The sequence below is a fragment of the Pseudomonas bohemica genome (assembly GCF_002934685.1).
GTDB lineage: Bacteria > Pseudomonadota > Gammaproteobacteria > Pseudomonadales > Pseudomonadaceae > Aquipseudomonas > Aquipseudomonas bohemica.
This window is the reverse complement of record NZ_NKHL01000111.1, coordinates 1-114,958: the sequence shown is the minus strand read 5'-3', so window position 1 is coordinate 114,958 and position 114,958 is coordinate 1. Positions and strand designations below refer to the sequence as shown.

General features: G+C 59.5%; 103 protein-coding genes, 1 tRNA gene and 2 pseudogenes (1 of these 106 cut by a window edge). 60 read left to right on the top strand and 46 right to left on the bottom strand.

Annotation, left to right across the window (positions count from 1 at the left end; translation table 11 throughout):
• The 4 genes from ruvX to CE491_RS16820 all read left to right on the top strand — a co-directional run.
• On the top strand, window positions 1-272 hold the 3' portion of the coding sequence (gene ruvX, locus CE491_RS16835; protein ID WP_110949456.1) for a Holliday junction resolvase RuvX. The gene continues 169 nt to the left of window position 1, outside the view; 272 of the gene's 441 nt are visible here — the last part of the coding sequence; its start codon lies beyond the left edge, outside the window; the stop codon is at window positions 270-272.
• 91 nt (window positions 273-363) lie between these two features.
• A complete protein-coding gene (gene pyrR / locus CE491_RS16830) occupies window positions 364-885 on the top strand; it encodes a bifunctional pyr operon transcriptional regulator/uracil phosphoribosyltransferase PyrR (protein ID WP_110949455.1) in 522 nt (173 codons plus the stop codon).
• Window positions 886-895: 10 nt separating this feature from the next.
• The gene (locus CE491_RS16825) at window positions 896-1,900 is read left to right on the top strand and encodes an aspartate carbamoyltransferase catalytic subunit (protein WP_110949454.1); all 1,005 of its coding nucleotides are present in this window, start codon (window positions 896-898) and stop codon (window positions 1,898-1,900) included.
• Complete coding sequence (locus tag CE491_RS16820) at window positions 1,897-3,168, top strand: dihydroorotase (RefSeq protein WP_110949453.1); 1,272 nt, start codon at window positions 1,897-1,899, stop codon at window positions 3,166-3,168. Before CE491_RS16825 ends, CE491_RS16820 begins: the two co-directional genes overlap by 4 nt.
• A 181-nt stretch (window positions 3,169-3,349) precedes the next feature.
• On the opposite strand, the gene CE491_RS16815 is transcribed toward CE491_RS16820, so the two are convergent.
• A complete protein-coding gene (locus CE491_RS16815) occupies window positions 3,350-3,769 on the bottom strand; it encodes an NINE protein (RefSeq protein WP_110949452.1) in 420 nt (139 codons plus the stop codon).
• Window positions 3,770-4,019: 250 nt separating this feature from the next.
• Here CE491_RS16815 and CE491_RS16810 point away from each other — a divergent pair, with 250 nt between their 5' ends.
• Window positions 4,020-4,751: a C40 family peptidase gene (locus CE491_RS16810; RefSeq protein WP_110949451.1), complete on the top strand. Its 732-nt coding sequence runs from the start codon at window positions 4,020-4,022 to the stop codon at window positions 4,749-4,751.
• A 177-nt stretch (window positions 4,752-4,928) separates the two neighbouring features.
• On the opposite strand, the gene CE491_RS16805 is transcribed toward CE491_RS16810, so the two are convergent.
• Complete coding sequence (locus CE491_RS16805; RefSeq protein WP_110949450.1) at window positions 4,929-5,963, bottom strand: type IV pilus twitching motility protein PilT; 1,035 nt, start codon at window positions 5,961-5,963, stop codon at window positions 4,929-4,931.
• A 54-nt stretch (window positions 5,964-6,017) separates the two neighbouring features.
• On the opposite strand from CE491_RS16805, the gene CE491_RS16800 reads away from it, so the two are divergent.
• The 9 genes from CE491_RS16800 to CE491_RS16760 all read left to right on the top strand — a co-directional run bounded on the left by CE491_RS16800 (window position 6,018) and on the right by CE491_RS16760 (window position 12,822).
• A complete protein-coding gene (locus CE491_RS16800) occupies window positions 6,018-6,704 on the top strand; it encodes a YggS family pyridoxal phosphate-dependent enzyme (RefSeq protein WP_110949449.1) in 687 nt (228 codons plus the stop codon).
• A 24-nt stretch (window positions 6,705-6,728) separates the two neighbouring features.
• Window positions 6,729-7,547 (top strand): pyrroline-5-carboxylate reductase, encoded by an 819-nt coding sequence (gene proC / locus CE491_RS16795; RefSeq protein WP_110949448.1) that lies wholly within the window; start codon window positions 6,729-6,731, stop codon window positions 7,545-7,547.
• Window positions 7,548-7,557: 10 nt separating this feature from the next.
• Window positions 7,558-8,148 (top strand): YggT family protein, encoded by a 591-nt coding sequence (locus tag CE491_RS16790; RefSeq protein ID WP_110949447.1) that lies wholly within the window; start codon window positions 7,558-7,560, stop codon window positions 8,146-8,148.
• Window positions 8,149-8,422: 274 nt separating this feature from the next.
• Window positions 8,423-9,562 (top strand): homoserine O-succinyltransferase MetX, encoded by a 1,140-nt coding sequence (metX, locus tag CE491_RS16785; RefSeq protein WP_110949446.1) that lies wholly within the window; start codon window positions 8,423-8,425, stop codon window positions 9,560-9,562.
• 7 nt (window positions 9,563-9,569) lie between these two features.
• Window positions 9,570-10,190 (top strand): methionine biosynthesis protein MetW, encoded by a 621-nt coding sequence (gene metW, locus CE491_RS16780; RefSeq protein WP_110949445.1) that lies wholly within the window; start codon window positions 9,570-9,572, stop codon window positions 10,188-10,190.
• A gap of 23 nt (window positions 10,191-10,213) precedes the next feature.
• Window positions 10,214-10,660 (top strand): DUF4426 domain-containing protein, encoded by a 447-nt coding sequence (locus CE491_RS16775; RefSeq protein WP_110949444.1) that lies wholly within the window; start codon window positions 10,214-10,216, stop codon window positions 10,658-10,660.
• On the top strand, window positions 10,660-11,265 hold the full coding sequence (gene rdgB / locus CE491_RS16770) for an RdgB/HAM1 family non-canonical purine NTP pyrophosphatase (RefSeq protein ID WP_407681347.1): 606 nt from the start codon (window positions 10,660-10,662) through the stop codon (window positions 11,263-11,265). The genes CE491_RS16775 and rdgB overlap by 1 nt, the downstream gene beginning before the upstream one ends.
• Window positions 11,262-12,476 carry a radical SAM family heme chaperone HemW gene (gene hemW, locus CE491_RS16765; RefSeq protein ID WP_110949442.1) on the top strand — a complete coding sequence of 405 codons (1,215 nt, stop codon included), beginning with the start codon at window positions 11,262-11,264 and terminating at the stop codon, window positions 12,474-12,476. The genes rdgB and hemW overlap by 4 nt, the downstream gene beginning before the upstream one ends.
• A gap of 22 nt (window positions 12,477-12,498) precedes the next feature.
• Window positions 12,499-12,822, top strand: coding sequence for a DUF3392 domain-containing protein (locus tag CE491_RS16760; protein ID WP_110949441.1), 324 nt, complete (start codon window positions 12,499-12,501; stop codon window positions 12,820-12,822).
• A gap of 201 nt (window positions 12,823-13,023) precedes the next feature.
• Here the strand turns inward: CE491_RS16760 and trmB are convergent, their stop codons facing one another.
• From trmB to CE491_RS16740, 4 genes are all read right to left on the bottom strand, one after another.
• Window positions 13,024-13,737, bottom strand: coding sequence for a tRNA (guanosine(46)-N7)-methyltransferase TrmB (trmB, locus tag CE491_RS16755; protein ID WP_199885142.1), 714 nt, complete (start codon window positions 13,735-13,737; stop codon window positions 13,024-13,026).
• 55 nt (window positions 13,738-13,792) lie between these two features.
• On the bottom strand, window positions 13,793-14,587 hold the full coding sequence (locus CE491_RS16750; protein WP_110949439.1) for a thiazole synthase: 795 nt from the start codon (window positions 14,585-14,587) through the stop codon (window positions 13,793-13,795).
• A gap of 69 nt (window positions 14,588-14,656) precedes the next feature.
• Window positions 14,657-14,857: a sulfur carrier protein ThiS gene (gene thiS, locus CE491_RS16745; protein ID WP_110949504.1), complete on the bottom strand. Its 201-nt coding sequence runs from the start codon at window positions 14,855-14,857 to the stop codon at window positions 14,657-14,659.
• 111 nt (window positions 14,858-14,968) lie between these two features.
• The gene (locus CE491_RS16740) at window positions 14,969-15,352 is read right to left on the bottom strand and encodes a DUF423 domain-containing protein (protein ID WP_110949438.1); all 384 of its coding nucleotides are present in this window, start codon (window positions 15,350-15,352) and stop codon (window positions 14,969-14,971) included.
• Window positions 15,353-15,430: 78 nt separating this feature from the next.
• Here CE491_RS16740 and mtgA point away from each other — a divergent pair, with 78 nt between their 5' ends.
• On the top strand, window positions 15,431-16,141 hold the full coding sequence (gene mtgA, locus CE491_RS16735) for a monofunctional biosynthetic peptidoglycan transglycosylase (protein WP_110949503.1): 711 nt from the start codon (window positions 15,431-15,433) through the stop codon (window positions 16,139-16,141).
• A gap of 70 nt (window positions 16,142-16,211) precedes the next feature.
• Here mtgA and rpoH read toward each other — a convergent pair whose 3' ends face one another.
• The 4 genes from rpoH to ftsY all read right to left on the bottom strand — a co-directional run bounded on the left by rpoH (window position 16,212) and on the right by ftsY (window position 20,455).
• The gene (gene rpoH / locus CE491_RS16730; RefSeq protein ID WP_110949437.1) at window positions 16,212-17,066 is read right to left on the bottom strand and encodes an RNA polymerase sigma factor RpoH; all 855 of its coding nucleotides are present in this window, start codon (window positions 17,064-17,066) and stop codon (window positions 16,212-16,214) included.
• A gap of 145 nt (window positions 17,067-17,211) precedes the next feature.
• Complete coding sequence (gene ftsX / locus CE491_RS16725) at window positions 17,212-18,237, bottom strand: permease-like cell division protein FtsX (protein ID WP_110949436.1); 1,026 nt, start codon at window positions 18,235-18,237, stop codon at window positions 17,212-17,214.
• Window positions 18,234-18,905: a cell division ATP-binding protein FtsE gene (gene ftsE, locus CE491_RS16720; protein ID WP_081565121.1), complete on the bottom strand. Its 672-nt coding sequence runs from the start codon at window positions 18,903-18,905 to the stop codon at window positions 18,234-18,236. Before ftsE ends, ftsX begins: the two co-directional genes overlap by 4 nt.
• Complete coding sequence (ftsY, locus tag CE491_RS16715) at window positions 18,902-20,455, bottom strand: signal recognition particle-docking protein FtsY (RefSeq protein ID WP_110949435.1); 1,554 nt, start codon at window positions 20,453-20,455, stop codon at window positions 18,902-18,904. Before ftsY ends, ftsE begins: the two co-directional genes overlap by 4 nt.
• A 302-nt stretch (window positions 20,456-20,757) precedes the next feature.
• Here ftsY and CE491_RS16705 point away from each other — a divergent pair, with 302 nt between their 5' ends.
• The 9 genes from CE491_RS16705 (at window position 20,758) to CE491_RS16665 (ending at window position 29,260) form a co-directional block, all read left to right on the top strand.
• Entirely contained in the window at window positions 20,758-22,110 is a 1,353-nt protein-coding gene (locus CE491_RS16705; protein WP_110949433.1) for a M16 family metallopeptidase, read from the top strand.
• On the top strand, window positions 22,107-23,603 hold the full coding sequence (locus tag CE491_RS16700) for a M16 family metallopeptidase (RefSeq protein ID WP_110949432.1): 1,497 nt from the start codon (window positions 22,107-22,109) through the stop codon (window positions 23,601-23,603). Before CE491_RS16705 ends, CE491_RS16700 begins: the two co-directional genes overlap by 4 nt.
• A complete protein-coding gene (rsmD, locus tag CE491_RS16695) occupies window positions 23,603-24,223 on the top strand; it encodes a 16S rRNA (guanine(966)-N(2))-methyltransferase RsmD (protein WP_110949431.1) in 621 nt (206 codons plus the stop codon). The genes CE491_RS16700 and rsmD overlap by 1 nt, the downstream gene beginning before the upstream one ends.
• On the top strand, window positions 24,207-25,223 hold the full coding sequence (locus tag CE491_RS16690) for a hydrolase (RefSeq protein WP_110949430.1): 1,017 nt from the start codon (window positions 24,207-24,209) through the stop codon (window positions 25,221-25,223). The genes rsmD and CE491_RS16690 overlap by 17 nt, the downstream gene beginning before the upstream one ends.
• Before the next feature lie 167 nt (window positions 25,224-25,390).
• Window positions 25,391-26,119, top strand: coding sequence for an AzlC family ABC transporter permease (locus CE491_RS16685; protein ID WP_110949429.1), 729 nt, complete (start codon window positions 25,391-25,393; stop codon window positions 26,117-26,119).
• Window positions 26,116-26,439: an AzlD domain-containing protein gene (locus CE491_RS16680; RefSeq protein ID WP_110949428.1), complete on the top strand. Its 324-nt coding sequence runs from the start codon at window positions 26,116-26,118 to the stop codon at window positions 26,437-26,439. The genes CE491_RS16685 and CE491_RS16680 overlap by 4 nt, the downstream gene beginning before the upstream one ends.
• 153 nt (window positions 26,440-26,592) lie before the next feature.
• A complete protein-coding gene (locus CE491_RS16675; RefSeq protein WP_199885136.1) occupies window positions 26,593-27,597 on the top strand; it encodes a methionine ABC transporter ATP-binding protein in 1,005 nt (334 codons plus the stop codon).
• Between the two features lie 18 nt (window positions 27,598-27,615).
• Window positions 27,616-28,284 (top strand): methionine ABC transporter permease, encoded by a 669-nt coding sequence (locus tag CE491_RS16670; protein ID WP_110949426.1) that lies wholly within the window; start codon window positions 27,616-27,618, stop codon window positions 28,282-28,284.
• Between the two features lie 49 nt (window positions 28,285-28,333).
• A complete protein-coding gene (locus CE491_RS16665; protein WP_110949425.1) occupies window positions 28,334-29,260 on the top strand; it encodes a MetQ/NlpA family ABC transporter substrate-binding protein in 927 nt (308 codons plus the stop codon).
• A 67-nt stretch (window positions 29,261-29,327) separates the two neighbouring features.
• On the opposite strand, the gene CE491_RS16660 is transcribed toward CE491_RS16665, so the two are convergent.
• The 3 genes from CE491_RS16660 to CE491_RS16650 form a co-directional block, all read right to left on the bottom strand.
• Window positions 29,328-30,182: a sulfurtransferase gene (locus tag CE491_RS16660; protein ID WP_110949424.1), complete on the bottom strand. Its 855-nt coding sequence runs from the start codon at window positions 30,180-30,182 to the stop codon at window positions 29,328-29,330.
• A gap of 68 nt (window positions 30,183-30,250) precedes the next feature.
• A complete protein-coding gene (locus CE491_RS16655) occupies window positions 30,251-30,937 on the bottom strand; it encodes a TetR/AcrR family transcriptional regulator (RefSeq protein ID WP_110949423.1) in 687 nt (228 codons plus the stop codon).
• Between the two features lie 73 nt (window positions 30,938-31,010).
• The gene (locus tag CE491_RS16650) at window positions 31,011-32,207 is read right to left on the bottom strand and encodes an MFS transporter (RefSeq protein ID WP_110949422.1); all 1,197 of its coding nucleotides are present in this window, start codon (window positions 32,205-32,207) and stop codon (window positions 31,011-31,013) included.
• A 165-nt stretch (window positions 32,208-32,372) separates the two neighbouring features.
• Between CE491_RS16650 and CE491_RS16645 the strand changes: the two genes are divergently transcribed.
• The 4 genes from CE491_RS16645 to ggt all read left to right on the top strand — a co-directional run bounded on the left by CE491_RS16645 (window position 32,373) and on the right by ggt (window position 36,550).
• Window positions 32,373-33,812: a coniferyl aldehyde dehydrogenase gene (locus CE491_RS16645; RefSeq protein ID WP_110949421.1), complete on the top strand. Its 1,440-nt coding sequence runs from the start codon at window positions 32,373-32,375 to the stop codon at window positions 33,810-33,812.
• Between the two features lie 86 nt (window positions 33,813-33,898).
• On the top strand, window positions 33,899-34,384 hold the full coding sequence (gene coaD, locus CE491_RS16640) for a pantetheine-phosphate adenylyltransferase (RefSeq protein WP_110949420.1): 486 nt from the start codon (window positions 33,899-33,901) through the stop codon (window positions 34,382-34,384).
• Between the two features lie 91 nt (window positions 34,385-34,475).
• Entirely contained in the window at window positions 34,476-34,727 is a 252-nt protein-coding gene (locus tag CE491_RS16635; protein WP_074752410.1) for a YfhL family 4Fe-4S dicluster ferredoxin, read from the top strand.
• An 80-nt stretch (window positions 34,728-34,807) separates the two neighbouring features.
• Window positions 34,808-36,550, top strand: a complete 1,743-nt coding sequence (gene ggt / locus CE491_RS16630) for a gamma-glutamyltransferase (RefSeq protein WP_110949419.1) — start codon at window positions 34,808-34,810, stop codon at window positions 36,548-36,550.
• On the opposite strand, the gene CE491_RS16625 is transcribed toward ggt, so the two are convergent.
• From CE491_RS16625 to CE491_RS16615, 3 genes are all read right to left on the bottom strand, one after another.
• Entirely contained in the window at window positions 36,532-36,870 is a 339-nt protein-coding gene (locus tag CE491_RS16625; protein WP_110949418.1) for a multidrug transporter, read from the bottom strand. The two genes, ggt and CE491_RS16625, sit on opposite strands and share 19 nt — an antisense overlap.
• A 222-nt stretch (window positions 36,871-37,092) precedes the next feature.
• Entirely contained in the window at window positions 37,093-37,905 is an 813-nt protein-coding gene (mutM, locus tag CE491_RS16620; RefSeq protein ID WP_110949417.1) for a bifunctional DNA-formamidopyrimidine glycosylase/DNA-(apurinic or apyrimidinic site) lyase, read from the bottom strand.
• 39 nt (window positions 37,906-37,944) lie between these two features.
• Window positions 37,945-38,757 (bottom strand): HDOD domain-containing protein, encoded by an 813-nt coding sequence (locus CE491_RS16615; RefSeq protein ID WP_199885141.1) that lies wholly within the window; start codon window positions 38,755-38,757, stop codon window positions 37,945-37,947.
• 222 nt (window positions 38,758-38,979) lie between these two features.
• On the opposite strand from CE491_RS16615, the gene CE491_RS16610 reads away from it, so the two are divergent.
• Both CE491_RS16610 and ilvD read left to right on the top strand, forming a co-directional pair.
• Window positions 38,980-40,176, top strand: coding sequence for a class I SAM-dependent rRNA methyltransferase (locus tag CE491_RS16610; protein ID WP_110949415.1), 1,197 nt, complete (start codon window positions 38,980-38,982; stop codon window positions 40,174-40,176).
• Between the two features lie 367 nt (window positions 40,177-40,543).
• Window positions 40,544-42,391, top strand: coding sequence for a dihydroxy-acid dehydratase (gene ilvD, locus CE491_RS16605; RefSeq protein WP_110949414.1), 1,848 nt, complete (start codon window positions 40,544-40,546; stop codon window positions 42,389-42,391).
• 201 nt (window positions 42,392-42,592) lie between these two features.
• On the opposite strand, the gene CE491_RS16600 is transcribed toward ilvD, so the two are convergent.
• Complete coding sequence (locus CE491_RS16600; protein WP_110949413.1) at window positions 42,593-43,648, bottom strand: HAD family hydrolase; 1,056 nt, start codon at window positions 43,646-43,648, stop codon at window positions 42,593-42,595.
• 309 nt (window positions 43,649-43,957) lie between these two features.
• A complete protein-coding gene (locus CE491_RS16595) occupies window positions 43,958-44,470 on the bottom strand; it encodes a dihydrofolate reductase (protein WP_110949502.1) in 513 nt (170 codons plus the stop codon).
• Between the two features lie 133 nt (window positions 44,471-44,603).
• Between CE491_RS16595 and CE491_RS16590 the strand changes: the two genes are divergently transcribed.
• The 3 genes from CE491_RS16590 (at window position 44,604) to CE491_RS16580 (ending at window position 48,077) form a co-directional block, all read left to right on the top strand.
• A complete protein-coding gene (locus tag CE491_RS16590) occupies window positions 44,604-45,983 on the top strand; it encodes a DUF2868 domain-containing protein (RefSeq protein WP_110949412.1) in 1,380 nt (459 codons plus the stop codon).
• Complete coding sequence (locus CE491_RS16585; RefSeq protein ID WP_110949411.1) at window positions 45,976-47,361, top strand: DUF3482 domain-containing protein; 1,386 nt, start codon at window positions 45,976-45,978, stop codon at window positions 47,359-47,361. The genes CE491_RS16590 and CE491_RS16585 overlap by 8 nt, the downstream gene beginning before the upstream one ends.
• 260 nt (window positions 47,362-47,621) lie before the next feature.
• Entirely contained in the window at window positions 47,622-48,077 is a 456-nt protein-coding gene (locus CE491_RS16580) for a YkgJ family cysteine cluster protein (RefSeq protein WP_110949410.1), read from the top strand.
• Window positions 48,078-48,271: 194 nt separating this feature from the next.
• On the opposite strand, the gene typA is transcribed toward CE491_RS16580, so the two are convergent.
• Window positions 48,272-50,092 (bottom strand): translational GTPase TypA, encoded by a 1,821-nt coding sequence (gene typA / locus CE491_RS16575; RefSeq protein WP_110949409.1) that lies wholly within the window; start codon window positions 50,090-50,092, stop codon window positions 48,272-48,274.
• 140 nt (window positions 50,093-50,232) lie between these two features.
• A complete protein-coding gene (thiI, locus tag CE491_RS16570; RefSeq protein WP_110949408.1) occupies window positions 50,233-51,687 on the bottom strand; it encodes a tRNA uracil 4-sulfurtransferase ThiI in 1,455 nt (484 codons plus the stop codon).
• 331 nt (window positions 51,688-52,018) lie between these two features.
• Here thiI and glnA point away from each other — a divergent pair, with 331 nt between their 5' ends.
• The 6 genes from glnA to ntrC all read left to right on the top strand — a co-directional run bounded on the left by glnA (window position 52,019) and on the right by ntrC (window position 58,458).
• Complete coding sequence (gene glnA, locus CE491_RS16560; protein ID WP_110949407.1) at window positions 52,019-53,425, top strand: glutamate--ammonia ligase; 1,407 nt, start codon at window positions 52,019-52,021, stop codon at window positions 53,423-53,425.
• Window positions 53,426-53,764: 339 nt separating this feature from the next.
• The gene (locus tag CE491_RS16555; protein ID WP_110949406.1) at window positions 53,765-54,343 is read left to right on the top strand and encodes a chorismate mutase; all 579 of its coding nucleotides are present in this window, start codon (window positions 53,765-53,767) and stop codon (window positions 54,341-54,343) included.
• 135 nt (window positions 54,344-54,478) lie between these two features.
• Window positions 54,479-55,006, top strand: coding sequence for a DUF4124 domain-containing protein (locus tag CE491_RS16550; protein WP_110949405.1), 528 nt, complete (start codon window positions 54,479-54,481; stop codon window positions 55,004-55,006).
• Window positions 54,990-55,631, top strand: a complete 642-nt coding sequence (locus tag CE491_RS16545) for a DUF4124 domain-containing protein (RefSeq protein ID WP_110949404.1) — start codon at window positions 54,990-54,992, stop codon at window positions 55,629-55,631. Before CE491_RS16550 ends, CE491_RS16545 begins: the two co-directional genes overlap by 17 nt.
• A 308-nt stretch (window positions 55,632-55,939) precedes the next feature.
• Window positions 55,940-57,025: a nitrogen regulation protein NR(II) gene (gene glnL / locus CE491_RS16540; RefSeq protein ID WP_110949403.1), complete on the top strand. Its 1,086-nt coding sequence runs from the start codon at window positions 55,940-55,942 to the stop codon at window positions 57,023-57,025.
• Window positions 57,022-58,458, top strand: a complete 1,437-nt coding sequence (ntrC, locus tag CE491_RS16535) for a nitrogen regulation protein NR(I) (protein ID WP_110949402.1) — start codon at window positions 57,022-57,024, stop codon at window positions 58,456-58,458. The genes glnL and ntrC overlap by 4 nt, the downstream gene beginning before the upstream one ends.
• Before the next feature lie 149 nt (window positions 58,459-58,607).
• Here ntrC and mgrA read toward each other — a convergent pair whose 3' ends face one another.
• Window positions 58,608-59,645, bottom strand: coding sequence for an L-glyceraldehyde 3-phosphate reductase (mgrA, locus tag CE491_RS16530; protein ID WP_110949401.1), 1,038 nt, complete (start codon window positions 59,643-59,645; stop codon window positions 58,608-58,610).
• Window positions 59,646-59,863: 218 nt separating this feature from the next.
• On the opposite strand from mgrA, the gene CE491_RS16525 reads away from it, so the two are divergent.
• Complete coding sequence (locus CE491_RS16525) at window positions 59,864-60,712, top strand: LysR family transcriptional regulator (RefSeq protein ID WP_110949400.1); 849 nt, start codon at window positions 59,864-59,866, stop codon at window positions 60,710-60,712.
• A gap of 129 nt (window positions 60,713-60,841) precedes the next feature.
• Here the strand turns inward: CE491_RS16525 and betT are convergent, their stop codons facing one another.
• Both betT and epsC read right to left on the bottom strand, forming a co-directional pair.
• Entirely contained in the window at window positions 60,842-62,797 is a 1,956-nt protein-coding gene (betT, locus tag CE491_RS16520; RefSeq protein WP_199885139.1) for a choline transporter BetT, read from the bottom strand.
• A 503-nt stretch (window positions 62,798-63,300) separates the two neighbouring features.
• On the bottom strand, window positions 63,301-64,263 hold the full coding sequence (epsC, locus tag CE491_RS16515) for a serine O-acetyltransferase EpsC (RefSeq protein ID WP_110949398.1): 963 nt from the start codon (window positions 64,261-64,263) through the stop codon (window positions 63,301-63,303).
• Window positions 64,264-64,462: 199 nt separating this feature from the next.
• Between epsC and CE491_RS16510 the strand changes: the two genes are divergently transcribed.
• The 12 genes from CE491_RS16510 to CE491_RS16455 all read left to right on the top strand — a co-directional run bounded on the left by CE491_RS16510 (window position 64,463) and on the right by CE491_RS16455 (window position 77,313).
• On the top strand, window positions 64,463-65,464 hold the full coding sequence (locus tag CE491_RS16510; RefSeq protein ID WP_110949397.1) for a D-cysteine desulfhydrase: 1,002 nt from the start codon (window positions 64,463-64,465) through the stop codon (window positions 65,462-65,464).
• Between the two features lie 365 nt (window positions 65,465-65,829).
• Complete coding sequence (tcyJ, locus tag CE491_RS16505) at window positions 65,830-66,627, top strand: cystine ABC transporter substrate-binding protein (protein ID WP_110949396.1); 798 nt, start codon at window positions 65,830-65,832, stop codon at window positions 66,625-66,627.
• Complete coding sequence (gene tcyL / locus CE491_RS16500; RefSeq protein ID WP_110949395.1) at window positions 66,624-67,292, top strand: cystine ABC transporter permease; 669 nt, start codon at window positions 66,624-66,626, stop codon at window positions 67,290-67,292. The genes tcyJ and tcyL overlap by 4 nt, the downstream gene beginning before the upstream one ends.
• A 3-nt stretch (window positions 67,293-67,295) precedes the next feature.
• Window positions 67,296-68,039: an L-cystine ABC transporter ATP-binding protein TcyN gene (gene tcyN / locus CE491_RS16495; RefSeq protein WP_110949394.1), complete on the top strand. Its 744-nt coding sequence runs from the start codon at window positions 67,296-67,298 to the stop codon at window positions 68,037-68,039.
• A 570-nt stretch (window positions 68,040-68,609) separates the two neighbouring features.
• On the top strand, window positions 68,610-69,344 hold the full coding sequence (locus CE491_RS16490; protein WP_110949393.1) for a hypothetical protein: 735 nt from the start codon (window positions 68,610-68,612) through the stop codon (window positions 69,342-69,344).
• Window positions 69,345-69,881: 537 nt separating this feature from the next.
• Window positions 69,882-71,123, top strand: a complete 1,242-nt coding sequence (locus CE491_RS16485; RefSeq protein ID WP_110949392.1) for an SfnB family sulfur acquisition oxidoreductase — start codon at window positions 69,882-69,884, stop codon at window positions 71,121-71,123.
• A 23-nt stretch (window positions 71,124-71,146) separates the two neighbouring features.
• Complete coding sequence (locus CE491_RS16480) at window positions 71,147-72,373, top strand: SfnB family sulfur acquisition oxidoreductase (RefSeq protein ID WP_110949391.1); 1,227 nt, start codon at window positions 71,147-71,149, stop codon at window positions 72,371-72,373.
• Window positions 72,373-73,737, top strand: a complete 1,365-nt coding sequence (locus tag CE491_RS16475; protein WP_110949501.1) for an LLM class flavin-dependent oxidoreductase — start codon at window positions 72,373-72,375, stop codon at window positions 73,735-73,737. Before CE491_RS16480 ends, CE491_RS16475 begins: the two co-directional genes overlap by 1 nt.
• 174 nt (window positions 73,738-73,911) lie before the next feature.
• The gene (locus CE491_RS16470; protein WP_110949390.1) at window positions 73,912-74,706 is read left to right on the top strand and encodes a MetQ/NlpA family ABC transporter substrate-binding protein; all 795 of its coding nucleotides are present in this window, start codon (window positions 73,912-73,914) and stop codon (window positions 74,704-74,706) included.
• Window positions 74,707-74,708: 2 nt separating this feature from the next.
• Window positions 74,709-75,836: a methionine ABC transporter ATP-binding protein gene (locus CE491_RS16465; protein ID WP_110949389.1), complete on the top strand. Its 1,128-nt coding sequence runs from the start codon at window positions 74,709-74,711 to the stop codon at window positions 75,834-75,836.
• The gene (locus CE491_RS16460) at window positions 75,826-76,470 is read left to right on the top strand and encodes a methionine ABC transporter permease (RefSeq protein WP_110949388.1); all 645 of its coding nucleotides are present in this window, start codon (window positions 75,826-75,828) and stop codon (window positions 76,468-76,470) included. Before CE491_RS16465 ends, CE491_RS16460 begins: the two co-directional genes overlap by 11 nt.
• 216 nt (window positions 76,471-76,686) lie before the next feature.
• Complete coding sequence (locus CE491_RS16455) at window positions 76,687-77,313, top strand: class I SAM-dependent methyltransferase (protein WP_110949387.1); 627 nt, start codon at window positions 76,687-76,689, stop codon at window positions 77,311-77,313.
• 214 nt (window positions 77,314-77,527) lie between these two features.
• On the opposite strand, the gene CE491_RS16450 is transcribed toward CE491_RS16455, so the two are convergent.
• From CE491_RS16450 to CE491_RS16440, 3 genes are read right to left on the bottom strand one after another with little or no spacing between them, the layout of a single operon-like run.
• Window positions 77,528-80,671 (bottom strand): efflux RND transporter permease subunit, encoded by a 3,144-nt coding sequence (locus CE491_RS16450; RefSeq protein ID WP_110949386.1) that lies wholly within the window; start codon window positions 80,669-80,671, stop codon window positions 77,528-77,530.
• Complete coding sequence (locus CE491_RS16445; RefSeq protein ID WP_110949385.1) at window positions 80,668-81,738, bottom strand: efflux RND transporter periplasmic adaptor subunit; 1,071 nt, start codon at window positions 81,736-81,738, stop codon at window positions 80,668-80,670. Before CE491_RS16445 ends, CE491_RS16450 begins: the two co-directional genes overlap by 4 nt.
• Complete coding sequence (locus tag CE491_RS16440; RefSeq protein ID WP_110949384.1) at window positions 81,735-82,862, bottom strand: efflux RND transporter periplasmic adaptor subunit; 1,128 nt, start codon at window positions 82,860-82,862, stop codon at window positions 81,735-81,737. Before CE491_RS16440 ends, CE491_RS16445 begins: the two co-directional genes overlap by 4 nt.
• 158 nt (window positions 82,863-83,020) lie before the next feature.
• Here CE491_RS16440 and CE491_RS16435 point away from each other — a divergent pair, with 158 nt between their 5' ends.
• On the top strand, window positions 83,021-84,187 hold the full coding sequence (locus CE491_RS16435) for an AAA family ATPase (RefSeq protein ID WP_110949383.1): 1,167 nt from the start codon (window positions 83,021-83,023) through the stop codon (window positions 84,185-84,187).
• A gap of 103 nt (window positions 84,188-84,290) precedes the next feature.
• Here the strand turns inward: CE491_RS16435 and CE491_RS16430 are convergent, their stop codons facing one another.
• The 8 genes and pseudogenes from CE491_RS16430 to CE491_RS16395 form a co-directional block, all read right to left on the bottom strand.
• Window positions 84,291-85,283 (bottom strand): ABC transporter substrate-binding protein, encoded by a 993-nt coding sequence (locus CE491_RS16430; RefSeq protein WP_110949382.1) that lies wholly within the window; start codon window positions 85,281-85,283, stop codon window positions 84,291-84,293.
• Between the two features lie 134 nt (window positions 85,284-85,417).
• Entirely contained in the window at window positions 85,418-86,284 is an 867-nt protein-coding gene (locus tag CE491_RS16425) for an ABC transporter permease (RefSeq protein WP_110949381.1), read from the bottom strand.
• 157 nt (window positions 86,285-86,441) lie between these two features.
• Window positions 86,442-87,323 (bottom strand): ABC transporter ATP-binding protein, encoded by an 882-nt coding sequence (locus tag CE491_RS16420; protein ID WP_110949380.1) that lies wholly within the window; start codon window positions 87,321-87,323, stop codon window positions 86,442-86,444.
• 29 nt (window positions 87,324-87,352) lie between these two features.
• Window positions 87,353-88,249, bottom strand: coding sequence for a TauD/TfdA dioxygenase family protein (locus CE491_RS16415; protein ID WP_110949379.1), 897 nt, complete (start codon window positions 88,247-88,249; stop codon window positions 87,353-87,355).
• A 577-nt stretch (window positions 88,250-88,826) separates the two neighbouring features.
• Window positions 88,827-89,615 (bottom strand): MetQ/NlpA family ABC transporter substrate-binding protein, encoded by a 789-nt coding sequence (locus CE491_RS16410; protein ID WP_110949378.1) that lies wholly within the window; start codon window positions 89,613-89,615, stop codon window positions 88,827-88,829.
• Window positions 89,616-89,914: 299 nt separating this feature from the next.
• Window positions 89,915-90,742, bottom strand: a pseudogene (locus CE491_RS16405) (sigma 54-interacting transcriptional regulator); the annotation flags it as partial.
• A 129-nt stretch (window positions 90,743-90,871) separates the two neighbouring features.
• On the bottom strand, window positions 90,872-91,453 hold the full coding sequence (locus tag CE491_RS16400) for an alpha/beta hydrolase (RefSeq protein ID WP_110949500.1): 582 nt from the start codon (window positions 91,451-91,453) through the stop codon (window positions 90,872-90,874).
• A gap of 374 nt (window positions 91,454-91,827) precedes the next feature.
• Window positions 91,828-92,898, bottom strand: coding sequence for a fatty acid desaturase (locus tag CE491_RS16395; RefSeq protein ID WP_110949376.1), 1,071 nt, complete (start codon window positions 92,896-92,898; stop codon window positions 91,828-91,830).
• A gap of 110 nt (window positions 92,899-93,008) precedes the next feature.
• On the opposite strand from CE491_RS16395, the gene CE491_RS16390 reads away from it, so the two are divergent.
• The gene (locus tag CE491_RS16390; protein WP_110949375.1) at window positions 93,009-94,016 is read left to right on the top strand and encodes an AraC family transcriptional regulator; all 1,008 of its coding nucleotides are present in this window, start codon (window positions 93,009-93,011) and stop codon (window positions 94,014-94,016) included.
• Between the two features lie 6 nt (window positions 94,017-94,022).
• Here the strand turns inward: CE491_RS16390 and CE491_RS16385 are convergent, their stop codons facing one another.
• The gene (locus CE491_RS16385) at window positions 94,023-94,736 is read right to left on the bottom strand and encodes a Crp/Fnr family transcriptional regulator (RefSeq protein ID WP_110949374.1); all 714 of its coding nucleotides are present in this window, start codon (window positions 94,734-94,736) and stop codon (window positions 94,023-94,025) included.
• A gap of 105 nt (window positions 94,737-94,841) precedes the next feature.
• On the opposite strand from CE491_RS16385, the gene CE491_RS16380 reads away from it, so the two are divergent.
• Complete coding sequence (locus CE491_RS16380; RefSeq protein ID WP_110949373.1) at window positions 94,842-95,393, top strand: Mpo1 family 2-hydroxy fatty acid dioxygenase; 552 nt, start codon at window positions 94,842-94,844, stop codon at window positions 95,391-95,393.
• Between the two features lie 97 nt (window positions 95,394-95,490).
• On the opposite strand, the gene CE491_RS16375 is transcribed toward CE491_RS16380, so the two are convergent.
• The 6 genes from CE491_RS16375 to dibA form a co-directional block, all read right to left on the bottom strand.
• On the bottom strand, window positions 95,491-96,480 hold the full coding sequence (locus CE491_RS16375; RefSeq protein WP_110949372.1) for a sulfate/molybdate ABC transporter ATP-binding protein: 990 nt from the start codon (window positions 96,478-96,480) through the stop codon (window positions 95,491-95,493).
• Window positions 96,481-96,483: 3 nt separating this feature from the next.
• Entirely contained in the window at window positions 96,484-97,356 is an 873-nt protein-coding gene (gene cysW / locus CE491_RS16370; RefSeq protein ID WP_110949371.1) for a sulfate ABC transporter permease subunit CysW, read from the bottom strand.
• 12 nt (window positions 97,357-97,368) lie between these two features.
• Window positions 97,369-98,190 (bottom strand): sulfate ABC transporter permease subunit CysT, encoded by an 822-nt coding sequence (cysT, locus tag CE491_RS16365; RefSeq protein WP_110949370.1) that lies wholly within the window; start codon window positions 98,188-98,190, stop codon window positions 97,369-97,371.
• Between the two features lie 186 nt (window positions 98,191-98,376).
• Window positions 98,377-99,387, bottom strand: coding sequence for a sulfate ABC transporter substrate-binding protein (locus CE491_RS16360; protein WP_110949369.1), 1,011 nt, complete (start codon window positions 99,385-99,387; stop codon window positions 98,377-98,379).
• A 172-nt stretch (window positions 99,388-99,559) separates the two neighbouring features.
• On the bottom strand, window positions 99,560-99,742 hold the full coding sequence (oscA, locus tag CE491_RS16355) for a sulfur starvation response protein OscA (RefSeq protein ID WP_081565193.1): 183 nt from the start codon (window positions 99,740-99,742) through the stop codon (window positions 99,560-99,562).
• 255 nt (window positions 99,743-99,997) lie between these two features.
• Entirely contained in the window at window positions 99,998-101,920 is a 1,923-nt protein-coding gene (dibA, locus tag CE491_RS16350; protein WP_110949368.1) for a phosphodiesterase DibA, read from the bottom strand.
• Between the two features lie 180 nt (window positions 101,921-102,100).
• Here dibA and desA point away from each other — a divergent pair, with 180 nt between their 5' ends.
• Window positions 102,101-103,285, top strand: coding sequence for a delta-9 fatty acid desaturase DesA (gene desA / locus CE491_RS16345; RefSeq protein ID WP_110949367.1), 1,185 nt, complete (start codon window positions 102,101-102,103; stop codon window positions 103,283-103,285).
• Between the two features lie 139 nt (window positions 103,286-103,424).
• The gene (locus CE491_RS16340; RefSeq protein ID WP_110949366.1) at window positions 103,425-104,402 is read left to right on the top strand and encodes a GGDEF domain-containing protein; all 978 of its coding nucleotides are present in this window, start codon (window positions 103,425-103,427) and stop codon (window positions 104,400-104,402) included.
• A 237-nt stretch (window positions 104,403-104,639) separates the two neighbouring features.
• On the opposite strand, the gene gabT is transcribed toward CE491_RS16340, so the two are convergent.
• The 3 genes from gabT to CE491_RS16325 all read right to left on the bottom strand — a co-directional run bounded on the left by gabT (window position 104,640) and on the right by CE491_RS16325 (window position 110,323).
• Window positions 104,640-105,920 carry a 4-aminobutyrate--2-oxoglutarate transaminase gene (gene gabT, locus CE491_RS16335; RefSeq protein WP_110949365.1) on the bottom strand — a complete coding sequence of 427 codons (1,281 nt, stop codon included), beginning with the start codon at window positions 105,918-105,920 and terminating at the stop codon, window positions 104,640-104,642.
• A gap of 194 nt (window positions 105,921-106,114) precedes the next feature.
• A complete protein-coding gene (gabD, locus tag CE491_RS16330) occupies window positions 106,115-107,557 on the bottom strand; it encodes an NADP-dependent succinate-semialdehyde dehydrogenase (RefSeq protein ID WP_110949364.1) in 1,443 nt (480 codons plus the stop codon).
• A gap of 258 nt (window positions 107,558-107,815) precedes the next feature.
• Complete coding sequence (locus tag CE491_RS16325) at window positions 107,816-110,323, bottom strand: dermonecrotic toxin domain-containing protein (RefSeq protein ID WP_110949363.1); 2,508 nt, start codon at window positions 110,321-110,323, stop codon at window positions 107,816-107,818.
• A 221-nt stretch (window positions 110,324-110,544) separates the two neighbouring features.
• On the opposite strand from CE491_RS16325, the gene CE491_RS16320 reads away from it, so the two are divergent.
• Window positions 110,545-110,621 (top strand) — tRNA-Arg (locus tag CE491_RS16320).
• Complete coding sequence (locus CE491_RS16315) at window positions 110,594-111,808, top strand: site-specific integrase (protein ID WP_234407618.1); 1,215 nt, start codon at window positions 110,594-110,596, stop codon at window positions 111,806-111,808. Before CE491_RS16320 ends, CE491_RS16315 begins: the two co-directional genes overlap by 28 nt.
• A 522-nt stretch (window positions 111,809-112,330) precedes the next feature.
• Here the strand turns inward: CE491_RS16315 and CE491_RS16310 are convergent.
• The gene (locus CE491_RS16310) at window positions 112,331-113,365 is read right to left on the bottom strand and encodes a serine/threonine-protein kinase (protein ID WP_110949362.1); all 1,035 of its coding nucleotides are present in this window, start codon (window positions 113,363-113,365) and stop codon (window positions 112,331-112,333) included.
• Window positions 113,362-113,820, bottom strand: coding sequence for a hypothetical protein (locus CE491_RS16305; RefSeq protein ID WP_110949361.1), 459 nt, complete (start codon window positions 113,818-113,820; stop codon window positions 113,362-113,364). The genes CE491_RS16310 and CE491_RS16305 overlap by 4 nt, the downstream gene beginning before the upstream one ends.
• A 620-nt stretch (window positions 113,821-114,440) precedes the next feature.
• Between CE491_RS16305 and CE491_RS30795 the strand changes: the two are divergent.
• A pseudogene (locus CE491_RS30795) lies at window positions 114,441-114,958 on the top strand (hypothetical protein); the annotation flags it as partial.

Sequence of the window (114,958 nt, the reverse complement as noted above, 5' to 3'; positions counted from 1 at the left end):
ATGCAATCGTGGTCGGCCTGCCACTGAACATGGACGGCACGCCCAGCGAAATGAGCGCCCGCGCCGAGAAGTTCTCGCGCAAGCTCAATGGCCGCTTCAATCTGCCGGTCTATACCCAGGACGAACGCCTGACCACATTCGAAGCCAAGGGCGAACGCATGTCCCGCGGCGGTCAGCGTGGCAGCTACCGCGACAATCCGGTGGACGCCATCGCCGCAGCGCTCTTGCTGCAAAGCTGGCTGGAAGAAAACAGCGCACTGTTTGACACCTGAGCGATTTACACTGCAACGCATTGAACAGCACTGAAATCGAGCTTTAGCCTGCGTCGACAAGGAACACGACCGGGCATCTGAAGGAGCAACCATGACCCTGCCCAATCCCGCCGAACTGATCAGCCAGATGGCGATCGATTTGAACGCGCACCTGAATAAACGTGGTATCAGCGAGCCTCGCTTCATTGGCATCCGCACCGGCGGCGTGTGGGTCGCCCAGGCTCTGCTCGAAGCGCTGAACAGCCAGTCGCCGCTGGGCACGCTCGACGTTTCCTTCTATCGCGACGATTTCAGCCAGAACGGCCTGCACCCTCAAGTGCGTCCATCGGAGCTGCCGTTCGAGATCGAAGGCCAGCATCTGGTGTTGATCGATGACGTGCTGATGAGCGGCCGGACCATTCGCGCAGCCCTCAACGAACTGTTCGACTACGGCCGCCCGGCCAGCGTGACCCTGGTGTCGCTGCTGGACCTGGACGCCGCCGAGCTGCCGATTCGTCCAAATGTGACCGGCGCGACGCTGGACCTGTCTCCAAACGAGCGCGTCAAGCTGTCCGGCCCGGCGCCGCTGACGCTAGAACTGCAAGACCTTTCCACCGATTCCGCCGCCCTCTAAGAGTCCTTCGATGACGCCTCCAGACGCCAAGCGCCCGCTGCAGCTGAACCATCAGGGTCAGCTGCAACATTTTCTCTCGCTCGACGGTTTGCCCCGCGAACTGCTCACAGAAATCCTCGACACCGCCGACTCGTTCCTCGAAGTTGGCGCCCGGGCGGTGAAAAAAGTCCCGCTGCTGCGCGGCAAGACCGTGTGCAACGTGTTCTTCGAGAACTCGACCCGCACCCGCACCACGTTCGAACTGGCAGCACAGAGGCTGTCTGCGGACGTCATCACCCTGAACGTCTCGACCTCTTCGACAAGCAAGGGCGAAACCCTGTTCGACACGCTGCGTAACCTGGAAGCGATGGCCGCCGACATGTTCGTCGTACGTCACGGCGACTCGGGCGCGGCGCATTTCATTGCCGAGCACGTGTGCCCTCAGGTGGCGATCATCAACGGCGGCGACGGGCGTCATGCGCACCCGACCCAGGGCATGCTCGACATGCTGACCATCCGCCGCCACAAGGGCGATTTCAAGAACCTCTCGGTGGCCATCGTTGGTGACATCCTGCACTCCCGCGTGGCGCGCTCGAACATGATCGCGCTCAAGGCCCTGGGCTGCCCCGACATCCGCGTGGTCGCACCGAAAACCCTGCTGCCGATTGGCGTCGAACAGTACGGCGTGAAGGTCTACACCGATCTGGCGCAAGGCCTCAAAGACGTTGACGTGGTAATCATGCTGCGCCTGCAACGCGAGCGCATGTCCGGCGGCCTGCTGCCGAGCGAGGGTGAGTTTTACCGCCTGTTCGGCCTGACCACCGCGCGCCTGGCCGGAGCCAGGCCTGACGCGATCGTCATGCACCCCGGCCCGATCAACCGAGGCGTGGAGATCGAATCGGCAGTGGCCGACGGCGCCCATTCGGTCATCCTCAATCAAGTCACCTACGGCATCGCTGTGCGCATGGCCGTACTGTCCATGGCCATGAGTGGCCAAACCGCCCAACGCCAGTTCGAGCAGGAGAACGCGCAGTGAAGTTCAGCATCCTCGGCGCTCGCGTCATCGACCCTGTCAGCGGTCTGGACCAAGTCATCGACGTTCACCTGGAAGCCGGCAAGGTCCTTGCCTTGGGCGCGGCGCCTGCCGGTTTTAGCCCTTCGCAAACCATCGACGCCACGGGCTTGATCGCAGCGCCCGGCCTGGTGGATTTGAATGTGTCCCTGCGCGAGCCGGGCTACAGCCGCAAAGGCAGCATCGCCAGCGAAACCCGCGCTGCGGCGGCCGGGGGCGTGACCAGCCTGTGCTGCCCGCCACGGACCAAGCCAGTGCTCGACACCTCCGCCGTTGCCGAGCTGATTCTTGATCGCGCGCGCGAAGCCGGCCACAGCAAGGTGTTCCCGATTGGCGCGCTGAGCAAAGGCCTGGAAGGCGAACAACTGGCCGAACTGATCGCGTTGCGCGATGCCGGTTGCGTCGCCTTCACCAACGGTCTGACCAACTTCAGCAGCAACCGCACGCTCTGCCGTGCGCTGGAATATGCCGCGACGTTCGACCTGACGGTGATCTTCAACTCGCAGGATCATGATCTGGCCGCGGGCGGTCTGGCGCATGACGGCGCGACGGCGGCGTTTCTTGGTCTGCCGGGTATTCCGGAAACCGCGGAAACCGTGGCCCTGGCTCGCGACCTGCTGCTGGTCGAACAAAGTGGCGTGCGCGCTCACTTCAGCCAGTTGACCAGCGCTCGTGGCGTTGCTTTGATCGCCCAGGCGCAAGCTCGCGGCCTGCCGGTGACAGCGGATGTGGCGCTGTATCAGTTGATCTTGACTGACGAGGCCCTGATCGACTTCTCAAGCCTCTATCACGTGCAGCCGCCGCTGCGCACCCGCGACGACCGTGATGCTTTGCGCGAAGCGGTCAAGTCAGGCGTGGTTCAAGCGATCTCCAGCCATCACCAGCCTCACGAGCGCGATGCCAAGTTGGCGCCGTTTGGCGCGACCGAGCCGGGCATCAGCAGCGTCGAGTTGCTGCTGCCGCTGGCGATGACATTGGTGGAGGATGGCCTGCTGGACCTGCCGACGCTGCTGTCGCGCCTCAGCTCAGGCCCTGCGGCGGCCTTGCGCCTGCCTGTGGGGCAACTGGCCGCTGGGGCGGCTGCGGATCTGATGCTGTTCGACCCTGCCGCTTCGACGGTGGCGGGCGAGAAATGGCTGTCCAAAGGCGAAAACTGCCCATTCCTCGGTCACCGCCTGCCGGGCTCGGTGAAGTACACCTTCGTCGATGGGCGGATTAGCTATATCGGGTGATCTCCGATTGCCTTCCTGACATGCCTCACTCCCCAGGCGACCGAAAACCTGTGGGAGTGAACTCGCTCACGAAGAAGCCGGTGCATTCACCACATCTTCAGCGACAGAACGTCAGCATTCGTGAGCATTCGTGAGCAAGTTCACTCCCACAGGCTGAGATCAAGCGCAACGTCCGCGTGAATCACCCACGCTGCGCATTCTTCACCGAAATCTGGTCATTCAGCGTCCAGAAGTCATACAGCACGCCCAGAAAGAACAGGCCGCCTGTCAGCAGATAAATGATCCCGCTGATCCACTTGCCTTGGTACATCCGGTGTACGCCAAATACGCCGAGAAACGTCAGCAAAATCCAGGCAAGGCTGTAATCGGTCGAACCGGCGTTGAATCGCATGTCCGCTTCGCGATCCATCGACGGGATCAGAAACAAGTCGATCAGCCAGCCGATCCCCAGCAAACCCAAGGTGAAAAACCAGATCGTCCCGGTGACCGGCTTGCCGTAATAGAAGCGATGAGAACCGGTGAAGCCGACAATCCACAGCAAATATCCCATAACTTTGCTGTGAGTGTCCGGACGCTGACTGTCAGGGTAATAGGTGTTCATTGGTTACCTCTTTTGCACCGATAGAAAAAAATAAGCGTAAGTTTTGTGACTTTGGCGACCCCGTCCGACGTATGGTTTGAACCTCTGCGCATTAGCGCAAACCCTTGTTCTGCAAGGTGATGGCCACAGTGTTGTGACAGTTTTGCGGTCAATTCTGACTTTCAGGGCAGTAAATTGTTCGACAAATGGCCTCTGAAATCGTGAAAAAGCTGTTATAAAGTTGCGCGCTGACCACTATGAGCCCTGCCTAATGCGTCCATTTTTCAAGACATGGCTAACTATTTGCCTATTTATGCCACTGGCCGCCCACGCCACCAACCGTGAGCAACCGCTTCCTTCAAGCTTCAGCGGCTTCACTGCCCGAACCGAAGCGCCCGAAGTCGTTTCACGCAACATTGCCGCTCAGCGAGCAGCAATGGCTGCACTTGAAGAGACAGCAACCCCGCTTGAGACATCAGGCAAAAAATCGCGAGCAACCAAAGGCAAGAAAGCCCAGAGTTCTCGCAAGATTTCGCAAAACACCGTCGCCCTCGCTTCTCCAGGGCTGATGGGCAACAAACAGAGCAGCAACGTGGTCAACCGGGCCGTGAAGGCCATCGGTACTCCTTATCGTTGGGGCGGCACAAGCCCAACAAAAGGCTTCGACTGCAGCGGTCTGGTGAAATACGCGTTCAATGACGTGAGCGAAGTGGATCTGCCGCGCACCTCCAACGCCATGGCCGAAGGTCACGGGCAGAAGGTCGATCGCAAGGATCTGAAACCGGGCGACCTGCTGTTCTTCAACATCAAGAGCCGTCAGGTGAATCACGTCGCCATTTACCTGGGTGACGATCGCTTCGTCCACGCACCTCGCCGTGGCAAGGCCGTGACGATCGATACGCTGAAGAAGCCGTACTGGGACAGCCATTACGTGGTTGCCAAACGGGTACTGCCAAAGCAGCCGCCGAGCAAGAAAGGCACCGTGCGAATCGCCCAGCGCTGACAGGAAACTCTCCTGTCATGCGACGGAACGCCTTGTAACGATGCTATTTCGGTGACAACGCAAGACCTGTGGGAGCGACCTTGCTCGCGAAGACTGAGTAACTGCCGATGAATATTCGGTGATGTCTCGGCCTCTTCGAGAGCAAGCTCGCTCCCACAGTTGTTCAGTCCACCTGAATCAAAAATTATCCGGCGTCTTCGCCTTCTCGCGAGCGCTTTCCCGCGTGATCAGCCCTTTGGTCACCAGATCCTTCAGACACATATCCAGTGTCTGCATCCCCAGCGCGCCCCCGGTCTGAATCGACGAGTACATCTGCGCCACCTTGTCCTCGCGGATCAGGTTACGAATCGCCGAGGTGCCGATCATGATCTCGTGAGCCGCCACACGACCACCCCCGACTTTCTTCAGCAGCGCCTGGGACACGATCGCGTGCAGCGACTCGGACAGCATCGAACGAATCATCGATTTTTCCTGCGCCGGGAACACGTCTACGATCCGGTCGATACTCTTGGCCGCCGACGTGGTGTGCAGCGTGCCGAATACCAAGTGCCCGGTTTCCGCCGCAGTGAGCGCCAGCCGGATGGTTTCCAGGTCACGCAGCTCGCCCACCAGGATCACGTCCGGGTCTTCCCGCAGCGCGGAGCGCAACGCTTCGGCGAATCCGTGGGTGTCGCGGTGGACTTCCCGCTGGTTGATCAGACTCTTCTTGGACTCGTGAACGAATTCGATCGGGTCTTCAATGGTCAGGATATGGTGATGTTTGTTGGCGTTGAGGTAATCAACCATCGCCGCCAGCGTCGTCGACTTGCCCGAACCGGTGGGACCGGTGACCAGAATCAGTCCACGAGCGACGTCTGTAATCTTGCGAAACACTTCCCCCATGCCCAGATCATCCATGCTCAGCACCTTCGATGGGATGGTCCGGAACACAGCACCTGCACCACGGTTCTGGTTGAACGCGTTGACCCTGAAGCGCGCAACGCCGGGCACCTCGAAGGAGAAGTCAGTTTCCAGATCTTCCTCGAAGTCCTTGCGTTGCTTGTCGTTCATGATGTCGTAGATCAGCGCCTGGACTTCTTTCTGGTCCAGCGCTGGCAGGTTGATCCGCCGCACATCGCCGTCGACGCGAATCATCGGTGGCAGCCCGGCAGAGAGGTGTAAGTCCGACGCGCCTTGCTTGGCACTGAAGGCAAGCAGCTCGGTAATATCCATACAGCTCCTCATCACATAGAATGCCGCAGACTTTAGCCCTGCTGGCGCAAATCAATGTCCACGATAGCAGAGAACATTTCAACGCTCGCAGAGCGAATTCACAACGCAGCGCGGGTCGCACAGCGCGATCCGGCGTCCGTTGGCCTGCTGGCCGTGAGCAAGACCAAACCGGCCAGCGATCTGCGCCAAGCCCATGCCGCCGGACTGCGCGACTTCGGCGAGAACTACCTGCAAGAAGCCCTGGGCAAACAGGCCGAATTAAGCGACTTGCCCTTGATCTGGCATTTCATCGGCCCCATCCAGTCAAACAAGACTCGCGCCATCGCCGAGCATTTCGCCTGGGTACATTCAGTGGATCGTCTGAAAATCGCACAACGTCTGTCCGAACAACGTCCCGCCGAACTGCCCCCGCTCAACATCTGCATTCAGGTCAACGTCAGTGGCGAAGCCAGCAAGTCCGGCTGCAGCCCCGAAGACCTGCCTGCGCTGGCCCACGCCATCAGTGCCCTGCCCAATCTGAGATTGCGCGGCTTGATGGCCATTCCCGAGCCGACCGAAGACAGCGACGAACAGAACGCTGCCTTTGCTGCCGTACGCAACTTGCAAGACCAACTGAATCTGCCGCTGGACACCCTTTCCATGGGCATGAGCCACGACCTGGAAGCCGCCATCGCACAAGGCGCGACCTGGGTGCGGATCGGCACTGCCCTCTTCGGCGCCCGTAACTATGGGCACCCTTAACCTTTGCCTCACAGGAAATCGTTCATGAGCAAGACCCGTATCGCGTTTATCGGTGCCGGAAACATGGCTGCCAGCCTCATTGGCGGCATGCGTGCCCAAGGCGTCGAAGCTGACTTGATCCGTGCCAGCGATCCTGGCGCAGAAACCCGCGAGCGCATCGCCAGGGAACACGGCATCAACGCTTTCGCGGACAATGCCGAAGCCGTCGAAGGCGCCGATGTGGTGCTGTTGGCGGTCAAGCCGCAGATGATGAAAGCCGTCTGCGAAGCGATCAAGCCAGCCTTGAAGCCCAATCAACTGGTCGTTTCCATCGCGGCCGGCATCACCTGCGCCAGCATGAAGAGCTGGCTGGGCGAACAGCCTCTGGTGCGCTGCATGCCCAATACCCCGGCGCTGCTGCGTCAGGGCGTGAGCGGTCTGTATGCGACCGCCGACGTGTCGCAAACCCAGCGGCAGCAAGCCGAAACCCTGTTGTCCGCAGTCGGAATCGCGCTGTGGGTGGATGAAGAAAAGCAAATCGATGCGGTGACCGCCGTTTCCGGTAGCGGCCCCGCATATTTCTTCCTGTTGATCGAAGCCATGACCGCAGCCGGCGTGAAGCTGGGGCTGTCGCACGACGTAGCCGAAAGGCTGGCCGAGCAGACCGCCCTGGGCGCCGCACGGATGGCCACTAGCAGCGACGTCGATGCGGCCGAATTGCGTCGTCGCGTCACCTCGCCTGCAGGCACTACGGAAGCTGCGATCAAATCGTTCCAGGCCGATGGTTTCGAAGCGATCGTCGAGAAGGCGCTGGGCGCCGCAGCGCATCGCTCAGCCGAGCTTGCCCAACAGCTGGGCAAATAAGGAGCAATTCATGAATGCACTCACTGGCGCTACGATTTTCGTCATCCAGACGCTAATCAGCCTGTATCTGACCATCGTTCTGTTGCGCTTCGTACTGCAACTGGTCAAAGCCAACTTCTATAACCCGCTCAGCCAGTTCGCCGTGCGCGCAACCCAGCCGCTGCTCAAGCCCATTCGGCGCATCATCCCGAGCATCCTCGGTCTGGACACGTCTTCATTGCTGCTGGCGATCGTGATTCAGGCGCTGCTGATGGCGTTCGTGCTGATGATGACCTACGGCACCATCGGCGACGTGCCGCATCTGCTGATGTGGTCGATCATCGGCATCACTTCGCTGCTGCTGAAGATCTTCTGGGTGGCGATGATCATCATGGTGATCGTGTCGTGGATCGCGCCCGGTTCCCACAACCCGGCTGCCGAACTGGCCTACCAGATCAGTGAACCAATTCTGGCGCCGTTCCGTCGCATCATCCCGAACCTTGGCGGCCTGGATATCTCGCCGATCTTCGCGTTCCTGGCGATTCAGGTACTGCAGTCGTATGTCATGCCTGAACTGGCGGCCTATGCAGGCATGCCGCAGGAGTTGTGGCGGCTGATTTAAGAACGACAGCGCGCTCATGGCAGGATGCAATCCCTGTAGGAGTGAGCTTGCTTACGAAGGCTGATTCCCCGACTCAATATCTGGAGCGGATGTACTGGCCCTTCCGTGAACAAGCTCGCTCCCACAGGGGACCACGTTTGTTCAGCGATAGCGCGTCGCATCAGCAAACGGGAAACCCCCACAGATCCTCATCTGGCTAACCGGCCCGTTGTTTGCTTGCCGCTACCCCGCCTGATCTTTAGACTTACGCCTCATTTCAGCGAGAGCAGGGTCGATGTCCACGGTCTTTCCCGAAGATTCTGTCGGTCTAGTCACGCCGCAAACGGCGCATTTCAGCGAGCCGCTGGCTCTGGCCTGCGGTCGCTCGCTGGCTGCCTACGACCTCATCTACGAAACCTACGGTCAACTCAACGCAGCCAAGAGCAACGCGGTGCTGATCTGCCACGCCTTGTCCGGCCATCATCACGCCGCTGGCTACCACAGCACCGAAGACCGCAAGCCGGGCTGGTGGGACAGCTGCATCGGTCCCGGCAAGCCGATCGATACCAACACATTCTTCGTCGTCAGCCTCAATAACCTTGGCGGCTGCAACGGCTCTACCGGCCCGAGCAGCATCAACCCGGAAACCGGCAAGCCGTTCGGCGCCGATTTCCCGGTCCTGACGGTTGAAGACTGGGTCCACAGCCAGGCACGTCTGGCCGACAACCTCGGCATTGTGCAGTGGGCGGCCATCGTCGGCGGCAGTCTGGGCGGCATGCAGGCACTGCAGTGGACCATCACCTACCCGGATCGCGTGCGGCACTGCCTGGCCATCGCCTCGGCGCCCAAGTTGTCGGCGCAGAACATCGCGTTCAACGAAGTCGCGCGCCAGGCGATCCTGACCGACCCGGAATTCCATGGCGGTTCGTTTCAGGAAATGGGCGTGATCCCCAAGCGCGGCCTGATGCTCGCGCGCATGGTCGGCCACATCACTTACCTGTCCGATGACTCCATGGGCGAGAAATTCGGTCGCGGCCTGAAAAATGAAAACCTGAACTACGACTTCCACAGCGTCGAGTTTCAGGTCGAGAGCTACTTGCGTTATCAGGGTGAGGAGTTTTCCGGGCGCTTCGACGCCAACACCTACCTGCTGATGACCAAGGCGCTGGACTACTTCGACCCCGCCGCCAACTTCAACGACAACCTGGCTGCAACGTTCGCAAACGCCACCGCAAAATTCTGCGTGATGTCGTTTACCACCGACTGGCGCTTCTCCCCGGCCCGCTCGCGTGAGCTGGTGGATGCGTTGATGGCGGCGAAAAAGGACGTTTGCTATCTGGAGATCGACGCACCGCAAGGTCACGACGCCTTCCTGATGCCAATCCCGCGTTACCTGCAGGCCTTCACCAGCTACATGAACCGAATTGCACTCTGAGGACACCATGAGAGCCGACCTGGAAATCATCCAAGACTGGATACCGGCAGGCAGCCGCGTGCTCGACCTCGGCTGCGGCGACGGCGAATTGCTGGCCTGGCTGAAGGACAACAAGCAAGTGACCGGCTACGGCCTGGAAAACGATGCCGACAACATCGCGCGCTGTGTGGCGCGGGGCGTCAATGTCATCGAGCAGGATCTGGACAAGGGCTTGGGCAACTTCGCCAGCAACAGCTTCGACGTCGTGGTCATGACTCAGGCGCTGCAAGCCGTGCATTACCCCGACCGGATTCTCGACGAAATGCTGCGGGTCGGTCGTCAATGCATCATCACTTTCCCTAACTTCGGTCACTGGCGCTGCCGCTGGTATCTGGCGAGCAAGGGTCGGATGCCAGTATCCGAGTTCCTGCCCTACACCTGGTACAACACGCCCAACATCCACTTCTGCACCTTCGAGGATTTCGAAGAATTGTGTCGCGGCCGCTCGGCAAAGGTCATTGATCGGCTGGCGGTGGATCAACAGCATCGTCATGGGTGGGCCAGCAAGCTATGGCCTAATCTGTTGGGTGAGATCGGCATCTATCGGGTCAGCAGCCCGGGTCTGCAGGATCATCAGATCGCCGTGTGACCTCGGCAAGAAGGAGAATGATCATGCGCCGCCTGACTGCAATGCTGGCTGTACTGCTCGTATTGGCCGCTCCGGCGATGGCCGCTGACAGTGCCAGCCCGACCCGGCAGCAACAGTTCGGCGACCTGATCATTCACTACAACGCATTCGCTTCAGGCATGTTGCAGCCTTCGATCGCCCAACAAGCCGGGCTTATTCGCAGCAAAGGCCAGGGCGTGATCAACGTCACCGCTATCAGGAACGGCAAGACCGTTCCGGCCAACGTCACAGGCACTATCAAAGACCTCACAGGCCGCGAAAAGCCTCTGAGCTTCAAGGCCTTCAACGAAAACAGCGCGGTGAATTACCTCGCGCAATTTGCAGTTGAGCCGGACAGCTCGGCCACCTACATCTTCTCCATCAACGTGAAGACCGGTGACGACGATGCGCACACGCTCAGCTTCAACCAGGAAATCTTCTCGGACCAATAATGAACTTCACCCAACTCGTTCTGGCCAGCCACAACGCCGGCAAACTCAAGGAACTGCAGGCCATGCTCGGCGGCAGCGTCCAGCTGCGTTCGATCGGCGAGTTCAGCAGCGTCGAGCCTGAGGAAACGGGCCTGTCTTTCGTCGAGAATGCAATCCTCAAGGCACGCAACGCGGCGCGTATTTCCGGGCTGCCGGCGCTGGCCGATGATTCCGGGCTGGCGGTGGACTTCCTCGGGGGCGCGCCGGGCATCTATTCGGCGCGTTATGCCGATGGCAAAGGCGATGCGGCGAATAACGCCAAACTGCTGGAAGCCCTTGAAGATGTGCCCGAGGACCAGCGTGGCGCGCAGTTCGTCTGCGTATTGGCGCTGGTTCGCCACGCTGATGATCCGCTGCCGATTCTCTGCGAAGGCCTGTGGCACGGGCGCATCCTCACCGCTGCCAGCGGCGAGCATGGCTTTGGCTACGATCCGTTGTTCTGGGTGCCGGAGCGCAATCTGTCCAGCGCCGAGCTGACCCCGGCCGACAAGAATCGGATCAGCCATCGCGCCCGCGCCATGGCTATCCTGCGTCAGCGGCTGAATCTGAGCGCCGACTTGAAATGACTCAAGACTCCACCACCCGGCCGCTAATTCTTGGCGCGGCCGGTTTCAGCTCGGAGCAACCGAGAAACCCCTTGCCCGAACTACCTCCGCTGTCGCTGTACATCCATATTCCGTGGTGCGTGCGCAAATGCCCGTACTGCGATTTCAACTCCCACGCCGCCAGCGCCGTACTGCCTGAACAGGAGTACGTCGACGCGCTGCTGGCTGATCTCGATCAGGACATGCCTCACGTCTACGGCCGCGAGCTGAGCACGATTTTCTTCGGTGGCGGCACCCCGAGCCTGTTCAGCGCCGAGGCATTGGGTCGTTTGTTGAAGGGGGTCGAGCAACGCATTCGTTTCGCGCCGGACATCGAAATCACCCTGGAGGCCAACCCCGGCACCTTCGAGCAGGTCAAATTCAGTGCTTACCGCGACCTGGGGATCAATCGCCTGTCCATTGGCATCCAGAGTTTTCAGAAGGCCAAACTGAAGGCGCTCGGGCGTATTCACAATGGCGATGAAGCTGTGCGCGCTGCCGATATGGCGCGGCAGGCCGGTTTCGATAACTTCAATCTGGACCTGATGCACGGGCTGCCGGACCAGTCACAGGATGACGCGCTCGGCGATCTGCGCCAGGCCATCGCGCTGGCGCCGACGCATCTGTCCTGGTATCAGCTGACCCTCGAACCGAACACTGTGTTCTGGAATCAGCCACCGGTTCTGCCGGAAGACGACATCCTTTGGGACATTCAGGAGGCCGGTCAGACGCTGCTGCGGGAAAACGGCTACGGGCAATACGAGGTATCGGCCTACGCTCAGCCCGGCCGTGCTGCACGGCACAACCTGAATTACTGGAGCTTTGGCGACTTCATCGGCATTGGCGCCGGGGCACACGGCAAACTCAGTCATCCCGATGGTCGCATCGTGCGCACCTGGAAGACCCGACTGCCCAAGGATTACCTCAATCGGGCAAAAGCGTTTCAAGCGGGCGAAAAACTGTTGCCCCTCGATGAAATGCCGTTCGAATTCCTGATGAACGCCTTGCGCCTGACAAATGGCGTGGACGCTGCATTATTTCAGCGCCGCACCGGTCTAAGCGTCGATTCGCTCGCCAGCGCGCGTCGGCAGGCCGAACAACGGGGCTTGCTAGAGGCCGATCCAACACGGCTGGTGGCCACTGCTCGGGGTCAACTGTTTCTCAATGACCTGCTGCAGTACTTTCTTCTTTAAGGCTTAACGCAAAGGAACCTGAATGGACCTCGTACTCGACCTGCTGGCCAACGTTTCGCGCTGGAGTCGCAGCAACCTTTCGGAAATCGCTCTGGCGTTGGTGGGGTGTTTGCTGATCCTGTTCGGCGCAGATATAAAAGGCTGGATCGAAGGTCGCCTGAGCAGCTTTGCCGGGGCCTTGCGCGTACCGGTCATGGCGTTGCTGTGCACCATCGGCAGCGGTGCAGCGCTGATCTATGCAACGCCTTGGGTGGTGCGCGGGCTGAGCCAGTTCAACAACTACAGCCTGGCGCCAGTGTTGTTGGTGGTGCTGGTGTTGATCGGGGTGGTAGCAGATCGCAAATAACACGCAGGAGCCCGGCGGACATTGGCGGTCGCACTCACACCCCGCATTCGCCTGGCGACCACACCCTGTAGGAGCGCGCTTGCCCGCGATTACGCTTGATCACACACGCACACATCGTCTTGCGCTGCGCTTTCGCGGGCAAGCGCGCTCCTACAATTGGTCAGTGTTCGACGCTGAACCTGTGTCGGACACCCTGCTCACTCAAGCCAACTTTTCGAACTTCAAATCCCAAACCCCATGCCCCAAACGTTCGCCACGGCGTTCGAACTTGGTGATCGGGCGCTCGGCAGGGCGTGGAACGCATTTGCCGTCTTCGGCCAGGTTGCGATAACCCGGCGCGACGTTCATCACCTCCAGCATGTATTCGGCATACGGCTCCCAGTCGGTGGCCATGTGCAGAATGCCGCCGGGCTTGAGCTTGCTGCGCACCAGCGCCGCGAACTCGGCCTGCACGATACGGCGCTTGTGGTGACGCGCCTTGTGCCAGGGATCCGGGAAGAACAACATCAGACGATCGAGGCTGTTATCGGCCACGCAACGGTTGAGCACTTCGATCGCGTCGCAATCGTAGACACGCACGTTGGTCAGGCCCTGAGTCAGCACGCCATTGAGCAGCGCGCCGACGCCCGGACGATGCACTTCGACCCCGATGAAATCCTGCTCGGGCGCAGCCGCTGCCATTTCCAGCAGCGAGTGGCCCATGCCAAAACCGATCTCCAGGGTGCGCGGCGCGGAACGGCCAAACACTTTATCGAAATCTACCGGCGCATCCGCCAGCGGCAGCACGAACAGCGGCTTGCCTTGATCCAGACCCCGTTGCTGGCCTTCGGTCATGCGGCCTGCGCGCATCACGAAGCTCTTGATGCGCCGATGATGGCTGTCATCGCCCTGGGCTTTACCGTCTTCGTGGTGCATCACTTCGTCGTCTGGAAGTGGGTCGGGCGTTTGCGAATCAATCATCAACAGACTCTTACTTGATCAGACCATCCAGCGGCGAAGACGCACTGGCATAGAGTTTCTTCTGCATACGACCAGCCAGGTAAGCCATGCGGCCTGCCAGGATGGCGTGTTTCATGGCTTCGGCCATCAGCACCGGTTGCTGCGCGTGGGCGATGGCCGAGTTCATCAGTACCGCCTCACAGCCCAGTTCCATGGCGATAGTCGCGTCGGAAGCCGTACCGACACCGGCATCGACCAGTACCGGGACTTTCGATTCTTCAAGAATGATCTGCAGGTTGTACGGGTTGCAAATCCCCAGGCCCGTGCCGATCAGACCCGCCAACGGCATGACCGCGCAGCAGCCGATTTCTGCCAGTTGGCGCGCGATGATCGGATCATCGCTGGTGTAGACCATCACGTCGAAACCGTCCTTGACCAGGGTCTCAGCGGCCTTGAGGGTTTCGATCACGTTGGGAAACAGCGTCTTCTGATCGGCCAGCACTTCGAGCTTGACCAGGTTATGGCCGTCGAGCAATTCGCGGGCCAGGCGGCAGGTGCGCACCGCCTCGATGGCGTCGTAGCAACCGGCTGTGTTCGGCAGGATCGTGTAACGGTCCGGCGGCAGCACGTCGAGCAGGTTCGGTTCGCCCGGGTTCTGGCCCAGATTGGTCCGGCGCACTGCGACGGTAACGATCTCGGCACCCGAGGCTTCGATGGCCAGGCGGGTCTCTTCCATGTCCTTGTACTTGCCAGTGCCGACCAACAGGCGCGACTGGAAAGTACGACCGGCCACGGTGAACGGCTTGTCGCTACGAACGTTGCTCATCGGAAATCCTCTTTACGGTTGAGGTTCTTGCAGTTCTTCTGGATCGGCTGAAGCGTTGGGCTCGAACGCCTAGCCGCCACCGATGGCATGCACCACTTCGACCTGATCGCCTTCGTTCAACGTCGTGGAAGCATGCTGGCTGCGCGGGACGATATCCAGATTGAGCTCGACCGCGATTCGACGCCCGGTCAGGTCCAGACGGGTCAGCAACGCCGCGACGGTCTCGCCGGCGGGCAGTTCATAGGATTCACCGTTCAACTGAATGTGCATGCGAATGGCAGCCATCATTTTAGGGGGCGAGCATTCTAGCCCGATCGGCCGGTATGACCAAGGCAAAGGCGCGCCATTCGTCACACGCCGAGCCGCTGGGTCAGCTTTTAGTTACAGAGTTTCAAGGCCCAGGCGCCAGGCGAGCCAACCCAGAATGAACCAGCCGATCAGGAAACAAAGCCCGCCAATTGGAGTGATGATGCCCAGCTTACTGACGCCGGTCAGGGTCAACAGATAGAGGCTGCCGGAGAAAAGCAGAATGCCCAGCGTGAACGCGATGCCTGCGTAACTGACCAATCGGCCCTGGATCTGCGTTGCCAGAATCGCCACGCCGAAGATCGCCAGCGCATGGATCAATTGGTACAGCACGCCAGTATGGAAGATCGCGAGATACTCCGGAGTGAGGCGGTTTTTTAATCCGTGAGCGGCGAATGCGCCAAGGGCCACACCGGTGAATCCGAAGAAAGCGGCTAACATCAGAAAGGTTCGTAACATGTGAAGCTCCAGGCAAAGTCGTTCAAGGCGCGTGGTCTGTATAATGGCCCGCTCAACAGGTTCGGCCAAGCCATCTCTATGCTGCGTTTCCTCCTCCGTCGTATCGCCAAAAGCCTGCTCTGGTTTGCAGCGGCGAGTGTCGTGCTGGTTTTGATCTTTCGCTTCGTGCCTCCGCCGTTCACCGCTCTGATGGTCGAACGCAAGATCCAATCCTGGTTCGACGGTCAGCCCATCGATCTGCAGCGCGACTGGCAGCCTTGGGAGAAGATCTCCGACGATCTGAAAGTTGCGGTCGTCGCGGGTGAAGACCAGAAGTTTGCCGAGCATTGGGGTTTCGACATCGACGCCATCCAGGCTGCACTGGTTCACAACGAACGTGGCGGCTCGATTCGGGGGGCCAGCACGCTGAGCCAACAGGTCTCGAAGAACCTGTTTCTATGGTCGGGACGCAGCTATCTGCGCAAGGGCCTGGAAGCTTGGTTCACCGCACTGATCGAGGTGTTCTGGTCCAAGCAGCGAATTCTTGAGGTGTACATCAACAGCGTGGAATGGGACGACGGCGTGTTCGGCGCCCAGGCTGCCGCGCAGCACCACTTCCATATCAACGCCAGCCAGCTCTCTACCCAGCAGGCCAGTTATCTGGCGGCAGTATTGCCCAATCCTCGGGAATGGAGCGCCAGCCACCCCAGCAGCTATGTATCGCGCCGCGCCGGGTGGATTCGCCAGCAGATGCGGCAATTGGGCGGGGATGAGTATTTGGTCGGCTTGAATCACACTCGTAGGTGGTGAGCCGCAATACAGGCTTCTGAAAATAAAACGCCCCGATCATCTCGGGGCGTTTTTTGTTGCGGCTTACCGCTTATGCAGCAATCGACAACTTGAGCTTGTTCATCGCGCTCTTTTCCAGCTGACGAATACGCTCGGCGGAAACTTTGTACTTCTCGGCCAGGTCGTGCAGCGTCGCCTTTTCCTCGGCCAGCCAGCGCTGGTAAAGGATGTCGCGGCTGCGCTCGTCGAGCACGTTCAGCGCTTCGTGCAGGTTGGCCGTCGAGCTGTCGGTCCAATCGGAATCTTCCAGCTGACGCGCCGGATCGTAACGATAGTCTTCCAGATAGTTGGCCGGCGACTGGAACGCGCTGTCGTCGTCGGCTTCAGCAGCCGGGTCGAACGCCATGTCGTGGCCGGTCAAGCGGCTTTCCATTTCGCGCACTTCGCGTGCCTCGACACCGAGGCTTTCAGCCACACGATGCACCTCGTCGTTGTTCAACCACGCCAGACGCTTCTTCTGGCTGCGCAGGTTGAAGAACAATTTGCGCTGAGCCTTGGTGGTCGCGACCTTCACAATGCGCCAGTTGCGCAGGATGAACTCGTGAATCTCGGCCTTGATCCAGTGCACTGCGAAGGACACCAGACGCACACCCATCTCTGGGTTGAAACGTTTTACAGCCTTCATCAGGCCGACGTTACCTTCCTGAATCAGGTCAGCCTGAGCCAGTCCGTAACCGGAATAACTGCGTGCGATATGCACGACGAAACGCAGGTGGGCGAGCACCATCTGCCGAGCCGCCCCTAAATCCTGCTCGTAATAGAGACTCTCGGCCAGTTCACGCTCCTGCTCGGGCGTCAGCAGTGGAATGCTGTTTACCGTGTGCACATAGGCTTCCAGGTTTGCACCCGGAACCAAGGCATAAGCAGGTTGCAAAGAATTGGTCATACGAAAAAACCTCCGACACATGACTCGTGCAGTTCAGCACTGCGAAATTGACCGGAAACCGCTAAACAAGTTCCCTTAGCTGAAAAGTCAATAGATTAGACAAAATTTACGCTACAAAAATTACCTGAACGTTAAAAATTAAAACTCAACGAGGTGCCAGCTCTCTCAAATGGCGTGCGACCGCAATCCACGCACCGATATACCCCAACAACACCGCTCCAAGCAAGAGCGAAAGACCATCGGCCACCGGCACGCCGGCCAGCGAGAAGTTACTGCCGTACAGCCCGGCTAGTCGGACCACGGCCTCGTTTAGCCAGTCCAGGCCGAACGCCAACACACCCCACGAGAGAATGCCCGCGCCGAAACCATAGAGCGCGCCCATATAAAGGAAGGGTCTGCGCACGTAGCTATCGGTGCCGCCTACCAACTTGATGACTTCAATCTCGGTGCGCCGGTTCTCAATGTGCAGACGAATGGTATTGCCGATGACCAGCAACAGGGCTACCACCAGCAACACCGTCAACCCAAACACGAACCGGTCACCCAGTTTGAGAATCGCCGCCAGACGTTCGACCCAGACCAGATCCAGTTGGGCCTGCTGGACTTTCGGCAATTCGGCAAGACGCGTACGTAATGCCTCCAGCGCGGCTTTGTCAACTTCCTGCGGCGTGACTAGAACCACGCCCGGCAGCGGATTTTCAGGCAATTCCTTGAGTGCCTCACCAAGACCAGACTGCTGTTGGAACTCGTTCAATGCCTGATCGCGGGAGATGTACTCAGCTTCGGCAACGCCGGGCATCTCCTTGATCTGCGCGACCAGACCCTGACCTTCGGAAGACGAAGCATCCAGTTGCAAATACAGGGAGATTTGCGCGGCGCGTTGCCACGATCCACCCAGGCGCTCGACATTGCTCAACAGCAGCGACAAGCCCATCGGCAAGCTCAACGCGACGGCCATCACCAGACAGGTAAAGAAGCTGCCGATCGGCTGTTTGCCCAACCGACGCAGACTGTCGGCCATGCTGGAGCGATGTGCTTCCAGCCAGGCGTTGAACAGCTGGCTGAAACCGGGGCCGTCGTCATCGTCGTGCTTCTTTTTCTTCGGCGGGCCAGGCTCGGACGCCTTCGGCGCCACACGCTCGGAAACCTTGGGACTGCGCGTGGCACTCATACGCCTGCCTCCCCGTCGCCGATCAGTCGACCGCGTTGCAGGGTCAGCATGCGATGGCGCATGCGCGCGATCAGCGCCAGGTCGTGACTGGCGATCAGCACGCTGGTGCCCAAGCGATTGATGTCTTCGAATACACCCATGATTTCCGCTGCCAGCCGTGGGTCGAGGTTACCGGTCGGTTCGTCCGCCAGCAGCAAGGCCGGGCGGTGAACGATGGCGCGCGCAATACCAACGCGCTGCTGTTGGCCTGTGGACAAGTCGCCGGGATAGAGCTCGGCCTTGTCGGACAGAGCCACACGCTCAAGCGCCGAATCGACGCGCTTGGTCACTTCGGCCTTGGACAGACCGAGAATCTGCAACGGCAATGCTACGTTGTTGAACACCGTGCGATCGAACAGCAATTGGTGATTCTGGAAAACCACGCCGATCTGACGACGCAGGAAAGGGATCTGCGCGGTGCTTATTTGCCCCAGGTCCTGGCCGGCCAGCAACAATTTACCGGTAGTAGGACGCTCCATCGCAAGCAGCAGACGCAGCAAGGTACTTTTGCCGGCGCCCGAGTGGCCGGTCACAAACAGAAACTCGCCACGACGCACTCGAAAGCTCAGCTCATGCAAGCCGACGTGTCCGTTCGGATAGCGTTTACCGACCTGTTCGAAACGAATCATGTGCGCTCCCGCTCGGCGAATAGGGCCTGAACAAAGGGTTCGGCCTCGAAAGTCCGCAAATCGTCGATACCCTCACCCACGCCGATGTAACGAATCGGCAGGCCGAACTGCTTGGCCAAGGCGAAGATGACCCCGCCTTTTGCCGTGCCGTCGAGCTTGGTCAGCGCAAGGCCGGTCAGGCTCACGGTCTGGTTGAACTGTTTGGCTTGGTTGATGGCGTTCTGACCGGTGCCGGCGTCAAGCACCAACAGCACTTCGTGCGGCGCAGCCTCGTCGAGCTTGCCGATCACGCGGCGAACCTTCTTCAGCTCTTCCATCAGGTTGTCTTTGGTGTGCAGACGACCGGCGGTGTCGGCGATCAACACGTCGATGCCTCTGGCCTTGGCAGCCTGCACAGCATCGAAGATCACCGAAGCCGAGTCGGCACCGGTGTGCTGGGCAATCACCGGGATCTTGTTACGCTCGCCCCAGACCTGCAGTTGCTCGACAGCCGCTGCGCGGAAGGTGTCACCCGCCGCCAGCATGACCTTCTTGCCTTCGAGTTGAAGCTTTTTGGCCAGTTTGCCGATGGTCGTGGTCTTGCCGGCGCCGTTAACGCCGACGACCAGGATCACGAATGGTTTGGCCTGCGAACCGATGAAAAGCGGCGCTTCCACCGGCTTGAGCATCTCGGTCAGTTCGTTTTGCAGCGATTTATACAAGGCATCGCTATCAGTCAGCTGTTTACGCGCCACTTTTTGCGTCAAGTTGCGCACGATAAGCGAAGTGGCTTCAACACCGACGTCAGCAGTGAGCAGGCGTGTTTCCAACTCATCGAGCATCTCGTCATCGATGGCTTTTTTGCCCAGAAACAGACTGGCCATGCCTTCGCCGAGACTGGCACTGGTCTTGGACAGGCCTTGCTTGAGGCGGGCGAAGAAACCAGGCTGCTTCGGTTCGGTCGCATGAGCTTGAGTTTCAGGCGCGATCACGGCGGGCGGCGTTTCTGTAATAGATGCAACAGGTGCGACCGGGGCAGCTAAAACCGGCACGACAACCGGCGACGGCTGCGACAAAGCGGGCAGATCATCGCCCGCGACCGGGTCAGGTTCGGCGACCGGAGTGGGCTCGATCGACGGCGCTACTTCCAACGCGGGGCTATTGATCACAGCAGCCTGGATCGGCATCGGCGGCGCGACAATCTCGGACTGCACCTGAGATGCGGTGTAGGCCGGAATCTCTGGCGTTACATGGGGTTCGCTTTCGTCGGTCAGCGCCACCGGTTCTTCAGCAACCGGCAATTTCAGCCAGGGCTCAGCGCCAGGATCGTCAACTGCAGCGGCCCGTTGAACCGGGATGGCTTCCGGCACAGGCTCGACAGGGATTGCCGGGGCGATCTGAGGCTCAGCAACGGCCGACGTCGATTCGACGATAGGTTCGGGCGCTGCTGTGGATGTGTCTTGAGGCTGCTCGGCGACGGTTTCTTGCGGCTTTTTGCGCAGCCATCCGAACAGGCCTTTTTTCTCGCCAGCCGGGGCTGGGGTCTTCTTGTCGTCGTTGGAACCAAACATGGAGGACGGCTATCTCAAGGTAGCGACGCGCCAGAGCGGCGTCTCTGAAAAATTCTGTATGCGAAACAGACTGCTTTTATGTCCGCTTGTTCATCTGCTGGCCGAGCTCGGCTACGTCACCGCCTGCCGAGAATCCCCAAAGGCTCCTACAAAAAACCCGTCAGACGAACGGTTTTTATCGTAGCCCAATTCCCAAGCACGACTCTTAGACATAGTCGGCAGCCAAACTGGCCGCTATCCTAACACCCCCGCGCCCGCCGACGCTAAGTTCAAGCAGGCCGTCTCGAAGGTTCAAATTACGAATGAATGCTATTGCCCGCCGTGCCGCAGGCCTTCTGCTCGGCACATTGTGTTTGCCCCTTGCCGCTATCGCCGCCGACCCTCAACCCACTTCCGAATTCACACTGGATAACGGCCTGAAGGTCGTCGTGCGCGAAGATCACCGCGCGCCGGTGGTGGTCTCCCAGGTTTGGTACAAGGTTGGCTCCAGCTACGAGACGCCCGGCCAGACCGGCCTTTCCCATGCACTGGAACACATGATGTTCAAGGGCAGCTCCAAGGCAGGCCCCGGTGAAGCTTCGTTGATCCTGCGCGATCTGGGCGCGGAAGAAAACGCCTTTACCAGTGACGACTACACCGCTTATTACCAAGTGCTGGCCCGCGATCGTCTGGGCGTGGCCTTCGAGCTTGAAGCCGATCGCATGGCCAGCCTGCGCTTGCCGCCCGAAGAGTTCGCGCGCGAGATCGAAGTCATCAAAGAAGAACGCCGCCTGCGCACCGACGACAAGCCTAACGCCAAGGCCTACGAGCGTTTCAAGGCGCTGGCGTACCCTGCCAGCGGCTATCACACCCCCACCATCGGCTGGATGGCGGACCTGGACCGCATGACAGTTCAAGAACTGCGCCACTGGTACGAGTCCTGGTACGTGCCGAACAACGCCACATTGGTGGTGGTCGGCGACGTGAAACCCGACGAAGTGAAGACCCTGGCCGAGCGATTCTTCGGGCCGATTCCGCGTCGCGAGGTACCGCCGTCGAAAAAACCGCTGGAACTGCCGGAGCCGGGTCTGCGCCAGATCACCGTGCATGTGGCCACTCAGATGCCGAGCCTGATGTACGGCTTCAACGTGCCAAGCCTGTCCACCGCCACCGATCCGCAATCGGTCAACGCCCTGCGCCTGATCTCCGCGCTGCTCGATGGTGGTTACAGCGCGCGCATTCCGACGCGCCTGGAGCGAGGCGAAGAGCTGGTCACTGGCGCATCGTCGGATTACGACGCCTACACCCGTGGCGACAGCCTCTTCACCATCAGCGCCACGCCGAACATGCAAAAGAAGAAAACCCTGGCGGACACCGAAGCCGGTATCTGGCGTCTGCTCGACGAGCTGAAAAACAAGCCGCCGACCAAGGAAGAACTTGAGCGGGTTCGAGCGCAGGTGATTGCCGGTCTGGTCTACGAGCGTGATTCCATCACCAGCCAGGCGAGCACCATTGGCGAGCTGGAAACGGTCGGTCTGTCCTGGCGGCTGATCGATGGTGAGCTGGCAGCGCTGCAAAGCGTCACCCCGGAAGACATCCAGAAAGCCGCACGCACTTATTTCACCCGCGAGCGCCTAGCCGTCGCGCACGTTTTGCCTGAGGAGAAAGCCCAATGACCAAGCGCATCGAACTACGCGCTTCGCGAACGCGGGCCAACGCACTACTGCTGGTCGCGGCCCTTGGCCTGTTCAGTGGCACCTCTGTCATGGCCGATACACCCGCCGACGCTCCCAAGGCCATCGACAAGGCCGCCGATACCCTTGAATCGTTAAAGGAGCTCGACGGCAAGGCCCCAGCCCGCCGTGAGCTGAACATTCAGTCCTGGAATACCGCAGAAGGCGCGCGCGTGCTGTTCGTCGAGGCTCACGAGCTGCCGATGTTCGACATGCGTCTGTTATTCGCGGCAGGAAGCAGCCAGGACGGCGCCACTCCTGGTATCGCTTTGATCACCAACGCCATGCTCAACGAAGGCGTCAAAGGCAAGAACGTCAGCGCCATCGCCGAGGGTTTCGAAGGGCTGGGGGCCGATTTCGGCAACGGCTCCTACCGCGACATGGCCCTGGCTTCACTGCGCAGCCTGAGTGCGCCCGACAAACGTGAACCGGCGCTCAAGCTGTTTTCGGAAGTGGTCGGCAAACCAACCTTCCCCGCCGACTCGCTGGCGCGGATCAAGAACCAGCTGATGGCCAGCTTCGAATATCAGAAGCAGAATCCCGGCAAGTTGGCAGGCGATGAGCTGTTCAAGCGTCTGTACGGCGATCACCCTTATGCGCACCCGAGCATGGGCACGGCAAAAAGCATCACGCCGATTACCCTCGCCCAGCTGAAATCCTTCCACGCCAAGGCTTATGCCGCGGGCAATGCGGTGATTGCGCTGGTGGGCGATCTGTCTCGTACGGAAGCAGAAGCCGTCGCCGCTCAAGTGTCCGCTTCCCTGCCCAAAGGCCCCGCACTGGCCAAGACAGTGGCGCCGACCGAACCCCAGTCGGGCGAAACCCATATTGAGTTCCCGTCCAAGCAGACTCACCTGATGCTGGCAGAGCTGGGTATCGACCGGGCCGATCCAGACTATGCGGCGTTGTCGCTGGGTAACTCGATCCTCGGCGGTGGCGGCTTCGGTAGCCGTTTAATGACCGAAGTGCGCGAGAAACGTGGCCTGACGTACGGCGTGTCGTCAGGCTTTACACCGATGCAGGCGCAAGGCCCGTTCATGATCGGCCTCCAAACCCGCGCTGAATTGAGCGAAAACACGCTCAAGCTGGTCAAGGACATCACCCGTGATTTCCTGGTCAATGGCCCGACCCAGAAAGAACTCGACGACGCCAAGCGCGAGCTGGCGGGCAGTTTCCCGCTGTCCACCGCAAGCAACTCGGCAATCGTTGGCCAACTGGGCGCCATCGGCTTCTATAATCTGCCTTTGACCTACCTCGAAGATTTCATGACGCAGTCTCAGAGCGTCACTGTCGAGCAGATCAAGGCGGTGATGAACAAGCATCTGGACGTGGACAAGCTGGTCATCGTGACCGCCGGCCCCACTGTCCCGCAGAAGCCTCTGCCGCCCCCTACAGATAAACCAGCCGAACAACCTCTCGGCGTTCCGGAGCATTAATGACCTCGACATCCAAGCCGCCGCGTATTCACAAGGGGCACAAAATCCACACAGGCCTGGGCCAATTGCGGATTATCGGCGGCGAATGGCGCAGTCGGCGTCTGAGTTTTCCTGACGCGCCGGGCCTGCGTCCGACACCGGACCGGGTTCGCGAAACCCTGTTCAACTGGCTGGCGCCCTATATCGAAGGCGCCCGTGTGCTGGACCCGTTCGCGGGGAGTGGCGCGTTGTATCTGGAAGCCCTGTCCCGTGGTGCCAGCATGGGGCTGGCGCTGGACACCAACTCGGCGGCCATTTCCAACCTGCGCGAGCACTTGGGCACGCTGCGTTGCACAGTGGGCAAGACGTCGACGGGCGACGCCCTGCGGTACCTGGAGACTCAGCCTGCCGAGCAGTTCGATGTGATCTTCCTCGATCCGCCGTTCCACCAGAACCTGTTGACCCCCGCGTGCACGCTGCTCGAAGAGCGCAACTGGCTGGCGGACAACGCGTGGATCTACACCGAAAGCGAAACCGCGCCATCGACCCTTGGCATGCCAGGCAACTGGCGCCTGCACCGGGAGAAAAAAGCCGGTCAGGTCTACTACGCGCTCTGGGAACGAAGTGTCGTCGCCAGCTGACAGCCGGCCATTCGTTCCGGCAACCGGCCTAGGCAACCCCCATCTGCAAACGCTGTGGGGGCCGCTGTGGCGCAGGACCATTCATCTGGAGCGTCGACGCGAGCGCATCTGGCTGGAAGACGGCGACTTTCTCGACATGGACTGGTACGGACCTCATGACGCCAAAGCTCCGGTGGTTCTTGTGCTGCACGGCCTGACAGGCTCATCCAATTCGCCTTATGTGGTGGGGCTGCAACAAGCGATGGAGAAACGCGGCTGGTCCAGCACCGCGCTGAACTGGCGCGGTTGTTCGGGTGAGCCCAATCTGCTGCCCCGCAGCTATCACTCCGGCGCCACCGAAGACCTGGCAGCGGTGATCGAACATGTGCGCGCGGCTCGACCGCTGGCGCCACTGTATGCCGTTGGGTATTCGCTGGGCGGCAACATCCTGCTCAAGTATCTGGGTGAGTCAGGAGAGGACAGCCATCTGCAGGGCGCGGCGGCGGTGTCGGTGCCGTTTCGTCTGGATGAGTGCGCTGACCGTATCGGCCTGGGGTTTTCCAAGGTTTACCAGCGGCATTTCATGCGCGAGATGGTCGGCTACATCAAGGACAAGCAACGGCGTTTTCAACATGAAGGTCTGAGCGACGGGCTGGCAGCGCTCACGGCGCTCGGCTCGCTGGATAACCTGCGAACGTTCTGGGAGTTCGATGGCCAGGTGACGGCGCCGCTGAACGGGTTTGTCGACGCGCAGGATTACTACCGGCGAGCGTCGAGTCGTTATTACCTCGGCGCGATTCGCACGCCGACACTGCTGGTGCAGGCGCTCGATGATCCGTTCGTTTTCAAGCACAGCCTGCCCGAAGCGAATGAGTTGTCGGCAAGCACGCGGTTCGACCTGCAGAACCGCGGCGGTCATGTGGGCTTCGTCGGCGGCACCATCAGAACACCGACCTATTACCTGGAGCAGCGGATTCCGGAATGGTTGGTGGATGTGCATGGGGCTCAACCAGCCTCCTGACGCTTGCCACGCATTCTTTTGTAGCAGTACGGCTTGGCGGCGGTGGCGATCCCATGGCCACCGCGGCAAGTCGGCTCCTAGAGTTCATAATCGGTGCCTACCTTGCAAGATCGTTCAAGACACCCACTTCACACGGGCCTAACATTCGGGGCATAAGGAGAAACCCCATGTCCCGCTCTCGACTTTATGTTCGCGGCCTTCGCGACAGCGTGCCCATGCTCGTGGGCGTCGCGCCGTTCGGCATCATTTTCGGAACCCTGGCCGGCGTCGGCGGGCTGTCGCTGTGGCAGGCGGTCGGCATGTCGCTGTTCGTCTATGCCGGATCAGCGCAGTTCATCGTCGTCAGCCTGATGGGCGCCGGCGCCAGCGCGATTGTCATCCTACTGACCACCTTCATCGTCAATCTGCGCCACGTGCTTTACAGCGCGACAATGCAGCCCCAGGTCCAGGGACTGCCCCAGCGCTGGCGGTTGCTGCTGGCCTTCTGGCTAACTGACGAGACCTTCGCGGTCGTCCAGCGCTACTACCTCATGCACGGCCGCGGGCCGCTGGCGCATTGGCACTGGTTGGGTGTGACCAGCGCGCTATACGCCTGCTGGGTCAGCAGCTCGCTGGTCGGTGTGTTGTTCGGTCAGGCAGTGCCGGACATGGCTAGCTGGGGCCTGGAGTTCGCGATGCTGGCGACCTTCATCGGCATCGTCGTGCCCCTTCTACGCAATCAGCCGCAAATCGCTGCAGCTCTGGCGGCAGGTGCCGTCGCGCTGATGACCTGGTCATTACCCTACAAACTCGGTCTCATGGTTGCTGCGTTCAGCGGCATTGCCGTGGGGGTTTTACTTGAGCGTCGGCAATCGCCTAACGTCCGCGACACCTCGGGGAAGGAGCTTCACTCATGAGTTACTGGTGGTTGATTCTGGGGATGGCCGCGATCACCTTTCTGATGCGCTACAGCCTGTTCGCCTGGCCGAACCTGCGCTTCCCATCCGTGGTGCGCCAGGGTTTGCATTACGTGCCGACAGCCGTGCTGACCGCCATTGTCGTGCCGGGCATGCTGTTGCCCGATGGTCAGCACTGGCAGGTCTCGTGGGATAACGCTTATTTGATCGCAGGCATCGTGGCGATCGGGATCGCAGCGCTCAGTCGCGACCTGTTGGCGACCATTGGTGGCGGGCTGGCGGTGTTCTTTTTGCTGCGCTGGGCGATGGGGCAAATTTAAGCCCAAGGTTATAAGCAAAGAATTAAAAATTCCTTTCAGCTATAACTAGAAGCCTTGATTATGCGGTTCTTGAATGATTGGCGGCACTTCTGATGTCGGCGGTTTCGACGTTTGATTTGCACGCGCATGCGAATATCACCAAGGACAGTTGCAGTGAGTGATCCGATTTTCCGCCTGGCCCACGTCAGTAAAACCTTCGACCGCGACAACACAGCCATCACTGCGCTTGACGATATCGACCTGGAAATCCAGCGAGGCTCTTTCCTGGGCATCGTCGGCACTTCGGGTGCCGGAAAAAGCACGCTGCTGCGCCTGCTCAATCTGCTGGAAGCACCCTCTGCGGGAACCATCGAATTCAATGGCCAGGACCTGGCCGCGCTGGATGCCAAAGGTCAGCGGGAATACCTGTCGAAGGTGTCGACCATCTTCCAACATTTCAATCTGTTCCACGGCAAGACGGTGCTCGATAACGTCGCCTTTCCTTTGGCGATTCGTGGCGTTCCCACCGCCGAAAGATATGCGCGCGCCCGTGAGCTGATTGAAAAAGTGGGCCTGCAAGATCGCGAAGGGCACTACCCCTCGCAACTGTCCGGCGGGCAAAAGCAGCGGGTCGGCATCGCCCGCGCCTTGATCACCAACCCTCAGGTTCTACTGTGCGACGAAGCCACCAGCGCCCTGGATTCGCAGACCACGCAGACCATTCTCGACCTGCTGGTTGAGCTCAAGCGGCTATACGGCTTCACCGTCATCCTGATTACCCATTCCTGGGACGTTATACGCTACGCCTGCACCGCCGCCGTACTGATCGAGCATGGTCGGATCACCGAGACCGGTACCCTCACGCAGGTGATTCAACGAGAGCACTCGGTGCTCAAGGATCACCTCTTGCCGCTAAACAAGGACGCGGCCTGGCAAAACGGCCCGGACACCCTCGATCTGATTTTCGAACACCCTGAAACCCAGACCGACCTGCTCTCCACGCTGGCCAGCGCCCTGAGCATCGACTTCTCGATCCTGTCCGGACGCGTAGACAACTTGGGCAAGACCCCGGTCGCACGGTTTCAGGTGCGATTTCGCCCACGCCACCCGCAAACGCAGATCGATGTCGTGCAGGTCAGGCAGTGGCTGACTGAGCAGATGATCACCGTCAATCTCTGAAACCCGTTCGAGCGCCCCATGAACCCGATGACCTGGCAAACCTACCTTCCGGATTTCTGGGCCGCGCTAGCCCAGACCCTCTACATGATTGCCATCGCCGGCCCTTGCGTGATCGTGCTTGGTCTCACGGTCGGAACCACGTTGTACCTGATTGCGCCGCAGTCCATTTCACCGAGACCTGTGCTGTATTACCTGCTGACCACGGCCGTCAACATCGGACGCTCTATCCCGTTCCTGATCCTGATCGTGCTGCTGATCCCCGTTACCCGCGCCGCAGTAGGCACCACGCTGGGCCCGATAGCCGCGATCATTCCGCTGGTGCTGGGTTTCACCCCGTTTTTCTCCAGACTGGTGGAATCGGTGCTGCGCGAGATTGACCAGGGACGGATCGAGGCAGCGCTTTCCATGGGTGTGACGCGCTTTCAACTGATCTTCCGTGTGCTCCTGCCCGAGTCGTTCTCGGGCCTGTTGAATGCCATGACCATCATTCTGGTAGGCACCGTGGAAGGCACGGCAGTAGCCGGAGCCGTGGGTGCGGGCGGGGTTGGCGACTTTGCCATCGAGTTCGGCTACCAGCGTTTCTACGGCGAACTGATGTTCATCTCGGTATTCGCCATGGTGATCATCGTGCAACTGATCCAGATCACCGGCGACGTGTGGATTCGCGCGCGCGCCCACAAACGTTAGCCACCCCCCTCTAGCGGCCCGTCCGCTCAACCCTTGTCGAAGAGAAATCATGGAAAACAAACGAGCCAAGTCGAGACGCACGGTGCTGCTGGGTGCCGCCATTGGAGTGATCGCCGTCGGCGCCGCACTGGTAGCTCCAGCTTTTGTGGGCGGGAACGCATGGGCCAGTGACTTGGCTACCACTGCCAACAAGGGCACCACAGTCCCCGATACCCCGCTGAAGATTTACGCCACTGCTTCACCCCAGGGCGACATCGTTCGGTTTGTGCAAAAACTCGCCGACGCCGATGGCTCCGGATTGAAGCTGAAGTTGACCACCAGCGGCGGCAGCGGCGCGCTGGATTCCTACGAACTGCTTGCCAGCGGCGACACCGATGTGAACTTCACCGGCCACCAGCCGTACGTCAACGCCTGGAAAGCGGCGCACCCCAAACTCAATAACTTCGACGGCAAGGCGACCGTGCTGCTGAACGCCTTTGGCCTGTATTCCGAGAAGTACAAAAGCCCGAAGGACCTGCCCGACGGCGCGAAAATCCTGATCCCGAACGAGCAGACCAACTTGCCCAGATCGCTGTTCATCCTTCAGGACCTGGGCCTGATCAAACTCAACGTGGAAAAACTCGACAGCTCGCCTGCCGCCATTTCCGTGAGCGAGAAATCGATTGTCGAAAACCCTCGGCATTTGCAGCTTATTCCGACAGACACGGTGCTACGCGCCAAAGCCTTGCCTGACGCCGATGCCAGTTTCATCAACGGGGATGTCGCGCTGTCGAACGGCATCGATCCCTCGCGGGCGCTGGTGCGGGAGCACACGACCGATAATCCTTACGCCAACCTGATCTACGCTCGCAACGAGATGCTCGATGACCCGCGCGTCACCCTGCTGGCGAAATACCTGACCGGGCCTGAAGTGAAGCAATTCATCGACGCCAATTACCGAGGCTTTGTGGTGCCGGATCAGAAGCTCGTGCGCTAATTGCGTATCGCTGAGTGCGTGGGTCGCCGTGCCAGGCGGCTCACGTGAAACGTCGAAATCGCTCGCCTCATTCGCCCCTCTCAACCTCACGCTGTGGATCAGTAATCCATTCGCTCCAGGACCCGGCGTATAAACGTCCCAACGGATAACCCGCCAGACACAGCGCGAACAGGTTGTGGCAGGCCGTCACGCCTGAGCCGCAGTAGGCGACCAGTTTTTCCGGCGGCCGCCCTTTCAGGGTTTCGACAAAGCGTTGCTTGAGTTGGTCCGCTGGCAGAAAACGGCCGTCCGGACCGAGGTTGTCGGTGAACGCAGCGCATTGCGCGCCCGGGATGTGTCCAGCGACCGGGTCGATCGGCTCGACCTCCCCGCGAAACCGCGCCGGGGCGCGAGCATCGATCAGTGTCACGTCCGCTTGATCGAGCTTCTTCTGCACTTCGGCAGCGCTCAAAACCAGCGAATCGTCAGGCTTGCCCTCGAACAAACCCTCACGGTGCTCCGGCGGGTCGAGACTCAGCGGCTGCCCTGCTGCGTGCCAGGCCTTCAGGCCGCCATCGAGTACATACACGCCATCTCGCTTGCCCAGCCACGCCAGCAACCACCATGCGCGGGCGGCATAGGCGCCGGGGCCGTCGTCGTAGAGCACGATGTCGCTGTCGTTGTTCACGCCCCAGAAGCGCAGACGCTCGATCAGTGTTTGTGGGTCAGGCAGCGGATGGCGGCCGGTCACGCCCTTGGTGATCGGCCCACTCAAGTCGTTGAGCAGATCAGCGTAGGAAGATCCTTCGATATGCCCTTCCGCGTAGCTGCGCTGGCCATAGTCCAGATCCTCGAGGGAAGAACGGCAATCCAGAATCACAAGGTTTGGCTTTTTTTGGCGTTCGGCCAATTGTTGCGGGCTGATCAATTGCGCGATGGACATGATGGGCTCCTGCAGACAGTGAAAGTGGCTAAGCGATAAGACAACCTATTTGAAGGGAAGGACGCAATTCAATGGGCGTCCTCCAGTGCCTTGTTCAGCGGCACGTAAAACTCGGCGCACAGGGCATGCACCGTCTCCTGCGCCTGGGGCGTGACGTAAGCCAGCTCCAGCGTCAATACCTGATACACGCCCCGACGGATAGCGTCTTCATTCAGATGCGTGTCGTTTTCCCGCGTCGTGCAGAGAAACCGGACCCACGAAGTGAGGATGATCCAGGCGTTGAGCGTCAGCGACTCGATCTGCACCTTGTCCATATTGAGGATGCCGGCCTCCACGAAACCGCCGTAAATCGCCATCGCCTTGATCAGACAATGTTGCGAAAACCGGCGATACCGCGCCGCCAGCGCGTGATCGGCGTCGAGCAAATGCTCGAGGTCGCGGTGCAGGAAACGATAGCGCCACATGCCATCGAGTATTGCCATCAAATAATGGCGTTTGTCTTCGACGTTCGGCAGGCGCCCCGTGGGCGGATGCAGGAAGCTGTCGACCAGCGCTTCGTATTCGCTGAACAACTCGGCGATGATCGCCTGCTTGTTGGGGAAGTGGTAATACAGATTGCCCGGCGAGATCTCCATGTGCGCAGCGATATGGTTGGTGCTGACACTACGCTCGCCTTGCAGATTGAACAGTTCCAGACTGCTCTGCACGATGCGTTCACGGGTCTTGATGCGTGGGGTTTTGATGCGCGGCGCCATGCTCGACTCGAACGTGTGGATGTAACACAGATGTGCTGGATCTTAACGCATGCGCCGCAACTCGGTGCAGCCCTCACGACTCGATGGACATCGCGACCTTCATCCTGACCACGGCGGCCACTGCGATCCCGATCAACCCCGTGACGAGCGTCAGCATGAGCATCACGCCACGCAGGCCTATTGGCGCGGTCAGAACGCCGATCAGCAATCCAGCCAGCGGTTGCGACAGGTTATTGAGCAGCGTGATCACCCCGACCGTCTTGCCGAAGTCACGCACCGGAATGACGCGCTGGCGAACGCTGCGGATGTATACGTTGAACATCTTGTCGAAGCCGACGATGAGCAGAAAACCCGGCACATACACCGCCAACGCCATGCCAGAGGCGGTCATCAGCGCGCCCAGCGTGATCAGGGAGTACGAGATCACCCCCAATACTCGTAGCGGCAGGTCGACGCGGGCGAGCACGAACAGAATCGCGATCGTGACCAACGCTCCCGACGCCTGAAGCCCTGCGTAGAAATCCTTGCTCTCTGCGAACGTGCCAGTGACCATCGCCGCTGAGCTGGCCAAGGTCACGCCGACGATCAGATTGACGCCTACGGCCAGGCAAATGACCTTCTTCAGCTCTGCAATTCGGGCGATGTGTCCGAAGGCGATTTTCAGCGGCTCGACCCAGATGTCCGCATCCTGCTCGAACGCTTGGAGCTTGATGTCGCTGGCGCGCTGCCACATGCGCATGGCGAGATCAGCGAGCACGAACAGCAAGGCCACTCCCAGCACCACGCCTGGCCACGGGCAGACTTCCAGCGAAAGCGCTGCCAGCACCGGGCCGAGCACAAGGCCGGACTGATCGGCGATTTGTGAGTAGGACAGCGTCTTGCCGTAGCGGTAATCGGCAAACGCGTGGGGCATCACCACTTCGCGCGCCATGATGCCCTGGGTGGTCAGCACGCCGCAGGTCGCCGACAACAGCACCAGCCAGTAAATGCCGCCGAATACGCCGTAGAGCGCCATCGCCACAACACAGATTCCAGCACGGTAAATCTGGCTGATGTGCAGCAAGCGGATGGGTGAGAATTTGTCGCACAATGCGCCGCAAACCGGGAACGCGAGAAAGCGCGGGAGTGTTTCGACGAAGAACGCCAACCCCGCCCACGAAGCACTCTGGGTGGTCTGGAAGACAATCAGCGGGACGAGGAACAGAAGGATCTGGTCAGCTAGTCGCGAGAGGAACAGCGAAAGGAAAAACGCCAGATAATCCGTGCGCATGGAGACTCCGCGTCAGGCATTACGACGAGCCTCGTAGGAATAGGCGCGAACAGTCTGGCTTGAGGACCTTGAGACATGCAAGAACCACCGGTTGACGCGGGGGCATTTGACTTTATAGAGCAATGACTCTAGAAACGCTCCATAACTCCGAAAAGGACTGCAGCGATGCCTGTCGAATCCGTGCGCTTGCCCTTGCTTGATGACGCCTCTGCGCAGCGAACCGACCTTGAACGCATATTCGACACGCAGCGCCAGGCGTTTGCCGCGAATACCCTGCCGGTCGCCAGTCAGCGCTTGCAGTGGCTCGACAGCCTGCGCAGGCTGCTCAGCGACGAACGCCAATCCCTGATTAACGCAGTCAGCACGGACTTTAGCCATCGCAGCGCCGACGAGACATTGCTCGCCGAGTTGATGCCAAGCCTGCACAACATTCATCACGCCCGCCGTCATCTGAAGAAATGGATGCGCGCGTCGCGGCGCAGCGTCGGTCTGGCGTTTCAGCCGGCGTCGGCGAAGGTCATCTATCAACCGCTGGGCGTTGTCGGGGTGATCGTGCCGTGGAATTACCCGCTGTATTTGGCGATTGGCCCGCTGGTGGGGGCCTTGGCGGCGGGTAACCGGGTGATGCTCAAACTCAGCGAAGCGACGCCGGCTACCGGAGAGTTGCTCAAGACGCTGTTCGCCAAGGTATTCCCGGAAGACCTGGTCGCGGTGGTGTTGGGCGAAGCGCAAGTGGCAGCGGCGTTCTCCAGGCTGCCGTTTGATCATTTATTGTTCACCGGGGCTACCAGCATCGGGCGCTATGTCATGCGCGCGGCGGCGGAAAACCTGACACCACTGACGCTGGAGTTGGGCGGCAAATCCCCGGCGATCGTCTCGCGGGATGTACCGATCAAAGATGCTGCCGAACGTATCGCCTTTGGTAAAACACTGAACGCTGGACAAACCTGCGTGGCGCCGGACTACGTGCTGGTGCCGGAAAATCGCGTCGACGAGTTTGTCGAAGCCTACAAGGAAGCGGTCAAAGGGTTTTATCCGACGCTGGCTGATAACCCGGACTACACAGCGATCATCAACGCCCGACATGTGGCACGCCTGAACAGCTACATCGTCGATGCGAGCAGCAAGGGCGCGCGGGTCATTTCGTTGTATGAACAGGGACAGGGACGACGCATGCCGTTCAGCCTGCTACTCGACGTCAATGACGACATGCTGGTGATGCAGGACGAGATCTTCGGCCCGCTGCTGCCGATCGTGCCGTATCAGCGCATTGAACAAGCGTTTGCCTACGTCAATCAGCGACCGCGCCCACTGGCGCTTTACTACTTCGGCTACAACAAGGTCGAGCAACAGCGGGTTCTGGAGCAGACGCATTCTGGCGGAGTTTGTCTGAACGACACCCTGCTGCATGTCGCGCAGGACGACTTGCCGTTTGGCGGGATCGGCCCTTCAGGCATGGGCCAGTACCATGGCCACGAAGGGTTTCTGACGTTCAGCAAGGCCAAAGGGGTCTTCATCAAACAGCATTTCAACGCCGCGCGGCTGATTTATCCGCCTTATGGCAAAGCGATTCAGAAGCTGATTTACAGGCTTTTCGTTCGTTGAGTTCAACGGGCACTGCGGCGACTTGGCCGCCTCGCCCCGCTGCGATACCATCCCAGTCCCCTACGAACTCCGACCAGGACGACGCGATGAACCGAGTGTTGTATCCAGGCACCTTCGACCCCATCACCAAGGGCCACGGCGATCTGGTCGAGCGAGCCTCGCGCATGTTCGATCAAGTGGTCATCGCCATTGCCGCCAGCCCCAAGAAAAATCCGCTGTTTACGCTGGAGAAACGTGTCGAGCTGGCCCGCGAAGCGACCAAACACCTGCCGAACGTCGAAGTCGTCGGATTCTCGACCCTGCTGGCGCATTTCGCTCAGGAGCAGAACGCCAATATCCTCCTGCGCGGACTGCGTGCGGTCTCGGATTTCGAGTACGAATTCCAGCTCGCGAACATGAATAAACAGCTGGCGCCGGATGTGGAAAGTCTTTTTCTCACGCCGTCCGAACGCTATTCATTCATTTCATCTACGCTGGTCAGAGAAATCGCGGCACTAGGCGGGGATATCACCAAATTCGTACATCCGGCCGTCGCCCAGGCGCTCAAGGAGAGGTTCAAGCCGGAGTCATGACCTATGCACAGGTGCATACCGAGCGCTAATGCTGCACAATTCGCCGCATTAGTTTTGATATGCCCCGGTGTCGACCGCGGCAGGAGTATCCATGTCCCTGATCATTACCGACGATTGCATCAACTGCGACGTCTGCGAACCCGAGTGCCCGAACGAAGCGATTTCCCAGGGTGAAGAGATCTACGTGATCAACCCGAACCTGTGCACCGAATGTGTTGGCCATTACGACGAGCCGCAGTGCCAACAAGTCTGCCCTGTGGACTGCATCCCTCTGGATGAGAACCACGTGGAAAGCAAAGATGAGCTAATGGCCAAATACCAGTTGATAACAAGCAAGGCATAAACGAAGGGCATATCCTGTCGGCATCCGCGCTTTCGCCGAAGACACTGGCTGTATTGCCTGTTGACCTGAGCGAGATACGCATGACATCAAAGCTTACGTGGAGACCTTCCTCGTTCGGTGCCGCACTTTTTCTGTGCGCCCTCTCGGCTCAAGGCAGCCCCGATCACCCCGATCAGGCCGCCATAGCCAGCCCACATCCCATTGCGACAGCAGCCGGTCGGGAAATTCTGGTCGACGGCGGTAACGCCTTCGATGCCGCCATCGCCATCAGCGCAACCCTTGCCGTAGTCGAGCCTTACGGTTCGGGCCTTGGGGGCGGCGGCTTCTTTCTGCTGCGCCAGGCGAGCGAACCCGTGCAGTACCAATTTCTCGATGCGCGGGAAAAAGCACCGCTCAAGTCCAAACTCAAAATGTTTACCCGAAATGGCGTCGTGCAGCCGGATTTATCCCTGAACGGTCCGTTGGCGGCGGCCATTCCGGGTTTACCCGCCGCATTGGTGGAGCTGGCTGAACGTTACGGCCGTTTGCCATTAAGCATTTCCATGGCGCCGGCCATCCGCATTGCCTACAACGGTTTCAAAGTGGATGAGGTGTACCGCGAGCGTGCCAGTTGGCGGTTATTCGCACTGCGCGCCAACAAGGAAAGCGCCCGGCTGTTCCTGCGCAACAACGACGTACCAGCCATGGGCGAGATCATTAGGCAACCCGAACTGGCACAGACGCTGGACCGTCTGGCCGACAAAGGCCGGCCCGGCTTCTATAGCGGCCTGACAGCACAGGCGATAGTCAGCGGGCTTCGGGCTGCGGGCGGCATCTGGAATTACCATGACTTCGAAGAGTACGAGGTCATCACTCGCACGCCGCTACGCTTTCAACTGGCCGATCAGCGCGAATTGATCAGCGCCCCGCCCCCGTCCGCGGGAGGCATCGCGCTGGCGCAAAGCCTGTTCATGCTGCAACAACTGCCTTGGCGCGAGTCCGAGAAAGTCCAGCGGGCCCATTACGTGGTGGAAGTGCTGCGTCGCGCCTACCGTGACCGCGTGCTGTTCGGCGACCCGGACTTCGTGCCCAATCCGGTCGCCCAGGTGCTTTCCCCTGATTACCTGCTGCAGCTGTCGACCAGCACCGATCCGCACAGCGCGACGCCGAACAGCGCTCTGCCGCCTGCCCCTCGTTGGCGGGAAGGCGACAACACGAGCCACTTTTCGGTGCTCGATAACGAGGGCAATGCGGTGGCAGCAACCCTGTCGTTGAATCTGCCATTCGGCTCGACCTTCACGGTGCCGGGCACAGGCGTGGTGCTCAACGACGAAATGGACGATTTCGCCGTCGATCCCAAAGGCAGTAACACGTCGGGCCTGGTGGGCAGTCAGGCGAACATTATCGAGCCCGGAAAGCGCCCGCTATCGAGCATGAGCCCAAGCTTCATCGAAAGCCCCCGAGCCTTCACCTCCTTCGGCACGCCAGGCGGCAGCCGGATTCCCAGTATCGTGTTGCTGTCGATGCTGCAGTATCTGGACGATCAGCCCGTGGCCAATTGGGCGTCGGCGCCGCGCTACCATCATCAATACATACCCGATGTGATGGAGTATGAGTCGGGCGCGTTCACGGAAGAGGAATTGACTGATTTGCGCGAGCGCGGATATCGCCTGAAAGAGACAAAGCGCGACTTCGGTAATCAGCAAGTGCTGCTATGGCGCAAGGACAACGCCAGCGTGGAAGCCGCGAGCGACCCGCGCGGCGTGGGAGTTTCAGCTACTTTCCGGCCGGACGCGCCGTTGCATCTGGTGCGTAACTGCGCCGATCAGTCGTGTTTGCCGTAGCCGCTGGTGGTGCAACCCAGGCAGCGGACAAATGCGGCCTTGCCCGGATCGACCACCAGCGCCTTGCCTGTAGCGCCCAGGTTACCGCCCGCCGCGGCGAACGGTGAAGCCACCACGAACAGCGCCGCCCCAGCCACCGTTGCCACGATCAGCAACGGACGGGCGATCAGCAGATCGCCGATCATCGCGTAGGCAGGAGGATTCTGGATTTCATAGACCGGATCGCCACTGCCCGAAGCCTCGACCTGAGCCATGGCCGGTGTCATGTGCAAACCGAAAAACAGGGTCAGCGTGGCAGCAAGAATACGAAACGGGCTCATGGCGTGATCCTTCAGGCACAGCGGGAAAAGTGATGCTGCTCACTATAAACAGGGATTGGGGTTACGCAAGTGGCGAAGGTATAAAGCGCATTACTGTAGGAGCGCGATTGCTTTGGGTCAGTCAATTTGGTGCATTGCTGACCTGCCGCAATCGCGGGCAAGCGCGCTGCCGCAGTAACAATTGGGAATCAGACAGACGACGCTCGCATTTTATATTGCTGCTTACTTCTGACATTTGGGGCAATAAACACTCGCCCGCTGCCCCAGCTTCACCTCACGCATGATCGTCCCGCAGACCTTGCAGGGCTCCTCGCCCCGACCATAGGCGAACAGCTCCTGCTGGAAATAACCCGGCTGCCCGTCACCGCCGATGAAATCGCGCAACGTAGTACCACCGCGTTCGATGGCGGCGGCGAGGATGCGTTTGATCTCGATCGCCAGCTTTATATAACGCGCCTTGGAAATGCTTTTGGCGTCACGGCGCGGGTCGATACCTGCCGCGAACAGGGCTTCGGTCGCGTAAATGTTTCCGACCCCCACCACCACGGCGTTGTCCATAATGAATGGCTTGACCGCCATCGAACGTCCACGTGACAGCTCGTACAGACGCAGACCGTCGAACAGGTCGGTCAGCGGTTCCGGCCCCAGGCGAATCAGCAGTTCGTGATTATGCGGATCGAGGCTCCACAACATCGCGCCGAAACGTCGCGGGTCGGTGTAACGCAGGGCCATTCCCGACTCCAGCTCGATATCCACATGTTCATGCTTCAGCGCGGGCAGCCCCGCCTCAACCAGCCGCAAATTACCCGACATGCCCAGATGGCTGATCAACGTGCCGACTTCGGCCTGGATCAGCAGGTATTTGGCGCGCCGCTCGACGACCACGATTTTCTGACCGGAGAGCCGTACGTCGAGGTCCTCCGGGATCGGCCAGCGCAACCGGCGGTCTCGCACGATCACGCGGCTGACCCGCTGGCCTTCCAAGTGAGGCGCGATGCCCCGACGGGTAGTTTCGACTTCAGGTAATTCAGGCATGGGGCAGCTCAATGGCGGGTGAAGCGCGAGTGCTCAGAATCAATGGGCGCTCAGCTCTCGAATACTTTCTTTGAGGTTTTCGAAGTCATAGTCGGACAGCCCGACATAGTCGAGGATCAGGTGACCGATGCTGTTCCATTCATGGTCAACGGCCTGACCACCCAGCACGCGGTGGGACGAACAGACGTGCTCGGCCATTTTCAGGATAGCCAACAGGTTTTTCAGCGGCGCGTTGCGACCTGAGTCGTCCTGGAAAATCGCCAGTGTATTGTGGTGATTGGCGATGGCATTGCTGACATGTTCCGGCAACCGCCATGATTTAGCCGTGAAATAGCCGACAACAGCGTGGTTTGTATTAAGCAGGCGATTTTCCGTATCGACCACCCGACATTCCGGGCCGGCCTTGGCGTAGGCCTCCTCCAGCACGTTCATGTATTCAGGAAAGCGCTTAAGCATCAGCGGCACGCCACAATCGTGGAACAGACCCAAGGCGTAGGATTCGTCGACAGTTTGCGAGCCAATGCGCTTGGCCAGCGTCAGACTGGTCATCGCGACGTCCTGCGCGGTGTCCCAAAAGCGGTTGAGCACGACAATCGTTTCATCGCTCATTTCGCCCTTTATCGACTGCGCGTTAATCATATTGATTACCGAACGACTGCCCAACAGATTCACTGCCCGTTGGATCGAGGCAATCTTGTTGGCCAGGCCGTAGTGAGGCGAGTTGACGATTTTCAGCAAGGCTCCGGAAAGCCCCGGATCCTGCGCGATCAACCGGGAGATAACACCCAGATCAGGGTCCGGCATGTACTGCTCCATCTGCAAATCCACCATGATTTGCGGCTGGGGCGGGATGCTAATGCCTTGTAACGCCTGCTGGATCTGCTCGGAAGTAAGCTCTTGGGACATAAGTACACACTCAAGGTCAGGGAGCGATTCTAACCCTTACCGCCTATGCTTCGACAACCGCTGAACCACTCAAAAGACCCGACAGATACCCATTGGGTTAATTCATCCAGGGACGCCCGCGGGAGGGTTGACGCGTTATAATCCCGCTCTTTTTTCCGGAGCGACGTCATGTCCCTGCCTAGCTTGCGCCTCAAGCCCAATGCCGATCGTCGCCTGCGCGCCGGTCACCTGTGGATCTACAGCAACGAGATCGACGTTGCCGCCACCCCACTCAACGGCTTCGCTCCAGGCGCTCAGGCCGTTCTTGAAGCAGCGGGCGGAAAGCCGCTGGGCATCGTGGCCATGAGCCCGAACAACCTGATCTGCGCGCGCTTGTTGTCGCGTGACGTCAAACTGCCACTGGACAAGTCTCTGTTGGTGCATCGTCTCAACGTGTGCCTGTCCTTGCGCGAGCGCCTGTTCGACAAGCCGTTCTATCGCCTGGTCTATGGCGACTCCGATCTGCTGCCGGGCCTGGTGGTTGACCGTTTCGGCGACATTCTGGTCGTACAGTTGGCCTCCGCCACCATGGAACAGCACAAGGACGATGTCCTGGCCGCGCTGATTCAAGTCCTCAAACCAAGCGGCATCCTGCTCAAGAACGACTCGGCTGCCCGCGATGCCGAAGGGCTGAATCGCTATGTCGAAACCGCGTTCGGCCTGGTGCCGGAGTGGGTTGCGCTGGAAGAAAACGGCGTGAAATTCGAAGCACCGGTGATGGAAGGCCAGAAAACCGGCTGGTTCTACGATCACCGCATGAACCGCGCGCGTCTGGCGCCGTACGTCAAAGGCAAACGCGTGCTCGATCTGTTCAGCTACATCGGCGGCTGGGGTGTACAAGCAGGTGCCTTCGGCGCCAGCGAAGTGTTCTGCGTCGACGCATCGAGCTTTGCCCTCGATGGCGTAGAGCGCAATGCCGGGCTGAATGGTTTTGCCGAGAAAGTCACCTGCATCGAAGGCGACGTTTTCGAAGCCCTGAAAGAACTGAAAGCCGCTGAAGAACGCTTCGACGTGATCGTCGCCGACCCGCCTGCGTTCATCAAACGCAAGAAAGACCTGAAAAACGGCGAAGGCGCCTACCGCCGCCTGAACGAGCAAGCCATGCGCCTGCTCAGTAAGGACGGGATCCTGGTCAGCGCGTCCTGCTCGATGCACCTGCCCGAAGACGACCTGCAAAACATCCTTCTCACCAGCGCCCGCCACCTGGACCGCAACATCCAACTGCTGGAACGCGGCGGCCAAGGCCCGGATCACCCGGTCCACCCGGCGATTCCAGAAACGCGGTATATCAAGAGCATTACCTGCCGGTTGTTGCCTAACAGCTGATTCGTGCGGCGTCTGGGCTGACGCGTATCGCGGGCAAGCGCGCTCCTACGGTGTTCACATGGGATAACACCGTCGACGTAGGAGCGTGCTTGCCCGCGAATCACTCTTCGAGTCCCCAAATCCTGACCGCTGGGACGCGAGACGTTGCCCTCGACGCTTCCCACCATTCCCTCACGCCGCCACAGGTGTAGAATCACCGCTATTCATCGCCAATCATCCCCGGCGGGTTTATGAGCTCTGGTCGAGCGTGCAGCGATCCTGTGGCGTTACCGACCTCATCCGCAACGGCAGCGACCTGTCGCCGTTGCAACGGACCAAGAGAAGCTCACTCCCTTACTGAACCTGATTAGCCGCCCGGAGTGCTCCAATGCCTGATTACCGCTCGAAAACGTCTACCCACGGTCGCAATATGGCCGGCGCGCGCGCCCTGTGGCGTGCCACGGGGATGAAAGACGAAGATTTCAAGAAACCGATCATCGCCATCGCCAACTCCTTCACCCAGTTCGTACCGGGCCACGTTCACTTGAAGGACCTGGGCCAACTGGTTGCCCGCGAAATCGAAAGGGCCGGTGGCGTGGCCAAGGAATTCAACACCATCGCGGTCGATGACGGCATTGCCATGGGGCACGACGGGATGCTGTACTCGCTGCCGAGCCGCGAGATCATTGCCGACTCGGTCGAATACATGGTCAACGCCCACTGCGCCGACGCCATCGTCTGCATCTCCAACTGCGACAAGATCACCCCCGGCATGCTGATGGCCGCCCTGCGCCTGAACATCCCGGTGATCTTCGTTTCCGGTGGCCCGATGGAAGCCGGAAAGACCAAACTCGCCAGCCACGGCCTGGATCTGGTTGACGCGATGGTGATTGCCGCTGACTCCACGGCGTCGGACGAGAAAGTCGCCGAATACGAGCGCAGCGCCTGCCCAACCTGCGGTTCGTGCTCCGGCATGTTCACCGCCAACTCGATGAACTGCCTGACCGAAGCCCTGGGCCTCGCATTGCCGGGCAATGGTTCCACGCTGGCAACGCACAGCGACCGCGAGCAGCTGTTCCTGCAGGCTGGCCGCACCATCGTCGAGCTGTGCAAAACCTACTACCGCGACAACGATGATTCGGTGCTGCCGCGCAATATCGCCAACTTCAAGGCCTTTGAAAACGCGATGACCCTGGACATCGCAATGGGTGGTTCCACCAACACCATCCTGCACCTGCTGGCCGCAGCACAGGAAGCCGAAGTGGCATTCGACCTGCGTGACATCGATCGCCTGTCGCGCCGCGTGCCGCAGCTGTGCAAAGTCGCGCCGAACATCCAGAAGTACCACATGGAAGATGTACACCGCGCTGGCGGCATCTTTAGCATTCTCGGTTCGCTCGCCCGAGGCGGCCTGCTGCACACCGACCTGCCGACCGTGCACGCCAGGTCGATGGAAGAAGCCATCGCCAAGTGGGACATCACCCAGACTGACGACGAAGCGGTGCATACCTTCTTCAAGGCAGGCCCGGCCGGTATCCCGACGCAAACCGCGTTCAGCCAGTCGACCCGCTGGGAAACACTGGATGGCGACCGCGAAAACGGCTGTATCCGCAGCGTCGAGCATGCCTATTCGCAAGAAGGCGGCCTGGCTGTGCTATACGGCAACATCGCACTGGACGGCTGCGTGGTGAAGACCGCTGGCGTGGACGAATCGATCCACGTGTTCGAAGGCAACGCGAAGATCTTCGAAAGCCAGGACAGTGCCGTACGCGGCATCCTCGCTGATGAAGTGAAGGCCGGCGACATCGTGATCATCCGTTACGAAGGCCCGAAAGGCGGTCCGGGCATGCAGGAAATGCTCTACCCGACGTCCTACCTGAAGTCCAAGGGCCTGGGCAAAGCCTGCGCACTGCTGACCGACGGCCGTTTCTCCGGTGGTACTTCGGGACTATCCATCGGCCACGCGTCGCCTGAGGCAGCGGCCGGCGGCGCGATCGGTCTGGTGCGCGACGGCGACAAAGTGCTGATCGACATTCCGAACCGTTCGATCAATCTGTTGATTGACGACGCGGAAATGGCCGAGCGCCGGGCCGAGCAGGACAAGAAAGGCTGGAAACCAGTCGAAGCCCGTCCGCGCAAGGTGACCACCGCCCTCAAGGCCTACGCCCTGCTGGCGACCAGCGCCGACAAAGGCGCTGTGCGTGACAAGGCGCTGCTGGAAAAACTGGTGCCGTAATTGGCTTCAGCGTGCAGCGAATGAAAAGCCCGGCAGCGATGCCGGGCTTTTTTATAACACCAGCTCTATTTGCAACCCCGAACCTGTGGGAGCGAGCTTGCTCGCGAATGCGGTATGTCAGCCAATACCGATGTGCCCGGACTGACGCTTCGCGAGCTCGCTCCCACAGGCTACCCATCTGCATCCTGGTAGATGTCCGACTTACTGAATCTCATCCGGCTTGACGATCACCCAGTTCTTGTCCGCCGTCACCGGCAAACCTTCCTTGGCCTGAGCCTCGGCATTGGATTTCATCATGCCCTCGAGCTGGGTCATGTACTTGTCCTTGCGGTTGATCCATAGGTGAATACCGCCCTTACCGACGTCGACGCCGTGAAACTGCATGTAACCATCGCTGGTTGGGGTGTCGCCGCCGACCAGTACCGGTTTTTTCCATTGATCGATGTAGGTCAGGATCGCCGCCTGTTTGCCCGCCATCCACGTCGCCGGGGTCCACAGGTAAGGGGTCAGCTCAAGCCCGAGGTTGGCTTTCTCGTCGTATTTGCCAGCGCTGATCTGCTTGCGCGCCGTGGTCAGCTCGCCAGTTTCGCGGTTCCTCAACAACGTAGTCACGCCGATCACGTTCTGCGGTTTTACGTTGTAGCCGTACTTGGGGTCGGAGGCGACCATGCGCACCAGCTCTTCAGATGCGGCGCTTATGACGTAGACTTCGATGCCGTTTTCCATGAGCTTATTGAACAGCTCGGCCTGGCCGGTAAAGACCTTCGGTGGCGGGACGTCGATGGTCTTGACGACATCCCCTTCGTAATAGGTGCTAGGCACGGGCTTGCCCGATGCCATCAGCTCGTCGACATAGCCTTTGAGTTCTTTGAGGGTGAAGCCGGAGAACACCTGCGCGACCCACGGATAGCAGACCATGTCGTCGATTTCGCAGAGCCGGTAGTAGTAGCTGAACAGGCTTTCCTTATGGCCGGCGGTGTCCTTGAACGGAATCAGCTTGAGGGAGGGGTCAAGCTTCTCGCGGGTGATCAGCCCTTTGTTTTCCATGTATGGCAGCAGCGACTCTTCCAGGTCATAGCGATAGCTGGTGTTGTCCATATCGAAAACGGCGAAATTACCCTTGTTGGCATTTGCCGCGATCATCGCATTCAACTGCTTGGCCGCAGGCTCGGGCCAGTGCTTGAGCTCCGTGGAAAATGCCTGCCCGGCAAGGCCCAGGCACAGTGCAGCAGCCAACAATTTTGGTGCGAGCTTCATAACGGTATCCTCCCCTTTATTAGTTCGAGGCTGGACCGTAACAAAAACCCTTTACCGTTTAAATGCGTCAGCGACCGCCTCCGTTCCGATGGCGTCATGTGGGTGATCATTCACGACAGATGACATAAAAACGACATTTGGGCGACCGTAGCTCTCGGCACCGCGGATCAAATTGTGGGAGTGAGCTGCTCACGAAGACTGACTTTCAAGACACTGAAGATGTGCTGAACGTACGGACGTTTTCGTGAGCAGCTCACTCCCACAGGTTTTGTATCAGGCGCAGTAAGCCGTGCTGCTACAGATGATCCGTCAAGCGCGCTCCCACACTTCAAAGCTGTAAGCAGGCTTGCCGTCCACCGCAGGGTTTTTCGAATTGGAGACCAACACCCACTCGGCCTGATCGAATTCCGGAAACCACGCATCCCCATCAGGACTCAGCGCCACGCGGGTCAGGTACAGGCGATCTGCCTGCGCCAGACCTTGTGCATAAAGCTGCGCGCCCCCGATCAACATGACCTCGCTGACACCCTGCTCAACCGCCCACCCTTCGGCACGCTCGACCGCGGCTTTCAGCGAGGTGAACACTTCGGCACCCTCAAGCTGCAGGTCTGTTTGACGGGTCACGACGAGGTTCAAGCGACCCGGCAGCGGGCGGCCCAGCGAATCCCAGGTCTTGCGACCCATGATGATCGGCTTGCCCAGCGTGGTGGCTTTGAAGTATTTGAAATCCCCCGGCAGATGCCAGGGCATGGAATTGTCGACGCCGATGACCCGGTTTTCACCCAGGGCGGCGATCAGGCTGAGGGGGAGATGTTTTTTCATGGCGGCGAGGATAGCAGAGGCGCCCGTCAACAGAACATTCGCTTGCCCTGTGGTCCAAGCCATGAGCCCCTTGTCTGCGCGATTGCGGCCACAACGGTTATGCTCCCCCCTGACTTCACCAACGAGACGCCGTGTGACTGCACTGACCCCACTCGATGAATTATGGCTGACCGAAGCGGTGCGCCTGCGCGAGCAACACACCGGGCCCCTTGAGGATGACGAGGCCAGCCGTCGCGCCCGCGCCAGTGCGGGGGATCTGCCGACCCGCGTCAAGAATCGAGCGCTGCGGCTGGCCGAGCGTGACGGCATGCTCGCCGCGTTGCGCCACTGGAAACAGGGTGCGCGGCTGTCGCTGATCCTGCTCGCGGTCTTCGCCGTGGTCAGCGGTGCAGGAATGGCCTTCGCAGCCCTTGGCGACGGGCAAACCCCGGTCAACGTGTTCTGGGCCTTGGGCAGTCTGCTTGGGCTGAATCTGATTTTGCTGATCAGTTGGGCGCTGGGGCTGGTCTTCGCCGGAGAAAGCGCCGCCAGCCTCGGGCGCCTCTGGTTGTGGCTCAGCGAAAAACTTGCCCGCGATGCTCAAGCTGCGCAACTGGCACCCGCGCTGATTCTGCTGCTGCAACGAAAGCGCCTGAACCGCTGGCTGCTCGGCACCTGCGTCAACGGTTTATGGCTGCTGGCGCTGCTGAGCGCCCTGACTCTGCTGCTGTTGCTGATGGCGACCCGTCGCTACGGGTTCGTCTGGGAAACCACGATTCTTGGCAGTGACACCTTCGTCAATCTGACCCAAGGCCTTGGCACGCTGCCATCACTATTGGGCATCACCGTTCCCAGCGAGGCCATGATCCGCGCCAGCGGCGACAGCGCATCGATCATCGAGAATGCCCGCCAAGCCTGGGCAGCGTGGCTGGTGGGCGTACTGGTGGTATACGGTATCGCGCCTCGGCTGCTGCTGACCCTGTTCTGCTACAGCCGTTGGCGCGTGGGCCGCAAACATCTCGCGCTGGACCTGAGCGAGCCAGGTTTCGTCGAACTGCGCGAACGCCTGATGCCCAGCAGCGAACGACTTGGCGTTAACGACGCAGCGCCCGCGCAACTTCATGCAGTGCAGCCCGGTCCTTCGGCCATCGATAGCGAGGGCGCGCTACTGGTCGCCATCGAACTGGACGATCAACGCCCTTGGCCGCCGAAATTGCCCGAAACCGTAGCCAACGCGGGCATTCTCGACAGCCGCGAATCGCGCCGGATCCTGCTCGATCAACTGACCCGCTACCCGCCTGCACGCCTGGCCATCGCTTGCGACCCGCGTCGCTCGCCTGATCGCGGCAGCCTGGCGCTGATCGCTGAACTGGCGCGTTGCGCAACCGCCACACGCATCTGGTTGCTGCCCGCCCCGGTCGGTGAAGCGCTGGACGCCAATCGCCTGAGCGACTGGCACAGCGCGTTGCAACAGTTGGAGCTGCCCTGGGCCGACAGCGCCCCGCTGACCTGGCTGGAGACCGGACATGACTGATAAAACCGCAATTCGCCCGCTGAAATTGGCGGTAGTCGGTCACACCAATGTCGGCAAGACATCGCTGCTGCGCACCCTGACCCGTGATGTCGGTTTCGGCGAAGTTTCCCATCGTCCCAGCACCACTCGCCACGTGGAAGGCGCGCGTCTTTCAGTCGACGGCGAAGCGCTGTTGGAGCTGTATGACACGCCTGGCCTGGAGGACGCGATCGCTCTGCTCGATTATCTGGAGCGTCTTGATCGCCCCGGCGAGCGGCTCGATGGTCCGGCGCGGTTGGCGCGTTTTCTGGAGGGCAGCGAAGCCCGACAACGTTTCGAGCAGGAAGCCAAGGTGCTGCGCCAGTTACTGGCCTCGGATGCGGGCCTGTATGTGATCGACGCCCGCGAGCCGGTGCTCGCCAAGTACCGCGACGAGCTGGCGGTACTCGCCAGCTGCGGCAAACCGTTGTTGCCGGTGCTCAACTTTGTCAGCAGCGCCCAGCATCGCGAACCGGATTGGCGCGAAGCCTTGGCGCGGCTGGGACTGCATGCGTTGGTGCGCTTTGACAGCGTAGCGCCTCCGCAGGATGGCGAGCGACGGCTGTATGAGAGTCTGGCGCTGCTGTTGGAAACTTCGCGCACGCAGCTGGAGCGGCTGATCCTCGATCAACAGGCTCAGCGTGACGTGCGCAGGCACAGCGCAGCGCGTTTGATCGCTGAGTTGCTACTCGATTGCGCGGCCTGTCGGCGTAGTGTTGCCACAGCTTCTGATCAAGTGCAGACAGCTATCACCGAGCTGCGCAAGGCAGTGCGTCAGCGCGAACAGCGTTGCGTCGAAGCACTGCTCAAGCTGTATGCGTTTCGGCGTGAAGATGCCTCGGCCAGCGACCTTCCACTGCTGGATGGACGCTGGGGAGATGACCTGTTCAACCCGGAAACGCTGAAACTGTTGGGCGTGCGTGTCGGCAGTGGTATCGCCGCCGGGGCTGCGGCAGGCGCGGGTGTGGATCTGCTCGTGGGCGGCATCACCCTCGGCGCGGCGGCGCTGGTCGGCGCGATTGCCGGTGGGGCGTTGCAAACCGCGCGCAGTTACGGCGGGCGTCTGCTGGGCAAGCTCAAGGGCCAGCGCGAACTGACTGTGGACGATGCCGTGCTACGGCTGCTGGCTTTGCGTCAACGGCAATTGTTGCTGGCGCTGGAGGCACGGGGTCATGCGGCAATGGACAGCATTAAGCTCGATGCCCCACAGGACAAGGCCTGGCGCGAAGGCAGATTGCCGGAGGCACTGCACAAGGCCCGGGCGCATCCGCAGTGGTCGTCGCTGAATCCGCATTCGAAGCTCAATCAGGCCGAGCGCCACGAGCAGGTCGAGGCGCTGGCTGAATCCGTGCTGACCTGACAGAGCACAACTTGCACAGGTTCACATGCCAGGCATAGCCACTGTGGGAGTGAGCTTGCTCACGACTGCCGCGTTCCGGGCGCTAAAGATGCAGCGACCTTCGACTCTTCGTGAGCAAGCTCACTCCTGCAGGGTTCACCGCAGCGCAGCCGTGACTACGGCACATCACCTGCCGACAGTCGCCTTACGCATTTTGCGATAGGGGAAATGCGCGCAGCCCGGTATGATCGCGCGCCCGATACACCCGGAACCCCACCATCATGAAGCCAACCTTGATCGCTGCCGCAGAACTCGACCGTCTCGAGACCTGGCAGAAATACTCCAGCCATATGTGCGGTGGCTGCATTTCCAGCTGTTGCACGTTGCCTGTGGAAGCGAAGATCAAGGACCTGATTCGCATCGGCGTCGTCGACGAGTTCGAAATAGGCGACAACCCAAAGAACATCGCCAAGCGCTTGCAGAAGGAAGGCATTATCGAGCGCTTCAATCAGAAGTCAGGGATCTTCACCCTGCAGCGCATGAGCAACGACGACTGCCTGTATCTGGATCGCAAGAGCCGACTGTGCACCATCTATGACAAGCGCCCCGACACTTGCCGCAATCATCCCAGGATTGGCCCACGGCCGGGGTATTGCGCATACAAACCCAAAGCGGTGCAGCGCGAGAGCAGCGGTACGTTGAGTTCCAACTCTGGACGGGTGCCGTTGAAGTTCTAGGAGCGCCACAAATGTAGGAGCTTGCCCGCGCTCGCAGCGTGTCAGCCGCCAGATGTCTATCAGACAGATCGGCATCGCGAGCAAGCGCGCTCCTACGCCTTCGGCAGGCAGGCACCTCAACGAAATCAAATGCCGTACAAACAAAAACGCCCCCGGCCTTTCGACCGGGGGCGTTTTCATTCAGCCGGGGCTAGTTACACCTTGGCTTTCTTGGCAGCGCGGGTACGCTCGCTTTCGTCGAGGATCTTCTTGCGAAGACGGATCGACTTAGGCGTGACTTCACACAACTCGTCTTCCTGGATGTATTCCAGAGCCTGCTCCAGGGTGAAGCGAACAGGAGGGACCAGAGCGATGGTTTCGTCTTTACCCGAAGCACGCATGTTGTCGAGCTTCTTGCCTTTGGTTGGGTTGACGCCCAGGTCGTTGTCACGGCTGTTCTGACCAACGATCTGACCGTTGTAGATCTCCTGACCGTGCTCGACGAACAGCTTGCCGCGCGCCTGCAGGGTTTCCAGGGAGTAGGTCAGAGCCTTACCGGTCTCAACCGATACCAGCACGCCGTTCTGACGGCCGGACATGTGGCCCGACTTCACGGTGTCGTAGCGATCGAAGATTGAGGTCAGGATGCCAGCACCGTTGGTCAGGGTCAGGAACTGGTTACGGAAACCGATCAGACCACGAGCAGGGATGTTGTATTCCAAACGAACACGGCCCTTGCCATCCGGCACCATGTTGCTCAGATCGCCTTTACGCAGACCCATCTCTTCCATGACCTTGCCCTGCGATTCTTCAGGGATGTCGATGGTGACGTTTTCGTACGGCTCTTGCTTGACGCCGTCGACTTCACGAATGATCACTTCGGGACGGCCGAGGGCCAGTTCGAAGCCTTCGCGACGCATGGTTTCGATCAGTACCGAGAGGTGCAGCTCACCACGGCCGGAAACCTTGAACTTGTCAGCCGAGTCGCCTTCTTCAACGCGCAATGCAACGTTGTACAGCAGCTCTTTGTCCAGACGGTCCTTGATGTTACGGGACGTTACGAATTTGCCTTCCTTACCGCAGAATGGCGAATCGTTAACCTGGAAGGTCATGGAAACGGTCGGCTCGTCAACGGTCAGCGGCTTCATCGCTTCGACGGTCAGTGGGTCGCACAGAGTGTCGGAGATGAACAGTTCTTCGAAGCCGCTGATGCAGACGATGTCGCCGGCAGCCGCTTCGTCGACGTCGATGCGGTGCAGACCGTGGTGGCCCATCAGCTTGAGGATACGACCGTTACGTCGCTTGCCGTCAGCACTGATAGCCACAACCGGGGTGTTGGGCTTGATGCGACCGCGAGCGATACGACCAACACCGATGACACCCAGGAAGCTGTTGTAGTCCAGTGCCGAGATTTGCATCTGGAACGGACCGTCACGGTCAACTTTCGGCGCAGGTACGTGGTCGACGACCGCTTGGTACAGCGGGGTCATGTCTTCGGCCATGTCGGTGTGGTCCAGACCGGCGATGCCGTTGATGGCCGAGGCGTAGACGACTTGGAAGTCCAACTGTTCTTCGGTGGCACCCAGGTTGTCGAACAGATCGAAGATCTGGTCCAGAACCCAGTCAGGACGCGCGCCCGGACGGTCAACCTTGTTGATGACCACGATTGGACGCAGGCCGGCTTCGAAAGCCTTCTTGGTCACGAAACGGGTTTGCGGCATTGGGCCGTCTTGAGCATCGACCAGCAACAGAACGGAGTCGACCATCGACATCACGCGCTCTACTTCACCGCCGAAGTCGGCGTGGCCCGGGGTGTCGACGATGTTGATGTGGTAGCCATTCCAGTTGATCGCGGTGTTCTTCGCGAGAATGGTAATACCGCGCTCTTTTTCCTGGTCGTTGGAGTCCATCACGCGTTCGTCGTTGAGCTCGTTGCGCTCAAGGGTGCCGGACTGGCGCAGAAGCTTGTCGACGAGGGTAGTTTTACCGTGGTCAACGTGAGCAATGATGGCGATGTTGCGTAGATTTTCGATCACTTGTGTATCTCGATCAGAGGATTCGGTCAGCTGAATAATTCTAGACAGCTATGAACATTGGAGCCGGCGAAAGCCGTTACGGCTGACGACTGGTGTCGGGGGGCCGGTGACGCAAGCCACAGGCAAACAGCCCCGGGCACTTAGCTCGGTCGATAAACGCGCACATTGGCATGCCCCTCAGTGAGCAAATGATGAGCATGCAGGCGACTCATGACGCCTTTGTCGCAATAAAGCAGGTACTGGCGCGTGTCATCCAGTTCCTTGAAACGGCTGTTCAATGCAAAGAACGGCAGCGTTTGTACTTCGATGCCCGACAGCTCCAGCGGGCGGTCTTCTGTTTCATCCGGGTGACGGATGTCGATGACCACTTGCCCGGCCAGAGCTTGACCGACCTCTTCGACCTGAACGTCCTGACCCAATTCCTCGATCACGCGATCGATAGGCACCAGACGGGCGTTTTCGAGCGCACGCTCGAGCACGGCCATGTCGAACTCTTTTTCTTCATGCTCGACGCGGTGGCGTTTGGCCGCGGTCTTTGGATTGACCGAGATCACACCGCAATATTCAGGCATGTGCCGGGCAAAATCACCGGTGCCGATCTGGTCGGCCTGGTCGATGATGTCCTGCTTGTGACTGGCGATCAGCGGGCGCAAGACCAGCTTTTCCGTCACGCAATCGATGACCGACAGATTCGGTAGTGTCTGGCTGGACACTTGGGAAATCGCCTCGCCGGTCACCAGCGCGTCGATTTCCAGCCTGTCGGCAATGTGGGTCGCAGCGCGCAACATCATACGCTTCAATACTACGCCCATATGACTGTTATCGACTTTTCCGAGAATTTCTCCCAGAACTTCCTCGAACGGTACGCTGACGAACAGTACCCGTTGCGAGCTGCCGTATTTCTTCCAAAGGAAGTGCGCGACTTCCATCACGCCCAGTTCATGAGCCCTGCCGCCCAGATTGAAGAAGCAGAAATGGCTCATCAGACCGCGACGCATGATCTGGTACGCGGCCACAGTGGAGTCGAACCCCCCGGACATCAACACCAGAGTCTGTTCCAGCGAGCCCAGCGGATAGCCGCCGACGCCATTGTGCTGACTGTGAATCACGAACAGACGCTTGTCGCGGATTTCAATCCGCACCTCGACTTCCGGCGCCTTGAGGGAAATACCGGCAGCATTGCATTCACGGCGCAGCTTGCTGCCAACGTACCGCTCGACGTCCATGGAGCTGAAGTCGTGGTGACCGGCACGCTTGCAGCGCACCGAGAAAATCTTGCCAGGCAAGGCATGACCGAAGTGCAGCTTGCACTTCTCATAGATGTCATCCAGGTCGCCCAACGGGTACTGATCGACCTGCAAGAAATGTGCGATACCCGGCATGCAGCTCAGGCGCTCGGTCATTTCGTGCAGCAGCTTCGGATCCTCGACCTTCGTTTCGACCTCAAGGTTGTCCCACACGCCATCGACCACCAGCGCCGGGTCCAAGTCGCGGAGCACGGTGCGGATGTTTTTGGCCAGCTGCTTGATGAAGCGCTTGCGTACAGGCCGGCTCTTGATGGTGATTTCCGGGAAAACTTTAACGATTAATTTCATGAAAACAGCGCGCAAGGTGCCGGTCGAAAAAGGGGGGCGCGGATTATAGCGGAAATTGCTCAAGGTTTAAGCAGTTATCGTATAGCCGATCATCAGCGCACCAAAATGTGACTGTATACAATCCGAAAGCACCAATAAGGTGCGCCCGATTTCACAAATGCGACGTTTAACGCGCTAAAACCCGGCGTTTTCCGAAGAAAACCCAACACGGGGCACTGGCATGCAAATTGCTCCCTTGTGAGGCAGGTTGCCTTGGTCGACTATCGCGCCCGGCATCACCCATATTAAGGGCCCCACCACTACTCGGCCCTAAGCCACCCCGGAGGACAACATGTCGAAGTCGGTTCAACTCATCAAAGATCATGACGTTAAATGGATTGATCTGCGCTTCACGGACACCAAAGGTACTCAGCACCACGTGACCATGCCTGCTCGCGATGCGCTAGAGGACGATTTCTTTGAAGTCGGCAAAATGTTCGACGGCTCGTCCATCTCCGGCTGGAAAGGCATCGAAGCCTCCGACATGATCCTGCTGCCGGACGACGAAACTGCCGTTCTGGACCCGTTCACCGAAGATCCGACTCTGATCCTGGTTTGCGACATCATTGAACCTTCGACCATGCAAGGTTACGACCGCGACCCACGCGCCATCGCTCACCGCGCCGAGGAATACCTGAAGTCCACCGGTATCGGTGACACCGTGTTCGCCGGTCCAGAGCCAGAATTCTTCATCTTCGACGAAGTGAAATTCAAGTCCGACATCTCGGGCTCAATGTTCAAGATCTTCTCCGAACAAGGTTCGTGGATGTCCGACGCTGACATCGAAGGCGGCAACAAGGGCCACCGTCCTGGTATCAAAGGCGGCTACTTCCCGGTTCCTCCGTTCGACCACGACCACGAAATCCGCACCGCAATGTGCAACGCCCTGGAAGAAATGGGCCAGGTCGTCGAAGTTCACCACCACGAAGTGGCAACCGCTGGCCAGAACGAAATCGGTGTGAAATTCAACACACTGGTTAAAAAGGCTGACGAAGTTCAGACCCTTAAATACGTTGTTCACAACGTTGCCGACGCTTACGGCCGCACCGCTACCTTCATGCCTAAGCCTCTGTACGGCGATAACGGTTCGGGTATGCACGTTCACATGTCCATCGCCAAAGATGGCAAGAACACCTTCGCAGGCGAGGGCTATGCCGGTCTGTCCGACACCGCTCTGTACTTCATCGGCGGCGTCATCAAGCACGGTAAGGCCCTGAACGGCTTCACCAACCCGTCGACGAACTCCTACAAGCGTCTGGTCCCAGGTTTCGAAGCTCCCGTGATGCTGGCCTACTCGGCTCGCAACCGTTCCGCTTCGATCCGTATTCCTTACGTCTCCAGCCCACGCGGCCGTCGTATCGAAGCACGTTTCCCGGATCCATCGGCCAACCCATACCTGGCGTTCGCTGCACTGTTGATGGCTGGCCTGGACGGCATCCAGAACAAGATCCATCCTGGCGACGCAGCTGACAAAAACCTGTACGACCTGCCGCCAGAAGAAGCAGCAGAAATCCCACAAGTTTGCGGCAGCCTGAAAGAAGCCCTGGAAGAGTTGGACAAAGGCCGCGCGTTCCTGACCAAAGGCGGCGTTTTCAGCGACGACTTCATCGATGCCTACATCGCTCTGAAATCGGAAGAAGAAATCAAGGTCCGCACCTTCGTACACCCACTGGAATACGAGCTGTATTACAGCTGCTGATCCAGTCGCGCCAGCGAAAGCTGCGTGAAAGAGAGGCCTCCTTCGGGAGGCCTTTTTTATGCCTGGGAAATGCTCAGGTCTGGATCCGGGGTTATCCCAACGCTGCGGCTTGGTCGGATTGAACTCTGCGCAGTGAGTTTGCTCACGAAGGGGGGAGTTAGATGGAGCATAATTTCGGCGCCTGAAAGCCAGCCTTCGTGAGCAAGCTCACTCCCACAATATCAATAAGGCGGGAAAAGCCTGAATGCCGGATGTGGTGGTACTTGTTTATCGTGTTTACAAAGTTTTTTTCCAGATACTGTCTCATCCGGCCTGCTCCCGGACATCCCAAGAATTCCCATGGACATCGACATGCTCAAACCGCTCTGGCTCATGCTTCTGACTCCACCCTTGATCGCCGGCTGCATCAGCACCTCAACCAACCGGCCCGCGCCCGCCGAACTGCGCCCGCTGATCGACACCATCGGGCAACGGCTCGACATCGCCAATGATGTTGCCCTTAGCAAGTTCTACAGCGGCAAACCGGTGCAGGATTCCGACCGCGAGCGACAGGTGATCGCCAATGCCGAAGCCCAGGCTTCGCTGTACAAACTCGATCAGGACGACGTACGTCAGTTCATGACCGCGCAGATCGAGGCCAACAAGACGGTGCAATACGCACGTATCGAGCAATGGCATGCAAACGGCAAAGCGCCCGGCCAGCCCAACGCCGGTTTGATGACAGCCATCCGTACGCGTCTGGATCACTTGCAGCCACTTATGATGGAGAGATTCGTGGCATTCCAGCCTTGGCGTAACGACAGCGACTGCCAGGGCTGGGTCAGTGGCGAAATCGAACACACTACCACTGACGCGACAATGGCAAAGGCATTGCAACAAGCCACCGAAACCTTATGCATGGCCCAGGCGAAAAACTGATCAGGGGCTCCGCTCGACACACTTGGGCAATGACACCACCGAGGCGGTTTTGCTCTATGCTGGCGTCTGTGCCCGACGCTCTGCTGGATGCGCGGCGCGCGCTGTCGCTCTCCTGATCGTGGTACCGGAGTATTCATGCGTCAAAGCCTTGCCCTTGTGCTGCTGTTGCTTGCGCTTCCCGCAGTCGCCCAGATCTATAAATACACCGATGCCAACGGCAACACGGCCTTCAGCAATCAGCCGCCCGATGGGACGAAAGCGGAGACAGTCGATCTGCCGCCATTGAACAGCGTCGGCGGCGCTGCGCCAGCGCCCCCGCTGCCAAGTCCGTCGCAAAATCAGCCTCAACCACAACCGAGCAGCGCGTCCTATCAAACGCTGCAACTCACCGATCTGCCCAATGACGAAGCCCTGCGCGCCAACAATGGCTCTTTCATGATCGGTGTGATGATTCAACCGCGCCTGCAGCCCGGTCATCAGCTTCAATTAGTGGTGGATGGAAAGCCCTATGGCCAACCCACCAACGTCCCCCGCGTCCAGGTCACAGAGCTGGACCGAGGCGAGCACAGCCTGTCCGTCCAAGTGCTGCAAGGCACACAGGTGGTCCAACAAAGCCAGACCATCAACCTGACAGTGCAGCGAGCCCATGTCGCCAGACCCTAAGCATCCTTGGCTGTGGCGTTCGCTGCTCTGCCTGCTCATGCTCATCGGCCAATCGGCAGTCGCTCAGGTGTACACCTACATCGACGCCGAGGGTAATCGGGTCTTCACCGACCAACCTCACAAAAATGCGAAAAAGGTCGACATCGCTCCCGGCAACCAGATCAGGTCCACGCCTAAAAAACCAAGCCCGGCTGCCAGCGCCAAACCCAAGCCGGGCCCGCTGTTTCACTATCAGTTGCTGCGCATTCTTGCGCCGGAACCGGACACCGCGATTCGTGACATCCAGGGCAACCTGATCGTTACTGTCACCAATGATCCCGAACTACAACCCGGCCACACCTATCGCCTGCTGCTGGACGGCGAACCGTACGGCAATCCAGGCCGTAGCCCGGTTTTCCCGATGACCAATATCGATCGCGGCACGCATCAGCTGTCGATCGAGATCGTCGACGAGTTCGGCCGTGTGGCTGAACGCACCCCCAACCAGCCGTTCCACATGATGCGCATCTCGCTGGCACAGAAGCGCCTCGCTCAACCCTGCAAGACAGACGATTACGGCGTGCGCCCCGAATGTCCGCTCAAGGACAAGCCACCCGAAGAGAGCAGCATCCTGCCTTTTTTCTGATGCGAGCCTTGCGAACTACTAAGCTCCATAACGGTGCACAACCTGAACGGACGCTTCGCCAAAAATCCCATTTTGGTTCATGAATCGCTTTAGGCAGCGCTGTCAACGGGCTGGCTGTCCAAAAAAAGCCCGAAATGCTCGTTTCGACGCTTCTTTTCGGAGCTTGGTTTGGTTTTTGCATTTTCTTACGAATAAGCAAGGGCTAAGCACCGTATCAGCCGTCTTCCTACGCTGGCGAAGACCAACCAGAGCCTGCACTTCCGGGTCCGCCCATTCGTGCGATGTGCCAAAAGAGGTCAACGAAATTCATGACTATCAGCGATACGTTGCACCGATTGTTACTCGACAACCTGACCACTGCCACGATTCTGCTCAACGCTGACCTGCGTCTGGAGTACATGAATCCCGCAGCCGAAATGCTGCTGGCGATCAGCGGTCAGCGCAGTCATGGGCAATTCATCAGCGAACTGTTCACCGAGTCCGCCGAAGCACTCAGTTCGCTTCGCCAGGCGGTGGAACAGGCGCACCCTTTCACCAAGCGCGAAGCCATGCTGACCGCGCTCACTGGCCAGACGCTGACTGTCGATTACGCTGTGACGCCGATTCTGTCGCAAGGCGAGACCATGCTGCTGCTGGAAGTCCATCCCCGTGATCGCCTGCTGCGCATCACCAAGGAGGAGGCTCAACTGTCGAAGCAGGAAACCACCAAGATGCTGGTTCGCGGGCTCGCCCACGAGATCAAGAACCCGCTCGGTGGCATCCGCGGCGCTGCGCAATTGCTGGCGCGCGAACTGCCGGAAGAAAGTCTCAAGGACTACACAAACGTCATCATCGAAGAAGCCGACCGCCTTCGAAATCTGGTCGACCGGATGCTCGGCTCGAACAAACTGCCGTCGCTGGCGATGACCAATGTGCACGAAGTGCTGGAGCGCGTGTGCAGCCTGGTGGAAGCTGAAAGCCAGGGCTGCATCACATTGGTGCGTGACTATGACCCAAGCATTCCGGACGTTCTGATCGACCGTGAACAAATGATCCAGGCCGTGCTCAATATCGTGCGCAACGCCATGCAGGCGATCAGCGGACAGAACGAACTTCGTCTTGGCCGCATCAGTCTGCGTACCCGGGCGATGCGGCAGTTCACCATCGGTCACGTGCGCCATCGCCTGGTGAGCAAGATCGAAATCATCGACAACGGGCCGGGTATCCCCCCGGAACTTCAAGAAACCATTTTTTACCCAATGGTCAGTGGCCGCCCGGATGGCACCGGGCTGGGCCTTGCCATCACCCAGAACATCATCAGTCAGCACCAGGGGCTGATCGAGTGTGACAGCCATCCTGGCCACACAACTTTCTCGATCTTCTTGCCGCTGGAACAAGGAGCAGCTTCGACATGAGCCGTAGTGAAACTGTCTGGATCGTCGACGACGACCGTTCCATCCGCTGGGTACTGGAAAAGGCCTTGCAGCAAGAAGGCATGACAACACAGAGCTTCGACAGCGCCGATGGCGTGATGAGCCGCCTGGCGCGTCAGCAACCGGACGTGATCATTTCCGACATTCGCATGCCCGGCGCCAGCGGCCTGGACCTGTTGGCGCGGATTCGCGAACAGCATCCGCGCCTGCCTGTCATCATCATGACCGCCCATTCGGACCTGGACAGTGCCGTGGCTTCGTATCAAGGCGGCGCCTTTGAATACCTGCCCAAGCCGTTCGACGTCGACGAAGCGGTATCGCTGGTCAAGCGCGCCAATCAGCATGCTCAGGAACAACAGGGCATGGACGTTGCGCCAGCCCTGACCCGCACCCCGGAAATCATCGGCGAAGCCCCGGCGATGCAGGAAGTGTTTCGCGCCATCGGGCGTCTGAGCCATTCCAACATTACCGTGCTGATCAACGGTGAATCGGGCACCGGTAAAGAGCTGGTCGCCCACGCGCTGCACCGCCACAGCCCACGCTCGGCCTCGCCATTCATTGCGTTGAACATGGCGGCGATTCCAAAAGACCTGATGGAATCCGAGCTGTTCGGTCACGAAAAAGGCGCGTTTACCGGCGCGGCCAACCTGCGTCGCGGTCGCTTCGAACAAGCCGACGGCGGTACGTTGTTCCTCGATGAAATCGGCGACATGCCTGCCGATACCCAGACTCGCCTGTTGCGCGTGCTGGCCGATGGCGAGTTCTATCGCGTCGGCGGTCATGTGCCGGTAAAGGTGGACGTGCGCATCATCGCGGCGACGCACCAGAATCTGGAAACACTGGTGCAGGCCGGCAAATTCCGTGAGGACTTGTTCCATCGCCTGAACGTCATCCGCATCCATATTCCGCGTCTGTCCGACCGCCGTGAGGACATTCCGACCCTGGCCAAGCACTTCCTGAGCCGCGCAGCGCAGGAGTTGGCCGTCGAGCCAAAGCTGTTGAAGGCCGAGACCGAGGAGTACCTCAAGCATCTGCCGTGGCCGGGTAACGTGCGTCAACTGGAAAACACCTGCCGGTGGATCACGGTCATGGCTTCGGGTCGTGAAGTGCACATCAGCGACTTGCCACCCGAGTTGCTCAGCCTGCCACAGGACGCTGCCCCGGTGACCAACTGGGAACAGGCATTGCGTCAGTGGGCCGACCAGGCGCTGGCTCGGGGGCAATCCAGCCTGCTGGACAGCGCGGTGCCGACTTTCGAACGCATCATGATCGAAACCGCCCTGAAGCACACCGCCGGCCGCCGCCGCGACGCCGCCGTGCTACTGGGCTGGGGCCGCAACACCTTGACCCGCAAGATCAAGGAGTTGGGCATGAAGATCGATGGTGGGGATGATGATGAGGGGGATGAGGGTTAATCGGTTCTGGCTGATCTCGCAGTGACCTGTGGGAGCTTGCGCAGGTTACGACGGCGGCGAAAGCGGTGTGTCAGATCGACCGCCTTCGCTACCGTCGTAACCTCCGGAATTTCCCACAGGTTCAGCATTTCAGGTGATGCCTGTCGTCGTTACTCAGCCGACGACGGCTTCTCCCACAAGTTGATCCCGCCTTCCACCGCGAAGCGGTCGATCTCGGCCAGTTCCTCCTGGCTGAACGCCAGATTATCCAATGCCCCGACGTTCTCGATGATCTGCTCCGGGCGGCTCGCGCCAATCAATGCCGACGTCACTCTTGGATCACGCAGCGTCCAGGCCAATGCCATTTGCGCCAGGCTTTGACCACGGCGTTGGGCGATATCGTTCAGTGCGCGTACGTGCTCGATGTTCTGCTCCGATAAATGCGAGGCCTGCAGCGAACCACCGCCCGGGCGGTTGACCCGCGCATCCTTCGGAATGCCGTTCAGGTATTTGTCAGACAACAGCCCCTGAGCCAGCGCGGTGAAGGCGATAACGCCCGAACCCAGCTGATCGGTGGTGTCCAGCAGGTCTTTTTCGACCCAGCGATTGAGCAGGTTGTAGGCCGGCTGATGAATCAGTAACGGCACTTTCCACTCTTTCAGCAGGCCTGCTATTTCCCGGGTTTTGGCACCTGAGTATGACGAGATTCCGATGTACAGCGCCTTGCCTTGCTGCACGGCGGTCGCCAGCGCGCCCGCGGTTTCTTCCAACGGGGTGTCCGGGTCGAAGCGGTGTGAATAGAAGATATCCACATAATCCAGGCCCATGCGTTGCAGGCTCTGATCGAGGCTGGCCAGCACGTATTTACGCGAACCGCCACCCTGGCCATACGGGCCAGGCCACATGTCCCAGCCGGCCTTGGTGGAGATGATCAGCTCGTCACGGTATTGCTGGAAGTCTTCACGCAGCAAACGGCCGAAGTTGATCTCGGCGCTGCCGTAGGGCGGACCATAGTTATTGGCCAGGTCAAAGTGGTTGATGCCCAGATCGAAGGCGGTACGCAACATCGCGCGCTGGGTATCCAGCGGCGTGCTGTCGCCGAAGTTGTGCCACAGGCCCATCGACAGTGCAGGCAGAACCAGGCCGCTACGCCCTACGCGGCGATACGGAACGCGTTCATAACGGTTTTTGGCAGCGATGTAGGTCATTCGATCCTCTCTTTCTTTTCTGAATGGCGGATAGCGAAGCGGTCGCTCCAGACTACTCGGATTATCGAAAGCTGGATCGGTTTCAGGCATCGCATGCCGGCGATCGAGCGATAAGAAGCGTCAATAGATAAGCGGGGGATAAGCGATAAAGCGAGTATATTCAGCGATCGCGACCCTCGAAAAATGCTTTATTCCTCTCGCTGATATCGGTTTCTGATATGGATATTCGTCAACTCAATGCCTTCGTCGCAGTGTTCGAGGAACGCAACATCACCTCGGCGGCGCAGCGCTTGTTCACCAGCCAGCCCACGCTTTCAGTGACCATTCGCCAGCTCGAAGAGGTATTGGGGACAACGTTGTTCCAGCGCCTGCCAAGGGGCGTGGAAGTCACCGATGACGCACGCACGCTTTATCCACAGGCGCGGCGATTGCTGGCTGAAGCCCAGGCGCTGAGCAATCAGTTTCGTCAGCGCAACGACAGGCTAACGCTGGAGATCGGTGTGGAAAGCGAGATCGCAGCCAGTCATTTGGAGGCGTTTCTGGCGATGGCGTATCGGGTCGTGCCGAATCTGCTGCTGACGTTGCAGGACGGCTGCAGCGGCGATGCACGGCTGTCGGTGGAAGAGGATTGTTGCGAAGACGAGCTGTTTCTGCCGCTGTGGGAAGAGCCTTTCGTGTTGGCCCTTGCCGTCGGTCATCCACTGGCGCAGCGGGCCGGGCTGGCTGAAGCCGACCTCGCCAACGTGCAATGGATTACCTGCCCCGCTCATCCTTCCCATCAGCGTCTGATGGAGCTGTACAACCGAAGCTCCGGTTCGCTCGTGGCGACGGCCGGCTCGATGACCCTGGCGTTGCGGCTGGTGGCGGCCGGCGCGGGACTGGCGATGCTGCCGCAGTCGATGATCAGCCATCACGCTGGCGTCATCACTCGCCCGGCACGCACGCCCAACCTGATCCGCCGGGTTGGCCTGTGCTATGCGGCTCAGGCGCTGGATGTCCCGGCGTTAAGGTTGTTGCATGGGCATTTGCAGAATACTTCAGCTCCGGAGCTCGCCGCCCAGCTGTAGGAGCGCGCATGACTGTGGGAGTGCGCTTGATTACGACAACTGTCTTTCAAGTGCTCAAGATGCTCTGAATGTTGCGCGTCTTCATGAGCAAGCTCACTCCACAGAAGCCATGCGCCAGCGCCTCCGGCATCACCGCACCAAATGCAAAAACTGCATATGTCGCTCGTACTGATCGAGAATGTCGTTGATCACCTGCTCCTTGGTGTAGCCCACCAGGTCGTAATCCTGACTGCCCTCGCTCAAATGCACCTCGGCTCGGTAATAGCGCCTGTTGTTCAGTTGCTTGGAGCCCATGCCAGCACGGGCGAAAGAGGGCGTGAAGTAACCGCGCATGGTGACCTGATAGATGAAAGGCCGCTCTTCACCGTGGCCGATTTCCAGCCCGACCGTGTGATTCGCCGGATCAGGTTGCGTGACCACGCTCAAGCCTTTTTCGGCAAATACGGCCGTCACATCCTCGATGGCGGGGCGCACGGTCTGATCGAGGAAGCGGTACACCTCGTCGCGAGACGGGAAATGCACCGCCTGACTCAAACGCTGGCGCCACCCCCCTCGCCGCGCCCCCGACACGGGCGCCAGCGAGTACAGCTGAGCGATCTGTCGTTGCGATTCCATGTGAAATGCCTTGTGCAGGCCCCACATCATCGTCAGCAGGATCAGCGAGAACGGCAGCGACGTCAGCACCACCGCCGACTTCAGCGCATCGATGCTCCCCGAGAACAGCAGCCCGCTGGTGATCAGCGCCGTCATCACGCCCCAGAACACACGCAGCCATTTCGGGCCATCTTCGTCCGGGCTACCGCCTTTGGCAGAAAGGGTCGACAACACCACCGTGCCCGAATCCGCCGAGGTCACGAAAAACACGAAGCTGATAAACACCGTGACCGCGATGACAGTTTTGCTCCACGGGTAGTTTTGCAGCATCAGGTACAGGGTCATGGACGGGTCATCGATGGCCGACTGTCCCAGCGCCGTCATGCCGTGATTGAGCACCAGATCAATGGCGCTGTTACCAAAAATCGACATCCACGCCAGGGTGAACCCCAGCGGGATCAGCAGCACGCCGCAGACAAACTCCCGAATGGTGCGGCCTCGCGAAATACGCGCGATGAACAGCCCGACAAAGGGCGACCAAGCGATCCACCAGGCCCAATAGAACACCGTCCAGCCACCCAGCCAGTCACTCGGGCCGTTATAGGCGTAGACGTCAAAACTCTTGGTCGGCAGCGCGCCGAGGTAATCGCCGATGTTCTGCACCAGGGTATTGAGCAGATGCTGCGTGGGGCCGGCGAACAATACGAACAGCAGCAGCGCACAGGCCAGCAGCATGTTGATGTCGGACATGACCCGCACGCCCTTGTCGACCCCCGCCACGGCCACCAGAATCGCAGCGCCCATCATCAGGGTGATCAGTCCCACTTGAATCCAATGGGTGTGGGCGACGCCGAACAGGTAATCCAGCCCGGCGTTCAGATGCAGCACGCCAAAACCCATGTCCGCGCCAAGACCGAAGATGGTGGCAATGATGCCAAAACCGTCGACCGCGTAGCCGATAGGGCCATTGATGCGCTTGCCGATCAACGGGTACAACGCGGACCGCAGCGCCAGCGGCAGATTGTGGCGATAGGCGAAATACGCCAAAGCCATGCCGACGAATGCAAACACCCCCCAGCCGTGCAGGCCCCAATGAAGAAACAGCAACTGCATCGCCTGACGTGCCGATTCCGTAGTGCCGCCCTCGCCTTGAGGGGGTTGCAGCATGTGGGTCAGCGGCTCGGAAACGCAGAAGAAGAACAGCGTGATACTGATGCCCGCCGCAAACAGCATCCCGGCCCATGATAGGTAACTGAACTCGGGTTCATCGTGGTCGGCGCCGAGCTTGATCTTGCCGTAACCGGACAGCGCCGTGACCACCACGAACACCAGATACAGCGTCATGGCCAGCATGTAATACCAGCCAACCGTGTTGGCCGCCCAGTTCTGCGCGGCGAGCAACCATTGGCCAGCCGCTTCGGGGAAGCTGATGACGACCAGCCCGAATATCAGGATGAAGCTGGCGGCGAAATAGAAGACTGGGGCGTTCATGCGCACGGGCGCGCTGGTTTGCGCGCTTGGAACACTCATGCCAATACCGCCCCGAGGGGAGTGAAAACGTTCATGCAACGCTGATACGGCAAGGGTAGGCCTCCTGTTGTGAGCGGGCAGCGAACCACCGGTTTAACTTGATTGAACGTTCAATTAAAACACGGAAAAGGGGCGAAGGACCAATTGAAGGTCGCTGGGCGACGACTCGCGCGGGGGTACGACGTACGCTGGGAGGCGTTGGTTCCGGGGGTTTGGGCGGGGTTGAAGGGGGCGAGAAAAAACCGTGCTGCTGCAGCCCGTCGTCCGCTACCAATAGGTGGGTGGACGCGCCACCGGTTGAAGACGCCGCAGGTTACGACGCCAGCGAATGCGGTAGTCAGTTACAGATGAGCCGCCTGACACCCCGCCTTCGCCAGCAGGCCGTTTCCTACAATTGATGCGCCTCGCAAACAAGATTTGCGGCTGGGCACGGATCTGTCAGAGTGAGTATGCGTGATCGGACCTTACCTCTGCGTCCCATCATCATGCTGCAGGCTCGCCTGATTCACGTTGCTGTCCGCTGGCACACTACGAGTCAGCCAGACGTTGCCGCCAATGGTCGAGCCCTTGCCGATGGTGATGCGTCCCAGAATGGTCGCGCCTGCGTAGATCACCACGTCATCCTCGACGATGGGGTGACGCGCGTGGCCTTTCTGCAGATGACCGTCTTCGTCCGCCGGGAAGCGTTTTGCACCCAGGGTCACGGCCTGGTAGATCCGTACGCGCTCGCCGATGATTGCGGTTTCGCCAATGACCACTCCGGTACCGTGATCGATGAAGAAGCTCAGACCGATCTGCGCGCCAGGGTGAATGTCGATGCCGGTGGCCGAATGCGCCAGCTCCGAGCTGATTCGCGCCAGCAGCGGCAGACCATTGTTGTACAGATGGTGGGCCAGACGATGATGGATCACCGCGAGAATCCCCGGATAGCACAGCAACACCTCATCGACGCTGCGCGCCGCAGGATCGCCTTGATAAGCCGCCAGCACGTCGGTGTCGAGGGTGCGGCGGATGTTCGGCAGGGCGCTGGCGAAATCCTGAATCAGCCGCTCGGCGTGCACATCGGCACAGGAGGCGTCCTCCCCGCGCTGGCGGGCGACGTAGCGCAATTCGAGCCGCGCCTGATCCAACAGCGAGTTAAGCGCCACGTCCAGGGTGTGGCCGACGTAAAAGTCTTCGCTCTCTTCGCGCAGATCCACCGGCCCCAGGCGCATTGGGAACAGTGCGCCGCCCAGAGCCTCAAGGATGTCGCGCATGGCTTCGCGGGAAGGCAGCTCGCGACCGCCCTTCTCGCCGCTGACACGACCGTTGCGGGTGCGCCAGTCATCACGCGCAGCGCGCAACTCACCCACAATCCGCTGCAACTGCCAGTGGCCGGTCAATCCCTCGGCACATTCTTGCGGGGACAGTTCGGGAATAGTGCTCACGCAGATTTCTCCTCAGTTCAACGGCTCGTCAGGCTGGACATGGCCGAAGGTTGGATCACTCTACGGCAAACAAATAAGGCAAAAAAATAACAATTTTCGTGAGGCTATATCTCGACGCCCTCGGTAAATCGTTCAGTTGCCCTGTCGCAATGGTCTGCCTATAGTCCAGCGACTCACTTGCGGATGTATCGATACGACCATGATCAAACAACAGCTCGAACGCTTTGACCGCCTGGAACTGCTGGGCGCTCCAACGCCGCTGGAGAAACTTGAACGCCTGTCGACTTGGGTTGGGCGCGATATTTATGTCAAACGTGACGACATAACCCCCTTGGCCCTGGGCGGCAACAAGCTGCGCAAGCTGGAATATCTGGCCGCTGACGCGCTAGCCCAAGGCGCTGACACGCTGATCACCGCAGGTGCCATCCAGTCCAACCATGTACGCCAGACCGCGGCGCTGGCCGCCAAACTGGGCCTGGACTGCGTCGCGCTGCTGGAAAACCCGATTGCCACCGAAGACCGCAATTATCTGGGCAACGGCAATCGCCTGCTGCTGGATCTGTTCGACGCCAGGGTCGAGCTGGTGGAAAACCTCGACAACGCCGATGAGCAGCTCCAGGCGCTGGCCGCACGCCTGAGCGCCAGCGGCAAGAAGCCGTATCTGGTGCCGATCGGTGGCTCCAGTCCCATAGGCGCACTGGGTTATGTGCGGGCGGGTTTCGAGTTGGCCGAGCAGATCCAGCAGAGCGGTCTGCGATTTGCCGCCGTCGTGCTGGCCTCGGGCAGCGCAGGCACCCACAGCGGTCTTGCTCTGGCGCTGGCGCAAGCACTGCCGCAGTTGCCGGTCATCGGCGTGACCGTCTCGCGTCCGGAAGAATCCCAGGCGCCCAAGGTTCAGGGGCTGGCCGAACGTACCGTCGAGTTGCTCGGCGAACCGTTGCCCGCCGCATTCAAGGTGAGACTGTGGGACGAATATTACGGCCCACGCTATGGCGAACCGAACGCGGGAACGTTGTCGGCGATCAAACTGGTCGCCAGTCAGGAAGGATTGCTGCTGGACCCGGTGTACACCGGCAAAGCCATGGCCGGATTATTGGATGGGATCGGCCGGCAACGCGTTGACGACGGCCCGATCATCTTCCTGCACACCGGCGGTGCGCCAGCGTTGTTCGCTTATCCAGATGTTTTTTCGGAACAGTGAATGGGTTGCAGGCGCCGGCAATGATCAGGTGGAACGACGCATAACCGTGTGGCAGACGTCGGAGGTTAGGACACCAGCAAATGCGTCGGCTCAGTTACAGACGGGTTTGGCTGACACTCCACGCTCGCTGCCGACCAAACTCCGGCGTCTGCCACTTGTCTCTGCGCAGCACTGCATATACTCAAACCACCTAATGAACTCGCTTTTTATTATTTTTACTCCTAATCGACTGCTTTTATGATCGCCAGGGACAGCCGCGACAATGCTCGGCAGAGTACTGAAAAAGCTGGATAAAGCTGCGATGCCACAGTAGTTTCGTCAGGTCTGAAGCTTGCCTGACATACCAATTAGAACAGGGGACTCACATGAACATGTCTGCAATCCGCCGCACCTTCCTGCTGTCGGCATTCAGTCTGGTGCTCGGCACCGGTCTGGTGACCCACGCCGTCGCTGGCGAGCAACTGGAAACCATCAAAAAGAACGGCACGCTCGACGTCGGTTTGGAGGGCACCTACCCGCCTTTCAGTTTCGTCGGCGAAGACGGCAAGCTGACCGGTTTCGAGGTCCAGTTCTCCGAAGCCCTGGCCAAGGAGCTGGGCGTGAAGGTCAAGCTGACTGCAACCCCATGGGCCGGCATCCTCGCGGCACTGGATTCCAAGCGCCTGGACGTGGTCATCAACCAGGTGACCATCTCCGAAGAGCGCAAGAAGAAATACGACTTCTCGGAACCGTACACCGTGTCTGGCATTCAAGCCCTGGTGCAGACCAAAAACAAGGACACGATCAAAACTGCCGCTGACCTCAAAGACAAGAAAGTCGGTGTCGGCCTGGGCAGCAACTATGAGCAGTGGCTCAAAGAGAATGTCCCTGGCGCGGTCGTCAAAACTTACGACGATGATCCGACCAAATATCAAGACCTGCGCGTCGGGCGCATTGACGCCATCCTGGTCGATCGCCTCGCCGCTCTGGACCTAATCGCCAAAACCAAAGACCAACTGGCTGTCGCCGGCGAGCCATTCTCTCGTCAGGAGTCCGGTATCGCACTGCGCAAGGGCGAACCTGAGTTGCTGGACGCGATTAACAAGGCTATCGACAAGCTGCGCACCGACGGCACCCTCGCCAAGCTGTCGCAGAAGTACTTCAAGGCTGACGTGACCAAATGATTCCAGAGAGCCTACAGCTCGCGCTGGACTCCGCGCCCTTTCTGCTCAAGGGCGCGTATTACACGGTGGGTCTGAGTCTCGGATCGATGTTCTTCGGATTGGTGCTGGGCTTCGGCCTGGCATTGATGCGGCTGTCGAAGGTCTGGATCGTCAGCGCCATCGCCAGGGTCTACGTGTCGTTCTTTCGCGGCACGCCCCTGCTGGTTCAGCTATTCATGATCTATTACGGCCTGCCTGATCTGGGCATCGAGCTGGATGCGATCACAGCGGCGCTCATCGGGTTATCGCTGAACATGGCGGCCTACGCCTGCGAAATCCTGCGCGCCGCCATTGGCGCGGTGGACAGAGGACAGTGGGAAGCCGCTGCCAGCATCGGCATGACCCGTGCGCAGACCATGCGTCGAGCAATTCTGCCGCAAGCCGCACGTACCGCGCTGCCACCCTTGGGCAACAGCTTCATTTCACTGGTCAAAGACACCGCCATGGCCGCCACCATTCAGGTGCCGGAAGTATTCCGTCAGGCGCAGCTGATTTCGTCGAGGACGCTGGAGGTCTTCACCATGTATTTCACCGTCGCGGTGATCTACTGGGTGCTGTGCACCGTATTGGCACACTTCCAGAACCGCCTGGAAGCACGGGCCAACCGCCACGACGTGGAGTCCTGATGCATGATCACCGTTGAAAAACTGACCAAGCAATTCAAGGGCAACGAGGTCCTCAAAGGCATTGATCTCAAGGTCGAGCCAGGCGAAGTGGTTGCCATCATCGGTCCCAGCGGTTCCGGCAAGACCACCTTCCTGCGCTGCCTGAATTTTCTCGAAGAGCCGAGCAGCGGCAATATCGTCGTCGGCGATATCAGAATCGATGGCAGCCAGCCCCTGAGTCAGCAACAGGGCCTGATTCGCCAACTGCGTCAGCACGTTGGTTTCGTGTTCCAGAACTTCAACCTGTTTCCCCATCGCACGGCACTGGAAAACGTCATCGAAGGCCCGATCGTGGTCAAGAAGATGCCGCACGATCAAGCGGTCGAATTGGGGCGCGAGCTTCTGGCCAAGGTCGGTCTTGCAGGCAAGGAAGACGCTTATCCGCGGCGCCTGTCAGGAGGGCAGCAGCAGCGGGTGGCGATCGCCCGAGCCCTGGCGATGGAGCCGGAAGTCATTCTTTTCGATGAACCGACTTCGGCGCTGGACCCTGAGCTGGTTGGCGAAGTGCTCAGCACCATCCGAGCCTTGGCCGAAGAAAACCGCACGATGGTCATCGTCACCCACGAAATGAAATTCGCCCGGGATGTCGCCAATCGCGTGGTGTTCATCGATAAAGGCGTGATCGTGGAACAGGGCGATGCCAAAGAATTGTTCGCGAACCCCAAGGAGGAGCGTACGCGGCAGTTTCTAGAACGCAGCAGGAATTAATCCTACAATCCGCGTGTAATAAACGGCGCTCATCAGCGCCGTTTTCTTTGCGTCCAACATTTGGAAAAGTTTGGATCTAGCAAACCTCTCTTTCATGCGGCCCTGCATCAGGGCGCGTTTCTTATCGACTTTCTCAATGCAACATATGCGTGCTTACGTCATTTGACGATTTGGTACTTTGACCTTTTATCGTCCTACAAATAGCGCGAGGGTCTTCTTGCGAGGACTCCCATGCCACCCCGCAGCCAAACGTTATCAGCCACAAGTAGGACATTGCGCCCATTCTCGGCACCCCGGCACTAGATCACGTTGTAGGAAGCATCTGTTTATGTTGAACACAACTGCTTAATCCTCATGACTCATTGACAGATATGCAGTAACACAATTAGCTCAATTGAAACCTCGAATACTTTCATAGCGGAATAAGCAAGTCTGAATTTGGAACCGTTTGTATGGTTTGCCAACACTGCGCATCGAGCGTGTACTAACGGCATCGATTTAAAAGAGTGTCTGGGATGGCGAATGTCGCCCAGGCCTTACTTCAAACCCAACTTCCAGTGAGAACCGAAGATGATCCATACTCCTGTCAGCCGTATGCCTTTAAAGCTCTTCGCGCCCTATTTGCCGCAGTGCAACAGACAGGGCATAGGCGTCCTGGCCGCAAGCAACCTGTTAGTGCACATCGATCCTTACCCCGAGATGGAGTCAGGAGACCTGATTGAATTGTTCTGGGGCGACTGTTATGTCGCGTCAACACTTTTATCGGAGTCCGACATTGGATATACGTCTGTCCTACGTATACCCGAGAGCTTTCTACAGAGTGGTAAGGTCAAGACCTACTATCGCGTGACAAAGATAGGTAGCGAATCCGTCAGGTCACCCAGTTGCAAGGTGTGGGTCAAACTGGAGACTCCCGGCGGTCATTTGGTCAGCGCCGATGGTGACGAAAATCAGGGGTTGGCTCCGTTGAAGTTTCCCGAGTCCGTCACGAGGGACGGGCTGAGCGCTCAACAATTGAAAAGTGGCATCCATGTCACGATCGAGCCCTATGCACATATGGAGGCGTATGACGAAATCACCCTGCGCTGGGGCGATGTTCGTATGGATCTTCCAGCGTTGACGGAACAACAGGTCGGCAAGGCCATCAAGGTTCATGTACCGGCGACGCTGCTTCGGGAAGCCTGGGATGAGCTGCATCAGGAAGTGACCTACTGCGTCATCGACCGGGTAGGCAACAATTCCCTGTGGGCCCCGGCAAGGTCCATCAAGGTCAGCACCGACGATATCCCCGAGCCTGAACTTTGATTGCCTTCGCCAGCCCTAAAGCACCGTCGCCATGCTGGAATGCCTGGTTTCGGCGGTGTTTTTGGCCAAAGCGCGCTGAATCGCCCACAGCTCGGAGCTGCCGGCGAAAACGTGAGCGGGTCTTCAGATCCGACGCGGACCAGAAACATCCCACAGCCTCTATAAAACCTTCCTACAACTCCCCGCCAGTAGGAACCCGCCGCCACTGCTAGCCTGCGCTGACACTCTTCACGAGACGTTCGCCATGCCGTGCCGACATATCGTCAAGTACTTCACCCTCCTGCTGATCTTCAGCTCCTGCCTTGCGTGGGCCAGCCAGCTGACTGGCGGCTAAATCCCCGATTCGCCTTCTATGCTTATTCCTAAATGTAAGTTTATTTAATCTTTATACGCGCTTACGGTATATGCACCGGACCACCGGCCCCCCGCAAGACTTCCTGCCGCCACCGCGGTTTTGATTCGAGGTTCGAATGGTCACGTACACAATTACCCCAGTGCATAACGCCAGGGCATTGCGCGCATGGAGAAGTCGCCACCATGACTGATCTGAGCGCACTTTCTGTCCAGCACACCCTGGACATTGCTCCCCCTCTGCTGCCCGCCAAAGTGCTGCGCAACGACGCCGAAGCGATCGCCGCAGCCCACGAGCTTGCAGCCCTTGTCCGGCCTACTGCTGCCACGCGTGATCGTGAGCGTCAGTTGCCGTGGACCGAAATAGAGCTGTTCACTCGCAGCGGCCTGGGCAGTATTTCCGTGCCCCGCGCCTACGGCGGGCCCCAGGTATCGTTCGCCACCGTCGCCCAGGTGTTCGCCATCCTGTCCGCAGCCGATCCTGCGGTCGGGCAGATCCCGCAGAATCATTTCGGGATTCTCAACTCGCTGGTCGGGAGCGCCAGCGAAGCGCAGAAAAAGGTGCTGTTCGACAGCATTCTCCATGGCGCGCGCATCGGCAACGGCGGCCCGGAACGTGGCACCAGGAACACCCTTGACGTAAGGACCCGACTGACCGCTGACGGTGATCAATTTTTGCTCAACGGTCGTAAGTTCTACTCCACCGGCGCGCTGTTCGCCCATTGGGTCGCGGTCAAGGCGATCAACGACGACGGCAAACAGGTGCTGGTCTTCGTACCTCGCGGCACGCCGGGGCTGCACATCATCGACGACTGGTCCGGCTTCGGGCAGCGCACCACGGCCAGCGGCAGTGTGCTGCTGGAGAACGTGCGGGTCAGCGGCGACCTGGTCATCGAAAACTGGAAGCTTGCGCTGGCGCCCAGCATCCAGGGTGCGGTTTCACAACTGATTCAAGCGGCCATCGATGCCGGTATCGCCCGCGAAGCCATCGACGAAACCATCCGTTTCGTGCGTGAACGTTCACGTCCCTGGATCGAGGCCAATGTCGAGCGCGCGAGCGACGACCCATACGTCATCGCCGATATCGGCAAGTTGAAACTGGAACTGCATGCTGCCCAAGCGCTGCTGGACAAGGCCGGTCGTGTGCTGGATGAAATCGCCGCCGCACCCATCGATGAGCAATCTGCGGCCCGGGCATCCATTGTCGTGGCCGAAGCCAAGGTGCTCACCACCGGCATCGCCCTGCAGGCAAGTGAAAAGCTGTTCGAGCTGTCCGGCAGTCGCGCCACGCTGGCCGAATTCAATCTTGATCGTCACTGGCGCAACGCCCGCGTCCACACCCTGCACGATCCGGTGCGCTGGAAGGTCCACGCCGTCGGTGCCTGGAACCTCAACGGCACCCTGCCCGCCCGCCACTCCTGGATCTGAACCAGACAACTGGAAGCACACATATGAGTCTTCAATCCTTGCCGCGTGACACGCAGGCGGCGGTCGCGATCATCAAAGATGACGCCCAGGCGCTGGAAATCGCCCACGCGTTGGCCGAAATCTTCAAACAGCAGAGCGCCGTGCGTGATCGCGAACGCCGTCTGCCACACCTTGAGCTGGAACAGTTCTCCCGCTCCGGGCTGTGGGGCATCAGCGTACCGAAAGCCTTTGGCGGCGCTGGCGTTTCCAGCGTTACCCTGGCCGAAGTCATTCGCATCATCTCGGCGGCCGACGGCTCGCTGGGGCAGATTCCGCAGAACCATTTCTACGCCCTTGAAGTGCTACGCGTGAATGGCAGCCCCGAGCAGCAGAAGCGTCTGTACGCCGAAGTGCTCGCTGGCCAACGCTTCGGCAATGCGCTTGCGGAGTTGGGTACCAAAACTGCCCACGATCGCACCACGCGCCTGAGCGCTGACCTGAGTAGTGAGCGCAAGGGCTGGCGCATCAACGGCCGCAAGTTCTACGCCACTGGGGCGTTGTATGCGCAGCGCATTCCGACCTCGGTGATCGATGACGACGGCGTTCAGCAACTGGCTTTCGTCCCGGCCAACGCTGCGGGCCTGAACGTGATCGATGACTGGAGTGGCTTCGGCCAGCGCACTACCGGCAGCGGCTCGGTGGTGTTCGACAACGTGTATGTCAGTGATGAAGATGTGGTGCCGTTCCAGACTGCATTCGAGCGCCCGACGACGGTTGGCCCGCTGGCGCAGATTCTTCATGCGGCCATCGACACCGGCATCGCACGGGCGGCTTATGAAGACGCCCTGCATTTCGTGCGCACTCGCACCCGCCCCTGGATCGACTCGGGCGTCGAAAAAGCCGTGGACGATCCTTTAACCCTGCACAGTTTCGGCAAGCTCGGCATTCGTCTGCACGCCGCCGAGGCCTTGCTCGAACGCTCCGGCGAATATCTGGACCGAGCGCAGGCCCAGAGCACTGCCGAAAACGTGGCACAAGCCTCGATAGCCGTGGCCGAAGCCCGCGCCATCAGCACCGAAATTTCCCTGGCGGCCAGCAGCACGTTGTTCGAATTGGCAGGCTCCCAGTCGACCCTGGCCGAGCACGGTCTGGATCGTCACTGGCGCAACGCGCGGGTTCACACCTTGCACGACCCGGTGCGCTGGAAGTACCACGCCATCGGCAATTTCTATCTCAATGAGGTCAATCCTCCATGTCGGGGGACGATCTGATGGGCAAGAAAAAGATCCTGCTCAACGCGTTCAACATGAACTGCATCGGGCACATCAACCATGGTTTCTGGACGCACCCGAGGGACACCTCGACCCAGTACAAAACCATCGAATACTGGACCAATCTGGCGCAGTTGCTGGAGCGAGGGCTGTTCGACGGTTTGTTCATCGCCGATATCGTCGGCGTATATGACGTGTACCAGAAGTCGATCGGCGTCACGCTCAAGGAGTCGATCCAGCTGCCGGTCAACGATCCGCTGCTACTGGTTTCGGCCATGGCGGCGGTCACCAAAAATCTTGGTTTCGGCCTGACCGCCAACCTCACCTATGAAGCGCCGTATCTGTTCGCCCGGCGTATGTCGACGCTCGATCACCTGACCCGTGGACGTGTGGGCTGGAACATCGTTACCGGCTATCTGGACAGCGCCGCCAAGGCGATGGGCCTCACGGAGCAGATCGAACACGACCGGCGTTACGACCAGGCCGACGAATACCTGGAGGTGCTGTACAAGCTCTGGGAAGGCAGCTGGGAAGACGATGCGGTGATTGAGGATCGTCAGGCGCGTATCTACGCCCAGCCGGAAAAAGTGCATTACGTGCGCCACCACGGCGAGTTCTATCAGGTCGAGGGTTATCACCTGTGCGAGCCGTCGCCGCAGCGCACGCCGGTGCTGTTTCAAGCCGGCAGTTCTGACCGCGGTCTGCAGTTTGCGGGCAGCAATGCCGAGTGTGTGTTCATCAGCGGGCAGAACAAACCCGCGACCCGCGAACAAGTGGACAAGGTGCGCGCCAGCGCCGTGGCGGCCGGTCGCAACCCGGACGACATTAAGGTGTTCATGGGCTTGAACGTCATCGTCGGGGCGACCGAAGAGGCCGCTCGTGCCAAGCATGCGGAATATCTGAAGTATGCCAGCGCCGAAGCCGGGCTCGCACACTTTGCCGCCTCTACCGGCATCGACTTCGCCGACTACGAGCTGGACGAACCTATCCAGCACGTCAAAGGCAATGCCATTCAATCGGCGACGAAGATCCTCAGGAACAACGACTGGACGCGGCAGAAACTGCTGGACCAGCACGCGCTGGGCGGTCGCTACATCAACGTGATCGGCTCGCCCGAGCAGGTCGCTGACGAGCTGGAATCCTGGATCGCCGAAACCGGCCTGGACGGCTTCAACCTGACTCGCATTGTTACGCCCGAGAGCTACGAGGATTTCATCGATCTGGTGATCCCGGAGCTGCAACGGCGCGGTTCCTACAAGACCGCTTACGAGCACGGAACGTTGCGCGAGAAGTTGTTCGCCGAAGGCGAAGCTCGGTTGCCGCAGCGGCATGTCGGGGCGAGCTACCGGGTTCTAAACCAATGATTCATATCGCTTGACCTGACGTCTTCGTGAGCAAGCTCACTCCCACAGTAGAGTTGCGTCGTTCACCAAAAGCTGTGGCGGAGCACAATCCTGTGGGAGTGAGCTTGCTCACGAAAGCGGTCTTGCAGGCGCCTGAAAAACTAAAAATTTGAACACTGACTCGGACACCACACCATGAGCAAAACCCTTCTGACACTGGCCCTTTCCTTTGGCCTGTTCACCGGCATCAGCCAGGCGGCGGATCAGCCGCTCAAGGTCGGCACCACTGCCGCCTTCGCCATTCCGCTGGAAGCCGCAGTGGCTGAAGCCGACAAACAAGGCCTGAAGGTCGAGCTGGTGGAGTTCACCGACTGGATCGCGCCGAACGTCAGCCTCAACGCGGGGGACATCGACGTGAACTACTTCCAGCACATCCCGTTCCTGGAAAACGCCAAGGCCGCATCTGGCTTCGATCTGGTGCCTTATGCGCCAGGCATCATCAACAACGTCGGTCTCTACTCCAAGAAGTACAAAAGCTTCGACGAGCTGCCAACCGGCGCCACTGTGGCCATCGCCAACGACCCGATCAACAGCGGGCGCGGTCTGCAACTGCTGGCCAAGGCCGGTCTGATCACCCTCAAACCCGGCGTCGGTTACAAGGCCACCGAAGACGACATCACCGCCAACCCGAAGAAGATCAAGCTGATTCAGGTCGAAGCGGTGCAGTTGGTCCGCGCCTATGACGACGCCGATCTGGTGCAGGGCTACCCAGCCTACATTCGCTTGGCAAAAACCTTCGATGCCGGCTCGGCGATCCTGTTCGACGGTCTGGATCACCCGGAATATGTCATCCAATTCGTGATCAGGCCTGACCACAAAGACGACCCGCGGCTGGCCAAATTCATCGACATCTACCAACACTCCCCTGTCGTGCGCGCCTCGCTGGATAAAGTGAATGGCTCGCTGTATCAGGTCGGCTGGAAGAACTGAACATGAACGCCACCGTGCAACGCTCCCTGCCACTGGAAGAGCCCACTCCGCATTCCGCCGCACAGGCGCGCCTGCACCCGGAAAAGGCCAACGCCCATGTGCGCTTCAGCCAGTTGGGCAAGGTCTATGAAGGCCAACAAGGGCCGGTAACAGCCCTGCAAGGCATCGATCTGGATATCGAGCGCGGCGAAGTATTCGGCATTATCGGTCGTAGCGGCGCTGGCAAGTCGTCGCTGATTCGCACTATCAACCGCCTGGAACAACCCAGCAGCGGCCAGGTGTTGATCGATCAAGTCGATATCGCTGCGTTCAATGAAGACAAGCTGGTGGAACTGCGCCGACGGATAGGCATGATCTTTCAGCACTTCAACCTGATGTCGGCCAAAACCGTCTGGAAGAACGTCGAACTGCCACTCAAAGTGGCTGGCGTTCCCAAGGAGCAGCGCAAACGCAAGGTTGCCGAACTGCTGGAACTGGTGGGTCTGCAAGACAAGCACGACGCCTATCCGGCGCAGTTGTCCGGCGGCCAGAAGCAGCGCGTCGGCATTGCCCGGGCGCTGGTGCATGACCCGGAAATTCTGCTCTGCGACGAAGCCACTTCGGCGCTCGATCCGGAAACCACGCAATCGATCCTGGGCCTGCTGCGCGAGATCAATCAGCGCCTGGGCCTGACCATCATTCTGATCACCCATGAAATGGCGGTGATCCGCGAGATCTGTGACCGTGTCGTGGTTCTGGAACGTGGGCGGATCGTCGAACAAGGCCCGGTGTGGCAGGTCTTCGGTGACCCACAGCATGAGGTGAGCAAGACGCTGCTGGCGCCGCTGCAACACGCGTTGCCGGAAGACCTGCAGACTCGCTTGCAGGCGCAGCCATCGGACAAGCACGCCAGTATCGTGCTCGATCTGCAGTTCACCGGCAGCGACGGCAACGAGCCCGATCTGTCGGCGCTGTTCAGTGCGTTCGGCGGTCGCGTCAGCCTGCTGCATGGCGGTGTAGAGCGCATTCAGGGGCGGGCGCTGGGGCATTTGCTTCTGGCGGTCAGCCATTCGCCTTTGTCCGTCGAAGAATTGCTCACTCGCGCACGCAAACAGGCGCAACACGCAAAGGTACTGGGTTATGTGGCTTGATCGTTTGTGGCAAGGCGTTATCGACACGTTCCTGATGGTCGGCGTTTCGTCGCTGATCGCGCTGATCCTGGGCATTCCGTTGGCCGTGATTCTGGTCACCAGCGGCAAAGGCGGGATTTTCGAAGCGCCGAACGTCAACCGTGTGTTGGGCGCCTTCGTGAATATCTTTCGCTCGGTGCCGTTTCTGATCCTGATGGTTGCGCTGATCCCCTTCACCCGGCTGATCGTCGGCACGACATACGGCGTCTGGGCGGCGGTCGTGCCGCTGACCATCGCCGCCACGCCGTTTTTCGCGCGCATCGCCGAAGTCAGCCTGCGCGAAGTCGACCACGGCCTGATCGAAGCCGCTCAGGCGATGGGTTGCCGCCGTTGGCATATCGTCTGGCACGTCCTGCTGCCCGAAGCGCTGCCGGGGATCGTCGGCGGCTTCACCATCACCCTGGTCACCATGATCAACTCCTCGGCAATGGCAGGCGCCATCGGCGCGGGGGGCCTGGGAGACATCGCTTATCGCTACGGCTATCAGCGCTTCGATACGCAAGTGATGCTTACCGTGATCGTGTTGTTGGTGGTGTTGGTGGCAGTGATTCAGCTGGGCGGGGATCGGCTGGCGCTGCGATTGAATAAGCGGTGATTGGGATCGAGATCTGAGTTTCTCAGGTCGATCGCCATTCCCTGTGGAGTGAGCTTGCTAGGGGCCGCCTTCGGACAAAGGCTGACTAACAGACGCTGCATCTGTTGCGACAGCACTGACCTCTTCGTGAGCCAGCTCGCTCCCACAGGTTTTAATCATTCGTCGTGATCCTGAGCAGGGGTATATTGGCCGCTTCTCCCGCTCAGAATCCGCTCAATGAAACTCGACCCGCAGCACCTCGCTCAGATCACCGCCACCACGCTGGGCAACTACGACAATGTGGCCGAGGAGTTTCGTGAGGGGACGCGCAACCATGATGTCACGCAGAACATCGCTGCCCTGCTGCGCAATATCCAGGGTGCGGCGCCGTTTCAGATTCTCGATTTTGGCTGCGGGCCGGGGCGGGATTTGCGCACGTTCACAGCGATGGGCCATGTCGCGGTCGGCTTGGATGGCTCTGAGCGCTTCGCTGAGATGGCCCGTGCCGACAGTGGGTGCGAGGTGTTGCGGCAGAACTTTCTGGAACTCGATCTCCCTTCCGAACGCTTCGACGGCATCTTCGCCAATGCCTCGCTGTTTCATGTCCCCAGGCAGGAACTGCCTCGAGTGTTGAGCCAATTGCGCGCAACCTTGAAGCCCGGCGGTGTGCTGTTCAGTTCCAATCCTCGGGGGCACAATCAGGAAGGCTGGAAAGGCGAACGCTATGGCTCGTTTCATGATCTCGAATCATGGAGCGCGTTGCTGACCGAGGCAGGGTTCGTCGAGGTCGAGCATTACTACCGGCCGCAAGGCTTGCCCAGGGAGCAGCAGCCCTGGCTGGCAAGTATCTGGCGCAGGGTTTGAGGCGCCATCGATCTCGCGACGAACACTGTCCCTGTGGGGTGAGCTTGCTCACGAAGGGGCCACTACATCCGCCTTAAATGCAGATGCTGGGCGTCGGCCTTGGTCCGAGGGCGGCCCCGACCAAGCTCACCCCCGCACGGCTTTTGATCACCGGGCGAGAGCGTGGCACGTCAGCAGCAAGCCGCCTGTGCCAGTTTCATTCGGGGGCTATCAGTTACTCCGCCGCCGGATGCGCGTCGGTATCATCGTCTTCCTTCTGGCGCTCGTCCTCACGCTTGCGCTTCTCGGCCTCCACCTTTTCGCGCTGCTCCTTGGTCGGCTCCTTGATTTTGTACCAGGCCACGTACAGCGCAGGCAGGAACAGCAACGTCAACAGCGTGGCGATGATGATGCCGCCGATCATTGCGTAGGCCATGGGCCCCCAGAACACTTCCCGAGCAATCGGAATCATGCCCAGGCTGGCAGCCGCTGCCGTCAACAGAATCGGGCGACGACGATGTTCGGTGGCCTCGGCAACGGCATCCCACGGCAGGTAACCGGCAATTTCATATTCGTGGATCTGCGTCACCAGAATCACTGAGTTGCGGATGATGATGCCGATGAGCGCGAGAATCCCAAGGATCGCCACAAACCCCATGGGCGTTCCCGTCGGCACCAGCGCCAGCACCACCCCGATCAGGCCCAGCGGCGCCACACTTGCGACCAGGAACATCTTCTGCACGCTGTGCAGCTGGATCATCAGGAACGTTGCCATGAGAAAGATCATCAGTGGCACGACCTTGGCAATCGGGCCCTGGGCCTTGCCGCTTTCTTCCACCGTACCGCCGGTGGCGACTTTGTAGCCGACCGGCAGGCTCGAGGCGAACTTATCGATCTCGGGTTTGAGCTCCTTCACCAGATCCGTCGGCTGCATTTCGTCGCGTACGGCGGCCTTGAGGGTGATGGTGGGCTTGCGGTCGCGACGCCAGACCAGTGGCTGTTCCATTTCATAGCGCACATTGGCGAAGGCCAGCAGGGGAATGGACGTGCCCTGTGGCGTGACAATCTGCAGGTTCTGCAGGGTCTCGGGTGATCCACGCTCGATATCCACCGCCCGGCCCACGACGTTGATCAGGTAAATGTCATCGCGCACCTGAGTCACTGCCGAGCCGGTGACGATGCTGTTCATCAGCTGCGCCACGTCTTCGGAAGACAGCCCCAGCTGCCGCGCCTTGTCCTGGTTGATGTCGATGCGCAGCACTTTGCCAGGCTCGTTCCAGTCGTAGATCATCTCGCCGATGTGCTGGTTTTTGTCGAGCAAGGTTGCCAGATCGATCGCGTGCTGACGCACTTTGTCGATGTTGTCGCCGCTGACACGGTATTGGATCGGACGGCCCACCGGTGGCCCCATTTCCAGCGGCTGGACGTAGGTGCCGATACCGACGAAGTCATCACGCAGGCGCTTGTGCAAGCGATCCATCAGCCCGGCGCGCTCTTCCAGACCTTTGCTGACGATCACCAACTGCGCGTAGTAGGGGTTCTCCAGCTGCTGATCCAGCGGCAGGTAGAAACGCACCGCGCCCTGGCCAATGTAAGTGCTCCAACGCACGATGTCCGGGTCGTCCTTGAGGGTCGCTTCGAGCCTGTCCACGGCCTTGCGCGTCTCGTTGATCGAGGCGTTCTGCGGCAAGTTGAGGTCGACGAGAATCTCGGGACGGTCCGAAGACGGGAAGAACTGGTTCTGTACGAAGCGCATGCAGAACACCGAGGTGGCGAACAGCAGCACGGTGACGATGACGGTCAGCCAACGGTGACGCATGGCCCAGAACATGGAGCTGTTGAAGGCGCGAGCGATGCGACCCGGCTTGGCGTGTTCGTCCTTCTTCTTTATGTTCTCGCTGAGGATGTGCACACCGATCACCGGCGCAAACAGCACTGCCACAATCCATGAAACCAGCATGGCCACAGCAATCACCGCAAACAGGGTGAAGGTGTATTCCCCCGCCGAACTGGCATTGAGGCCGATCGGGACAAAACCGGCCACGGTCACCAGCGTACCGGTGAGCATGGGGAAGGCCGTGGAGGTATAGGCAAATGTCGCGGCCTGCTCTTTGGAGTCGCCCCTTTCCAGACGCGAGACCATCATTTCCACGGTGATCATGGCGTCGTCCACCAACAATCCGAGGGCGATGATCAAGGCGCCCAGTGAAATACGCTGCATGGTGATGCCGCTGTACTCCATGAACACGAAGACCATCGCCAGCACGAGTGGAATCGAGCACGCCACCACTAGCCCGGCGCGCATGCCCAAGCTGATGAAGCTGACGATCAGTACGATAACCACCGCTTCGAACAATGCGCTGGTAAAGCCGCCAACGGCTTTTTCAACCACCTGAGCCTGATCAGATACGTTGTTCACACCGACGCCGATAGGCAGGTCAGCGGTCGCGGCTTCCATGCGCTCATGCAACTGCTTGCCGAACTCCTGGACGTTGCCACCCTTTTTCATCGCGATGGCGAGACCGATGGCAGGCTTGCCGTTGAAGCGGAACAGCGGCGTGGGCGGATCGGCGTAGCCGCGACTGATCTCGGCAACGTCACTCAAACGGTAGAAGCGATCGTTCAGGCGCAGATTGACCTTTTCCAGATCCTTTTCCGAGGCGAACTGCCCGGAGGTGCGCACCGAAATCCGCTCAGGCCCGGCCTCGATCACACCCGCCGGGGTCACGGCATTCTGCGATTGCAGGCTCTGCACCACCTGGCGCTGATCCAGGCCCAGGGCTGCCAGTTTGCGGGTGGAAAAATTCAGGTACAGGACTTCGTCCTGCTGGCCGATCATTTCGACCTTGCCGAGCCCCGGCACATCGCGGATCTGCACGCGCACTTCTTCGACGTAATCGCGCAGCTGACGCATCGTCAGGCCGTCGGCAGTGAAGGCATAGATCGAGCCGTAAACGTCACCGAACTCATCATTGAACGACGGACCTTGCAGACCTTGAGGGAAGGTGCCGCGAATGTCATCGATCTTTTTGCGGACCTGGTACCAGATTTGCGGGATAGCACTCGCGCTGGTGGTGTCGCGCAGGTAGACGAAGACCGTTGACTCGCCCGGTCGGGTGTAGCTCTTCACATAATCGAGAGAGTCGAGCTCTTCGAGCTTCTTCTCGATGCGGTCGGTGACCTGCTCAAGTGTTTCGTCCACCGTCGCGCCGGGCCAGCGAGTCTGGATGACCATGGTCTTGATGGTGAACGAGGGGTCTTCTTCGCGGCCCAGGTTCATGTACGAGAACACGCCCATCAGCAAGCCGACGAACATCAGATACCAGACGAAAGATTGATGCTTGAGCGCCCAATCGGAGAGGTTGAACTTCCCTTTCATCGTGGGCTGTCCTTATCGACTTTGACTTTCTGCCCCGGTTTGAGGCTGTTCACACCGGCTGTCACGACCAACTCCCCGCCCTTGATACCACCCGCCAGCACCACGCTATCGCTGTCGCGGCTGACCACGGCGACGGGGCGCGGCGAAACGGTCTGGTTCTGGGTGTCGATGATCCAGATTTGCGTCCTGCCGTCGACTTCCTGCACAGCATTGGCAGGCAATTGGATGCGTGGCTCGATGGCCGAGCTGAGGGTGACGCTGATCGCTGTTCCGAGCCGGAATGACGGTGGCGTATTCGCCAGGGTCAAGCGTGCCCGACGGGTGCGGGTCGCGCTTTCGGCCTGGGGCTCCAGTTCACGCACGGTCGCGGTGGTGTTGATCTCCGGCTCCAGCTGGCTTGCAACCTTGAACACCACATCCTTGGGCAATTGGTCAGCCAGTGCCCCCGGCAGATCGATGACTGCCTCTTTGATATCCGGTCGCGCCAGCGTCACCACTTGTTCGCCCGCGCTGACCACCTGCCCGGCTTCGACTTTCCATTCGGTGACAACCGCATCGTGATCGGTCCGCAATTCGCTGTAGCTCAGCTGATCCTTGGCCTGTTGCAGCGCGGCTTTGGATTGATCGTAGGAGGACTGCGAGGTTTTCAGGTCCGTGACTGCGACATCCAGCGCGGCCTGCGCGCCGACGCCACGATCGAACAATTCCTGTTGGCGACGGGCATTGGCCTGAGCGTTAATCAGTTGCGCCTCGATTCGCGCCAGATCGCCTTGAGTAGAACGCACCTGGTTCTGTTGATCGGTCGGGTCGAGCACGGCGAGCATGTCGCCCTTCTTCACCTCGGCACCGACATCGACGCTGCGTTGGGCGATTCGACCCGAGACCCGGAAGCCCAGGGTGCTTTCATACCGCGCCGCAATGTTGCCGGCAAAACGACCGAGGCTTTCCTCGGCCTGGGGTTTGACCTCGACGAACAGCACCGGGCGCACGGGCTCCGGTGGCGGTTCTTCCTTGCTGCATGCGCTGATCAGCAGTCCGGTCAGCATTATCCCTGACAGGCGCTTCATTGCTGCGCTCCTGTCGGGTTCTTGTGGACGTCGGCCAGTTCGACCTTCATGTCCGGGTGCAGCAGCTGATTGCCTGCGACGACCACTTTTTCACCATTCTTCAGGCCATCGATGATGATCACCTTGCCAGTCAGGTAGCGTCCCACCGTGACCCCGCGCAGGGTGACCTTGTTCTGATCGTCGACCACCCACACCGCAGGCTGGCCGAGTTGATCGCCCAGCCCCTTGGTCAAAGCGGACCACGGTAGTTCGACGCTCTGTTTGGCCGGGATGGTCAATGCGGCGCTGACCACCGAGCCCAGCTGCATGCCTTGAGGCAGCGATGCCAACGCGATTTTCACCTGCAGCGTGCCGGTTTGCGCCGAGACCGCCGGGGTGATTTCGCGGACTTTGCCCATTACCTTGATCTGCGGGTTATCCAGCAGCGTCACCTCCACCGGTTGGTTGCTGGGGGGGTTGACGAACAGCGACTCGTAGACGTTGAACACCGCATCGCGCTCGCCGTCCCGCGCCAGACTGAAAATCGGCATGGTCGCCTGCACCACTTGACCCACCTCAGCCTGGCGCGCGGTGATGATCCCGGGTGCGTCGGCGATCAGCGAGGTGTAACCCAGTTGCTCGCGAGCATTGGCAAGCTGCGCCTGAGCGGCCTTGAGCGCACTCTGGCTGCCGCGCAATTGGGCTTGGGCGGAGTCGTATTCGCTCTTGCTGGTGTAACCCTTGGGCAGCAGTTTTTCCTGGCGCACGAAAGCCGCCGCGGTCTGTTTCACGCGGGCCTGTTCAGCGGCCTCGGCGGCGATGGCCGAATCCACGTTGGTCTGCAAGTCCTTGGGATCGAGCTTGGCCAGCACCTGTTTTGCACTGATGCGATCGCCGACATCGACCATTCGCTGGATGATCTTGCCGCCCACGCGGAACGACAGCTGGGTCTGCACGCGGGCCTGGATATCGCCGGTCAGCGCGACGGCGGCGGCGAATTCGGCGGTCTTGACCTCCTGCACCTGCACGCGCGGCAGTACCGGGTCCTTGGGTTTTTCCTTGCCGCAGCCAGACAGAAACGCCAGGCAAAGACCCAGCGTGAGGGCAGTCAGGCCATGTGTGAAAACCGAGGGTTGAGCAGGCATGCAAACTCCTTGTGCCAATGCCGTTGCGTGCATCGCGCCGCCGAGCGTCGTCGTGATGTGATCATGCGACTGTGAGCGTAGATGAGGGTTCCTTGCGCCGCTAAACTCAGTCGAATCCGACCTGCCGGTCACACTCATTCAACAGCAAGGAACGCTCGATGCTCACCACCCTCGCCGTCGCCAACTATCGCTCGATCAACACGCTGGTGGTGCCCCTTGCGCGCTTGAATCTGATCACCGGCCCCAATGGCAGCGGCAAGTCTAACCTGTATCGCGCGCTGCGTTTGCTGGCTGAAACAGCGCAAGGTGGGGTGATCAATGCGCTGGCTCGGGAAGGCGGATTGAAGTCAACCTTCTGGGCCGGGCCGGAAAATATCAGCCGACGCATGCGTAATGGCGAAGTCGAGGTTCAGGGCGGGCCGCGTAAAGAAGCCGTGCGGCTGCGCCTGGGCTTTGCCGCCGAGGGTTTCAGCTATGCGATTTCACTGGGTCTACCCTCGCCGCCCAACGCGCCGACTGCGTTCGGTCTGGACCCCGAGATCAAACGTGAGTGCATCTGGGCCGGCCCGCTGTATCGCCCCTCCAGTTTGCTGGTAGACCGCGCAGGTCCCATGATTCGCGCCCGCCAAGGCCGCAGCTGGGACGTGCTGGCGCAACACACGCCTACTTACGACAGCCTGTTCGATCAGGTCGGGAATTTGCGCTCATCACCGGAAGTGCTGCAGCTGCGCGAGCGTATTCGCGGCTGGCGATTTTATGATCACTTTCGCAGTGACGCCGATGCGCCTGCGCGCAAACCGCAACTGGGCACGCGCACGCCGGTGCTTCATCATGATGGGCGGGATCTGACGGCAGCCTTGCAGACGATTCGTGAAATCGGCGAGCCCGAGGCGCTCGATGCCGCCATCAGCGATGCCTTCCCCGGCGCACGCGTCGAAATCAATGCCCAGGGCGGCGGGTTGTTTGCGCTGGAGTTTTATCAGCAAGGTCTGTTGCGACCCCTGTCGGCGGCCGAGCTGTCGGACGGGACGTTGCGTTATCTGCTGCTGATCGCCGCCCTGCTGACGCCCCGCCCGCCAACCATGATGGTGCTCAACGAACCCGAAACCAGCCTGCACCCAGACCTGCTGCCTGCGCTGGCGAGACTGATCATTCGCGCCTCGCAGAGCTGCCAGGTATGGGTCGTTTCCCACGCCAGCCGCCTGATCGCCGCACTGGAGCAGGATCCGGAATGCAACTGCGTCGTGCTGGAGAAGGAGCTGGGGCAGACCCGGATTGTCGGCCAGGGAATGCTGGATCAACCGGCGTGGCACTGGCCGGATTGAACAGGTCCAGGACACACGGACCGGTAGGTGCGCGCGTGCCCGCGAATGCATTCTCCCACTGGCAAGCGCGCTCCCCTACAACAGGTGGGGGACAAACTCGAGATCAGCTACCCGCGCCACCATGGGCCTCTTCGAAGAAGAAATCCTTCCAGCTGTCGGCCTTGTTTTTCAGCACGCCGATTTCATGCAGTTTCTCGGCGTAGATATAGGTGCGTTGCGGAACGACGGTGAAGTCGATTTCCGGGTCCGACACAATCTTCTCTACCAACGGCAGCGGCAGTTTGGATTTCTCGACTTCAATGTAGGTCTTCGCCGCAGCTGCCTTGTCGGCCTTGATGATCTTCTCGGCTTCAGCCAGCGCGTCGTAGAAGGCTTTGTAGGTCTTCGGGTTTTCGTCGTGGAATTTCTGGGTGGTGTACAGCACGTTGAACGAGGCTTGACCGCCCAGCACGTCGTAGGAGCTAAGCACTTTGTGAACGTTCGGGTTTTCCAGTTCCTGGTATTGGAACGGCGGGCTTGAGAAGTGCGCGCTGATTTCCGAACCGCCTGCGATCAACGCTGACGTAGCATCCGGGTGCGGGAGGCTGACGGAAATGTTGTCGAATTTCTTGTAGTTGTCGTTACCGAACAGCTTGGCGGTTTCGATCTGCAAGGTACGCGACTGGAAGCCCACGCCGGCCGCTGGAACGGCAATGCGGTCCTTGTCGGTGAAGTCGTTGAGGGTCTTCACTTCAGGCCTGTTGCTGAGCAGATAGTTGGGCATCGATCCCAGCGAAGCGATCGCCTTGACGTTCTGCTTGCCCTTCGTGCGGTCCCAGATGGTCAGCATCGGCGGCACGCCTGCCGATACCACATCCAGAGCCCCGGCCAGCAGCGCTTCGTTCATGGCGGTGGCGCCGGAAATGCTGTTCCAGTCGACCTTGATGTCGATGCCTTCTTCCTTGCCGTGCTTCTCGATCAGTTTCTGCTGCTGCACCACGTCGAGAATCAGATAACCGATACCGAACTGCTGGGCGATGCTGATCTTGCCTTCGGCGTGGGCACTGCTGCTCAGCAGCGCGCCCGCCAGACCCAATGTAGCTGCCAGTGCGGTCATAACGTGTGGGAGCGAGCGTGCTCGCGAAAGTTTGGTATGCCCCATGAAATCCTCACAATGAAAATCGAAAGTGTTGGATGGCTGAAGGGACCAGATGCCCGATCCCTTCGGCGTGTTTTCTTTTTATGGTCCACTCAGCGCTGCATGCCCCAACGTTTGACGGTCAGGCGCTCGACATTGCTGAACAGCAGGTTTTCCACCAGCAGACCGATGATGATCACGGCCGCGAGGCCCGCGAACACCTTGTCGGTATACAGCTCATTGCGGTTCTGGAAGATGTACCAGCCCAGACCGCCTTTGCCCGACGACGCGCCGAATACCAGCTCGGCGGCGATCAGGGTGCGCCAGGCGAACGCCCAGCCGATTTTCAAGCCCGCCAGAATCGAAGGCAGCGCAGCAGGAATCAGGATGTACCAGACGAACCGCAGGCCTTTGAGGCCGTAGTTGCGACCGGCCATGCGCTGGGTTTCGGAAACGCCGAGAAAGCCTGCGTAGGTGTTCAGTGCCAGCGCCCAGAGCACCGAATGCACCAGCACGAAGATCAGGCTGTTTTCGCCAAGGCCGAACCACAGCAACGACAGCGGCAACAGCGCGATGGCCGGGAGCGGGTTGAACATCGCGGTCAGCGTACCGAGCAGGTCGCGGCCCAGCTGAGTGGATACGGCAAGCGTGGTCAGCCCGAATGCCAGGACGATGCCGATCAGGTAACCCTTGACCAGCACGGTCAGGGAAATCCACACCTTGCTCAGCAGCTCGCCAGTGACGATGCCATCGATGAACGCCTTGGCGGTGTCGAGAAAACTGGGCAGCAGCAGGTCGTTACCCTGAATGCGCGCAGCGATTTCCCAGATCACCGCCAAGGCGATCAGGATCACGCTCTTGCGCACCCAGCTCAGTTGCCAGATGCGTTGTGCAAGGGGGATGTCGCGGGCCAGGTCTTCCTGAGTGAAAGGCTCCAGCGCGACTTCGTACTCCTCGCGGATGGGGGGTGAAAGGCTCATGGTGGAAATCTCTTGAGTAAATTGTCCGGCTGCCCGAGACCCTGTGGGACCGAGCTTGCTCGCGAAGACGTACTTCCAGACGCAGCAGATCATCGATGGTCTGAACTGACCCCTTCGCGAGCAAGCTCGCTCCCACAGGTCTTCAGCGATCTGCCAATCAATAAGCGATACGAACATCCTGAAACCGCAGATCCCGTTCGGCCGCAGGCGCTTCGCCTTCGTCGAACAGCAGCCGGTGGATGCGCTGTGCGGAAGCCTGGAAGTCCACGCCGCCAAGACTTTTCAGGTCGTATTGATGGCTGTTGATCTCGGCACGCACGCGCCCCGGATGCGGGGACAACAGCAGAATCCGGTTGCCCACCACCAGCGCTTCTTCGATGGAGTGGGTCACGAACAGCAGCGTGAACCGCACCTCTTCCCACAGCTCCAGCAGCTCTTCCTGCATCTTGCGGCGGGTCAAGGCGTCGAGCGCGGCGAACGGCTCGTCCATCAGCAGGATTTTCGGTTGCATCGCCAGCGCACGGGCAATCGCTACCCGCGCTTTCATGCCGCCGGACAGTGTGTGCGGATACGCATTGGCGAACGCGCTCAGACCCACCTTTTCCAGATAATGCCGCGCTCGCTCTTGGGCTTCACGACGCTTGAGCGTGCGCGAGGCCAGCAGCGGGAACATGACGTTCTCGATCACCGTCTTCCATGGCGGCAGCTGGTCGAATTCTTGGAACACGACGATCCGGTCCGGCCCCGGTTCCTTGACCTGCTGACCGGCCAGACGAATCTGCCCTTCGCTGGGCCTGATGAAACCGGCAACCGCCTTGAGCAACGTCGACTTTCCGCAACCCGATGGGCCGAGCAGAACGAAGCGGTCAGCCGGATCGATTTCGAAACTGACTTGATGAGTGGCCCGCACCACGCGTTCCGGCGTGCGGTATTCAAGGCTTACGCCCTGGACTTGCAATAGCGCTTCAGCGGTAGGCTGATTGGCCTCTTGCGCGTTTGAGCGATCGCTAGCCGTGTGGCTTTGCAGAACAGCGTTCATGGAACGGGGCTCCTAAATCAATGCATGAATCAGAACGGAGCGTCGCCCTGAATGGTGGTGCGGTGCAGACGACGACGCAGATGGTCTGGAGTGCCGCCTGCAAGGTGAATCAGGGAACGGTTGTCCCAGAACACCATGTCGTTTTCCTGCCATTTGTGGCGGTAGACGTTTTCCGCACGCACGCTGTGAGCGTAGATCTCATCCAGAATCGCGCGGCTTTCGTCTTCAGGAATGCCGACGATGTGCGTGGTGAAGCCTTCGCTGACGAACAACGCTTTGCGACCGTTTTCCGGGTGCGTGCGCACTACCGGGTGGCTGACCACGGCAACCTGCGCCAACTGCTCGGCGCTTAAGGTCGGACGCCAGTTCTCGGCGTTGCGACCATCGCGATAACGCGAGGTGTAACTGTGTACCGCACTGCGACCTTCGACAGCCTTGCGCAGATGCTCAGGCAGGGTTTCCCAGGCCTGGTGCATGTCGGCGAACAGGGTGTCGCCGCCTTCGCTCGGCAACTCCTGGGCATAGAGCATCGAGCCGAGGCTCGGCAGCTCTTTATAGGACAGGTCCGAGTGCCAGTACTTGCCCGCGTCACCCAGCCCAACCGGCTGGCCGTTCTCGACGATGTTGGAAACGATCAGAATTTCCGGGTGATGGGGGAGCAGGAATTGCTTGAGGACGTGAATCTGCAGCACGCCGAAACGGCGGCTGAAATCGATCTGTTGCTGCGGGGTGATCTGCTGATCACGGAACACGACGAGGTGGTGGTCCAGATGCGCGCGATGCACGCGTGCGAAGTCTGCGTCATTGAGCGGACGGGAAAGATCCAGTCCGACGATTTCAGCGCCCACCTTTTCGGTGAATGGACGCACATCGAACTGCTGATCCGGCGCTTGCGCGGACGTGGAAGCTTGGGAGGCTGCGGGCATGAGAACTCCGACTCCAGAATAGACGTGACTGAGAGGGCGGAACTTTATAGATATAAGAAGAGAAATTTAAATATCGATAGAGCATATGGATAGCGCCGAATGTGCTAGCGGCGGCCCAATGCCAGTATTGGTAACCACGCGGATACCAACATCTTATCTTCCGACGAGAACCCGACGCGCAAGATAGCGGTCTATCTCAGGTCTTTCAGCCAGCCGCTGGAGGCGACCAAAAGATCTCAGGGATAAGAACCAGAGGACCGAATATGCCGGTACGATCCAGTGAATCCGACCAGTCGCACGACAAGACGCACGAAGACAACGTGAAACTGCTCATCGCACTGCGCCGCGCATTGGGCACAGATGCTAAAAACGCCGACGCATGTACGAGCCGTCGGCGTGAAAACTTTACGTCAGTGATACGTGACTCAACGCAACCTGCTTAGGTGTATGCAAACCTTGTAGGTGCGCGCTTGCCCGCGACGGGCTGTATCTGACGCTGAACATGCGTCGAATATACCGACATCATCGCGGGCAAGCGCGCGCCTAAAGTGAATGCGGCAAAGCACTCAGCTCTTCATCAGAACGCCGGCAGTACCGCGCCGTCGTACTTCTTGTTGATGAAGTCTTTGACTTCCTGGCTGGTCAGCGCCTTGGACAGCTTGTTGATCGCATCAGTGTGGGCGTTGTCGGTACGGGTCACGAGGAAGTTCACGTACGGCGAATCAGCACCTTCGATGATCAGCGCGTCTTTTTTCGGATTCAGTTTGGCTTCCAGCGCGTAGTTGGTGTTGATCAGGTCCAGGTCGACCTGGTCCAGAGCGCGTGGCAGCAGGGCCGATTCCAATTCGCGGAATTTCAGTTTTTTCGGGTTGGTGGCGATGTCTTTCGGAGTCGCCAGCGCGTTGGTCGGGTCTTTCAGGGTGATCAGACCGTTCTTCTGCAGCAGAAGCAGCGCGCGACCGGCGTTGCTGCCTTCGTTAGGAATGGCAACGGTTGCGCCCTCAGGCAGTTGGTCGATGGATTTCCACTTCTTCGAGTAGCCACCGAATGGTTCTACGTGGACGCCCACGCCGGTCACCAGAGTGGCACCTTTACCTTTATTGAAGCCGTCCAGATAAGGTTTGGTCTGGAAGTAGTTGGCGTCCAGACGTTTTTCGTTCAGTTGCACGTTCGGCTGCACGTAGTCAGTGAAAACCTTGATTTCCAGATCCACGCCTTCTTTTGCCAGCTCAGGCTTGATCAGCTCCAGAATCTCGGCGTGCGGAACGGCGGTTGCGCCGACTACCAGTTTTTCAGCAGCTTGAGCCGCGTTGATGCCGAACGAGAGAGCAGCCGCCAGTGCGGTGAACAACAACGTCTTTTTCATGCGATGTCCTTAGAAATATTCCGGTCGCCTTGTGGGCAACTCTGTATAGATGCCGCGGGTACGACCCTGGCAGGGTGGCGGCTGAAGCGGACATTACCGAGATTTTTTATTCCGAGACAATACTTTTTAAGCGGATGGTTATTCTTTTTGGTTCTCAACGAGCATTTAGCCATTAGCTGACGCAAATGCAGGCGTCTAAACCGCGGCCTGCAGACTTGACCCTGCCGTACCAGGTGAAGGCAAATAGCAATCGTGGGCAAGCGCGCGTCTATGAGTTCCAGCTCGAATTAACTTCTGCCCGGCAGGTTCAGGTGTTCCGGCAAGATTTCCGCCCCACTGCTGACCAGCAATGCGAAGTGAATGACGTTCTCCAGCTCCCGCGTATTCCCAGGCCAGTAATGGGCTTCGAGCAGCTTTTGCGCCGCCTCGCTGATCAAGGGCATCTCGAAATCCAGGCGCTGGCTGTAGATGCCCAGAAAATACTCGGCAAGCGGCAGGATATTGCCCGGCTGTTCGCGCAATGCCGGCAGATCCAGTCGTCCCTCACTCAGGTAGCGATAAAGGCGCTCATGAAATTTCCCGGCAGCCACGGCCAGATTCAGATCGATGCTGGTCGCTGCCACCAACCGGACGTCCACCGGGCTTGGCTGCGAGGCACCAACGCGGGTGACTTCGCGATTCTCCAGGGCCGAGAGCAGCTTGATCTGGATCGACAGCGGCAGGTCGGCAATTTCATCCAGATACAACGTCCCGCCTGTGGCAGAGCCGAACCACCCGGCTCGACTGCTCACCGAACCACTGTGCGCGCCAGCGGCATAGCCGAACAGTTCGGCGTCGGCGTAGGTCGGGCTGATCGCGCCGCAATTGACCGAAACAAACAGCCCCGAACGATCGCTGCCACGATGGATGTGCCGCGCCAGCAACTCTTTACCAGTGCCCGGCTCGCCACGTATCAGCACGGGCAACTCCTGAGGCGCCAGTTGCTCCATTTCTTCGCGCAGGCGTCGGGAACGCGGATCAAAAAACACCAGCGCCTTGGCACGAATGCTCAGGGGGCTTTTTTCGGCGTCGGGGAAGGTCAGCAGAGGCTGGCTGGGTGATTGTTGCGGGGTAACGGAGTGAGTCATGGCAGGCTCCCGCCCAGCCATAAGTGCCTGGGCGTTAAAAAAAAGGCCGCAGCGCCTGTCGGTTCACTGCGGCGAAAAAGAAGGTGGTCGGCGTGTCGTTCGACGCGACTGTCGCCGCGCAGCATGGCTTCATGCGCGGCGGCGTGTGAGTTGTTCGATACGGCCTTGCAGGCGATACAGGTAAGCGAAACCCTGCTCCCAGCGTTGGTGGCCTGATTTGACGTTGATGTGGCCAGCGCCGCTCAGGATGCCGATCTCGGCACCCCAGTTGCGGGCCATTTCCATCGCCCGCAAGGCGCTGACGGCGGAGTCGTTATCGGAGCTGACCACCTGCGCCGGGAATGGCAGCAGATGCTCAGGAATAGGGGCAAAATTACGAATCGCCGGCGGGCAGTTCGGTCGCTCGACATCGGCAGGCGCCACGAGCAATGCACCACGGACTTGCCGCAAGGTGTCCAGCGGCGCCAACTGCGCCCAGTGAGCGACGGTCACGCAGCCGAGGCTATGCGCGATCAGAATCACCGGAGAGCTGTCGGCGGCAATCACCCGCTGCAGTTCGCCTACCCAGTCTTCGCGGCGAGGTTTGAGCCAATCGGCCTGCTCCACGCGCACGCTGTTGGGCAAGCTGTTCTGCCAATGAGTTTGCCAATGGTCTTCGGCAGATCCTTGCCAGCCTGGCACGATCAGGTAACGGATCGATTCGTTATGCATGGCCTTCGCCTCCTGCATTTTTTGCGTTCATGGCGGCGAGTATAGGGACGGGACATATATTCGAAAAAGAATAAGAAGATATTTATTAATAGCTAAAAAACATATGCCGTAATCACAGGCGATAGCGCAGCAAAAAAGAGGGCCACCCCCTGCCTTAAGGAGTAGCCCTGAGAAATCACGCTGTCTGCCCCCAGCTCGCCGGGGATGAGCAGAGAATACGAGAGAGTTGTTACAGAATTTTTATTCAGAAAATTTTCTGCAGCCAGATGCATATCCCTGTGGGAGTGAGCTTGCTCACGAAGGCTGACTTTCAGACACCGGAGCCGCTGAAAGTCCGGGCCTCTTCGTGAGCAAGCTCTCCCACAGGTCCGATGTCAGGTTCGAGATCCAACCCTGTCTTCGACCGCCTCGGCTAGCTCTTCAAACCGATTCGCCCGCCTAAACGTACCGAAATCATTGAAGCGCACGCCCATTTCGGCCATGACCTTATGCGCCACCGGCGCCGTCATCTGGCGGATGTAGAACGGTTCTTTCACCACGAAATGATGAATGCCGTGGGTGCTGCCAAAATTGAAGCAGAACGCCTGCAGCGGCCATAGCCACCAGGGGTTGAGCACCTGAGTCTGCTGCAAGACGTTGCCCGGCTCGACGTCGCCGTAGTAATGCATGTTTGAGCTGATGAAATGCAGGCAGAAAGTGCGCAGCACGTTCGGCCCGATCAGCACCACCACGGCGATGTCGATCACCTGCATGACGGCCAGGGTATTGGCCGACCAATCCACCGCGGTGCTCATCAGGGTGGCGATGCCATTGGCTGCGTGAAAACCGAGAAACGCGTACCACGCGCCCCAGTTGAGCAGCGCCAGCGGTGCATACACCCGCAGGGTGCGTTTGAGGATGCTGAATTTGTGCGCCCAGGTTTTCGCCCGCAGCATGCGAATCAGCGAGGACATCACGTTGTCACCTACCATCAGCAACCGGGCGATGCCCCACGGCTCGCCATTGGTGATGGCGCGCTCTTCCATGTCGGCCTCGGTGCCGGAAACCTTGTGATGATTGAGGTGCAGATGCCGACGAATCCACGGGTTGATGGTGCTCGGCCGCGCCATCCACACCAGTGCCAGCATCAGATTGTGTGGCACGCGTTGCTTGCGCAAGTACATGCTGTGAATCAGGTCGTGCTCCAGCTCATGGGTAAGCGAGGCGAAGAAGGCGTTCAACAGTAAACATACCCACCAGGCCATGTAACCCATTAGATAGAGCGCTGCGCTGCCGACCATTGCGCTCAGGGCAAACACGAGGATGCCGACCCCGATCGCGTCCTGATGCGCAAGGATCGGATAGCGCTGGCGCAGGGCGTTGCCATGGGCCATAACCACGGCGCGAATATGGGCTGATCGCTGTTGTGCATTCAGCCCGGCAGCGCTTGCAGAAGAGTCGTGCATGCTTCCATTCTCCGGTCTTATGATGAGCAAACGTGGCTCTACTGTGCCGTGCAGGGCGCAAAACTGCGCGACCGTGGACGCCAACCTGTTGACCGGAAGCGCCAATCTGTATGCCTGAGCCGAGCATTCTCGCCAGCTGGACCCGCGCCCTGCGCAAGCAACTCGACGCCCTCGGCCTCGACAGTCTCGCGTTGAGTCAGGCTGCGGGGCTCGATCCACAATTGATGGACGACCCCAATGCGCGCTATCCGGTGACCGTCACCACACGGCTATGGCAGTTGGCAGTCGAGGCCAGCGGCGATCCGGCGCTGGGTTTGCGGGTTTCACGCTTTGTCAGCCCGACCACCTTTCACGCGCTCGGTTACGCGCTGGTGGCCAGTGGCTCGTTACGCGAAGTGTTCGAGCGCATCGTGCGTTATCACCCGGTGGTCAGCGACGCGCTGGATTTGAGTTTCAAGCGGGTTGGCGACTGCTATGAGTTTCGCTTCCACGTACCCGACGGTAGGCCGATGCCCGCCAACGAGGCCATGGATGCCTTCGCGGCGATTTACGTGCGCACTTGCCGCAACCGATTGGGACGGCATTACGCGCCGGTTGCAGTGCATCTGGTTCGTCCGCAGCCGGCAGACCCCAAGCCTTGGCACGACGTGTTTCGCGCGCCGCTGTACTTCAGCGCGGCGGAAAACCTGCTGGTCTTCGCTTGCGCCGACTTCGACAGTCATCTGGACGACGCCAACCCGGAACTCGCCGAGCACAACGAAACCGTGCTTGATCGCGCGCTGGAAAAGCTCAGCCCACTGACCTGGGAGCGCAAGGTGCGTGGCGCCATCGAGGCCCAGTTACCAGAGGGCGAGCCGTCTGCGGACCGCATCGCCCAGCACTTGCATCTGAGCCTGCGCAGCCTGCAACGGCACCTGGCCGACGAGGGCTGCAGCTACGACCTGTTACTCAATCAGTGTCGGCAGAACCTGGCGCTGCAGCACATGCGCGACCCCGGTAGCTCCCTCAGCGAAATCGCCTATCTGCTCGGTTTTGCCGACACCAGCAGCTTCAGCCGCGCCTTCAAACGCTGGACCGGCATGACACCGAGCCAGTATCGGGACGGGATGCTGCGCTGATACCGTTCACACGCCCGGTTGCGTCAGCCGATGGCGTGCGGTCCTGCGTAGCTTCTCGAGATCCAGCACGCTGATGAAATCATGATCGCGACGAATGATGCCGTGTTCGGCAAACTGCCCGAGCACGCGGTCTACCACTTCAGGCGTCAGTCCCAGGCAACGGCTGGACGGCAGTTCATGAACCGAAATGATGCGCACCGAGCGGTCGATCTCGCCATAACCTTCACTGAGCATCAAGAGGCGCAACGCCACCCGCTCATCGGTTGGCAGCGAAGTCATTTGGTCCAGGGGCGGAACGCCCAAGCCCAGCTTGCGGCCCAGCAACTCCCCGAACCAGCGCCAGTGCCGGGGGTTCTGCGCCAGCAGTTGATTGAGCGGCGCCTGGGGCATCTGCAGCAGGATGACCTGGTCTTCGGCGTAAACATCTTGTCGCCGAGGGCGGTCGTCGAACAGCGACACCTCTCCGAACCAGTAAGGCCGCGTGGCGGCTGATGGCGGGGCGAGCCATTGGCGTTGCTGTTTGATCTCGCCGAAGCGGATGGAGCCTGCCAGCAGCGCATATAGGCCGCACGCAGGCTCGCCGCGTTTGAGGATCAGTTTGCCGGGCGTGACCCGCCGCTGCCGCATGCCCAGGAGCAGGCTATCCTGCAGGGAAGCGGGTAAATCGTTGAACCAGTGATCGTTGATCAACCACGAGCGCCATTGCGTTCCATTCGTCACGTGAATCTCCTGTTTCTTATTGGCGATTTATTGCAGGCTGAGCCCATCGCTGGGGCCCGGCCAAAAAAACAGCGGCATGATCCACGCAACAAGGGAGGAATAACAATGAAAAACCTCAACGATCATCTCAGCCAATACGCGGCCTACCACCGCGACACGCGCAACATCGTCACCCACTTCGTTGGTATTCCGCTGATCGTACTGGCGGTCTCCGTGCTGCTCTCGCGGCCTGGCTGGAGCAGTTGGTCGCTGGGCGAGCTGTGGCTGTCACCGGCCTTGCTGGCGACCGTTGCGGCTACGTTGTTCTACCTGCGGCTGGACAAGCCATTCGGCATCGCCATGGGCATCGTACTGGTGTTTTTCCTGTGGATTGGCGCGCATCTGGCGCAACAAAGCACGTTGGTCTGGCTCGGCGCTGGGGTCGGGCTGTTCGTCGTGGGCTGGGTGATTCAGTTCGTCGGCCATTATTATGAAGGCCGCAAGCCAGCGTTCGTCGACGACCTCTCAGGTTTGATCATCGGCCCGCTATTCGTGGTGGCGGAAGCGGCTTTTTTGCTGGGAATGAGGAAGAAGCTGCAGAACAGCATCGAAGGTAAGGTGGGCCGTACGCACAAGCGAAATATGAAAAAAGCGACAATCCGGAGCAAAGCCCTGTAGGAGCGCGATTGCCCGCGATTGCATTCATCCAGATACCAACATGGCATCTGACACACTGCATCGCGGGCGAGCGCGCTCCTACAGAAGAGCCCGCCAGTTAGATATTTGCAACCTTCTGCCAGACCTTCGGCTTGAAGAACAATGTCTCCCCACGCGCCAGGCCGATCAGGCTGTCGTGATCCTTCACCACTTCGGCCTCGATCAGATCCGGCTGGCCCTCGACCTTCAGCGTCACGCGGGTGGTTGCCCCCAGCGGGCGGATGTCGCGGACTTCGGCGGCGTGATGCCCTTCCACTTCATGGCGCGACAACGACACTTCGTGCGGCCGGAACAACACGTGGTTGTCTTCGCCCAGGTGCAGGCGATTGGAGTCGCCGAGGAAGTGGTAGACGAAATCGCTGGCCGGGTTCTCGTAGACCTCACCCGGCGAGCCGATCTGCTCGATCACGCCCTTGTTCATCACCACGATACGGTCGGCGACTTCCATCGCTTCTTCCTGGTCGTGAGTCACGAAGACCGAGGTCAGGTTGATGTCTTCGTGCAGACGCGCCAGCCAGCGGCGCAGCTCCTTGCGCACTTTGGCATCGAGCGCACCAAACGGCTCGTCCAGCAGCAACACCTTCGGTTCAACGGCCAGTGCGCGAGCGAGGGCGATACGTTGACGCTGGCCACCGGACAACTGCTCAGGGTAGCGGTCGGCCAGCCAGTCCAGCTGCACCATGTTCAGCAGCTCATGCACCTTCACGGCGATCTGGGATTCGTTCGGGCGCTGGTTCTTCGGCTTCATGCGCAAGCCGAAGGCGACGTTGTCGAACACCGTCATGTGGCGGAACAGGGCGTAGTGCTGGAACACGAACCCGACATTGCGATCGCGCACATCGTGGCCGGAGACGTCTTCCCCGTGAAACACGATGTTGCCCTGATCGGGGGTTTCCAGCCCGGCAATAATGCGCAACAAGGTCGTCTTGCCACAGCCGGACGGGCCGAGCAACGCCACCAGCTCGCCACTCTGGATGTCCAGATTGATGCTGTTAAGGGCCTTGAAAGCGTTGAAATTCTTGCTGACGTTACGGACTTCGATCGACATGAATTATTCCTCCGCCGCGCTTTGGCGCAGACGGCTAATGCGCGCTTCGCTCCACTGCTTGAGCAGCAGGATGAACAGCGCAAGGATCAATAACAGGCTCGCCACGGCAAATGCTGCTACGTGGTTGTACTCGTTGTAGAGAATCTCGACATGCAGCGGCAGGGTGTTAGTGACGCCGCGGATGTGGCCGGACACCACCGACACCGCGCCGAACTCGCCCATCGCCCGCGCGGTACACAGCACCACGCCGTAGATCAGGCCCCATTTGATGTTCGGCACGGTCACATGCCAGAACATCTGCCAGCCATTGGCGCCCAGCAGTCGCGCGGCCTCCTCTTCCTGCGTGCCCTGCTCCTGCATCAGCGGGATCAGCTCACGGGCCACAAAGGGCACGGTCACGAAGATGGTCGCCAGTACGATACCCGGCAGGGCAAAGACAATCTGAATGTCGTGATCCTGCAACCACGGGCCGAAGATGCCACGGGCGCCAAACATCAGGATGTAGACCAGACCGGCGATCACCGGCGACACCGAGAACGGCAGGTCGATCAGCGTCACCAGGATCGCCTTGCCACGGAACGAGTACTTGCTTACGCACCAGGCGGCTGCGACACCGAACACCACGTTCAACGGCACGGAAATCAGAACCGCATACACCGTGAGCTTGAGCGCCGAAAGTGCATCCGGTTCAAGAATGGCGGTGAAGAAACCACCCAAACCGTTTTTCAGGCCCTGACTGACGACCACGAACAGCGGTAACAACAGAAACAACGCAAAGACCAGCCAGGCAAGGCCGATCAGGATGCGCCGCGAGGCCGCGCTGCCACGACGGGCAGCGTTGGCGGAGGAAGCGGCGATAAGCGATGGACCAGACATAAGTGCGCCTCCTCAGTTAGGGGTTTCGATGCGTCGCTGCAGCAGGTTGATCAGCAGCAACAGGATGAACGACACCACCAGCATCATCACACCGATAGCCGTGGCGCCCGCGTAGTCGTACTGATCGAGCTTGACCATGATCAGCAGCGGCAGGATTTCGGTCTTCATCGGCATGTTGCCAGCAATGAAAATCACCGATCCGTACTCACCCACGCCACGCGCGAACGCCAATGCGAAACCGGTCAGCCAGGCGGGCAACAACGCGGGGACGAGGATGTAGCGGAACACCTGAATCGGCCTTGCGCCAAGACACGCAGCGGCTTCTTCGACTTCACGAGGGATATCCGCCAGCACCGGCTGTACCGTACGAACCACGAACGGCAGGGTGACGAAGGTCAGTGCCAGAGTGATGCCGAACGGGGTGTAAGCGATCTTGATGCCAAGGTCTGCGGCGAACTGTCCGACCAGACCCGTTGGCGTGTACAGCGCAGTCAGCGCGATACCGGCGACGGCGGTGGGCAATGCGAACGGCAGGTCGATCATGGCGTCGATGATCTTGCGTCCGGGAAAGGTGTAGCGCACCAGAACCCACGCCAGTAGCGTACCGATGACGCCGTTGATGATCGCCGCGTAGAACGCCGTGCCAAAGCTCAATCTGAGCGCGGCGAGCACCCGAGGGGCTGTGACGATATTCCAGAACTGCGCGGCGCTCAGTTGGGACGCGTGAATGAACATGGCCGCAAGCGGTATCAGCACGATCAAGCTGAGGTACACCAAGGTGTAGCCCAGCGTCAGCCCGAAGCCGGGTATGACGGGGGATATGCGTCGAGACATAAAGGTCCTTGGTTAACACACGTAACCCGGAGCGAGTCCGGGTCGTTTAATTCTATTGTACGAGCGCGCTTGCTCTGGGCCGCATTCGGACGATTGCTATCTGCCTGTGTCAGTTGTACCGACTGACACACCGCCTCGCGGGCAAGCGCACTCCTACAGTTTGTTGCTTCGCAGAAGCGCCTGAGATTATTGCGGGATGTAGATCTTGTCGAACACACCGCCATCATCGAAGAACTTGGGCTGAGCCGATTTCCAGCCACCGAAGTCCTTGTCGATGGTCAGCAGGTTCAGGCTGGGAAACTGCTTTTCGTATTTGGCAGCCACTTCCTTGTCACGAGGACGGTAGAAATTCTTGGCCGCAATTTCCTGGCCTTCCTTGCTGTACAGGTGCTTCAGGTACTCGGTAGCGATTTCGGTGGTGCCGTGCTTCTCGGCGTTTTTCTCGACCACAGCGACCGGTGGCTCGGCCAGGATCGACAGCGAAGGTACGACGATGTCGAACTTGTCAGCGCCGCCGTCTTCTTTCAGCGCCAGGAACGCTTCGTTTTCCCACGCCAGCAGCACGTCGCCCTGACCGTTGTTGACGAAAGTGATGGTCGAACCGCGAGCGCCGGTATCCAGCACAGGTACGTGCTTGAACAGTTTGCTGATGTATTCATTGGCCTTGGCTTCATCGCCTCCGCCGGATTTCAGGCCGTAGCCGTATGCAGCCAGGAAGTTCCAGCGAGCACCGCCCGAGGTTTTCGGGTTGGGTGTGATGACCGACACGCCATCCTTGATCAGGTCACCCCAGTCCTTGATGCCTTTAGGGTTGCCCTTGCGCACCAGGAACACGATGGTCGAGGTGTACGGGGTGCTGGCGTCCGGCAGTTTGGTCTGCCAGTTTTCCGGGATGGTTTTGCCCAGTTTGGCGATTTCGTCGATGTCGCCGGCCAGGGCCAGGGTCACCACGTCAGCTGGTGAGCCATCGATCACCGAACGGCCTTGCTTGCCCGAGCCGCCGTGGGACTGGTTGATCTTGACGGTGTCACCAGGATGGGATTTTTTCCAGAAGTTGATGAATTCGGCGTTGTAGTCCTGATACAGCTCGCGGGTCGGGTCATAAGACACGTTCAGCAGCGTGAAATCCTTAGCAACAGCGGAACCGGCAAACACGGCGCTGGCGAGCGCGGCCAGTGCGTAACGACGAATGGACATGAATCAAGCTCCTGGAGAATTATGTGTTGTTGGCTTTTTTCTAGTTTTGGTTTCGTAGTGGCGCGCTTGCCCGCGATAGTGTTAGGTCAATCGCTGCAGCGGCGCCTGACACACCCCAATCGCGGGCAGGCGCGCTCCTACAGATGTGTAACGATCCCAGCCCTCAGCTTCTTCAACCTTGCTGTTTGCCCGGATTCTGCAAACGGAATTTTTCCTTGCGTTCGATCTGCACCACTTGCGCGTTATGCACTGTGATTTCAACCGCGCCAAAACGCAGGTCACGCAAAGCGCTCTGAATTTCTCGCAGAATGCTTGCTTCGTCCTGACCATCGACGCTACGTAGGGATGCGCTCATTATCGTGCTCCTTGAAAGAGTGGCCCGCAGCGGCGGTGGGAGGGCGGCTGCTCTTGGCGTAGGAGGGATATTAGAGAGCCACAGTTATTCTTAAAAATACTATTTAAGAATGCAGATATAACCAAAATGAATTTGTTTGATTTGTGATGGTGCAGCCCCTGCAGGAGCGCACTTGCCTGCGATGAAAATGACGCGGTATTTCAAACCTTCCGTATCGTCCTTTTCGCGGGCAAACGCGCTCCTACATGAACGGCGTCAGCCAGCCGCAAACACCGGTGCATGCTGCCAATCGATCTGTGCCGCTGGCATCGGCCGGGCGAACCAGTAGCCCTGGCCCAGCTCACATTGGTTTTGCAGCAGAAGAACCGCCTGATCGGCCTGCTCGATCCCTTCGGCCAGCACGCGCATACCCATCGAGTGAGCCAGCGCAGTGATCGCCCGAACGATGGCGATGTCGTCCTCATCCTCTGGCAAGCCTGCAACGAACCCCTGATCGATCTTCAGTTTCTGCACCGGCATCCGTTTGAGCCGCAGCAGCGACGAGTAGCCCGTGCCGAAATCATCGATGCACAGCTTCAGGCCCAACTCGCGCAGGCGGTGCATCTGCTCGATAGCCTGCTCGGGATCGTCCATGACCGCGCTTTCGGTCACTTCCAGTTCCAGATAGCCCGGCGCCAGCCCCGTTTCATGCAGCACTTGCGCCACCCGACGATCCAGGTCGCCCAGGCCAAAGAGGCGACTGGATACGTTGACGGCGACGAACGACAACGCCACCCCGTCCTCAACCCACTCACGCATTTGCCGACAGGCCTCGGTCAGGACCCAATGATCGATATCGGCGATCAGCCCGCTCTGTTCGGCGACCGGTACGAACTCGCCCGGCGCAACCATGCCACGCTGCGGATGCTGCCAGCGCACTAGCGCCTCGACCCCCTCGATACGACGTGTGCGCAGGTTGTGGATAGGCTGATAGAACACCCGTAACTCGTCCTGCACGATGGCTCTGCGCAATTCGCTGGCCAGTTCCACTCGACGCTGGGCGTGGGCTGTCAGTTCTTCGGTGTACAGGGCGTAGCGTTCGCGACCCTGGCTTTTGGCCAGAAACAACGCCGCATCGGCATTGCGCAGCAACTGCTCGGCGCTCAAGGCGTCGTGGGGGAAGACGCTAATGCCGATGCTTGCCGACAGAAACAGCGGTTGGCCGTCGATCACGAACGGCTCGCGCAACCCTTCCAACACCCCTTGAGCCAGCTCGACCGCCTGCACGTCCTGCTGGGGATTTTCGACCAGCACGGCGAATTCATCACCACCCAGTCGCGCCAGCGTCAGGCCTTTACCCAGCAAACGGGTCAGCCGTTCGCCGACCGCCTTGAGCACTTCATCGCCCACGTTATGCCCAAGGCTGTCATTGATGTGCTTGAAGTGATCCAGATCAATCAGCAGCAGCGCCAGATTCTGCTTGTTGCGCCGGGCGTGGGTCTGCGCCTGCTCGGCGCGGTCGGTGAACAACAGCCGGTTCGGCAGGCCGGTCAGCGCATCGTAATGGGCCAGATGGGCCAGCTCGCGTTCGGAACGCTTGATGGTGGTGATGTCGGAGAACACCGCGACGAAGTGGGTAATCACACCACGGTCATCCTTGATCGAGCGGATACTCTGCCACTGCGGATAAATTTCGCCGCTCTTGCGCCGGTTCCAGATCTCCCCGCTCCACTGTCCGGCGCTGAGAATGGTCTTGTACATGCGCTCGTAGAATTCGGGGCCGTGGCGACCGGACTTGAACCTGCTGGGGGTCAGGCCCAGCACTTCGTCCTGCTGATAACCGGTGATTTTCATGAACGCGCGGTTCACGTGAACGATCACGCCACTGGCATCGGTGACCAACACGCCTTCAAGGGTGCTGTCGAAAACCGCCGCCGCCAGACGCAAGCGCTGCAGGTCTTCGTCTCGCCTCTTGCCAGCCTTGATGCCCATGTAACCAAGCAGTCTGGATCGCGCACGGTAGACGCATGCCGCGCTCACTGCTAGCCAGACATAACCGCTCATCAGTTGGGCACGCGCCAGCCTGATCGGATCGTCGATCAAAAGCGGGAGCACGAAGTCGGTGAGCGCCAGCCAGAAAATCGACAACAGCCCATACAACAGTGCGGTTTTGAGCGCATCTCGGGTAATCGCTGACATGGAAACCAAAAGCCTTACGAAAGCTCGGGATTATAAAGTAAGAAACATCCTGCGACGCTTATCTAAAACGCCGACTGGTTTTATCTGGTGGCTAAGTGATAATGCGCGCTGCCGTATCAGGATCCGCGCTCGCCGTCTCCTGCACTCTTGTATGCGTAACAACCGAGGGCAACTCAGCCTATGTGGAACAACGGTCTGCTCGACCTGTCCGTCTGGCAATTGGTCGCAGTCATTCTGGCGATGACTCACGTCACCATCGTCAGCGTCACAGTCTATCTCCATCGCTACTCCGCTCATCGCTCGCTGGAACTCAACGCCGGGCTCAAACACTTTTTCCGTTTCTGGCTGTGGCTGACCACGGCACAGAACACCCGTGAGTGGACCGCCATCCACCGCAAACACCACGCCAAATGCGAAACCGCCGATGACCCGCACAGCCCGGTCATAAAAGGCTTGTCCACGGTTCTGCGCAAAGGTGCCGAGCTGTATCGCGCCGAAGCGGAGAACCCCGAGACCCTGCGCATCTACGGCAAGAACTGCCCGGAAGACTGGATCGAGCGCAATCTGTACTCGCGCTACCCGCGCCTGGGCGTGATCATCATGGGTGCGATCGACCTGGCATTGTTCGGCGTCATCGGCATTACCGTCTGGGCTATCCAGATGATGTGGATTCCGGTGTGGGCGGCGGGTGTTGTCAACGGTTTGGGCCACGCGGTCGGCTATCGCAATTTCGAATGCCGGGACGCCGCGACCAATTTGGTGCCGTGGGGCATTCTGATTGGCGGCGAAGAGTTGCATAACAACCACCATACCTACCCCAACTCGGCCAAGCTGTCGGTCAAGCGCTGGGAATTCGACATGGGTTGGGCCTGGATCAAGCTGTTCTGCTGGCTACGTCTGGCCAAGGTCCAGCGGGTTGCGCCCATCGCCCATCGGGTCGAAGGCAAAGGCCACGTGGACATGGACACCGCCATGGCGATCCTCAACAACCGCTTCCAGATCATGGCTCAATACCGCAAGCTCGTGATCGCGCCGCTGGTACAGCAGGAACTGGCCAAGGCCGATGCGTCGGTGCGCCATCAGTTCCGCCGCGCGAAACGGCTGCTGTCGCGTGAAACCAGCTTGCTGGACGACAAGCACCAGGTGCGCATCCAGAACATGCTGGAGCACAGTCAGGCGCTGAAAGTGATCTACGAAAAGCGTCTGGCGCTGCAACAGATCTGGGCCAGGACCAGCAGCAACGGTCACGACATGCTTGCCGCGATCAAAGATTGGGTGCACGAGGCCGAAGCCAGCGGTATCCAATCCCTGCGCGACTTCGCCGACCAGTTGAAAACCTACTCGCTACGCCCTCATCACAGCTAAGCCGTTGATCGGCGTACACCCTAGCGGGTGCGCGCCGGTCGGAACTTAGTGCCACTACACTGATCTCATTATCACCCTCACACTATGCTGTGTGACATGTTGTGGCATGCGCCGCACCTTATTTTGAGATGCAGTGCTCATGGACAACCAGACACCTTCAATCGAGACGCCAGCCCCCGCAGAAACCCTTCTGGCGCTGATGCATGCCCAGGCGGAAGTTGCGCGCCTGAGTGAACGTGAACAGCTATTCAGCTCGTTGCTGGTGAGTGTCAACGCGGTGCTGTGGGCATTCGACTGGCAGACCCAGCGCATGATCTACGTCAGCCCCGCCTATGAGCGGATTTTCGGGCGCTCGGCCGGACTGCTGCTGGCCGATTACAACGAATGGCGCGACAGCATTTACCCCGATGACCTCGATTACGCCGAACGCAGCCTGAGTGAAGTGCTGGAAAAGGGCTCCATCGAAGACCGCGAATACCGCATCATCCGCGCCGATGGTCAGGTGCGCTGGTTGAGCGATAAATGCTTCGTCAGTCATCAGGCCGAGCATGGCCAGCGCTTGGTCGTGGTGGGTATCGCCGAAGACATCACCGAAAAGAAACAACTCGAAGACGAATTGCAGCGCCTGGCGACTACCGATGTGCTCACCCAGAGCAGCAACCGTCGCCACTTCTTCGAATGCGCCCAGCGCGAATTCGAACAGGCACGACTGCAAGGCACGCCGATGGCGTTTCTGTTGCTCGACGTGGATGACTTCAAGCTGGTCAACGATACCTACGGTCACCAGGAAGGCGACGTGGTGCTGCAGCGCATTGCCGAATGCGGGCGCAAGACGCTGCGCCGTGGCGATCTGTTCGGGCGGATCGGCGGTGAAGAATTCGCAGCGGTCTTCATTGGCTGCGCTCCGGACATGGCCAAGCAGATCGCCGAGCGGCTGCAACGAGAGATCCAGCGCCTGAGCTTTCAGCGCGATGACAAGACTTTCGGCATTACCGCGAGCCAGGGCCTGACTAATCTGGGCCAGGAGGATCAGAGTCTGGAAGCCCTATTCGCCCGCGCCGATGCTGCGATGTATCAGGCCAAGCGGCAGGGCAAGAATCAGATTGTGTTGGTGTAAGTAACACTCCCCCCATCCCGCGGCCCTTCGCCAATCAACACACGAGGAACAACAGCTGCCTCTACAACGGTCATCATGACTCCCCGGCATCAGTCTTCAAACATTGGTCAACGAGCGGCGTCGGAGACGGCTAAAAGCGACTTTTCGGACGCTAACAAAGGAAAAAACCTGCCGAAGCAGGTTTTTTCTGACGATCTGGTCACATTTTGATCAGTCGTGACCGACCTTCATCGAACCTCAGGCGATCTCAGCGAAGCACTCTTCGATGATCTTCAGACCCTTGTCCAGTTGCTCGTCCGGCGAGGTCAGCGGGACCAGCACGCGCAACACGTTGCCGTAGGTGCCGCACGACAGCAGGATCAGGCCCTTGTCACGCGCCTTGGCCACCACTTGAGCCACAGCAGCCGCGTTTGGCTTGTGGGTGTCGCCGTTTTCGAAGCACTCGACCGCGATCATCGCGCCCAGGGCGCGCACTTCACCGATCACCGGGTGCTTGGCCTGGATGGCACGCAGGCCAGTGACCAGACGTTCGCCGACAGCCTTGCAGCGATCCAGTAGATGCTCTTCTTCGAACACCTCCATTACCGCCAGAGCGGCGGCGCAAGCGATCGGGCTACCGGCGTATGTGCCGCCCAGACCGCCAGGAGCTATGGCGTCCATGTATTCGGTCTTGCCGCAGACACCGGCCAGCGGGAAGCCGCCGGCGATTGACTTGGCGAAAGTGGTCAGGTCGGCACTCACGCCCATCTGCTCCATGGCGAAGAACGTACCAGTACGGCCAGCGCCGGTCTGAACTTCGTCAGCAATTAGCAGGATGCCGTGCTTGTCGCACAGTTCGCGCAGGCGGGCCATGAAGGCTTTTGGCGCGACGTAGAAACCGCCTTCGCCCTGAACAGGCTCGATGATGATCGCGGCGATGTCTTTTGGCTCGGCGTCGTTCTTGAAGATGCGCTCGATGCTGGCGATGGAGTCGTCGACGCTCACACCGTGCAGCTCGTTCGGGTACAGCGCGCGGAAGATGCCGCCTGGCATCAGGCCCATGCCCGCCGAGTACGGAACGACTTTACCGGTCAGGCCCAAAGTCATCATGGTGCGGCCATGATAGGCGCCGGTGAAGGCGATGACGCCGGCACGGCCAGTGGCCGCGCGCGCGATCTTGACGGCGTTTTCAACCGCTTCAGAACCCGTGGTGACCAGCAGGGTTTTCTTGTCGAAGTTACCCGGCACCTTGGCGTTGATTTTTTCGCACAGGTCCACGTAGGGCTCGTACGCCAGCACTTGGAAGCAGGTGTGGGTCAGCTTGGTCAGTTGCTCTTGCACCGCAGCGACGATTTTTGGGTGTAGATGGCCGGTGTTCAGCACTGCGATACCACCGGCGAAATCGATGAACTCACGGCCTTCAACGTCGGTAACGGTAGCGTTCTTCGCGGATTCGGCGAAGATCGGGTGAATTTGACCAACGCCACGCGGGACAGCGGCTTCGCGGCGTTTCATCAGGGATGCGTTAGTTTTGCTCATGGTTTCCTCATTCACCGCTCATCCGGCGGCGTGGTTCAAGGAGCGGCGGGGGTCAACAGCGGCAGCATACGATGATCGACTGCCGCGGCCTTCCGGCCAGCAAATAGGGTTTTCGGTGCTGCAAAAACCTGCGGAACGTCGCTCTCGCGCCCCGCAGGTTGTAATACCGGTGCCTGGTTATGAATGCGTTAGCTTCAAACGCTCAGGCACAGGTATTTGATCTCCAGATAATCTTCGATGCCGTATTTCGAACCTTCACGGCCCAGGCCCGACGCCTTGACGCCGCCAAACGGCGCGACTTCGTTGGAGATCAGGCCGGTGTTGATACCCACCATGCCGTACTCCAGAGCCTCGGCCACACGGAACACGCGGCTCAGGTTCTGCGCGTAGAAGTACGACGCCAGGCCGAACTCGGTGTCGTTGGCCATGGCGACCACTTCGGCTTCATCTTTGAAGCGGAACAGCGGGGCCAGCGGACCGAAGGTCTCTTCCTTGGCTACTGCCGCGTCTTTTGACACGTTGACCAGAATGGTCGGCTCGAAGAAGTTCCCTTCCAGGCTGTTGCCACCGCTCAGCACCTTGGCGCCTTTGCCCAGCGCGTCGGCGATGTGTTCCTTGACCTTGGCCACCGCCTTTTCGTCGATCAATGGGCCAGTGGTGGTGCCTTCAGTCAGGCCGTCGCCGACTTTCAGCTTGGCGACTGCAGCTTTCAGTTTCTCGGCGAAGGCGTCGTAGACCGAATCCTGCACATAGATGCGGTTGGCACAGACGCAGGTCTGGCCGTTGTTGCGGTATTTGGAGATGATCGCGCCCTCAACGGCCTTGTCCAGATCCGCGTCGTCGAACACGATAAACGGCGCGTTGCCGCCCAGCTCCAGCGAAACTTTTTTGATGTCGTGGGCACATTCAGCCATCAGTTGGCGACCAATTTCGGTCGAGCCTGTGAACGACAGTTTGCGCACGATCGGGTTGCTGGTCAGCTCGGTGCCGATGTCGCCAGCACTGCCGGTAACCACGCTGAACACGCCAGCCGGAATGCCCGCACGCTCGGCCAGTTCAGCCAGCGCCAGAGCGGAGTAAGGGGTTTGCGAAGCCGGCTTGAGCACCATGGTGCAACCGGCCGCCAGCGCAGGGCCGGCTTTACGGGTGATCATCGCCGCCGGGAAGTTCCACGGGGTGATGGCAGCGGTCACGCCGATTGGCTGTTTCAGCACGATCAAACGCTTGTCCGGCTGATGGCCAGGGATCACGTCGCCATAGACGCGCTTGGCCTCTTCGGAGAACCACTCGATGAAGGAGGCTGCGTAAGCGATTTCGCCCTTGGCTTCGGCCAGTGGCTTACCCTGCTCCAGGGTCATCAGGCGACCGAGATCGTCCTGGTTTTCAATCATCAGTTCGAACCAGCGACGCAGTTTGGCGCCACGCTCTTTGGCAGTCAGCGCGCGCCAGGCCGGCAAGGCCTTGTCGGCGGCTTCGATGGCACGGCGGGTTTCAGCGGCGCCCATTTTAGGCACGGTGCCCAGAATCTCGTTGCTCGACGGGTTGTTGACCTTGATGGTCTGCCCGCTGTCGGCATCAGCCCAGGCGCCATTGATGTACGCCTGTTGGCGGAACAACTTCGAATCTTTGAGCTGCATGTCGGCCTCCTAAACAGCACCGCGCAAGGCGGAGCGAATTATTGATTGTTCAAAGGCGCCTCCGAAGAGGCTGCCGTCAGGAAAACATTCGCCGGGCCCCGAACGCACGGATCGCGAAAAGTGCGGACGGCCGAACGGGAGCGTTTGAAATCTCAAACGATCCTAGGATCAACGACACCAAAGGACAATAGGGTGTTCGAAAAAAAGAACAACCGCGCCCGATTTGCGAAACACTTCCTGATCAGCGGCTGGAACTGCCTAGCGCCACTGAGCGGCTGGAAAAAAGCGCTCGACCAGAGGCTCATGCCCTACCCGCTCGGCGTATGCAGCACGGTCGAAGGGTGTCCCGGTGCGTAAGTCGTAGATTATTTCCGCATTGGGTTTGTTCACTTCGCGCAGCCTTACCCGGACAAAGTGATAATTCGCACCGCGAATGTCGCGAATCGATTCGATCCGGAAATAACGTCCAGGCGTGAAAATGACTTCGACTTCGGTCGATGTCATCGATAACGGACCAATCGGAGCGCCGCTGTGACGCCCCCGTCCAATCAGCTCGTAAACCACGGAGGTGTCATCGAAGACGTGAACGTGGTCCAGGCCTCGCACCTGCTTGGGGGCCACGAACTCCCGCAGAGCGTATGGGTTTTCAGTGAATGAGGTGATATCGGTGCTGACCAGCACATCGCCCGGTCTGAGTTGCCCACTGCGAAAGTGCGCGCCGCCGGTCGCCCTCTGCGCGCTACCCCCTCGCCACAAGCGCACTGCTTCGCTGTTCGGTAACTGCGTCAGTGAGTCGAAAAGATCGGTCAGATAGGGGATAAGATCGGTGCCGCTCACATTGCCATGGCGGAACAGCATGTTGGCCTGGGTGAGTTCATCGGTGTAGGCAAGGACGAGATCGTTATGGAATTCGTCGTCCTGAAGCCATGTGCGGCATGACTTTCCATCTTGCAATAAATAGCGGTAGCCGCTGGCATCTTCCTGTAACGGGTTATCTGCAGAAGGGCTCGGCAATCGCGCTGCTATTAACGTCTGGCGCTGGTGCTCCAGCAGGATTTCTGCCAACTGCGTCGAGAGTTCGGGATCCTGCTGCATATAGATGTCCCAGAACGCCGAAGCCACTTGCTGCAGATCAACGGATGCGTCTTGCGCTGGCTGTGGAACATCCACCAGTGTCCAGGTTCTGCCTTCCACCACCCGCAGCGGATAACTGGGCATGAAGGCGAAAGGGTCCTGGGAGTCGGAAATCAGCCAGCCGTCGGACTCCGGGCTGAAGCGAACCCGCAGCGGAAGGTCGTACATTTCGATCCAGGTCGAGCCGTCGCCATCGACGCTCACACCCTGAAGCAGCCCGGGGGTCGTAGACGGTGCGGGGAGAATCCGATTTCCGGCCAGGCTTCCCACTTCATCGTCCAGCCGACGGGTCATTTCCCAGTTTGAGGGTGTCGCCAATCGCTCATGGGGTGGGGCGCAAAAACGCAAGGCTTTGGCACCCAGGCTCACGTCAGCGATGGAGAACACCGACATAACGCTATCGGCCACCGCGGAGATGATCGCCTGCGTGCGCTCGATGACAGACCGGGCGCACACAGCGGCGTCGATATCCAGCGACAGACGCGCCGCTGCAATACCCAGCACAACCAGCCCCAAAGGCCAAGCGAGCATCGCAAAGCCGCCGAAAACACCGAGAAAAGCGCCGAGATAGCCACGCCAGAGCGATTTGCGCAGGTCCGCATTGCTTATTGCCAAGGTGTGGCTGACAGCTAGATCCGCCTTGGCCCAGTCGCGCATGGCGGCGAACAGGTCCCCGTTTATCGCTCTGCCGATACCAAACGGCCAGGCGGGTGCGTCCACAGGTCCAATGCGCTTCAGAACATCGGTCATGACCTGTTGCCGCTCAGCAGCGCTGGCCTGCCCATTCGCGCGAAACAGCGCGTCGAAGACTTGCGGCGAGCGAAGCTGGCCACTGAGCCAGTGCACCATATCGCCAAGGTTGGCAAAGGCGCGCGGCAGCCACTGCGTCGCGGGGCAATAAAGCACCGTTCGACCATCCTCGGCGCGCAGAGTGATCAGGTGCCCACCGCCGGTCGCCATGTAATGCCGGATGACAAAGGTATCGCTGACGGGCGCGGCTTGAAGCGTCGCAAGTGTGACCGTCTCCGAGACTAGCCCCAGCCAGGCACGCAGACGCTGTCGGTCAAGCTGAGTCAAGGCGTCTTGCTCCGCAGCCTCATCGATCAAGGCAACCAAACGCACTTTGGCCAGCAGCTTGAAATCGTCGCTGTGCTCACGCCAGAAACGCTCGGTGCGCTGGCTGAGGAGCGAAGCGAAATCCAGCGCCCACAAATCGTCCATGACCTTGCCGGCGTCGAGTCGGACTTCATTGTGCAAGCCGTATTCACGTGCTCCGCTGCCACGGCGATAAAAACCGCCGTAAACAGGCAAGACGTCCGGCGCCAGCTGAAAACCATCGTTGAAACGACGGATCAGCAGTTGGGTGAAGGTCATCGACTGACGCGGCGCCTGACTGTGGCGCCACCCTGTAAATGTCGGTGCACTGACGGCGTCATCAAACACATTCCACCAGACCCGGTCCGGGTCCAGAGGCTTGCCAGTATGCTTGAGCAGATAATCGGCGGCCGCCTTGCGCGCCAGCTGATAAAGATCGGGCCATGCATCCATATAAGCGCGCGCCCGTGTCATCACGGCGCGAGCATCACCCAACGAATTCAGGCTGCGCTCCACATGCTCGAGGTCGATCGCCATCTTGAAAGTCCTTTGCTCAATGAAAGACGTTCAAGGAAGCAGCTCAACCGTTGTGCCATGCGGTATATAAGTACCGCGCAATGCTGCCGCGATGGCGTAATCTTGCGGCGCACGAGAAGAGCCGTGGCAAATGCCGCCGGGGTCATTTCCCGGGGTAAAACAAACGGCAAGTCAATGCAATGGACGCTTTCGACCTAGATGGGTATCATGGCGCCCGCGTTGCACCTGTAGCTCAGCTGGATAGAGTACTGCCCTCCGAAGGCAGGGGTCGTGGGTTCGAATCCCGCCTGGTGCACCATCTTCTTTCCCTTGTATTACAAGGGGATAGCGCTCCTGACAGAAATCTGTCCTAGTCCTGAAAGTCGTTTTTGCCACAAATTTGCCACACTTAATGTGGCGGGAATGGTCGAAATGGCAACAATCAGGAATCGCGGCGAGTATCAGTGGGAAGCGCAAATTCGCCGTAAGGGCTATCCAGCCCAGCGAAAAACCTTCGAAACCAAATCCGATGCCCACGCGTGGGCACGCATGATCGAAAGCGAAATCGACCGGGGTATCTTTGTCTCTCGCGTCGAGGCTGAACGCACCGCATTTCATCAACTCATTGATCGCTACATCTCCGAGATCGCCCCGAAGCACAAAGGCGCATATTCGGAAATCAAACGCCTGGAAGCGCTCAAGCGTCATCCGCTGGCAACACGCATCGTTGCCACCCTCACTTCTTCAGATTTTGCCCGCTACCGTGACGAGCGCTTGAAGATCCGTAAGGGCAACACGGTCAAGCGCGAGCTGGCTTTGTTCCAATGCGTGATCGAGGTCGCTCGCCGCGAGTGGGGAATTCACCTTGCCGAGAACCCGGTCAGGATGGTCAGCCGTCCAAGCTACAACGACGAACGCTCACGACGACTGGACCCTATTGAAGAGCAATACATGCTCGGCGCGTTAGAGCTCCGTGAGCGACCTGCTGATGGGACCTACGCCGATGCGTCACACAATCCATGGATACGGCCCATTGTGCAGTTGGCGATTGAGACAGCGATGCGCCGAGGCGAGATTTTTGAGCTGCGCTGGAAGCATGTGAATCTGGATCGTAGAACCGCGCACCTGCCCGCAACCAAAAACGGCCTGCCGAGAACCGTCCCGCTTTCGCCGAAGGCTATTCAGTTGCTGAAGGACTTGCCGCGTTCGCTGTGCGGGCGAGTCTTCCCCACCACCGCTGATGCGCTCAAGAAGGCCTTTGTACGAGGTCTGGAGCGAGCCAGGCTGAAGTACTTGGGAGATTGTGAGATGGCGCAGGTAACGCCTCAGGAAGACTTCCTGATCAACCTGCGCTTTCACGATCTGCGGCATGAAGCGACCTGTCGGCTTGCGACCAAACTGCCGAACTTGATCGAGCTCGCGAGCGTGACGGGGCATCGGGAGGTGAACATGCTGAAGCGGTACTACAACATTACTGCGGAGGAGCTGGCAGCAAAGCTGGCCTGATCGGACCACACCCGTCTTTGGCTATTGCTCAGACGGGGCTCTACTTGCATTCGACTTGGCCAGTTGCTTGCATCAGACTTAACCAGTGCAGTTGAGTACCTCGACCGGCAGAAGTGGCCCCATCGCTGCCGCTTGAATCAAGCGGCTATAGATCATCTATCTCGAAGGTATCGGCCGAACTGTAGCTCGCAGCGGAGAGCGATATGACTGCACAGGAGCATCGTCCGAAAAGGCGATTAGCATCAGTACTATTTGGGAGGGATTTCATGGCCTTTCGCGAAGCCCAAGGCTCAGTGATGAGAGGAAATGCAGCGGGGTCAACTGATAAGCCCTCCACACCTCGCCTGCGAACGGCCCTAGAATGCTCAGCGGCGATGGTAGATGATTTTCGAATCGCCCATGAAGTCGTCCACGCTCACCAGCGGAACGGACGAACGAACGCGACCAGAGCTGGTCTGGCTGTGTCCTGTAGAGATCTGGGATCTAGTTAGATACCCGTCACCACCCTTTTTGCCTGTCGGCTTACCAGTCTGGTGACATGAGAATTTCATGGATTCGCTCCGGGGATGGGTTGGCGTCGCAGAGATTGGCTTTCCTGCGAAACGCTCCGCCAGCCATTTTCTTTTGGGCTGTGCATTGGCCATTATCGGACACCTCTACCAAAAGGGTCGTTCCGTCCGACGAAATGCTTTCCCAGCGCTGTGTATTGCCGACTGTAGAAAAGCGCCAGTCCAAGCCTAAATCTTCGATGGACGACAGACCATTCAGTAAATCGATTACTGATTGATAGCGTGTATTGGGATCAAATTTCAAGCATTTCTTGATGATGGTCTTGAGCTTTTTCGGAACATGCCGAGGTAGCTTCGACAAATCGGGGTAGGTTTCGCTGCGCAGAGCACCCGACAGTTCAGCACCATTTCCGAATGCACGTCGTTGATTCTCAAGAGAGTCTAAGCCAGCCAGCAAACGGTACAGGGTCATGCCCACCTGGTAGATATCTGCACTGTTATTGAAGTCACGTGTGTGAGCACTCTCGGGTGGCAGATGGTAGCGGTAGGTCGCCTCAGGCGTAGCGAATCCATCCTCATCCATGATCTTGGCGAAGCCGAAGTCAGAAAGTAGGGCCTCATCACTGTCGGAGATCAAGATGTTGTCTGGCTTGATGTCGAAGTGGAGCAAACCTTTGGAGTGGATGTTGTTCAGCCCGCTGAGGAAATGCATTGAGTAACGGATGAGCTGCCTGCAGGTCAGCCCCTGTGCTTCAGCGATTTGGTGCAGCGATCCGTTCCGGTAATAGGGCATGGCCATGTAGATATGCTGGGCGTCCTTGCAGGCGTATAGCACCTGCACCACGTACGGATGCGTGCTTTTGTAGAGCAACTGAGCTTCAAGTAGGTACCGCTCTTCATTGAATCCGTCAGTCTTGACCTGCTTCACCACGAGCTCGGCATCTAGGTGCTCGTCATGTACGACGTACACCTCGGAATTCTCACCATTCTCGCCAATACGCTCCTTCCTCTGGAAAGAAACCTGGGCCGTCTGGTATGGAATGATCATTTGGCCGCTCCTATGGCTACGAGAATTGCCTCTCGAACAGTCTGTGCCCTCCCTGCCGGCCAGCCTTCCACGCCCTCAAGCTCGATCTCGCATTTCACTATCGAGTTAAACTGAGCAGAAGTGATGCCCAGCCGCGCGCTGATACTTGTCTTTCGCCCTACGAAATAGTTTTTGATGCTGCTGCTCGCGAACGACTCCATGAACACGGCCTCCAGGTACAACCGGTCAGCGTCTTGGTTCTGCGCGTTGCCCTCTGCGACCCGAATACCCGCCGCGTCGACTTGGTACTCTCGGAGGATGTCGAGGATGTTGTGGCGAGCGAATTTGAGCTGCTCTGGCTTGTTCAAGATCTGAGGAATGATCAAGGACTCGACGTTCAAAATTTGCTTGGTTTCATCGTCGTAGATGACGAACGTCGCCTTTTTGGGCTCTGCGCGGATTCCAAGTGATCGCATGGCGTTCCCTGCGGGTAGTGGCGGTTTCTGGAGTGCATCTCTGGCCGCACACTAGCATCAGACTGCCAGCAATCACCATCCCCTTAAGGTAGCCCACCGGCTGAGAAATGCCGGGCACTGCCAGACGATCTCAATGTGCGGTCACGCTTCACAGATATCCTAAGGTCCCCGCTCCTCCCCCCTCACAAGCCATCTGTTAAAAATATGTCCTAGCTGTTAGCCGCTCTACTGGCGAAATCTGTGTCGACCAGATCAATCGAGCGATAACCCGATGCTAGTAGATTATGAAACCATCCAAAAAATACAGAAGCTTGGCGACGACGTCCTGATTGGCGTGTTTGAAGTTGCTGCATTGACGGGATTCAGCGTGCTTACAGTCCGTCAGCGTAAGTTGCCAGGGCTTGAGCCTGTACCAGGCCTATCAAGGCTGCGATGGAGGCTAGGTGACTTAAGAGCGTGGATGCGCACCGGCAATACTGACAACCCTCCTCACCCATCCATGAAAAATGCCTCACCAAATCCAAAACGCACAGGTAGACCCACCAAGAAAACACAGGTGGAGGCGCGGCAATGATCGTCCCATACGTCATCGTCCTATGTTTGCACCGGGAGCCGTAAGGATGGGCAGACAACGAACCATCAGGGATCAAAATTTTTGGCGCTCCCCCCGCCTGCTGAATTGCACCACTGAAGACAAAGTTGCGTTGCTGCACCTCTTAACAGCCCCTGACAGTAATATCACGGGCGTATACCCCCTCGTGCCCCGAATCGCAGGAGCAGAGATAGGCTGGACGGCAGAGCAATGGTTACAAGTCATTCATCGATTACAAGATGAGGGCTTGGCTAGATACGATCATGTCAGATACGTCGTTTGGGTACGTATCTGGTGGGATCATCATACCGCTACTCAGGTGACCGGGCCAAAGCTGATAGCTAGAGCGCTTGAGGAAATTCGCCGCATTCCGAGCCAGTGGCTTGACGATTTCCTGCGAGATTTCAAAGAAAGACTTACGGTGAATCAGCAGCGATTGATCAATGAGGCCCTCCGTCCCCGCTCAGTGAATCGCCCCGGATTTTCTAGACACTCTCCAAGCTCAGGAAATAGCGTTTCTCATACTCTACTGGAGACAGCTGCATA

Excerpts from the sequence above, each read along its gene's own strand:
- pyrR (WP_110949455.1), top strand. The coding sequence starts at position 364 with ATGACCCTGCCCAATCCCGCCGAACTGATCAGCCAGATGGCGATCGAT.
- CE491_RS16825 (WP_110949454.1), top strand. The coding sequence starts at position 896 with ATGACGCCTCCAGACGCCAAGCGCCCGCTGCAGCTGAACCATCAGGGT.
- CE491_RS16815 (WP_110949452.1), bottom strand. The coding sequence starts at position 3,769 with ATGAACACCTATTACCCTGACAGTCAGCGTCCGGACACTCACAGCAAA.
- CE491_RS16810 (WP_110949451.1), top strand. The coding sequence starts at position 4,020 with ATGCGTCCATTTTTCAAGACATGGCTAACTATTTGCCTATTTATGCCA.
- CE491_RS16805 (WP_110949450.1), bottom strand. The coding sequence starts at position 5,963 with ATGGATATTACCGAGCTGCTTGCCTTCAGTGCCAAGCAAGGCGCGTCG.
- CE491_RS16800 (WP_110949449.1), top strand. The coding sequence starts at position 6,018 with ATGTCCACGATAGCAGAGAACATTTCAACGCTCGCAGAGCGAATTCAC.
- proC (WP_110949448.1), top strand. The coding sequence starts at position 6,729 with ATGAGCAAGACCCGTATCGCGTTTATCGGTGCCGGAAACATGGCTGCC.
- CE491_RS16790 (WP_110949447.1), top strand. The coding sequence starts at position 7,558 with ATGAATGCACTCACTGGCGCTACGATTTTCGTCATCCAGACGCTAATC.
- metX (WP_110949446.1), top strand. The coding sequence starts at position 8,423 with ATGTCCACGGTCTTTCCCGAAGATTCTGTCGGTCTAGTCACGCCGCAA.
- metW (WP_110949445.1), top strand. The coding sequence starts at position 9,570 with ATGAGAGCCGACCTGGAAATCATCCAAGACTGGATACCGGCAGGCAGC.
- CE491_RS16775 (WP_110949444.1), top strand. The coding sequence starts at position 10,214 with ATGCGCCGCCTGACTGCAATGCTGGCTGTACTGCTCGTATTGGCCGCT.
- rdgB (WP_407681347.1), top strand. The coding sequence starts at position 10,660 with ATGAACTTCACCCAACTCGTTCTGGCCAGCCACAACGCCGGCAAACTC.
- hemW (WP_110949442.1), top strand. The coding sequence starts at position 11,262 with ATGACTCAAGACTCCACCACCCGGCCGCTAATTCTTGGCGCGGCCGGT.
- CE491_RS16760 (WP_110949441.1), top strand. The coding sequence starts at position 12,499 with ATGGACCTCGTACTCGACCTGCTGGCCAACGTTTCGCGCTGGAGTCGC.
- trmB (WP_199885142.1), bottom strand. The coding sequence starts at position 13,737 with ATGCACCACGAAGACGGTAAAGCCCAGGGCGATGACAGCCATCATCGG.
- CE491_RS16750 (WP_110949439.1), bottom strand. The coding sequence starts at position 14,587 with ATGAGCAACGTTCGTAGCGACAAGCCGTTCACCGTGGCCGGTCGTACT.
- thiS (WP_110949504.1), bottom strand. The coding sequence starts at position 14,857 with ATGCACATTCAGTTGAACGGTGAATCCTATGAACTGCCCGCCGGCGAG.
- CE491_RS16740 (WP_110949438.1), bottom strand. The coding sequence starts at position 15,352 with ATGTTACGAACCTTTCTGATGTTAGCCGCTTTCTTCGGATTCACCGGT.
- mtgA (WP_110949503.1), top strand. The coding sequence starts at position 15,431 with ATGCTGCGTTTCCTCCTCCGTCGTATCGCCAAAAGCCTGCTCTGGTTT.
- rpoH (WP_110949437.1), bottom strand. The coding sequence starts at position 17,066 with ATGACCAATTCTTTGCAACCTGCTTATGCCTTGGTTCCGGGTGCAAAC.
- ftsX (WP_110949436.1), bottom strand. The coding sequence starts at position 18,237 with ATGAGTGCCACGCGCAGTCCCAAGGTTTCCGAGCGTGTGGCGCCGAAG.
- ftsE (WP_081565121.1), bottom strand. The coding sequence starts at position 18,905 with ATGATTCGTTTCGAACAGGTCGGTAAACGCTATCCGAACGGACACGTC.
- ftsY (WP_110949435.1), bottom strand. The coding sequence starts at position 20,455 with ATGTTTGGTTCCAACGACGACAAGAAGACCCCAGCCCCGGCTGGCGAG.
- CE491_RS16705 (WP_110949433.1), top strand. The coding sequence starts at position 20,758 with ATGAATGCTATTGCCCGCCGTGCCGCAGGCCTTCTGCTCGGCACATTG.
- CE491_RS16700 (WP_110949432.1), top strand. The coding sequence starts at position 22,107 with ATGACCAAGCGCATCGAACTACGCGCTTCGCGAACGCGGGCCAACGCA.
- rsmD (WP_110949431.1), top strand. The coding sequence starts at position 23,603 with ATGACCTCGACATCCAAGCCGCCGCGTATTCACAAGGGGCACAAAATC.
- CE491_RS16685 (WP_110949429.1), top strand. The coding sequence starts at position 25,391 with ATGTCCCGCTCTCGACTTTATGTTCGCGGCCTTCGCGACAGCGTGCCC.
- CE491_RS16680 (WP_110949428.1), top strand. The coding sequence starts at position 26,116 with ATGAGTTACTGGTGGTTGATTCTGGGGATGGCCGCGATCACCTTTCTG.
- CE491_RS16670 (WP_110949426.1), top strand. The coding sequence starts at position 27,616 with ATGAACCCGATGACCTGGCAAACCTACCTTCCGGATTTCTGGGCCGCG.
- CE491_RS16665 (WP_110949425.1), top strand. The coding sequence starts at position 28,334 with ATGGAAAACAAACGAGCCAAGTCGAGACGCACGGTGCTGCTGGGTGCC.
- CE491_RS16660 (WP_110949424.1), bottom strand. The coding sequence starts at position 30,182 with ATGTCCATCGCGCAATTGATCAGCCCGCAACAATTGGCCGAACGCCAA.
- CE491_RS16655 (WP_110949423.1), bottom strand. The coding sequence starts at position 30,937 with ATGGCGCCGCGCATCAAAACCCCACGCATCAAGACCCGTGAACGCATC.
- CE491_RS16650 (WP_110949422.1), bottom strand. The coding sequence starts at position 32,207 with ATGCGCACGGATTATCTGGCGTTTTTCCTTTCGCTGTTCCTCTCGCGA.
- CE491_RS16645 (WP_110949421.1), top strand. The coding sequence starts at position 32,373 with ATGCCTGTCGAATCCGTGCGCTTGCCCTTGCTTGATGACGCCTCTGCG.
- coaD (WP_110949420.1), top strand. The coding sequence starts at position 33,899 with ATGAACCGAGTGTTGTATCCAGGCACCTTCGACCCCATCACCAAGGGC.
- CE491_RS16635 (WP_074752410.1), top strand. The coding sequence starts at position 34,476 with ATGTCCCTGATCATTACCGACGATTGCATCAACTGCGACGTCTGCGAA.
- ggt (WP_110949419.1), top strand. The coding sequence starts at position 34,808 with ATGACATCAAAGCTTACGTGGAGACCTTCCTCGTTCGGTGCCGCACTT.
- CE491_RS16625 (WP_110949418.1), bottom strand. The coding sequence starts at position 36,870 with ATGAGCCCGTTTCGTATTCTTGCTGCCACGCTGACCCTGTTTTTCGGT.
- mutM (WP_110949417.1), bottom strand. The coding sequence starts at position 37,905 with ATGCCTGAATTACCTGAAGTCGAAACTACCCGTCGGGGCATCGCGCCT.
- CE491_RS16610 (WP_110949415.1), top strand. The coding sequence starts at position 38,980 with ATGTCCCTGCCTAGCTTGCGCCTCAAGCCCAATGCCGATCGTCGCCTG.
- ilvD (WP_110949414.1), top strand. The coding sequence starts at position 40,544 with ATGCCTGATTACCGCTCGAAAACGTCTACCCACGGTCGCAATATGGCC.
- CE491_RS16600 (WP_110949413.1), bottom strand. The coding sequence starts at position 43,648 with ATGAAGCTCGCACCAAAATTGTTGGCTGCTGCACTGTGCCTGGGCCTT.
- CE491_RS16595 (WP_110949502.1), bottom strand. The coding sequence starts at position 44,470 with ATGAAAAAACATCTCCCCCTCAGCCTGATCGCCGCCCTGGGTGAAAAC.
- CE491_RS16585 (WP_110949411.1), top strand. The coding sequence starts at position 45,976 with ATGACTGATAAAACCGCAATTCGCCCGCTGAAATTGGCGGTAGTCGGT.
- CE491_RS16580 (WP_110949410.1), top strand. The coding sequence starts at position 47,622 with ATGAAGCCAACCTTGATCGCTGCCGCAGAACTCGACCGTCTCGAGACC.
- thiI (WP_110949408.1), bottom strand. The coding sequence starts at position 51,687 with ATGAAATTAATCGTTAAAGTTTTCCCGGAAATCACCATCAAGAGCCGG.
- glnA (WP_110949407.1), top strand. The coding sequence starts at position 52,019 with ATGTCGAAGTCGGTTCAACTCATCAAAGATCATGACGTTAAATGGATT.
- CE491_RS16555 (WP_110949406.1), top strand. The coding sequence starts at position 53,765 with ATGGACATCGACATGCTCAAACCGCTCTGGCTCATGCTTCTGACTCCA.
- CE491_RS16550 (WP_110949405.1), top strand. The coding sequence starts at position 54,479 with ATGCGTCAAAGCCTTGCCCTTGTGCTGCTGTTGCTTGCGCTTCCCGCA.
- CE491_RS16545 (WP_110949404.1), top strand. The coding sequence starts at position 54,990 with ATGTCGCCAGACCCTAAGCATCCTTGGCTGTGGCGTTCGCTGCTCTGC.
- glnL (WP_110949403.1), top strand. The coding sequence starts at position 55,940 with ATGACTATCAGCGATACGTTGCACCGATTGTTACTCGACAACCTGACC.
- ntrC (WP_110949402.1), top strand. The coding sequence starts at position 57,022 with ATGAGCCGTAGTGAAACTGTCTGGATCGTCGACGACGACCGTTCCATC.
- mgrA (WP_110949401.1), bottom strand. The coding sequence starts at position 59,645 with ATGACCTACATCGCTGCCAAAAACCGTTATGAACGCGTTCCGTATCGC.
- CE491_RS16525 (WP_110949400.1), top strand. The coding sequence starts at position 59,864 with ATGGATATTCGTCAACTCAATGCCTTCGTCGCAGTGTTCGAGGAACGC.
- betT (WP_199885139.1), bottom strand. The coding sequence starts at position 62,797 with ATGAACGCCCCAGTCTTCTATTTCGCCGCCAGCTTCATCCTGATATTC.
- CE491_RS16510 (WP_110949397.1), top strand. The coding sequence starts at position 64,463 with ATGATCAAACAACAGCTCGAACGCTTTGACCGCCTGGAACTGCTGGGC.
- tcyJ (WP_110949396.1), top strand. The coding sequence starts at position 65,830 with ATGAACATGTCTGCAATCCGCCGCACCTTCCTGCTGTCGGCATTCAGT.
- tcyL (WP_110949395.1), top strand. The coding sequence starts at position 66,624 with ATGATTCCAGAGAGCCTACAGCTCGCGCTGGACTCCGCGCCCTTTCTG.
- tcyN (WP_110949394.1), top strand. The coding sequence starts at position 67,296 with ATGATCACCGTTGAAAAACTGACCAAGCAATTCAAGGGCAACGAGGTC.
- CE491_RS16490 (WP_110949393.1), top strand. The coding sequence starts at position 68,610 with ATGATCCATACTCCTGTCAGCCGTATGCCTTTAAAGCTCTTCGCGCCC.
- CE491_RS16485 (WP_110949392.1), top strand. The coding sequence starts at position 69,882 with ATGACTGATCTGAGCGCACTTTCTGTCCAGCACACCCTGGACATTGCT.
- CE491_RS16480 (WP_110949391.1), top strand. The coding sequence starts at position 71,147 with ATGAGTCTTCAATCCTTGCCGCGTGACACGCAGGCGGCGGTCGCGATC.
- CE491_RS16475 (WP_110949501.1), top strand. The coding sequence starts at position 72,373 with ATGGGCAAGAAAAAGATCCTGCTCAACGCGTTCAACATGAACTGCATC.
- CE491_RS16470 (WP_110949390.1), top strand. The coding sequence starts at position 73,912 with ATGAGCAAAACCCTTCTGACACTGGCCCTTTCCTTTGGCCTGTTCACC.
- CE491_RS16465 (WP_110949389.1), top strand. The coding sequence starts at position 74,709 with ATGAACGCCACCGTGCAACGCTCCCTGCCACTGGAAGAGCCCACTCCG.
- CE491_RS16460 (WP_110949388.1), top strand. The coding sequence starts at position 75,826 with ATGTGGCTTGATCGTTTGTGGCAAGGCGTTATCGACACGTTCCTGATG.
- CE491_RS16455 (WP_110949387.1), top strand. The coding sequence starts at position 76,687 with ATGAAACTCGACCCGCAGCACCTCGCTCAGATCACCGCCACCACGCTG.
- CE491_RS16450 (WP_110949386.1), bottom strand. The coding sequence starts at position 80,671 with ATGAAAGGGAAGTTCAACCTCTCCGATTGGGCGCTCAAGCATCAATCT.
- CE491_RS16445 (WP_110949385.1), bottom strand. The coding sequence starts at position 81,738 with ATGAAGCGCCTGTCAGGGATAATGCTGACCGGACTGCTGATCAGCGCA.
- CE491_RS16440 (WP_110949384.1), bottom strand. The coding sequence starts at position 82,862 with ATGCCTGCTCAACCCTCGGTTTTCACACATGGCCTGACTGCCCTCACG.
- CE491_RS16435 (WP_110949383.1), top strand. The coding sequence starts at position 83,021 with ATGCTCACCACCCTCGCCGTCGCCAACTATCGCTCGATCAACACGCTG.
- CE491_RS16430 (WP_110949382.1), bottom strand. The coding sequence starts at position 85,283 with ATGACCGCACTGGCAGCTACATTGGGTCTGGCGGGCGCGCTGCTGAGC.
- CE491_RS16425 (WP_110949381.1), bottom strand. The coding sequence starts at position 86,284 with ATGAGCCTTTCACCCCCCATCCGCGAGGAGTACGAAGTCGCGCTGGAG.
- CE491_RS16420 (WP_110949380.1), bottom strand. The coding sequence starts at position 87,323 with ATGAACGCTGTTCTGCAAAGCCACACGGCTAGCGATCGCTCAAACGCG.
- CE491_RS16415 (WP_110949379.1), bottom strand. The coding sequence starts at position 88,249 with ATGCCCGCAGCCTCCCAAGCTTCCACGTCCGCGCAAGCGCCGGATCAG.
- CE491_RS16410 (WP_110949378.1), bottom strand. The coding sequence starts at position 89,615 with ATGAAAAAGACGTTGTTGTTCACCGCACTGGCGGCTGCTCTCTCGTTC.
- CE491_RS16400 (WP_110949500.1), bottom strand. The coding sequence starts at position 91,453 with ATGCATAACGAATCGATCCGTTACCTGATCGTGCCAGGCTGGCAAGGA.
- CE491_RS16395 (WP_110949376.1), bottom strand. The coding sequence starts at position 92,898 with ATGCACGACTCTTCTGCAAGCGCTGCCGGGCTGAATGCACAACAGCGA.
- CE491_RS16390 (WP_110949375.1), top strand. The coding sequence starts at position 93,009 with ATGCCTGAGCCGAGCATTCTCGCCAGCTGGACCCGCGCCCTGCGCAAG.
- CE491_RS16380 (WP_110949373.1), top strand. The coding sequence starts at position 94,842 with ATGAAAAACCTCAACGATCATCTCAGCCAATACGCGGCCTACCACCGC.
- CE491_RS16375 (WP_110949372.1), bottom strand. The coding sequence starts at position 96,480 with ATGTCGATCGAAGTCCGTAACGTCAGCAAGAATTTCAACGCTTTCAAG.
- cysW (WP_110949371.1), bottom strand. The coding sequence starts at position 97,356 with ATGTCTGGTCCATCGCTTATCGCCGCTTCCTCCGCCAACGCTGCCCGT.
- cysT (WP_110949370.1), bottom strand. The coding sequence starts at position 98,190 with ATGTCTCGACGCATATCCCCCGTCATACCCGGCTTCGGGCTGACGCTG.
- CE491_RS16360 (WP_110949369.1), bottom strand. The coding sequence starts at position 99,387 with ATGTCCATTCGTCGTTACGCACTGGCCGCGCTCGCCAGCGCCGTGTTT.
- oscA (WP_081565193.1), bottom strand. The coding sequence starts at position 99,742 with ATGAGCGCATCCCTACGTAGCGTCGATGGTCAGGACGAAGCAAGCATT.
- dibA (WP_110949368.1), bottom strand. The coding sequence starts at position 101,920 with ATGTCAGCGATTACCCGAGATGCGCTCAAAACCGCACTGTTGTATGGG.
- desA (WP_110949367.1), top strand. The coding sequence starts at position 102,101 with ATGTGGAACAACGGTCTGCTCGACCTGTCCGTCTGGCAATTGGTCGCA.
- CE491_RS16340 (WP_110949366.1), top strand. The coding sequence starts at position 103,425 with ATGGACAACCAGACACCTTCAATCGAGACGCCAGCCCCCGCAGAAACC.
- gabT (WP_110949365.1), bottom strand. The coding sequence starts at position 105,920 with ATGAGCAAAACTAACGCATCCCTGATGAAACGCCGCGAAGCCGCTGTC.
- gabD (WP_110949364.1), bottom strand. The coding sequence starts at position 107,557 with ATGCAGCTCAAAGATTCGAAGTTGTTCCGCCAACAGGCGTACATCAAT.
- CE491_RS16325 (WP_110949363.1), bottom strand. The coding sequence starts at position 110,323 with ATGGCGATCGACCTCGAGCATGTGGAGCGCAGCCTGAATTCGTTGGGT.
- CE491_RS16310 (WP_110949362.1), bottom strand. The coding sequence starts at position 113,365 with ATGATCATTCCATACCAGACGGCCCAGGTTTCTTTCCAGAGGAAGGAG.
- CE491_RS16305 (WP_110949361.1), bottom strand. The coding sequence starts at position 113,820 with ATGCGATCACTTGGAATCCGCGCAGAGCCCAAAAAGGCGACGTTCGTC.